Here is a 115,343-nt window from a genome sequence, read left to right as displayed (position 1 = left end):
TTATAAAAATTCCCTATTTATCGGATATGTTAAGCCCGTTGATACGGAAAATGAAGCCAAAGAGTTTGTAAAATATATTAAAGAACTACATAAAGATGCTACGCACAATGTATCTGCCTATTATGTAAAAGAACATAACAATAACAATTATTTGGCTATGAAATATGATGACGATGGTGAACCATCAGGAAGTTCTGGAAAACCTATTTTTAAAGTTTTAGAGCTTAAAAATGTGCAAAATGTTGTTATAGTAATTACTCGTTATTTTGGAGGCGTTAAATTAGGCTATGGGGGTCTTGTTAAGGCTTATGGCGAAACTGCAAACGATGCAATTGAAGAAGCGGGAATTATTGGAATATATGATACTTTAAAATTTAAATTGGAATTTGGATATGGCGAAATAAACAACGTTAAAAAAGCTATTGAAGATACAAATACCAATGAAACTAACAATAATAATACCAACAATAATAATAATAATAATAATAATAAAAATGTTGTAAAAATTTATTCTGAAGAATATTCTGAAGATATTACCTACAATATAGATATTGTCAAAGGTTATGATGATATATTTATTAAAAATGTTGTAAACTATACTAAGAACAATTTAAAGATACATAAATTAAATAAAAGAGCTTGTTTTAATAAGCTAATCAACAAATAAAAAAAGTTTAAAAAATAAAAGTTAAAAATATATTAGAAATATTCAAAAAATAATCTTAATTATTGCTTATTAAATACTATTTTTTAGTTATTTAGAATGTTCTTCACTTTTACGAACGGTAAAATAAAAATACTCTTTTCCACACTCTTCAATAGCCCCTAAATCCAATTTAGTCTTTTCATCTTCCATAAAGGACATCACTTTTTCGAGATTTGTGATGGTAGTTCTTAACCATACAAAAGTACCGGAAGGTTCTCGTAAAGCTAACCTGCAAATGTCAACGTCTATCTCAACCTCTGAAAAATATTCTAAATTCAAATATCGTACAATATTTCCCTTAGTCGTATCTTCAAATCTTATTATTTTCATAGTTTCACGTGCCAACAAGATTAATACCATATTTATGATTTTATTCAGTTATTATATTTTATATCATTTTTACTATATACAATTATTGATTTATCGACAAGAAAACAGGAAAAATAAAATAAAAATAAAATAAAAATAAAATAAAAATATAATAAAATATAATAAAATATAATAAAATATAATAAAATAAAAATAATGGAATAAGACCTTATTTAATCAATTTTTTACCCAAATGATATGCTTTTTCAAGGGCATAAACGTGCTTTTCAGCAGGATTCTGTTCATTTAGTCCCCCCACTATCAGGGTATCAATTACATTAAGCCCCAAAAAGTCTAAAACTTCATTATTATGGGATATATAATTAATAAATGCGTTTTTATCAGGATTTGCTTGTGTATATACCGTAATTGTTGCGATATCTGACAACCTGGTTTTAAAATCATTTGAAATTACAGGATATAATCTATCGATAAAGCATTTAGCTTGTCCAGTTATTTGCCACATAAATATCGGAGTTCCAAATATTAAATAATCTGCTTCTTTTAATTCTTCCAATATTTCGGACATATCATCGTCTAAACTACACGCAAAAGTTTCCCTACAATCCATACATTCATTACAGCCCTCAAAATTAATTTCTTCCAAATTATATTCGTGAAAACATACATCCGAATTTAAACTTTCTGAAATTCCTTTCATCATCTGATTAAGTATTTTTGCAGTATTTCCATTTTTTAAAGGACTACCATTTATTACAAGTATTTTTTTCACAAAATCACCCAGTTAACTGTTTTATGTTATAATTGAGTATTTAATGGTAATCTTATGTTTATCAGTAGTTGTATTTCAATTGAAAACAAGTATTTAAAAATTTAAAAATTTAAATTATTTACAATATTATTTATCTATTTGAAAATTTATATAATTATAGATATAAATTCAATAATGATATTAGAACTAATATTTGGAATATAAAATATAAAATAAAAATAGTATATATTAAATTAATTAGTGGTACTATTAATGTACTCGTCTATTTTTTCCCCTAATGTTTTAAATGTCCATTTCATAATAGATTCATCTCTTTCAAGGAGTGTAAACCTTAATCCATTATGTTTTGAGCAGAATGACGTTAAAGGAACCATACAAATTCCTGAAGCACCTAATAGGTTATATACAAATCTTTTATCTTTCTCAACTAAAGAATGATGTCCGCATTGTTCTAAAACACCCATTATATATACTTCCAGCTCTTTATCCATTTTTAAATGCTGATTATTATTTAAAACTCCATCATCAAATGTCAAAGCACCGTAAAATGCCCCATTTGTAAGATTCAACGAAACACCTTCAATTTTATTGAGTGTTTTGTATGCGTAATTTGAAGCTTTTTCATAATATTTTTTACGTTCATCCAATGACTTTTCAAACCTTTTATCACCCATTACTTTTGGAATAATGGTTTGAGGTAATGTAGTTGAACAAACTTCAATCATTTTAAATTTACCAATATTTTCAACGTATTTTTTGAATACAGGGTCTTTTTCTTTGTTATAAAATTCTGTCCAACCACATCGAGAGCCAGGCCAAGGTAAATCCTTAGAAATACCTTTCATAGATATCCCGCAAACATCGTCAATTACTTCCGAAAGACTCACGTGCTTTTTACCATTATAGACCAAATTTTGATAAATTTCATCGCAAAGTATAAACACGTCGTATTCGTTAGCAATATCTACAATATCATTTAATAATTTCTTAGAATACACTGCACCAGTAGGATTGCCCGGATTTATTAACAATATTCCACTAACAGATGGATTATATTTAACTTTGTTTTCCAAATCATCTAAATCAGGATACCATAGATTATTTTTATCTAATTCATACATAACAGGCGAACTATTCGAGTATAACCCCTCTGCAGACGAGTGTGTCGAATATGCAGGCGTAGGGCCAATTACTCTACACTCTTTTTTCATTAAACCGTAAATATTTGTAATAGCATCCCCTAATCCGTTGAAAAATATCATATCATTTGATGTGATTTGAGCACCATTTTTACTATTGTTTAATTCTGCCAAAAATTCACGGGTTTCTAATAATCCCTGAGTCGGGCAGTAGCCATATGTTTTATTTTCCAAAGCACTTTCTGAAACTATTTCTTTAATCCATTCGGGCATTTGTTCCCCTTTAGCAATGGGGTCACCTATATTTTCCCAAATTATGTTTTTACCTAATTCTCGGGCTTTTTCCGCTACTGCAACAATTCCTCTAATTTCGTATGATAATTCTTCAGTTCCCTTGTTTACAATGTTGTTTCTCATAATTTCACCCAATATGCAACCCGATTTATTTTATTGATAATTAATAGTGTTTAAATCTGAATTACAGTAGCTTATTTTCTTTAATATATATTTTGTTGTTATTTCATTGTTTAATATGTGATATGATATAAACATATAACTGGTTGATATTCGTATATTATCCAGTATGTATTATGTGTCTTTTAAATTTGATATAATTGTGATAACATTTAAAAAATAAATATTTATATTTATATTTAATATTTAATTTTGTTATTAGTATTTTAAATTAATTAGTAGTTTTTTAAGTTTTATTTAAATTATAAGCTTTGTCAAATCTGTTTTAGTTATGTAGTTTTCAATTGATTATTACTTGGAGGTAATCATCACAATGTCTACCTTATTTGTTTATGTTTATTATGTACTATCTACTAACTTTTGTATTGTGAGGTCAAAGTTATTGGATATTATAATAGAACTCTATTATAAAATAATAACTTTTCAAAGATATATTACTTGTGTTATCAATATATATAGTTTTGTATATTTTAGACTAATTTTTTAGATAAGTACTAGTATACTATAATATATTTTATTAAATAGAGCTCTATTATATTAAATCTAAGCTATTTTAAAAGTTAGTTTTTAGATTAGGTTATTTTTAACAATTTTTTTTAATATTGAATCATTCTACGTTTCTTTTTATATATAATTACCTATTTAAAGTAGATATGTTAATTCAATAATTTGATATGTAATATACATTTGTGATATGAATTAACAAACAAATGACAAATAATTTAATATTTAAATACGATATAATAAATAATATGATTAAAATAGATTATTCTAAAATTTATACAATTTATCAATGTTAGTATCATTATTCTTATTATAATTATTATCCTTATTATAATTATTATTCTTATTATTAAGTATTAGTATGGTGTCTATATGATTTCAATATCCGAAATTCATTTAAAAAACTTTAAATCCTTTAAAAACACAAAATTAAAAATTCCTGACGGTTTTACGGCAATATTGGGACCAAATGGTTCGGGAAAATCAAATACGATTGATGGCATTTGTTTTGTTCTTGGGAAAACATCTGCGAAGTCATTAAGGGCAGGAAAATTCAATCAACTTATAACTTACCACAACGGAAAAAGGGCAGATTATGCAGAAGTAACTTTGTTTTTTGACAATAATAACAGGGAAATACCTATAGATTCAGATAAAGTTGGTATATGTAGAAAGGTAAAGCTAAACGGTGATAATAACTATTATGTAGTTTGGTATGAAGACGAAAAACAAAAAAAGAGTCAAAAAACTTCTGAAGAAAAAACTACCAATAAAAAATCTTCAAAAGTAGAAAAAAGACGCAGAATGAAGAAAAATGAAGTATTGGACCTTTTAAGTAAGATATCTTTAATTGCCGATGGTCCAAATATCATATTACAAGGCGATTTACTGAGGATAATCGATACATCACCTTATGAAAGAAGAAAGATACTCGATGAAGTTAGCGGTGTTGCAGAATTCGATGAAAAAGCCGAGAAAGCAAAGAAAGAATTGTCTCAGGCGAGGGAATACATTGAAAAGATAGATATTAGGATAAATGAAGTTCGTGCAAACCTTGAAAAGCTAAAAAAAGAGAAAGAAGATGCTGAAAAATATAAAATATATAATAAAAAACTGAAAGTTGTAAAATATGTATTAACTTCTAAAAAAGTTGAATTTTTAAAAATGGTTTTGGATGAAACAAAAGACGAGATAGAAGCTTTAAAAGAGACTAAAAACTGTTATGTCAAGGATATAAGTAATATTGACGGCGAAATTATCGAATTAAAAGTAAAAATCAATGATTTAGTAAATGAATTAAATGAAAAGGGTAGCGAAGAAGTAATGGAGCTCCATAAATCTATTAAGGAATTAGAAGTAAACCTTAACAATGATAAGAATGCACTTGAAAACGCCGTCGATGACTTAAAACATACTTTAAAAATGGAAGAATCTAAAAATAAAGATTTAGGTGAAACTAAGGAAAAAATAAACGATATAAGAATTGATACATTAAAAAAGGAATCTGAAGCAAAACTTTTGATTAAAGAAATTGAAAAATTAAACGAAGAGAGACAAAATTTAGAGAAAAAAGTAGAACAAAGTGAATCGCAGGTTAAAACTTTAAAGAGTCAGGAAAGTAAGCTTTCAGAACGTATAAATGATACTCAAAAAGAATTATATGGTTTTAAAGATGAATTAAATCAATTAAATAATACCTTAAATACTAAAAATTTTGAATATCAAAAAAACAATGAAACAATTGGAACTTTAACAAATCAAATAGCTGAATTTAGTAATTTAGAAGATACTAAAAAATTATATAAGGAATTAGAAGACATTGCTGTTGAATTAGAATTTTCTAAGAAAAAATTGCAAGAAAATATATGTGAAAGAAACAAAAATCAATCAAAATTGGATAATCTTCATTCTGAATACGTTAAGGAAAATGCGAGAATTAAAGCATTAAAAGATATGGAGAATTTTAGTTTGGATAGGGCTGTTAAGGGCGTGCTTGATGCAAATTTACCCGGAGTAATCAATATAGCAGGTAATTTGGCTAAAACTAAGGGTGAATATAAAACAGCCATCGAAGTTGCGGGCGGTGCAAGATTAAACCACATAGTAGTTAAAAAAATGGATGACGGCTCACGTGCTATTAATTACCTAAAACAAAAACGTTTAGGTAGGGCTACATTTTTACCAATGGACAGAATAAAAGGTATGGATGCAAGAGATATCTCAGACAACGGCATTGTAGGAAAAGCCATTGATTTAGTGGAATTCGATATAAAATATACAAATGTGTTCAAATTTATCTTTGGAAATACTCATATCGTTGACAATTTAGAAAATGCAAAGAAATTATCTTTAAAACATAAAGCAAGATTCGTAACTCTTGAAGGTGAAGTAATTGAGCCGTCTGGTGCAATGGTTGGTGGTAATATACGTAGAAACTCCGCTATTAAAGTAGATATTGATATGACGAAGTTAACAAATCTTTCAGAAGATATAAAAGAGTTAGAACAAACTTTATCAAATGTTAAGGATGAAATAGAGCGTTTAAACAATAAAATCAATACTTACAGCTCAAGAAAGTTAGAATTAGATAATCGTTTAAAAATTGCTCGAGACCAAGAATATAAAAAAGAAGAAATCACAAAATCAAATAATTTAAAAATAAAGGAATTAGAATTATTAAATTCCAAAATAGATGATGAAATTTCTGAATTAACTGATGAAAAAGAAATAATGACTCAAAAAGTTCAATCGCTCGATAATAAGCTTTCTGAAGTAATGGGACAACGTGAAAGAATTGTAAATGAAATAAAATCCTATGAAAATTCAGAATTATCCAAAAGAATTAAAGAAATTGATTACAATATTAGAGAAAATGAAAATAATAAGAATAATTTGGAAAATGAAATTAAAAAAGGTGCCGTGTTGGTAAAAGAAGTTTTAATTCCAAAGATTTCCGAATTAAACTCTAATATAAAGTCCCTTGCAGATAAAAAGAGTATGTTTAAAAATAATGTGGAAATTTACAAATCAAATATTGAATCAAATTCAAGTATTTTAACTGAAAAAAGGGAGAAATACGAAGAATTAACTAAAGGTTTAAAGGATTTGACTGATAAAAAAGAGTGTTATGAAATAGAAATCGAAAATCTCCAAGATAACAAGGAAGAATTAAGAGAAAAATCTGCCGAGATAGATAACCAAGTAAATGTGATAAATGTAGATAGAGCAAAGTATGAGACAAGACTTGAGGAAGAAGAAAGAAAGCTTTATTTATGTGATACTCTTGAAAATATAGAAGACATAACTGACGAAATGATAGAAGAAACGTATTCTATAGAAATAGATGAATTAGAGAGAAGTCAAGGACTTTTGGAAAATAATATTAAAAAACTTGAACCTGTAAATATGCGTGCTATAGAAGATTATGACTTTATAAACGAACGTTATGAAGAGTTATTTGGTAAAAGAAAAGAATATGAACAAGAAGAGCAGAAATATCTACAGCTAATCGCTGAAGTCCAAAAAAGAAAGAAAGAAACGTTTATGGCAACATATGTAAAAGTTGCTGAATATTACGGACAAATATATGGTGAAATTGGAGGTAATGGTAAATTATCCCTTGAAAATGAGGAAGACCCATTTTCGGGAGGTCTTTTAATCGATGCTTCACCTATGAATAAGCAATTACAAAATTTAGATGTAATGAGCGGTGGGGAAAAATCATTGACTGCTTTAGCCTTCTTATTTGCCATTCAACGATTGAATCCGTCTCCATTCTACGTTTTAGATGAGGTAGATGCTGCATTAGATACTAAAAATGCAAGTTTAATCGGCGATATGATAAGTAATGCGTCCAAAGAATCCCAATTTATCGTTATATCCCATAGGGAACAAATGATAAGTAAATCAAACGTTATGTATGGTGTTTGTATGGAAAATGGGCTTAGCAAAATAGTTTCAGTTAAATTATAAAATAATTATAAAATAATTACAAAAAAATATAATTATTATGTATTAAATTTGACTAAATTAGGGATAATCCCACATTCTTATTTTATTTTTCTTCGAATTTTCTTCAATTTTTAAAAATTTTTCTTTTAATTCAAAGTCTGAAATATAAACACGTGCATAACCATTATGCAATAATTCTTCGTTAAAATTGACATATCTCCCATCGTTTTCCAAAAATATATAAACCAAATATCTCCCATATTTGCCTTTTTTATCGCTTTTTTTGTCAAATATCAAATATACAGTTTTATTTGTTAATTCATCAATCGTATAATTTTTAGCATAATTTCCCCAGAGTTTTAAATATGTCAAATTTGAGATAAAAATACCGTTATAAGTTATATATTCGTCAGGATAATTATTTCCATACGTTTCAGGGGTATCAACGCCTAAAAGCCTTAGTTTTATAACTGATTTATTGTATTGTTCTTTACTTTTTGAATCAAAATCCCAAGGGTCTATTAAATAACTGTTAGAATCATTTAAAATTACATCTACGTAAACGGTATCTCCATCTACTATTTTATCAACTTTTGCAAGTATTTTCTCGTGAGAATTAAAAAATTCGGTATTATTCATTTCATTTGGATTTTTCTCCAAAGAAAACGCTATACAACCAGAAAATGATAAAACAGAAGCCAAAATAATCATTATAATTGTGTAAAAAATGCAATTTCCAAAGTTTAATTTGTTTGAATCATCTTTCATAAAATCACAAAAAAAGAAAATTTAATTTTTTTATTTTTTATTTTTAATATTTATATTTTTAATATTTATATTTTTAATATTTATTATATTATTATATTATTATATCTATATATTAGCTGTTATTTACCCCTTAACAACCCCTAATGGTTTTAATCTACTTACTTTAAGTGCAATACCTGAATTATCGCATACATTTGCCACTGCTTCAATATCCTTATATGCTTCAGGGCATTCTTCAGCAATAACACCTTTAGAATCCGCCATTACTAAAATACCCTCTTTTTCTAATCTTTCCTGAACTTCTGAGCTCTTGTACATTTGGAGAGCTTTAACCCTACTTAAAGTCCTACCTGCACCGTGAGCAGTTGAGCCGAATGTTTTTTCCATTGCTAATTCAGTACCACTTAATAAGTATGATGCTGTACCCATATCTCCCGGAATAATAACTGGTTGACCAACAGGTCTGTAAATTTCTGGTATTTCACTATGATTAGGTCCAAAAGCTCTTGTAGCTCCTTTTCTGTGCACTATTACAGATTTTTCTTTCCCATCAACGATATGCGTTTCTTTTTTAGCAATGTTGTGAGCAACATCGTAAACTATTTCCATACCCATATTTTCATACGAGTTCTTAAATACTTTTTCAAAGGCTTCACGTACCCAATGGGTAATTAATTGTCTGTTTGCCCACGCATAATTAGCACCGCAAGACATAGCTTTAAAATACGCTTCACCTTCCTCAGAATTAATCGGAGCACAAGCTAATTGTCTATCTGGAATCTTTATATTGTATTTTTTAGTGGCATTTTCCATTCTTCTTAAATAATCTGCACATATCTGATGACCAAGACCTCTGGAGCCAGTATGCACCATAATCATAAGTTGGTCTTTTTCAACGCCGTATACCTTAGCAGTTTCCTCGTTAAAGATTTCATCTACATACTGAATCTCTAAAAAGTGATTTCCACTACCTAATGAGCCAAGTTGTGGTTTTCCTCTTTTTTTAGCACTTTCTGAAACGAAACTCGCATCTGCTTCTTTCATTCTACCGTTTTCTTCAATTCTTTCAAGGTCTTTTTTTGTACCATAACCTTCTTTAATTGCCCATTCGACACCTTCTTCTAACACTGTGTCAATCTGATTATTATCAAGCCTGATTTTACCTTTACTACCTAATCCTGATGGTACATTTGTAAATATTTCATTTAAAAGTTCTTTTAACTTTGTTTTGTCTTCTACATCTTTTTTGGATAAGTTAGTTTTTATTAATCTCACACCGCAATTAATATCAAAACCAACGCCTCCGGGACTTATAACCCCGTATCGCTCATCAAAAGCAGCAACGCCACCAATACAAAAGCCATAACCATAATGACAGTCTGGCATTGCTAATGAATATTTTTGTATACCTGGAAGACAAGCAACATTCGCAATTTGTTCGAATACGTCTTTTTGAAGCCCTTCGTATAATTCATCGTTTAAATATATGTTTCCTTTTACTTTCATTCCTTGTTTGTAAGTTTCAGGTAATTCCCATACATTTTCATTAATTTTTTTTAGTTCCATTTTATCAACCTTATAATATGATTGTCTTATTTTTAAGTATATACGATTAAATATGTTATAAAGATATCTATTAGTTTATTAGTTTATTTATTCATATGTTATTTTATAATTATATATCCATATCAAATAAAAAATTAAATTAATAATACTAATACTAATACTAATACTAAAACTAATAATAATAATAATAATAATAATATAATTAAAAAAATAAAATAAAATAAAATAGAAAAACAGAAATGAAAATTTATAAAATTATAATTCGTGTGTTAAAGTCCCGTAAACACCGTATATTGTATAGAAGATAAGGCATAATACTAACGGAATAGGTTGTCCAAGCACTCCGATTAATATTGCCAACGAAAACGCTACTAAGTAAGCCTTTCGAGGATACTTTGGATACCTTATATCGCATATCATCAGTAATCCGGCTATTAAATACACGAATAAAACCACATAACCTAATACTCCCGTAATAGCTCCATTGTATATTAATGAAGCGTGTAATATTGAACAAACAAATAACGCCCCTGCAGGTATTGGAAGACCAATAAAGCCTTTTACGTCCAAAACACCAAATCTTGCTAATCTTAAGGCACCACAGCATATAAATACTGAAGCTAACAATGCGCCCCACATATTCAATCCAGGGGATAATATGCCAATATTTGCATATAATAAATATGCTGGAGCTACCCCAAAGCTTACAACATCACAAATACTATCCAATTCTGCCCCAAAATCAGAAACAGTATTCGTTTTTCTTGCAACCATTCCATCTAACGCATCAAAGACAACTGCAACATATACAAATGCAAAATCATTTAATAATATCGCCATAAGTCCCAAAACGATATTTATTAATGTTACGTAATCAGAAATTGTTATAATTTCCCTAATTTTAAACATTTTATCACAATACAAATTTTTAAGTTATTATTATTATTATTATTATTATTATTTGGTTATTAGTTATTAGTTATTATTTAATTATCATATTATTTAATTACATTTAATTACAACCTAATTTAATATCTCATATTTTTTAAATATTATACGTTATTATACGTTATTATACTTTATTATACTTTATTATACTTTATAATTTACTAAGCTTTGTATATCGTATTTTTTTAATTTTTTTCTGCCTTCAAGCTCAGTTAATTCAATAACAAAGTTTAAACAAGCCACTTCACCACCAACTTTTTCCATAAGTCGACTGGTAGCGAGTGCAGTACCTCCAGTAGCTAATAAATCATCAACAATTGCAACTCTCTGACCTTTTTGGATTCCATCGATATGAACTTCTAATTTATCCGTACCATACTCTAAATCGTAATCGATATTATGAGTTTTGAATGGTAATTTTCCTAATTTCCTAACTGGGATAAAACCTAAATCTAATTTATGTGCAATAGGAACCCCGAATAAAAAACCACGAGCTTCAGGTCCTACAATTACATCAACTTTTTTGTCTTCAATATAGTCAGACATTTCTTTGATTGTGTATTTCAAAGCTTTTGGATTTTTCAAAATAGTAGTAACGTCTTTAAAACTAACTCCTTTTTTTGGAAAATCTTCAATAATCCTTATCTCGTTTTTTAAGTTTATGGTCTTATTCATAATATCACTCGATTACACTTTGAATTGTACAATTGTAATAAATTAATTCCATATTTGTTATTTGTTTATGAGGTTATATTGTTGCTTATTTTTAATTACAATACTATCTATTATAAAATGATTTGGATAATATTGTCTAACATAATACTAAAATACAAATAGAATGGTGAGATATATCTTTATATCATTAATAAATCTTTTTAAATGAATCAGATATATTAATTTATATAAATTTTGTATTCTGTCAAATTTACATTTGTAATTAATATATAATACCACATATAATATTATAATATTATAATACTATTTAGACTACAATAATAAAATATAAAATATAAAAAAATATAAAAAAATAAAATAATAAAATTAATACTGTTTATTAGTAATATAGACTTAATTAAATTTATTATTTAGTTATGGTTCAATATTTGATTATTAATTATTTAAGTATTTATAAATTTACGCATAACCTTTCATATTTATTATATTCAAGGGGTAATATGAGTTCAGAATCTTTAAAATCTACAAAAAACAGCAATAATGACGATATTAAACTTGTAAATGTTCAGAGTCATAACGAAAAAGAAGTCGAAAATACCAAAGAAAATACCAAAGAATATACCAAAGAATATACCAAAGAATATACCAATGACAATAATAAAGGCACTAAAAACGAAAAAGCATACTGGGACTCATTAAGAAACAATGATTTAAGCTACAACAATGAAGATAAGAAATATTTGATACTTGTTGTAGATATGGATGATGATGTAGGACGTAAAGCACATATTTCAAGCCCTATTTTGGGTAGAAATGAAAACATATCTGCAGCTGTAAAATTAGGTTTATCAGACCCAGGTGATAGCGATGTTAATTCAATACTTGGGGGAGTGAAGCATTACGATTCCCTTAAACGGGAAAATAAAGATGTGGAATTAGCTACAATCACCGGTGCAAAAGATGTAAATTCTGAAGAATGTGCAATACGAATAAAAGAACAATTGGACTTTTTAATATACCTGTATGAGCCAGATTTTATATATATTGTATCTGATGGAAAAGAAGACGAAACTATATTGAAATATTTGGAATTAAAAGATATTTTTGTTTGGAAAAAAAGAATTGTAATAAAGCAAAATGAATCTTTGGAATCTACTTATTATTTAATACAAGAATTCATTAATAAAACAATGTCAAGATATATACCACTTATATTTATTTCAATAGGTTTTGTATTGATACTTTATGCAATGTTCCAAGATTTAGGCTGGAGAATAATATCCGGGCTTTTAGGTATTTATGTTTTATCGGAGGGGGCTGGTTTAACTGAAAATATAAAATCCAAAATTATGGAAAGTAAGGAAGGTTTGCAAGTTGGTAAGATATCACCTGCGGGAGGGATAATTTCCCTTTTAATAATTGTTGTGGGCGGTATTTACGCATACCGAGTTTCTGAAGACCCAGAATGGGTATTATTCGTAGGTAAATTCTTAATGAATATTGCTAATCCAATGGCTTTATCTATTGCAATATTAATATGTGTACACTTCATAGATGATTTAATACATACAAAAAAGAATATATTGAGTCTTTTAAAGGCTTTATTCTTCCAAATAATAACCTTATTAATGGTTTGGCAATTGTTAGTTGTATTTTCAACTTATTTGGTGGGTTCCGGCTCATTTAATGAAATAATTGTTCATATTGTAGTATATATTGCAATATTAATTATATTGTCTGCAGTATTATTCTATAATTCTAAAAATAATCGGAAATTTGAAAAAAAGTAATTTATAGATTTAATTTAAGTATTTAATATACTATATTTTTTTATTATATTATACCCTATTATTACTATTATTACTATTATTATTACTATTATTTTTTAGAATTTCTTAATGAATTTAATGATTTCCTAATTTCTGCTAAATCTTTAGTAGTTTTTGAGGACGTTTTAGTTTGAGTTTTGCTACTGGATGAGGTTTTCGAAGTATTAGTCGTTGAATATTTGAGTCTACGTTCTTCTCGTAATTTTTCAGAATTTTTTTCAGAGTCTTTTTTAGTAGAATATACTCTTTCTCGCAATGTTTTTTCCTTTACTGTCTTTTCTGCCAAATTTCTTTCTTTTAAAGATTTTGAACTGGAAGTTAAAGTTTTTGATAAACTTGTCCTTTTAGTTTCTGTTTTAGATTTCAAAGTACTTGTATTACTACTTTCACTCAACTTTGTTTTGCGAGATTCCAAGGTACTCCCATATTTAGACGATAAAGTTCTTTTTTTGTCATCAGTTTTTGCACTGGATTTTAAGGAATATTTTGATTTCAAAGCTTCTCTCTCTTGCCCTGGTTTATCCAACGATTTAGTGCCTGTTTTAATATTTGACTTACTCGTTGAACTTAAGTTTGTTGCATAATCTTTATTTTTCAACTTAGATGCCCTAACTTTCGAGCGTTCATTTACTTTAACTTTATTAATATCGGGTTCTGAACTACGACGATTTTCCGATATAGGTATACTTTTGTTTTTACCCACTATTTTTTGATATATTCTTTCCCTGTGGTTATATGGGATAAACATTTCTCGAGGTTCGCCGTGCAACATTTCAGTTCTACCCAATATTAAATAGCCCCCATCTGAAAGACCATCATAATATTTTTTAAACAATATTTCTTGAATTTCTTTTCCAAAGTATATAATAACGTTTCTACAAAGTATAAAATCCATTTCATAAATAGGGGGTTCTTTAATTAAGTCGTGATTTTTAAATGAAACCATTCTTTTAATTTCATTCGATATTTGATATTGATTTCTGTCTATTTTAGTAAAATATTTGTTAAGTGTACCTTCATCCATATTCTTAAATTGTTTATCGATATATATTCCTTTTTGGGCTTTTTTAACAATTTCTTTATCTAAATCCGTTGCATTAATTACTATTCTGAAAAATTTTCGAGAGTGCTGTTCACAAAGCTCCTTTAGCATTATGGCTAATCCATAAGGCTCTTCACCCGAAGAACAACCTGCACTCCATATTTTTATGGATTTTACACGAGGGTCTTTTATTTTTTCTTCAAATATTTTCTTAATTTCTCGATATACGGTAATGTCTCTCCAAAATTCAGTTACATTCACAGTTAATGTATTTTCCAATTTTTCATATTCGTCAGGTGTTTTATGTAGTAATTCCAAATATTCCCTGTAATCTTTACATCTATTAAGTCTCATACGAACTGAAACCCTTCGAGCAATATAGGAGTCTTTATATTGGTCAATATCTATTTTTAACTCGGATTTTATTAATCCTTTAATTTTATCGAAATATATATCGCTCATAAAATCACCGGCGGTATAACGGCCTAAAATTTAATAATTGTGGATTAAATATCGTTTATTAAACTTATATCTTATATTTTAAATTTATATCAAAATATTAGAGATAGATATGTAGTTAATACTATATATTACCTTATATTGGGTACAATTCAATAATATTATTTTAATTAATTATGGTTAAAAGTAGTATTTATCGGGTATTCGGATTATTTTTGAATTATTTAAAAAATTAATATGTGATGATTAAGTTATTGGTTATATAACTTATCTAAATTATTAATGGTTTCAGGATTTATCATAATTAGAATATTACAATTTAATGGGAATCTACCAACAACTTCTATTTTTGTGTCGAATACCAATGCATATTCCACATTTCTTTCCATTAACTCAATAACCAATGATTCTACAACGTTAAAGCCTGCATCTTTTGCAAATTTCGGGGTTGTGATATTTATTTCACCATTAAGTTCATTTGCAAAGACATTTAAAAATGCGGCCAAAACGATATTTGCAACTTCGTTTATTACAGAACTTTCCATTTCTTTATAATCTGGCATATCTGTTTTATTTGTTAAGCTATCCCATATTAAATCCAACAATAATAGCTTTTCAAGCTTTACAGCATCCACTTCTGGTAATATTAACATTGAATTACCTGTTAATATCCCATCAAAATCTATTTTGGTTATTTTACAGTAGTCTTCGCTAAATTGCTCAGGTAATCGTTCTAATGGTACAAAACGAGTACCTAAAAAACTTACATCCGTACTTTGTCCAGTTAAGCCGGTGAATGAATCACCAACATTTTCCGCAGCTTCTTGACCTATTTCCGTGATTTTTTTAATGGCATCTATTACACCCATATTATCACCACGATTAGTTTATAATTTGTAAATTCCATATGATTTTAAGAATTATGATATATTTATTTAATATTATATTATTTATTTAATCATATCCTACTAATAATAATAGTAATAATAGTAATAATAATAGTAATAATAATAGTAATAATAATAATAATAATAATAATAATAATAATAATAATTATACCATAAAATATACTTTGAATTTAGTATTTAGCTTTAATTTTAATTTTGGGCTTATATTATCAGTATTTTGTAGAGTATATTTTAAATAATATGAATATTTTTATATGACTTATTCTAATTTTTCAGATAATTTGGCGGTAGATTCGGGGTTCATCGCCATAAATACCTCAAAACTTGAATCGATACCCTTGGAAACTAATTCACTCTCAAAGGTAAATATTAAATCATCTTTACCGATATTGTGATTTTCAAGAGCTTCATTTAAAAAACTGACTGTATCATTTAAACAATATTCTGGGGGGGTCATAGATAAAGAAGTTTCCATATAGTTTGCAAAAGTATCTACAAACGCAGAAACTAATAAATTACAAGTTTCATTTATTGCAGATATCTTTAATTCGCTTAATACATCTACTTCGGGGTCTTCCATAAACATGCCTTTTAGCATAGAATCGCCCATTTTAATAGCATCTGGTTCTGTGAATATTAAGACACCCATACCAGATAACATTCCGTTAAAATCAATTTTTGTAAATACTTTTTTATCTTCCGGGGTTTCAGATAGTAGTTTGTTTAATGAAGTTAATTTTATTTTGAAAACATTAACATCTACCTCATCACCACTCATATCCATTACAAAACTTGCAGCTCTGGTAGCAGCTGCTTTTCCTATAGTCTCCAATGATGAAAAATCTTTGATAGGACCACCTTTTTTAGGATTTTCTAAATCAATAATTATTTCTCCATCAAGTTCTTCTTCAATTATGGCTTTCAATAGTTCTAACCATTGTTCTTTTGAGAACATAATATAAACACCCAAGTATGGCAAAAATTATCCCGTATATATTATATTTTTAATATCAAAAGCAATCTTTATCCTCATGCCACTTATTAATTAAATATAAAACTGGTTAATAATTCCATATTTTAGTATTTTAATAATTTATTTTATTATATTTTATTATATTTTATTTTTAATATTTTGGTATATTTGTAATAATATTATTGTAATCCTAAATTGAAATAATGATTATTTAACCTAAATAATATATCATTATTTAACTGTTTACTATCGTCCTAAAAGTGCTTTATAACACAAATACTCAATTAAACAATTAAAAATTAGAATTTATAATAATTTATAAATTGTATTTTGTATTTCACATAATTATCTATAGAAATTTTAATAATAAATTATTAGGGGAATAATTTATTAAACTGTTCGAGGATTTTAGGTGCTTGGAATGGTTTAACGATGTATCCATCTGCACCTGCATTAACAGCTTCAATCATTTTTTGTTCTTGGTCTACTGATGTACACATTACAACTTTTATACCTGGGAACTTTTCTTTTATTTCTTTTGTAGCTTGAATACCATCTTTTTCAGGCATAACGATATCCATACTTATTAAATCAGGAGATAATTCTTCAGCTTTCTTTAATGCATCATTGCCATTTTCAGCTTCTCCTACGACAACGTATTTATTTGTGGTGGATAATATTCTTTTTAAAATGTTTCTCATAAATGCTGAGTCATCAACGACTAATGTTTTTACAATGGTTGACATGTGTTTTCACCTCAATCCGACAGACATAATCATATAATAGATATGTTTACTTCATAGTATTTTAATTTTTTATGTAGGTAATTTATGAATTTTACAAAAGTATTTTTAATACTCATAAATTTCATAAAATAGTATGGTTAATTGATATATTCGAGTGTTTTATTTTTACTTTGTTTCAATTTTTTCATTTTATTGATATGTAATAATCATTAAAGTTTCTTAAATGAATATGCTTTTATTTTATATTAATATATTGATTGTAATTTTCATCATAATTATAGTGGGGTATATTTTATAAATATTTAATAAAAATTGAATAAAATTCTTTGATATTTCTAACTTATATTAGTATATTAAAATAGACCGATATTGAAAAACAAAGTTAATTTCAAAGTTAATTTTATAGTACTTGTATTTATATTTTAAAAAATAAGCTAAAAATAAAATTAATTATTTTTAGAAGTTTGTAATAATATAATTTGTGACAGCCCTACCAGTTTCCGTTAAGTCTGTCTCTTTTCTAATTCTTATTAAGTCTAAAAATCCTTTATCGATTAAACTTTCAAGAACTTTTTCCACTTCGTCAACTTCCAAACCCATCATCGATGGCAATTCTAATGAGTCAATACCTGTGTATACCGCAGTCAATATTTCTTGCTCTTCAGGGGTTAATTTTTCAACTTCACCTTTTAATTTTTCACCACTCCAGTTTTCCGCAGAAGATTGCGATACAAGCTCTTCTGACGATTTAGGGAGTAATTTTTCAACGGTCTTATGGTATTTTGTTAATATGGATATATACCTTAATACGTACAATATCTTGGTATCGTCCAAATAAAGGTATGAATTAACAGTTTCTTTTCCTTTCAACTGTTTAATTTCAATCACATCTTTTTCTTCTTCATTAACCATCTTTTTTTCAACTGAAACAGATTCTATATTAGAGAATAGGTCATAAACTTTTGGTTTACCTATGTTTTGAACTGCAATCGCTAAAACTAAGTCATCTATCACTGTGACTCCTTTTCTAATTGGTTTTTTAGCAAATACTAAATTACCATCATCCCATTGAACTTCCGGGTTTACAGAACCGCCAACAATACGAGCATATTGTATTTTTATGTTCTTTTTGTACAATAATTCTTGGAAAAGACTTTTTAAGAACTTGTCAATTGTGGTTCTACCATATATTGACGTTTCTGGTGCAAATCCTATGCTCTGTGCTTCTTCGTCAGGTAATTTGAATGTAATTGAACCATAATCTGCAATATCATCTAATGAATTCTTGGCGATTTCGATGATTTTTCGAGGTAATTTTATACCAATATCTTCTACCTGTTCTAAATCTACCTCTATAGTATTTCCTTCAAGCTCAAATCTGAGGCCATCGTTGTAGAGGTATATTTTTATTTTTTTCCATTTGGTGAAAGGGTCTCTTAATGTGTATGTATTTACTAAGATACCTTTACCTTCAAAAGTTGCTATAACTTTGGATTTGCTCATAATCACACACCTATAATTTAATACATATTCATTATTTGATTTAATAAATATATAATATAATTATGTTAAGTCGAATATATATAGTCATAATATATTTGGAATTCTTTATATATAATTCTTTATATTTCCATTTTGAAATCAATAACAAATAATAACAATGAGTAATTAACTAATGTATGGATAATTAATAGCTAATTAATCAATAGATAATAATTAAAAAAATATTCAATAAATAATAAAATAATATATTAAAAAAGAATAATAAAATAATAATAAAATAATAAAAAGAGTTGTTAATATGTCTGAATTTGGGACTGGAAATGATAATACCAATAATACTAATAATACTAATAATAATACTAATAATAATAATAATAATAATAAAAATTCAAATAATGACTTAATTACAATAGCTACAGTAGAATGTTTTACTTTGGGAAAAATAGGCATATATATCCACAAAATAGCAAGTAAATATCCCGAGTTAGATTATTTTCTGAATAAAAACCCTGAATACATAATTTTGCATAGTTCAAAAGTTTTAACAGCTATGTTTATGCCTTCAAAAGAAATTGCTGAAACTTTTTTAAACATAGCACTTCCGAATTCTGATTATGATTATAATTATTCAAAAGCATACTCTCAGGAAAATGATGAATTAGTGGCTGAATTGATGGCAAAAGGACTAAAAAACATTACAAAATGTAATATTGCCATAGGTACGACTGCAGGTATTGGGAAAGGAGCAATATGTATAATCACGGATAAAAAAGTTTATAATTTTACATCGGACGTTGAAGCAGATTTATTAACTAAACAAAATGTCTCAGAACGTCAAAAAAATGCTATTGAAAAAACAATTAAAAAAATTTTAGATATTTTAAAAGAAGAATATAATTGTGAATAATACTAATAATACTAATAATACTAATAATAGTAATAATAATAATAATACCTAAATTAATTATCTTAAATTAAAAAAATAAAATTGTATGTATTTATTTACATTTAATTATTTATTATACTATTTTAAACTTTGAAAACATTTATATCTTCGTGAACACCTTCAATAAATCCTGTAATTTCTTCACTGGATTCATCTAAGTTTTGAACAAATGCGTCTAACTGTTCTGCAGAAGCAGTAACTTCCTCAGCAGTAGCTGCAAATTCTTCAGAAATTGATGCGATATCTTGAACGTTTTTAAGTGCGTCATTGGTATTGTCCACAGCAATTTTAGCACCGTCTTTAATGTCATTAATCTGATTCACTGTTTTATCAATACTTTCTTTAATTTTCATGAAAGCACCGTTAACTTCGTCAATAGCGATTACCCCATTATCAACTTGTGATTTACCTGCGGAACTTAATTCAATGGTTGATTGAACTTTTTTATTGATGCCAACAATTGTATTGTTGATATCTTCTACAGATTTTTTAATTTCTTCAGCTAATCCTTTAATTTCACTTGCTACAACTGCGAAACCTTTTCCAGCTTCTCCAGCTCTTGCCGCTTCAATACTTGCATTAAGTGCTAAAAGACCGGTTTGTTCAGCAATATCTTTAATTAAAACGGTAACTTCGTTAATTTTCTTGCTTTCTTCACCAAGTTCTTCAATAGATTTACTTAATTCATCAATAACGTTTGTAATTTGTTGCATTGTGTCAACGGCATTCTCTATTTTATCAACACCAACTTCGGAGTTTTCCTCAACTTCCATAGCAGATTGATGACCATCTTCAGCAGTATGGTATACCCCTTTTGCTACATCATTAGCTTTTTCAACTAACTCAGTAACTTCCTGTAATTTTGTTGACTGGTCTGCAGCAGCCATAGCAACCTGAGAAGCAGCATCAGTAATCTGTTCTGAGGATAATTTTGCTTTAGCAATGTCTTCAGCCATCGAATGAGCGTTATTTTCTAAAGTTTCAATATTTTCTTTTAATCTTTTTATCAATTCAGATACTTTACTAATAGCTAAGTTTAAATTTTTTTGGAATTTGTTGTTTTTACCACTTTCATCGGCTCTGATTGAGAAATCCCCCTGACCCAAAGCTTCAGTAACTTGACCAATATTCTCAAATAAGCTTTTAATACCTAATTTAAACTCTCCGAAAGTTTTTAAATCTTTTTTAGTTTTATTTAATGCTTTAGTAAGTTCTTCTTTTTCTTCAGGAGTTTTATATTTTAAATCTCCCCCTAAATTTTCAGATAACAATTTTAACAATTCTTCATCGCTATTAGAACTATTAAGTGATATTTTACCCATTATAAATCCAACAGCTAATGATAAAATTAATCCCACTCCTAAGTATAACATATTAGTTCCGAAAGTTGTAGGATTTGCAAGATAACTTATTACAAAGAATAAAATTGCAACAACAATGGAATTTATTAACATATTTAACATTATTTTATTCATAATAACACCTTTTGTATTTAAACACGCCAATCATGATATAATAAATATGATTAGTATATAGCTATAATATTCATTTTATTAGTTATATAAATATTTAGCTTTTTAGATTCCTTAATTGTTTTTGGGATATTTAATTTTATGAAATATTAACACCAATTTTTATAATTAACTGTTATGGTAAATTTTTATATAATTCTAATTTAAAGATTTATAATATTTTATAATATTTTATACTATTTCACAGATTTTTATAATATTTTTATAATATTTTATACTATTTCACAGATTTTTATAATATTTTATAATATTTTTATATCATTTTTATTCCTTATCTTAACTTCTCCATCTTTTAAGTTAAAATAAACGGTTCTGCCATTGGTTCCCCCCACATCTTCAGCAAATGTTCGTATTCCTACTTTTCTAAGTTCCGATTTACAAGAATCGATATTTCTCTTTCCTATATCCATTGTTTGGGAATTACAATCGAACATGGCTGCGCCACCCACCAATTTGGCAATTATTTTATTTTTACGGGCTCCCAGTTTTACCATGTCATTCAAAAGTATAGAAACTGCGGTATCCGCATATTTTCCAGGATTTCTGTGAGCCATTGAATTAGATTTTGGCAACATAACGTGCGCCATTCCCCCTATTTTTTTACCCCTATCGTATAATATTATTGCAACACAAGAACCTAACAGAGTTTCCATGGTTTCTAACCCTTTAGAAACTTCATAACCGCCCATTTTAACTTTTAAAACCATGATATCTTACCTATAGTGGTACAATGTATATTATTTATTTTACATCTAATTAATATTGAAGATATTAATTTAATAATAATAATAATAATAATAATATTACCAATAATTAATTTAAATAGGCTATATTGGATTATAGGTTATTTAAATCCAATATCAAAGCGACTCTACCGTCTCCTAGTATTGTAGCACCTGCAAGACCGTTTATATTCTTAAGAATTCCAGTAAGGGGTTTTACAACAATTTCATCTCTTCCAATTACTTCATCAAGAATTAAACCTATTTTACCTTTGTTTTTCTCAACTACAACTACATATATCTCTTCTGAGGAACAGTCATTATATTGATGTAGTGCATCACATAACCAGGTGACTGGTAAAATATGGTCTCGGTAAATAATCGCTTCTTGACCTTCTAAATTATTTATTTCGTCATTACTTATAGATACTACATCTAAAACACTCGTTAGAGGTAATGCGTATATTTGGTCTTTTAATTTTACCAATAACGTTTGTATGATTGCCATTGTTAATGGTAAGTGCAATATAATTTCAGAACCTTTTCCAACTTCAGACTGTACTGAAACAGAACCTCCAAGAGATTCGATTTTAGTCCTAACAACGTCCATACCCACGCCCCTACCGGATACATCAGATACTTTTTCTGCAGTACTGAAACCAGGTAAGAATATTAAGTTAATTGCTTCGTTGTCCGTTAATTTCTCAACTTCTTCCCTTGACATCAAACCTTTTTTAACAACGTTATTTCTTATGGTTTCAGGATTTATTCCTTTACCATCATCTTTAATAACGATATTTACCCTATCTCTTTCTCTCGTGGCTATAAGCTTTAAGAGACCTTTTTCAGGTTTTCCAAGTTGTTTTCTAACGTCAGCGTGCTCAATACCGTGGTCAAGAGAGTTTCTTATCAAGTGTGTAAGCGGTTCCGCAAGTTCATCTAAAACTGTCCTATCAAGTTCGATTTCAGAACCTTCAATTATAAAGTCTATTTCCTTGTTTAAAGCTCTTGCAGTGTCTCTAACTGTACGAGGGAATCTGTTAAATACAAATGCCACAGGAATCATACGCATACTCATTACTTCTTCCTGTAATTCTGTTGAAAGCATATTTAATCTTCCAACTGCATTATGTAATTCTTTTAAATCATATTTTGTAGCAATTTGGGTAAAGTTTGCCCTATTAATTACAACTTCGCCTACTAAATTCATCAATTTATCTAATTTCTCAATGTTTACCCTAACAGTTTGAGATTTTTTAGATTCTGATTTTTTAGATTGACTTTCTTTACGTTCTGATTTTTCAGAGTTTGAGTTTTCATCTGATTCTGATTCTGAATTATTTGATTCATTGTTATTCATATCTTTTTTATGGGTTGCTACATCTATATTTTTAATTTCTGGAGTTTTAATAATCGTATCTTCAACTGTATCTATATCCGCACGGCTGTTATAGTATACTTCAACCTGATTAATAACCGAATCTCCCGCTTGTATTCTTTCGTAAGAAGGACAAGAATCTACAATGGTTCCCATTTCTGATAAATCTTTTAAAACCATATATGCACGAACTGATTTTAAAGCACATTCTTGGTCTATGGAAAATCTTATTTTATAATCGCAAGATATTTCTTTATCTTCCAAATCGCAGTTTATTGGTTCAGTTAATTCAGTAGTATTATCCATTTCATTTATATTAACTTCAATATCTACTTTAACAGCTTTAGAGTAGTTCATTTCACAAGCTGAATTTAATATATCTTCCAATTCTCCTTCAGTCCCTGAATAAGCATACAATACATCTATGTTATCATAACTAACGTTTTTTATGTCTTCAATTGTAGGAATTGATTCTATAATTGTTCCTTTTGAATCATTTTCCAATGAATTTAATAACATTGTAAATCTAACAGATTTTAACATACAATCTTCTTCAATTTCTGATTTTATATGCCATAATGATGAATTATCGTTTAATTCGTTAGCTATTTTATTTAAATTTTCAAGATAATTAAATATTGTATGGTCATATTCAACTTCAATCTCTTCGAAATTTATAATTTTTCCATTGCCATTTTTATTATTTTCATCAATATTATCAATATTATTATCGATATTTTCAGCAATAGAATTTTTTGATTCAATTTTTTGAGCTACAAAATTATCTAAATTATTTATAACTTCATCATTTGCATATTTTTGAACTTCTTCCCTATTTTCAATTGATTTGGCGATAGAATTCATTACAGACAATGATTTATTAATCATTTGTAATACTTCTTTATCCATATCAATTTTTTTGTCTAAAACAGATTTTGTAAATCTACTAATCTGCTTTGTCGAATTTTGAAGTTCTGAAAGTTCTAAAGCACCAGAAATGGCACATAATGTATTAGAAGACTGGTGCATTTGCCCTAAAATTTCATCAATATTTTCAGGAATATTCAATTTTTTAATTTCAGCTTCTTTTTCAGTATTTTCATTATTTTCAGTATTTTCATTATCTTGAATTTTATCGATATCTAATTCAGAAACTTCATTTTCTTCACAACTGACGTCAACTTCAGCATCTTTCTTTAATTCAATTTTTACAAGAGTCTTTTCATTTTTCAATGAATAAGATTGTTTATTGGATACTGAAGATGCAGGATTGCATTTAGTTTCACCGGATACGGAGCTAACAACTGCATCAGCACTATTAACATTATTTTCAGCTTTTTTAGGAGCTGGTGAAGTTTCGGACACTTTTGCAGAGTTTCCAGAGTTTCCAACTTGATTTCCTAAGTGCTTATCCTTTAAATTTTTAATAATATCGATGATACTTTCGTAATCCACAGAAGTTTCGTTTTCACCATCTGCAACTTCTCCGACCATCGTTTCTAACGCATCTAAACATTTGAATAGTAAATCCATGATTTCGTGGTTAACAGGAATTTTACCATCTCTTATATTGTCCAATATATCTTCCATATGGTGTGTTAATTGAGATATATGTTCAAAACCAAGGGTTCTTGCCGAACCTTTTAAGGTGTGGGCAGAACGAAATATTAAGTTGATTATCTCTGTATCTTCGGGGCAATTCTCTAAATCAACAAGGTTTTGATTAAGGGACTGTAAATGTTCTTCAGCTTCGGTCATAAACAATTCCCTATACTGTTCCATTTCATCCATAATTACCTACTCCCTAATTTTTGAGTATATTTTTCAACGCATTTTTCTATTTTTTTAGGTATTTGGCTTGGTGGTAAAACATCATTTAACGCATTTAGCTCGTAAGCAGTTTTGGGCATCCCATAAACAATGCAGCTCTCTTTATTTTGACCAATAGTGAATCCACCTTTTTCTTTAATGTTCCGCATTCCTATTGCACCATCTTTTCCAATACCTGTTAAAATAATTCCAATAGAATTATTTCCATAAATATTTGCAACGTATTCAGCGGTAATATCTACTGTAGGTTTAGTACCGTGAAGTTTGGGCATATTTGGGTCTATTTCAATATATATGTTATTTCCCCGTTTTTTCAATAACATTTGTGTATCTCCTGGGGCAATGTATACATGATTAGGTTTAACCAATGTACCGTTTGAAGCTTCTACAACTTTTAATTTTGATATCCTATCAATTCTTTCCGCAAAAACTCTCGTAAATCCTGCAGGCATGTGCTGTACAATAAATATTGGGGGCATATCTGTTGACAATCTTGAAATTATTTCTGAAACTACTGGGGGTCCACCTGTAGAAGAACCTATCATAATACCGATTTTTGAAAGTGTTTCATCTATTTTTGGATTCCTTACGGCATTTTGGTTTACCGTGTTTTCGGTTTTTTTATTTTCAACATTCAAATTTGGACTATTAGTTTCTTTTTTTGAATTTTCAGATGTTTGAAATCTTTCAGTTAATTTTATAGGTCGTACTGTAGATTTGGAAACTTCTTTAACCTTTTTTGTAATTTTTTCAGATATTTCTCGAATGTCTAACGAAATTGAACCTGAAGGTTTTTGTATAAAGTCAACTGCTCCATTTTCAAGGGCTTTTAACGTAGTTTCCGAACCTTCTCGAGTTACTGCAGAAAGCATAAGAATAGGTGCAGGGCAAGTTTGCATAATAATTTTAGTTGCTTCAAGTCCATTCATAATGGGCATTTCAACATCCATTGTTATGACATCTGGTTTTAAACTTTTTGTTAATTCAACAGCTTCTTTTCCATCTTTTGCAGTTCCTACGACTTCAATTTCAGGGTCTGTGTTTAATATATCTTCTACAACTTTTCGCATGAATGCTGAGTCATCTACAACTATAGCCTTTATTTTCTTCATGATTTCCTCTCCAGATTACCATATGCGAATTAAATTATGTTATTTAGATAATTATTTAACAACAGTCTCATATTTGGCCCATATATATTTATTAAGTCTATTAATCGATAATATTGGTTAATATATTATTCTTAGTTTGCATATGCTTAATAATTTAATTACTAATAATATTCATATATCCAGAACTTAATTTTAAAATTATTTATTGAGTATTAATAAATATTATATTTTAATGAGCATAATTACAAATTAAGGATAATTGGGGAATAATATTTTAAAATATCTTCATATACTTGATTTAATTGATTAATATTAAGTAATATCAATTAATATTAATTAATATTAATTAAAACTCCTGGGGGTCAATTAAATTTTTAATATTTAATATGATTATTAATCTATTGCCAATTTTAGCAATTCCTTCAATGTATTCGCCATTTGAATTTTTCTTAATTCCTTCAATTTCTTCAATGTTTTCGGAGGAAATTTGCATTACGTCGCTTACGAAATCAACTAAAATTCCGATAGGTATGCCGTCTATTTCAACAACCATAACTAACATATCGCCGTCAGGGGTGTCCATACTATCAAATAGATTTAATTTTTTCCTTAAATCTATTATAGGCATAATTTCGCCCCTAATATTTGTTACGCCAGAAATGTAGCTTGGTGTATTAGGGATTGCCGTAATATCTTGAAGTTTTAAAACTTCTCTTACTTCATTAACTCTTAAACCATATTCGTTTGTAGAGAGTTTGAATACTACAACTTTTGGAATATCTTCCATAGTATCACCTAAAAGATATATATCATCATATAGATTGGGGTAATAAAATTATAAACGTAATTTATGTAAACTATTAAATAAATCGATAAATAATATTTAATAAATATTTAATAAATATTTTAAGAATAATTATTCATTATTTTTTAATTTATCCAACGCATTATGTACTAAAATTATACAATGGTCGGCGTGCAATTCTACTGGTGATAAGGAAATTCTTTCAGCTCCTAATTCATCTAAAAACTTCTCGTCGTCTTCGCCAATACCAATATGGTCGCCAAGTACAAACAATATATCTTCATCGTCATCATCGTTTAATTTTAAATTACATTCTTCAAGAGGCTTCCCATTCAAATGCAAATAAAATATTCTGTAGTTTTCGTTCTTTTTTTCAAGAATTAAGTCTCGAAATTCCTGTTTAGCCGTATAAATTCCAGCAGTACTTTCTTTCCATAATTTAGAACTGTCTTTTTCAAGAGCTTTTTTTATAAAAAGAGCAATACTTCTTTCATCTGGACTTAATCGCTTTAATTCATCGCCTATAAATTTTAGTGCAATAGGTGGATTAGGTTCTCCATAATGAACACTATAAAATACCGTATCTCTTCTTAAATCGTGAGATAGGAAGAATGAACTATTTACGCACCTGCAAACTAAATCCAATCGACCAGCACTTCCGGGTAAATCTTTAATATTGATATCCCCCGAAGTGGCTGATTTATTGGCTTTAAGTATAAATTCTTTCAATATTTCACCAGTATTTCATATTTTTACATTTATTTTATTTTACATTTATTTTATTTGGTATTTTTAATATTTTTTAGTTTTATTTAAATTTGTAAAATATATTAATTAATATTTATTTAATATGTATTTTTTAAATAATATATTTTACTATTCGTGCGGAGCAAAATGATTTTAATAAATTTTTTTATTTTATTCATTAAGTCCTAATACGTCAAAAGTATTGTATATGCCTTCTTTTTTGTCAGAAATGTATCTTGTAGCAATCATTACGCCAGATATGAACGCTTGTCTACTACTTGCTTTATGGGTTAGTTCTAATCTTTCACCATCTTCAGCAAATACCACGGTGTGGTCTCCGACTACATCCCCACCTCTTAAAGCGTGAATGCAAATTTCTTCTTTAGTTCTCGCACCGGTCAAACCTTCTCTTCCATATATAAGGTTTGAATCTCTGTTGAGGTTGTTTTGTATGATTTCAGCAGCTCTTAAAGCTGTTCCACTTGGCGCATCTTTTTTGTGTTTGTGATGCATTTCTATGATTTCTATATCATAGCTACTTAATTTGTCAGCCAATAATTCTAATGTTTTGAAGAAGATGTTAACACCAATGGCGTAATTTTGGGAAATTACTGCTGAAACACCATTTTCTTTAATGGCAGTTTCCATTTCAGCTCTTTGTTCTTCTGTAAATCCTGTAGTTCCAATTACTAAGTTTACGCCTAATTTTGAAGCTGTTTTAACTGTATTAACACAAGGAGCTGGAGCTGTAAAATCAATGAGTACATCAGGTTTAGCTTCACTAAGTACTTTTTCTAAGTCATCAGCTGTACTAACTATTACTCCGATTTTTCCAACACCGATTACTTCACCAATGTCCATATCTTTTTTTGGATTACCCGGTGCTTCAATACCTGCAACTAATTCCATGTCATCATTTTCTAAAATATTTTTTATTATACCGCTTCCCATTCTACCAACGGCACCAGTAACTGCTATTTTTATCATTTTACCACCTTTTTTAATTTATTTAAATTATTTAACTTTAAAACATTGAATTAATTATATAATTCATATATGTTATATAAGTTATTTAATTATCGACTAATTAGTCATAAGTTATAGGATATAAGTTATTTTAATCCCATTTATTTTTTATTTATTCAAATCTATATTAATCATTCATATAATACAATATTTATGATTTTAGATATACAATATAACTATATAATGGTTATTACTCGGAATATTGTATCGATATTGTGTTAATAATCATAAAATAATTAGTAATATTTTTAAATTAAATTTGGCGGTAATTTAAAATTAACAGCTTGCAACACCGGTATTATCGGAGCCTATATAATCATCAATTTTATGTTTTAGATTATCTACAACGTTTGACGCTTTAGTCATATTGTTCATATTCATATCAGATAATAAACCTTTTATTTGTTGAATACCTTCTAAAATATCCTGTAAAAGTCCTAATAAATTATCGAATCTTACATTTTGGTTTTCGAAGTTTTCCATAATTAAATCAGCGCTTTTGTCAATTTTAATAAGCATATCATCGATATCTTCGCTTATTTTTTTAAGCATAAGGTTTTGTTCATCTTTTGCATCGATTAAAACGTCCAATTTATTGTTTATTATGTTTAATATTTCAGAATTCATTTCAGAACATTCTTTCGTATTTGAATTAGATGGTGTAGAAATGGATGTGCCGGATATTTTATTAATATCTGCTTTCATTGATTGTAATTCTTCGTCATCACTTTGAACAGCGAATTTTATTTTATTTAAAATGCTATCCATAGAACTTTTTAAGCTTTCAGCTTTAACGCTTAAATCTTCTTCGACACTATCCAATTTTTCTAAGTCTAATCCAGTATCTATATTTATTTCCTCAACACTATCAGACATATTCATTTTATCAGCTCTGTAATTGTATATGTAAATTTCTTATGCTCATTATATACTATATGTTTTTTGTGTAGTATCTTGTGTAGGTAGATATGTGTACAATCACCTGACAAAACTAATGGAAAAAGAATGAATATATAACGAAATATAATAATAAAATAATAATAAAATAATAATAATAATAATAATAAAATAAAAAAGATTAAAAAAATATTTAATTATTTTCAATATTTGAATTTTCAGTTAAGTTTAAGTTTGAATCTGAATTTTCTCCAGCTTTTAAATTGGATTCTACCCTATTTTTATACTTCAATTGTCTTTTAAGCTTTTTTTCTGCAATATATGGGATTCTGACAATATTTCCACAATTTAAGCAAGTTATTACGACACAAGATTCTTTGGGATTTGTACGAACTGTAGAATTTAACCCATATATCAAAAAAGAATCGCATTTTTTACAAACTTGTCTTTTCCATCTTTTGGGGAATGACATTCTAATTTTCATAGCTAATTTCCTGCTTAATAGAACATAACGTTTTACCCGTTCCGTGTTTCCCCGTTTAGTTTCTTTTTCAGCAAGATTCATTAAAATGTCAATTCTTTCATTTACGATATTTCTTAAATTTTGATTTGCTTTTTTACTTTTCCGCATTTTTTCACAATAATTATTTAATTTTTATTTGATACATATACAATATTATTATATATTATATAATTTATTATGTACTATGCAATAAATTATAATTTAAATGATTATCTACGTATGATATATCATAATTACTATGATTATAATAACTTACAATAATTATCATAAGTATTGTAATTTAATAATAAGTATTATAATTTAATATATTGATTATATTAAAATCAAACACAATGATAATTTATAATTTTGGTGGAACCTATGAGCAATGTAAAAGATATGGGCCTTGCAAAAGAAGGACATATGAAAATGGAGTGGGCAAAAAACCATATGCCAGTTTTAGCTTCCATAAGAGAAGAATTTAAGAAAACAAAACCTTTTAAAGGTATTAAATTAGGTATGGCATTACACCTTGAAGCAAAAACTGCAATACTCGCTGAAACTTTAATGGAAGGCGGTGCTGAAATCATTATTACAGGTTGCAATCCTCTTTCAACCCAAGATGATGTAGCAGCAGCTTGTGTTGAGCGTGGTATGGAAGTTTACGCTTGGAGAGGCGAAACAAACGAAGAATACTACGAAAACTTAAACAAAGTTTTAGATGCTAAACCAGACGTAGTTATTGACGACGGTGCAGATTTAATCTTCTTATTACACACAAAAAGAACTGAATTATTAGACAGTATAATGGGCGGTTGTGAGGAAACTACAACTGGTGTAATTAGATTAAAAGCAATGGCACAAGAAGGAGCTTTAAAATTCCCTGTAATCAACGTTAATGATGCAGACACAAAACACTTATTTGATAACAGGTATGGTACCGGACAAAGTGCACTCGATGGTGTTTTAAGAACTACAAATCTTTTAATGGCTGGAAAAACTGTAGTAGTAGCAGGATACGGCTGGTGCGGTAGGGGTGTAGCTATGAGGGCAGACGGACACGGAGCAAATGTAATCGTGACTGAAGTAGACCCTATTAGAGCACTTGAAGCAAGAATGGACGGATACCAAGTAATGCCAATGTGTGAAGCTTGTAAATTAGGAGATGTATTTATTACAACAACAGGATGTAAAGATATTTTAAGAACTGAACACTTCTTATTAATGAAAGATGGCGCAGTTTTATCAAATGCAGGACACTTTGATAATGAAATTAACAAAAATAACTTAAATGAATTAGCAAGTGAAGTAAACGTTGTAAGAAACAACATCGAAGAGTACAAAGTAAACAACAAGAGAATTTACTTATTAGGTGAGGGAAGACTCGTAAATTTAGCTTGTGCAGATGGACACCCTTGTGAAGTAATGGATATGAGTTTTGCAAACCAAGCTTTAGGTGCAAAAAATATCGTTGAAAACAGTAAAAATATGGAAAATAAAGTTTACGAAATCCCTTACGAGCAAGATGCAAAGATAGCACTCTTAAAATTAAAATCAATGGGTTCGGAAATCGATGAATTAACCCCTGAGCAGAAAAAGTATTTAAATGACTGGAAAGAAGGAACTTAATTTAATTGTTTCTTATTTTTTAATTTTAAATATTATTTACTATTTTTTTATATTTTAATTATTTTAATTATGTTTTGTAATTTATTTCATAATATTGTTTTATTCTATGTTTTTCATAGGATTATATTATGAATGATAATTGTAAATAATAATTTATATTATCAGATTATATTAGTGTTAACCATATTTAATTAATAAATTATGATAATTTTTATACATTACACAATATATCGGAAAAGAATATTATAGTGATTTGTGATTGGTGATATTTTGGAAGATACTGAAACAAGAAATAGGACTATGGAAAGACCGCAAATGTGCGAGATTAAGGAAATTATAGCAGAAAGCCCCTCTGTAAAAACATTCATATTAAATAAAGAGTTTAACTTCAAAGGTGGACAATTTGCAATGGTTTGGGTACCAGAATACGATGAGAAACCGTTCGGATTTTCAAATAAAAATGGTTTCAGCGTAGCAAATGTTGGAAGAACTACTTCAAAAATGCACGAAATGGAAGAAGGCGAACTTTTAGGTATAAGAGGACCTTATGGAAATGGTTTCGAGGCTTTTGGTGATAATGTAATAGCAGTAGCTGGTGGGATAGGTTCAGCTCCCATAATACCAACTGTTGAAGAGTTTGCAAAGCAAAATATAAACATTACGTCAATTTTGGGCGGTAGGACAAAAGAAGAATTGCTATTCTTAGAACGATTTAAAAGTGTAAGTAATACAATACCTTGTACTGATGACGGAACTTATGGATATAATGGTTTTACGACAAATAAACTTGTGGAAGTTCTCGAAAAACGAAAAGAGGAAAATATTTCAACTGATTGCATAATTACGTGCGGTCCTGAAATTATGATGAAAAAAGTTGTAGAAATTGCTAAGAATTATAAAGTACCTGTTCAATTATCTTTGGAAAGATATATGAAATGTGGTATTGGTATTTGTGGTCAGTGTAGTGTTGATGACGAAGGCTATTGTATATGTAAAGATGGACCCGTATTTTGGGACAATAAATTAAATATGATAAAAGAATTTGGAAAATACAAAAGAGATGCAAGTGGTGCAAAAATTTAATTTAAATTTAAATTTAACTTTTTTTAATATTTTTTAATATTTTTTAATTAACTTTTTATAAAATAAGATACTTATAACTCAAAACTACTTTAAATACTGGGTAATAAGTCATTAATCAAGTTAATGACAATATGTTTATTAAATTTGACACTACATATTGATAGCTATAAATATGATAAATTTAATAAATAATTTAACTAATAAATTAAAATAATAATAGTAATAAAAATAATAGTAATAATAATAGTAATAATAATAGTAATAATAATAGAATAAAAAATTTATAATTAAAATAACAAAATAAAACAAAAAAATTATTTTTCGTGTGAGTGAAATGTGTTCAATAACCGGAGTAATCTCAAAAGATGATGACCCCTCGAGTAGTCGTAGTACAGATAGGCTGCTTTTAACAATGACAAAAATACTGAAGCATCGGGGTCAGGATATGTCAGGTATTATGCTTGATGACGATGTAATCTATTTTAAGAATTTTAATGAATTAGAATATGAAAATAAAAATAAAAATATGGGTAATTCAAAGTTTAATTCAAACCATAGGGTTAGTTTAGGCCACAATAGGCTTGCAATAGTTGGAGAAGCTGTTCAACCTTTACCTAATTGTGATGAAACTATCTGGATTGTATGTAATGGTGAAGTCTACAATTACGTGGAATTAAACGATGATTTATGTGAAAAACACTGTTTTAAAACTGACACAGATACAGAAGTGATACTACACGCATATGAAGACCATATCGAAGATAGACTCGACGGTGATTTCGCATATGCAATATATGACAAGGAAAAAAATATTGTAGTATTACGTAGGGACCTGATGGGCGTCAAACCACTTTATTATACGGATTTAGAAAACCATTTCATATTTGCATCTGAAAAAAAGGCTTTATATTATATTTTGATGGAATTAGAAAATTATACTTATGAAGAAGCGTTTAATTCTGAATTAATAAAGCGTTTAAATCCAAATAGTGAGTTAATTTACCATTTAGATAATAATGAGATAATAATTCAAGAAAATTTGGAAGAAATCATTACAGAATATTATAATTACAATTTTAACACTGTAAATTATGATTATAACTACTGTAGAAACGAGTTGAACAACGTAATCACTGAATCAGTAAGTAAACGTGTTAGGGGCTTGGAAAAAGTAGGTATTATCTATTCTGGCGGTGTAGATAGTACACTTATTGCAAAATTGGCATCAGAAAATTGTAATAATGTAATACTTTATACGGTAGGTGTGGAAGGTTCAGAAGACGTTTATTATGCAGAAAAAGCTGCAAAGGATTTAAATTTAAAACTTAGGAAGAAAACACTTACAGAAAATGATTTTGAGAAATACTTATTAAATGTTGCAAATGCAATCGATGAATTAAATGTAATGAAGCTTGGTGTCGGTATCCCGATATATGCAGCTTCTGAAATGGCAAAAGAAGACGGGATAAAAGTAGTATTGTCAGGACAAGGTGCAGATGAGCTTTTTGCAGGATATAATCGATATAAAAGAACACTTACAGAAAAAGGAAAAGAAGGGCTTGAAAAGGAACTTTATGATGATTCTATGAATATTTACAAGGTTAATTTAGAAAGAGACGACCATTGTACTATGGCAAATGGCGTAGAGCTAAGAGTTCCATTTTTAGATAAAAACGTTGTAAATGTTGCGCTTTCAATGCCTGTAGAATATAAAATTACAAAAGATGAAGATGCTGAAAATAGTAAAAATGAGCACTGGAAGAGGATACTTAGAGACGTTGCAAGGAAACACGTGCCAGAATATATCGCAGACCGTCCAAAAAAAGCAGCACAATATGGAAGTGGAAGTGAAAAAACTATCTACAAAGTTGCGAGAAATCACGGATATTCAAAGAAAAATATTGAAAATTTCCTAAAAGATTACGTATTTAAGAAAATGGAAGCTAATTTATTGCCTTATGTAATACCAAATAATAAAAAATTCGATAAATCGGAAATTACAATCAATGAAATCAAATATGCGTAAGAAAAAAGAATAAAATAAAAAAGAATAAAGTAATAATATACTAAAAATAATATAATAAATATTATATCTTTTTTAATTAATTAGCAATATGTTATTTATTTACAAATTTTTAAGTATTCCATCGTAGGAGATTTCTGCGCCACCTTTCATATAAATATCGTTTCCATTATTCATAATTTCTATTTCTAAGTCTCCACCGTCAAGATGTGCAAGTACTTTACAACCGGTTTTACCTAATTTTTCACAAATTGCTACGGAGGAAGTTGTACCAGTACCGCAAGCGGTCGTATAACCGGCTCCTCTTTCCCAGGTGATTATTTGAATCTCTTTTTCATTAAGCAAGTTAATAAAGTGTACATTTATCTTTTCAGGGAATGCAGAATGACATTCCATGTATGCGCCTAATTCATTTAAGTTTTTACGTATGAATTCTACATTTAAATCGTTCTCTTGAAGAATTATGACAGTGTGAGGATTTCCTACGTTTGCCACACTAAGTTTTAAAGCTTCTTTGCCAATTTTTTTAAGACATTCGCAATTTACTGGAAGTTCTAAGTTCATAAATTCCAAATCTTCGCCAATTTCCTCAATAATCATTGGTATATCTTTCATAGCATATTTTGGATTGCCCATATACACCCTAACGTTTTTTACAACTTCGTTATTTGATTCATTGAATTCCATTTCAGAAATTCTTAAACCGCCTTCACTCTGAACTTTCAAAGGATTATTTTTAAAATTGGTTCTTTCGTGCACATATTTTGAAAAGCACCTGATACCATTTCCACACATTTCCGCTTCGCTTCCATCACTGTTAAATATCCTAAATCTAACGTCTGCGTCATAATCGGCGGTTGAAGGCACTTGTACGAATATTACTCCATCCGCACCAACTGAAAAACCCCTTTTACATATTTTATTTGAAAATTCCCCTTTTAACTCTTCGGGAACTATTATACCATCCAATTCATTAAATACTATATAATCATTTCCAAGTGCGTGCATTTTTGTAAATTCTAAATTCATAAAACGTTCTGATTCCATAATTTCACCCATATTTTATTGTATGCTACTTCAAATTATATATATTATAATATATTTATATATTGAATTAAAGTATTATTATCTAATTTATTAACTAATTTCAATATTTAAAAGTATCTCAACTTAAAACAAACTTAAAAATTTAAAAATAAATTTAAAATACGGGTAAAATATCAATAAGGTAATATTATGGATAATAAAAACAAAGAAAATACTCTAAAACTCCAATTCAAAGCAATGGGTCATAAAAACGTTAAATCAACACATAAAAGTACATTAGAACTAACAAAAGAAGATTATTTAACACCAACAGGGGACTGCATAGTTGGTATAAATTCAACGGTTGCAATAAATGATTTACAAAAAGAGTTTAAAGAGCAATTAAAACAAGGTAAATCCTTAAAAATTACCTTAAAATGTAAAGATAAAGAAACAAACGAAATTTACGAAGATACCATAATTTCAAAAGGTTCAAAAGATTTGATACTAAACCATAACACAGATATGGTAATACGAAAAAGTACGTACATATGTCCAAGAACTTTATCGATAAACGCCAATAAAAGTGCAAAAGACTTAAACAGGGATTTAATAGACTGTTTAAAAAAAGAAAATGATTTATTAATTGAATTTGAAATTTTAGAGGTATAAAATTTTAGATGTATAATTTTTGTATATAATCTAATTAAATAAACTATATTTAAATAAACTATATTCAAATATAATTTATTCTAAATATAATTTATTCCAAATTTCAATTAAATCGTCAATATGAATTTGACCAGGTGCTGAAGCTTTTTCTTTTGAAACGGTGCAAAATGTAAACATTGAACCGAATTGAGTCCCATAAACTCGTGTAATTTTACCAAGTTCGCCCATACCTATTGCAATTATTTTAGATTCGTATTCACTACAAGCTTTCAAAATAGTGCAATTGTCTATATTTTGACATACTGAAGTTGCTATTTTTGCTATATCTGCGTGTACAAATTCTTTATCAATAATTTCTTTTTTTAACACCGAAAAATCATCAGTTTTATTAAAATCGTGGTAAGAAACTATTATTTTTGTTGTAGAATTTAAGGAATCTCGATATTGTTTAATTTCTTCTTTCACATTTTCTAAATTGTTATACTCTATATCTATATATTCTACATTAAGCTCTATTGCACGCTTTAATATATCTAAAATACTCACAATACTTTCTTTTTCATTATTCCACTTTCCACCTTCCCACTCCCATCGAACTGTAATTATTTTATTACTTTCATTTTTCAATATTTTTTCAATATTTTTAATATCCAATTCGCTTTTATCTAAATAATCTAATCTAAACTCGTACATATCGGGTACATTTTTAGAATATACTTTATTATTTACGTTTTTTACGAATTTTAACGAGTTATCGACAGTTTCTTCTATAATTGCAGTGCATATTTTAAACGATGTGTTGTTTTTTAATTCCATAATCCACCTATTTTTGAATAACTTATTTGGAATATTCTGGTTTATTAAATTTATTGGTGATTACCTTTCTAATGCTTTTGGCAGTAATCTCCCCAACTCCCTCAACAGTCATTAATTCCCGCTCCGAAGCCGTAAATACGTCTTCTACAGTGTCAAATTTCATCAATAGATTTTCAGCCATCACCGGACCAACGTCAGGAAGCCCTTCTACAAGGAATTTCTGGCGTTCTTTAGTTGACATCGGTCTTTTACCGTATCTAATTGCTATAGGTCTTTTTTCTTTTAATTGCTCTCTTTCGGCTATTCTAACAAGTATATCAACAGTTTCCTGAACATTTTTAGTAAATACTATGGGTATCCCATAATCTACCATAATTGAAAGTATCATCCCTGTAATCGCATTTTTATTTAATCTATAAAATTCGTCCCCTTCTATAATTAATAAAGGTTTTTCATACTTTTTTAAGTCTCCAAGCTGTTTAAACAATCTTTTATCAATTATGGAGCTTTCAAAGTCGTCTGCCGTTTTTCTCTCAATTGCAACTCTATCACTTAATATATAATCGCCTATTTCAAGAGTTTTAAATTCTACATTTGCCTTATCTAAGAAATATCTTCCCACACCCCTTTCTCGAGTATCTACGATTATAGTGGCCATTTTGGGATTATTATTTGATAATTTGTCCAATTTTATTATATTTTTTTCTTCCTCAACATCATATTTATCTTTATTATTTTTATTTTCGTTATTATTTTTAATTTTATTTTTTTCATTCTTTTTATTTTTAGATTCTACAACGTTCATTAAATCAAGATATTTAGGTTTAGATTCCTCTTTTTCGTCAATAATGACCGTTTTTTCAATATTCTCATTTTCTTTATATTCTTTAATTTTTTCAAAATTATCAAGACTATCAATTTTACACTGACCAATTTCACTTAATTGGTCGTTTTTAAGCTTTTTAATCTCACATAACTTTTCATTAAGTGTTTTTTGCATATCCTTGAGGATATTTTTCATACTCTTCTCTTTGGCAATAGCGGCTCTATAATAACCCTCGTCTCGTGTCCCCTTTGCAATAAGAATTATTACTTCACCACCTTCTCCCCTCATAACCCTACCTCGACGCTGAATAAATCGAATTTCGGAAGGGACTGGTTCGTAAAATACAACATAATTAACCGCAGAAATATCCATACCTTCTTCAGATACGCTCGTAGAAACTAAGACATCTATATCACTCTTAAATTTAGCAATAGCTTTTGATTGTTCTTTCTGAGACATTCCTTTTCCATCTTTATTGCTTTGACCTACAAACATCAAAGCTTCAATGTCTTGCTCTTTTAGACTTTCAACAATTTTCGAAACAGTGTCTCGATATTGTGCAAAGACTATAACTTTCTCTTTCTGTGCAACTGCTTCAGAAACTACATCTAAAAGTGTATCTAACTTAGGATGTTCGATATCAGTCTCATTGATGGAGTTTACTATCTTTTTTATATCTTTATCTCGATATATCTCTTTTGCAGATTTCGTATTTTGAGATGCTAATTTGTCATAATAGTTCAAAAACGCATCTTTACCTTGCGTTTCAAGTGTTTCAATTAAATAATCTATTTTTATGGCTTCAGAGTTTATTTTTAATAATTGAAATTTATTTTTATCGTCCATCATCATTATTTTTTTATTTAATATTAGTAAATCTGTTTTATTAACGTTTATTGTATAAATTACGTTATTTTCTTTAAGTACTTTTAATCGTTCGTTTAATGACTTTTTTAATAATTTTAAAGCTTCCGTATATTCATCAGGAAGGTCTACACGCTTAGGTTTTAATTTAGCTTTTGCAATGTACTGTTTAACATCTAAATCGTCCTCAGTACGTATTTCAACGTGTTCAATACCTAAATTCTCACAAACTTCGAGAATTCTTTCAATATTTGAACCAGGGGACGCAGTTAATCCCAATACGTGGGTTTTTTCTCTAAAAACATTGCCTACAAACGTATAGGAGTGATTGCCCGTACTGTGGTGTGCTTCATCGGCCACGAGTATTGAAAAATCATTGGGATTTAAACGGGTTGCAATTATGTCATTTTCTACTACTTGGGGCGTAGAAATAAATATACGTCCATTTTCCCATAATTCTTGACGTTTTAATGGTTGAACTTTACCATTTAATATTAATATCTCGTCTTCAGGCACGTTTAGGAATTTTTTAAGACTTTCAAAATGTTGCTCAACAAGTGGACGAGATGGGGCAATAATAAGAGCTTTACCTCCTTTTTTATGCAAAATACCGGCAATAGTCAATGTCGCGATTGCAGTTTTTCCCAATCCCGTACCCAAAACACAAAGCGTATTGGTTTTTAAAGCATTTGCTACAATCATCTGCTGATAAATACGAGCTTGAATCTTATTTTTCTTGATAAACGGATGGTTGTTGATAAAATTAGGTAATTCTTCTTTTGAATCCTTTAAATTTTTCAAAATAACACCTGATAATAATATTGATTAAATTAATATATGTATACTTTATATTTTCATTATTAAATATATTTATATATGTAATTTATTTTATTTAACAATGAATTACGCATATATAATTAAACAAAACTTAAAATAATCAAAACTTAATAAACAATCTTAAATAATAATTACAATTATGGGTGAAATTATGAATACTTACGGGAATTTATTTAGAATTACAGTATGGGGCGAAAGCCACGGAAAAGCTTTAGGTGCAGTAATTGATGGATGTCCTCCAAATTTAGAGCTTTCAGAAGCCGATATACAAAAAGAATTGAATAGGCGTAGACCGGGATACAGTATTTTTTCAACCCCTCGTAAAGAAGAGGATAAAGTTGAAATACTTTCAGGCGTTTTTGAGGGTAAAACAACGGGAACACCCATATCGGCCTTAGTTTACAACACCAATCAAAAGTCAAAGGATTATTCGGCTTTAAAAGATACTCCAAGACCTGGACATGCGGATTTGAATTATATTTTAAAGTATGGAAATTATGATTACCGGGGTGGTGGTCGTACAAGCGGTAGAACTACAATCGGGCACGTTATCGGCGGTGCGGTGGCAAAAAAGATTTTAAACGGGACTATGAATGATAATATAAAAGATAATATAAACGATAAAAATACCAAAATCAAAATTTTTGGACACGCTATAAAAATCGGAAAAATTGAGGGTGATGTAAGCTATTATTCAAATTCAGAATTTGCCAAAAAATTAAATGATGAAAAACAGTTAAACAAAATTTTAAACGATTTAGATAATAATTCACTTAGAACACTATCAAATAACTATTCGGATATGGAAAAGTACGTTTTAGATGCAATGAAAAACAATGACAGTGTTGGAGGTATTGTGGAACTCATAATTTTAAATGTGCCCCAAGGAATCGGTGAACCTTTATTTAATAAGTTAAATGCGAGAATTTCAGAAGCACTTATGTCCATTAATGCAGTTAAGGGTGTTGAAATTGGAAAGGGTTTTGACGTAGCTGAGTTGTACGGTAGCGAGAACAATGACGAATACTGTTATAATACGAATGAATTAACCTATAATTCAAATAATTGTGGTGGTATTATTGCAGGAATTAGTACTGGAACGCCTATAATCATTAAAGTGGCAATAAAACCAACACCTTCAATATTTAAAGAGCAAAACACAGTAAATTTAAAGAAAAAAACAAATACGAAGCTTATAATCGAAGGTAGACACGACCCGATAATTGTTCCTCGTGTAATACCGGTTTTAGAGAGTATGGTATCAATAGTACTTGTAGATTTACTGAAAGAAGCTAATAAACTTTAAATTACGTTTAAATTACGTTTAAATAATTTTAAATAATTTTAAATTAATCTAAACTTATATTTTTATTATTTTACATTTTTACATTTTTATTATCAATTATATTTATTTTATATATTGACAATTGTATCGATAAATTATAGTATATAAATACTATGATGTACATAATTTATTTTGAAATGAGGGGTGGTATAATGAGTTATTCGTCAAAAAAATTAGAGGATATTCAACATAGTATTATTAAAGAAAAAGATTCTATAGTTAGAATTAGGGTTTTACGGGTAATATTGGGCATTTTAATACTAATAATGGCTTATTTATTAACCAATAATTTAGGAATTTACGCATGGCTCGGTGCAATTTTTATAATCTTTATACTTTGGGCATATATCTCCAATAAACTTTCAGAACGTTGTAAAATGGTTGAACATCTTAAAAATCTTGAATTAATGCAAATAGAAGAAAAAGAGGATGATTTATTTAGGGATGAGGTTGATACTGAAATTATTGGCGAAGAAAGTACTAAAATTACTGAAAATAATGACCATAACGTATCTAATATTAATATACAAAATATTGAAGAAACTGCAGACGAAGAAATTACCAACGAAGCTATAATGCCTAAAGAAAATGAAAACAACGAAAATATAGATATATTAAATGATAAAAAAGATTAATATACTAAAAATAAACTAAAAACCTAATAAAAAATTAATTTAATTATGTAATATATCATTTTAAGTATATTTTATTTTTTTAATATTTTATTTTTTAATCTATTAATTTTCAATTTTAACCATCCCATTATTTCCATCAACCACGATTTTGTCGCCATTTTTCAATTTGGAAATGTCAATATGGTCAACGAGTGGTATCTTGCCTAAAATAGCGCCTGTGGCTACAATAGGCTCACAATCCTGATTTACAATACCTTTTAATAGTCCTTTTTTTGCAAGTCCATATATTACATAGGAGCCCACAGTACTGCCTTTTCCAGTGGGGAACACGAATATTTTATTTGCTATGCTTTCGCCGTATAATTCATTCTCTTTATCCGTAATAACCCCTTCTTCACTAACTCCTCCTAAAAAAGAAATCGGACTATTGGATATAATAATTTCTCCTTCTGTATATCCTTTTGAAATAATTCTACCTTTTAATTCTTCCAAATTATCACCCATACTTAGTAAATAAATTAGTAAATAAATTAGTGAATAAATTTATACTGTTAGTATTATTGTTATTATCACTATTATCACTATTATTATTTTTATTATTATTTTATCTCTTCTAATACCATATTAACAGCATCGTCGAGTGAATTTTTAACTTCTTCGGTTAAACCAACTTCTATATCCGGCATAGTAATTCTTTTAGCTTGACAGCCAATAATTATTACTTCGACACCTGATTCTTCGGCTTTTATTAAGTAGTTTGATAAAGGCATATCGTGAGCATCAAAATTATATTTGTCAATTTTCTTTAATTTATCTATCCCCATTTTTTGCAGTGTCCCGGGTTCTAATTTGAAATCTATAACATCTACAATAATTATTTTTTCAACTGGGCAATCTTTGTCCATTATTGACATTAAATAGTACGGAGCTCCAGTTCCTGCATCTATTAATCCTACATCTTTAGGCAATTCCATTTTTTCAAGTTTGCTTATTACTTCGTATCCAAAGCCATCATCGGCAAATATTAAATTACCGCAACCAATGACAAGTTTTTTAAATTTTAAGGAATCTGGTATCATAATATCACATAATTAATTTAGTTTCAACTTTTTTATAATTTAACTTAACATATAATAAATTTAATAAATATATGAAATAATATACTATAAATAGTAATTAATAATTTAATAAACAATATCAATAATACTACTTAAATTATACTCAAATTATACTTAATTCATACATAATATTAACAAGGACATAAATAATTGTTCCTATTTCAACATTATTTTTCAAAATATAACTTATTCAAGTCGGTGAATTTATGGACATACCAATTAAGAACAAAAATGATTTAGAAAATTTTAATAATACAATAAATTTAATAAAGTCAAAAATTGATAATTATCAAGGAATAATACGATTAATCACGCATCACGACCCTGACGGGCTTACTTCGGGAGCAATACTAATAAACACATTAATGCGGATTAATAAGCAGTTTCATATAACAATTATAGAAAATTTAAACGATGAAAAAATCGAAGAATTTAAAAAGGAAGCAACCTGTAAAAATGACCAATTGTTTATTTTTTCAGATATGGGAAGTGGTCAAATCGATAAAATAATTAACGCAAAGTTAAATGCTATTATTTTAGACCACCACCCTGTTAAAATAAAAGAATATGTAATAAATAATGAAAAAAACGATAAAACTAATAATAATGAAAAAAATATTAGTAATAAAAAAGATAATAGTAATAATAATAATAATAGTAGTAATCAGATATTGCAATTAAATCCACTATTGGCAGGCATAGATGGCTCAAGAGAACTATCTGGTAGTGGAACTTGCTATTTTTTAGCAAGAGCTTATGGATTTTGTGATTTAGCACCAATTGCATTAATTGGAGCTATTGGGGATATGCAACATAAGCCATTTATGGGCTTAAATAAGTTTATACTTAACGAAGCAAGGCAAAATCGACATATAAAAATAATGAGAGATTTAATTTTCAATTGCTTCAATATAGAAGTTAATAAATCAATTTATTACTCTACACAGCCTTATTTAAATTTAAGCAACGGAGAAATAGCAGAGATATTGAATAACGCAGAAATTAACCCTAATTGTAAATCACTTACTATAACCGAAAAAGAGAATTTAATAAATGAATTAAACAAACATTTTTTAAATAGATTACCTTTAGAGTGTAAAAATTCGGATATAATCCAAAAAATAAATGAAAACAAATTAAAAGAGTTAATTATTGATAGAATATTAATAAATACCGAAAGTGCAGAATTAGGCGCTTTTAAAAATATAAATATGAACGATGCATATTATTTGTCTGAAATTTTAAATGCTTGTGGTAGAAAAGAAGAAACAGCCCTCGGTTTGAGCATTTTATTAGGGGATAAAAAAGCAATCGAGAAGGGAAAAGAATTATTTAAGGAGTACAAAATTGAAGTTATAAACGATTTAAAAAGTATAGAACTTAAAGAAATGGAAAATTTAAGGTATTTTATTGGTAATAAGGGTAAAACAGGGATAATTGCATCTTTAATGGTGTCCGATAAACCAGTACTTGGTTTTAATGAAGAAAATGAAATTTATAAAGTATCCTCCCGTGGAAACAGGGAATTAGTTGAAAATGGGTTAAATTTATCCGAAGCTATGGGATTAGCTAAAAAATATGGCGGAGATGGTGGAGGTCATAACGTAGCGTCAGGTGCAGCAATTAAAAAGACTGAAATGGCAAATTTTTTAAACGAAGTTAATGATTTAATTGGAAATCAACTGAAAAAACAAAATTAATTACTGAAGTTAATTAAACGTATAGTATTAACAAATGTGATTTTTAAATGAAATACTGAATATATTGTAAGTAATTAAATTATGTAATTAAATTATGTAATCTATATATACAAAAAAGTTAAATATCTATTTAAATCATTTCAAATCATTTCAAATCATTTTTAATTTATTTAAAATTTAAATCAATTGGTGAATTTATGAAATTACACGAATATGAAGCAAAGGCAATATTTAAATCATACGGAATTCCAGTTCCTGAAAGCGAAATAACCGACAAAAAAGTGGAAAATATCGATAAACCTGTAGTTGTTAAAGCACAGGTACTTGTAGGTGGCAGGGGAAAAGCGGGAGGAATTTTATTTGCAAATAACACTCAAGAAGCAAACGAAAAAATCGAAGAATTGTTGAATAAGGAAATTAAAGGCGAAAAAGTAGAAAAAGTACTTCTTGAAGATATGATAAACATTGAAAAAGAGTATTATGTGGGTATTGTAATCGATAGGAACAATAAACAAGCTGTTGTAATGTTTTCAACTGAAGGCGGTGTCGATATCGAACAAGTGGCTGAAAAAACGCCTGAAAAGATAATAAAATACTATGTAGACTTTGATAAAGAATTCCAACCTTATATGGCAAGAAATATGTTAATAAAAGCGGGAATTCCCTCACCTGAAATCTCAAAAATTGCCACAATTATCTCAAAACTTTATAAAGCATTTGAAGATATGGATGGTTCTTTAATTGAAATAAATCCTCTGGTAATTACAAAAGAAGCAAATGTAATTGCAGCAGATGCAGTATTTAATTTAGACGACGATGCGTACTATAAACACGATTATAAACAATTTGAAGAGTTCAGTAAACAAGACAAATCAGAATTTGCATACGTTGATTTAGATGGGGACATTGCAGTAATAGGGAACGGTGCAGGTTTAACATTAGCGTCAATGGACATTGTTAAAAATTCAGGCGGTGAACCATCTTGCTTTTTAGATGTGGGTGGCGGTTCAAACAGTGAAACTGTTCAAAAGGCATTAAGAAAAGCTTTATCAAAAGATGGCGTTAAAGGAGTATTTATAAACATTTTGGGCGGTATTACCCGATGTGATGAAGTTTCAAAAGGTATTGTGGAAGTTTACAAGGATTATCCAAATGTTAAATTTGCCGTTAGATTAATGGGTACAAATGAAGACGAAGGTAGGAGAATATTAAATGAAAATGGTATTTCTTTTGAAACTACAATGGATAACGCTGCTAAAAAGTTAATGGAAATTATTCAATCTAATTAATTAAATTTGAATAATAATATTTTATTTTAAATATTTTTAAACTATCATTTTTTAAGGTATATTTTTCTTTTTTTTAATGATACATGAAACAAATAATTAATTTTATATTCTTAAACCACAAATATATTTTAAATTTAATTTACTTTAATAAATTAATAAATTAATAAATTAATAAAGTTAATAAAGTTAATACAATTAATAAAGTTAATAAATTATGATTAATCATACATAAGTACGATATCAAATATAATACCATTATTGAGGCGGTATTTTGTCAAAACAAACTGAAAAAAGAAATATATCAATTGCTAAGCCATTAATCGGCGATGAAGAAATAGAATCAGTTATAAAAGTTTTAAAAAGTGGAATGTTAGCTTATGGTGCAGAAGTTCAGGAATTTGAAAAAGAATTCGCTAATTACCACCAAACAAAATATGGTTTAGGCGTTACAAATGGTACTGTAGCTTTAGACCTTGCTTTAAAAGCATTAAAGTTAACATACGGCGATGAAGTAATTACAACGCCTTTCACATTTATTGCTTCCAGCAATGCTATATTATACCAAGGTTCAAAGCCTGTTTTCGCAGACATCGACGAAAAAACCTACAACATTGACCCTGAAAAAGTAATGGAAAAAATAACGCCAAATACGAAAGCAATAATTGCCGTTCACTTATTTGGGCAACCTGCAAACGTAAAAGCACTTAAAGAAATTGCAGAAGACCACAATATTTATTTAATTGAAGATGCAGCACAAGCACACGGTGCAGAATACAATAAAAAACGAATAGGTGGCTTTGGAGACTTTTCAACGTTCAGTTTTTACCCCACAAAGAATATGACTACTGGCGAGGGTGGTATGGTATTAACAAACAATGAAGAACTATGCAATAGGGCTAAACTCATAAGAAATCACGGACAATCTGAAAAATACTTGCACACTGAATTAGGATATAATTTTAGAATGACAAGCATATCTGCTGCAATTGGTAGAGCTCAGCTTAAAAATTTAGATAATTGGACAACTAAAAGAATAGAAAACGCTAAATTGTTAAACAATGGACTTAAAGGTATAAATGGGATTATTACGCCATATGAAGATAAAAACGTAAAGCACGTTTACCATCAGTACTGTATTCAAGTTGAAGACGAATTTAAATTAAATAGGGACGAATTACAGGGATACCTTGCTGAAAAAGGTATCGGAACAGGTATACATTACCCAATTCCAGTTAATTATCAGCCTTTATATGAAAAAATGGGCTATAAAGAAGAATGCAAGATATCACAACACGTATCAGAACGTATATTAAGTTTACCAGTTCATCCATCTGTTTCAAAGGAAGATATTGATTATATTGCAAATGTTTTTAAAAATATTTAATTATTAACTATTTAAATACTTATATTTAATATATAATATTTAATATCTATTTTTATTATTATTTTAAAATTAAACATTATTTTTAATGGTATTTTTTATTATTTTTATTTACTATTTATATATTATATTATCTCTCTTATTCATTAAATTTCGTAGATTTTATTAATCTTTATATAATATAAATAGTAATTATTAAAAATACAACTAAATTATATCTTACAATAGATACATTATAATAGATACCTTATATTTATACATAATAATGTTTAAATTATCAAAAATTAATATTTTGAGGGCTAATATGGAAATTAAAGAAGAATATTCTATGGATGTAGAACAAAAAATTCAAGAAAAATGGGAAAGCGAAAAATTATATAAATTTATGGAAGACGAAAAAAGACCACCTTATATAATTGATACGCCCCCACCATACCCAACAGGAAAAATGCACTTGGGACACGCTTTAAATTGGACATATATGGATATTATAGCAAGATTTAAAAGAATGACTGGTTATGACGTTATGTTTCCGCAAGGTTGGGACTGCCACGGCTTACCAACAGAGGTAAAGGTTGAAGAAACCCACAATATCACAAAATCTTGTGTCGATAGACAGGAATTTAGAAAAATGTGCGTTGAATTAACTGAGGAAAATGTTGAAAAAATGAGGGAACAAGTACGTTCATTAGGTATTTCAACAGACTGGGACAGAGAATACATCACAATGACCCCCGAATATGTTAAGAAATCACAAACCGCCTTTTTAAGAATGCAGGAAAAAGGGCTTATCTATAGGGGAAAGCACCCTGTAAACTGGTGTCCAAGATGTGAAACAGCTATCGCATTCGCAGAAGTTGAATATCAAGAAAGAACCTCAAAATTGAATTATATAAAATTCCCGTATGCATCAAATACCACAAAAGCAATAAACGCAATAAACGCAATAAAAGACAGTGAAAATGAAAAAGAAGGAAAATACTTAGAAATAGCTACATCAAGACCCGAATTAATGGCCGCTTGTGTAGGAATCGTAGTACACCCTGAAGATGAAAGATACAGCGACGTAATAGGAAAAACCGTAAGAGTTCCATTATTCGACCAAGAAGTAGTGGTACACCCAGACGAAGATGTAGAAAAAGATTTCGGTACTGGTGTTGTAATGGTTTGTACTTTCGGGGATAAAACAGACGTTAATTGGGTAAATAGACATAAATTAGAAGTTAAAAAAGCAATTGACGAAAAAGGACAATTAACCGAGATTGCAGGAAAATACCAAGGTTTAAAATCTGAAGAAGCAAGAAAAGAGATAATCGAAGATTTAAAAGCAAATAACTTTATGATAAAACAGGAACCTTTAGAGCAAAATGTAGGCTCTTGCTGGAGATGTAAAACCCCTATCGAAATCATTGTCGGAGACCAATGGTTTGTAAATGTTACTAAAATGCTCGAAGAAGCACAAAAAGCAACAAATGAGATTAAATGGATTCCAGAGCATATGAAAGCAAGGCTTTTAAAATGGATTGAAGATATGGGTTGGGACTGGTGTATCAGTAGACAGAGATTATTTGCAACCCCTATCCCCGTATGGTATTGTAAAGACTGTGGTGAAATCATTTTCGCAAAAGAAGAAGATTTACCAATTGACCCTACAAAAGAATCACCATACACTTGTAAATGTGGAAGTAAAAACCTAAGGGCTGAAACCGATGTTTTAGATACCTGGATGGATTCATCAATAACACCTTTGGTAATTGCAGGATGGTTAGAAGATGAAGAATTCTTTAAAAAACATTACCCTGTACAATTGAGACCACAAGGACACGATATTATTAGAACGTGGGCATTTTATACCATTATAAGGTCATTAGCCTTAACAAATCAAAAACCTTGGGACGAAATAGCTGTAAATGGTATGGTTTTCGGTGAAGATGGTTTTAAAATGAGTAAAAGTAGGGGAAATGTTGTAGCACCTTCTGAAATTACAACAAAGTACGGTGCTGATTCTCTTAGGTTATGGGCTTCAAACAGTATATTGGGAAAAGACGTTCCTTTTGCTTGGAAAGAAGTTGAATATGGAAATAGATTTTTGAGAAAAGTATGGAATGCAAGTAAATTCGCAAAAATGAATATTGGCGATGATGTAATTGCAGAAATTAAATCAAAAATTGCCAAAAATGAAAATATAGAAATTAAAAATCCTGTGGACCTTTGGATTTTAAGTAAATTAAACAGATTGGTAAAAGAAGTAAGTGAAGACCTCGAAGGCTATAAATTTAACTGTGTCGCAGATATTCAAAAATTCTTATGGCACGAATTCTGTGATAATTACATCGAATTAGTAAAACACAGACTTTACAATAAGGAAGAGACTGAAGAAGCAGCCTGTGAAAAATTTATGGCACAATACACACTTTACAAGGTTATTACTGAATGTACAAAAATGTTAGCTCCATTTACGCCACACTTTGCAGATATGGTCGGGGAAATCTATGAAATCGATGATTTGCACTTTATCTGGGCAACATTAGATGAATCTTACATTAGTGAAGAAAACGAAGAAATGGGAGAAATGGTTAAAAATGCCGTAGCTTCATTGAGAAGATATAAATCAAATAAAGGTATGCCATTAAACGCAGAATTGCCAAAAGTAGAAGTTTATGCTGAAGAAAAAGAGTTTAATGCTTTAACTGCTACCAAATCAGATATTGCCGGTTCGTTAAAAATTAATGATTTGGTAATAACAATGGGTAAACCATCGTTAGAGCAAAAAATATCTGAAATAACACCAAACAAGTCAAAAATTGGTCCAGAGCATAAGCAAAATGCGGGAAAAGTAATGAACTTTATTAAAAATGCAGATGCTGAAACCATTGAAAAAATACTTAACGAAGGTTTTGAGTCTGAATTTGGTTTGCTTACAAAAGAACACGTTAAAGATGTTAAAAGAGCAATGTATGCAGACGGTGAAGAGGTAGAAACAGTAAGTATCGACGGAGCAGTGGATACAATTGCAATAATCCAATAGATTATTTAATTTTACATATCAATTTTTTATTTTTATATTATTTTTATATTATTTTTCTTTTTCTTTTTTAATTTTTTTATAATATTAAAGAATATAAATATCTATATATTTAACTTAATACTGTTAATTTGTTATTAATTTTTGCTATAGGTACTATATAATTTGTCTTTTTGTGGAAACTTTACTATTTAAAATTTATATACAAAATGACCTTTTATTCAAACTAATTATTATGTCGTTCATCATATATACAATTTATGACAAAGGGCACTATCCCAAAAGATATAATAGTGAAAAAACAAAATATATACCATGGATTTAGGCGGGGTGAAATTTGATGAGCAAGCTCGTTAAAGATATTTCTACAAAAGACGTCGTTATAGTAACGCCGGAAACCACAGTTTCTAAAGCAATTAGTATGATGGAAACTAATAGGTTCCACAATTTACTCGTGGAAAAGGAGGGTATAATATACCTTGTAAATATTCACGATTTGTTGCTTTCAAATTCTGTAAGTCAACCAATCGGCGATTTGATGTACAAACCATATGGAGTTCTTGAAGATGCAACTGTCATAGATGCGTGCTTTGACATTGTAAATAGTGGTCAAAGAGTGGCTCCAGTATATAACAGTAAGAACAATCTTTCTGGAATAATAACTGATTATGACATCATAGAAGCCGTTTCAACTTCGGAACTTTTGAAAGACGTCTCAGTAGATATGCTAATGACCAAAAACCCCATTACAATAGATAAAGATGAAAATGTAGGCAAGGCAAAGAATTTAATGTCTAAATATGGAATAGGTAGATTAATAGTATTGGATGAAGAAGGTGAGCCTGAGGGCATCATCACAGAAGACGACATAATTAAAAGAATATACAAACCAAAAATTAAAATGACGATTGGTGATATTAAAGGCGAAAAAATATCAAGAATGTCACAACCAGTTTCTTCAATAATGAGTTATCCAATGGTTAATGTGGAATTAACGGACTCAATACCTGAGGTTGCGAGAGTATTAAAAGAAAATGATATTAGAGGAATGCCAGTCTACAAGAATGGTACATTAAGAGGAATTATTACTCGATATGATATACTGAAATACATATACGACCTCAAAGCAGAATCAATGATTGAGGTAGAAATTAGGGGTGAACTCGAAGAGGAACAACGAGAGCTTGCAGAGAGAATTTTAAGTTCAGAAGTTAATAAGATTGTGAAATATTCCAGACAGTTGCAATGGATGAAAATATCCATTAAGAAAGAACGAGATAAGGGAGGTAGTCCTCTATATAACGTTAAAGTATATGTGAAAACTCCTCGAAAATTATTCGTAGGTGAGTCAAAACCTAAATTATCATCTACTAAACGGTATGAATTCGATGGAGAAGATATTGAATTAATTGCAGAAAAACAAAGATGGGATTTCATAGAAGTTTTGAAGGATGCCTTAGAATCTGTTAAAAAGCAAATAGAAATGAATAGACAAAAAGGTAGGTCTAAAAATTTAAATCATAATAAAAAAGAAATTCTTGCAGAACTTGAAGAACTCGAAAATGATATAATCAAATAATTCATTCATCATTCTTTTATTTTAAATTTTAAATTTAAATTATATCTTAGGTCAAATAATAAAAATATCAATATCAATATCATAAATATTTAAATTTATTCAATAATTAGGATATTAAAAATAGTAAACTATATTAGATAATTTAAAGATTCCCCCCATTCCCCCAAATATATTTAAGTTATCAAAATCAATATTTTAATAATTAATTGATGGTATAAAGTATAATAGTAGTATAACTATTATTGTATTATTTTTTAGGACAGCAATAGATAAAGCTTAATTTTGAAATAATAGGGATATATACATATTAATATATACGGAATAATTAAAATAAATCATATGTTTGAATAAACTTAATATATTTTTCTTTTTAAATTACTTTTAAAATTGTTTAAAAAAATATTTATTTTTTATTTTTAATTTTTTATTTTTAATTTTCAAGTCATATTTAGTCAGTAATTCGATATTCGGTTTTGGAATTAAAAGATAAATCTTCATTATACCATTCTTCCCAACCAATTAACATATAACCATCAATCATTACCGATTTTTTTATTTTTTCAAGAACTTCAACGGTTTCTTCGGCATTCATAACTTCTATCCATATATCTTCATCTTTTTTAAAATATAACTTTACGAAACGTCTAATTGCCATATTTTCCCCTTAGTACTATTTTGCCATTATTTGGTTAACATATATTAAAGTTATTTCGGCTATTGCACATATTAAATTTAAATAGCGTTAATTTATATAATTTACACAATATAGTATATTATTAGTATATTATGATGCAATTATAATTTATCGACTATATGGGGTACAAGGTATTTAAATTAATATATTTTAAAATTAATACTATATATTATAAATATATTAATCAAACTTATTAAATATAATCACATAATAAATATACCAATATATGTTAATGTTACAGATTATCAATATAATGTTTATATCTTTTTAACCTAATAAAATTATACGTTCATAACTATAAGTATTTATATTAAAATATTATTTATATAATCAGTTAGTGAATTTGGGAGGCATACTTATGGCGATTAAAATAAGTGATTTATTAAACAAAAAAATCTACACAACTGAAGCTATTTATGTTGGTAAAGTATTCGACGCAATGCTTGATACCGACAAGTCAACAGTGGGGGGTATTGTTATTGCAGACGTTGCAAACGGCTGTTTAAAGGAAACAATAGACGACCCATCAAAAAAAGTAGTTTTACCATTCCAGTTAATAACCGCTATAGGTAATATTATCTTAATCAAACCGCCAATAACATCTAAATTTTAATTATATCTTATTTTATTGTTAAATAATTTATTTCATTTAATTATTTCATTTAATTATTTCATTTAATTATTTCATTTAATTACTTTATTTTTATTCTATTTTATCCTATTTTTTATTTTTAAAGAGAATTGTACTTAAAATGTTTAATCATACCATATTTATTTTTATATACTATGAAGTTATAATATATAAAAAACTATTAAAACTATCAAATTAATCTTAAAAGTTAATCTTAAAAGTTAATCTTAAAAATTAATCTTAAAAATTATTTATAAGCGTAGTGATTAGAATGTTAAAGATAGGTATCGTGGGATGCGGAGCAATCGCATCATTAATATGCAAAGCGTTAGAAACCGAGCGAGTTAAAAAAGCCGAAGTTATAAGTTTGTATGATACGAATTATGAAAAATCGTCAGAAATTGCAAAAAAAACTAATTCAAAATCTTACGAGACTTTGGAAGATTTCTTAAATTCAGATATTGATTTAGTTGTAGAATGTGCTTCTGTAAATGCAGTAAATGACGTAGCTACGAAATCACTAACTTCAAGTAAGGATGTTATAATAATGAGTGTAGGGGCGTTGGTAGATAAGGATTTATTTATCAAATTACACGATTTAGCGGAAAAAAACAACAAAAAAGTATATGTTCCGTCAGGAGCTATTGCAGGTATTGATGCAATAAAAGCAGGTTCTTTGGGACATATTAAATCAGTTCAATTAACAACTACAAAACCAGTATTTGGTTTAGCAAATGCACTTTTGAAAAACGGGATGACGGAAGAACAAATATCAGAGATTCAAGAAAAGGGAGAGCCGACTGTCGTATTTGATGGAACAGTTTTCGAAGCGATTTCAAAGTTTCCGCAAAACATAAATGTATCTGTGGTATTATCTTTAGCTTCAAAAGTGCCAGCAAATGTTAAAATAGTTGCAGACCCGTCCTTAAATACAAATAGACACGAAATATTGGTTAAGGGTTCAATAGGTACTATAAAAACCTGTGTTGAAAATAATCCTTGTAAAGATAATCCTAAAACTTCGGCTTTGGCAGCTTATTCAGTTATTAGGTTAATAAAAGACTTATCAGAACCTTTGAGAATAGGAACTTAACTCATATCATTTTATTATTTATCTTTTATTATTTATCTTTTATTTTTAAATTTTATTTTTAAATTTTATTTTTTTATCAATTAATTATACTTTTTAACTGCCATATTTTAAGACTATTAGTTCCTAAATTATGCAAAAATTATAACTTATTTTATAATTAATGGGGGACAAATTAAAAATATATAAAAAGCTATAAATTACTTAAGTGAATATATTATAATATACTAAATTATATCTAAAAATAAATATGGATAACTTAGATGGAGGTATAATAAAGTATTTAAATATATCAATATGAATAATAATTTCATAACGGGGGAAACTATGAAATTGTTGATAAAACTATTCATCGAATCTAAAAATATTGGAAAAGCAATAAATGCACTTTCTGAAGGCGGAGTCTCAGGATTTTATATTAAAGAATATGCTGGACTATCACCTTATGATTGGCAAGGGTTTTTACTTTCTGAAGAGCCAGAACTTGCAATTAATTTTGTAAAACAGTTGTCTCAAAACACTTTATTGATAAATACTGTTGTAAATATGGACGTAGTACCTTCTCTTAAAGAAAAGATACACGAAAGACTCGAAGATGAAAAATACACAATGATTATGATGCCTGTTTTAGGTATGACAATTAATAACCCTGAAAATGATTAATGGTATAATACGTATTCTATCTTCATTGTTTTTTTATTTTATTATTTCAGTCCATATAATAAATTTATTTAGTAAATGTGCTATTTGGAATAAAATTTGTTAAATTATATTGTTATATTACAATATTACTGTATTTTATCTTAAATTTTATTATTCATTTAAATCAATTTTTCTTTTTTAATTCTATTCTCTATTTTAGGATATTAAAAATAGTACTAATAACAATTAGATTAATAAACTAATAGTACAATATAATAGTGTGTATATTTGTAAATTTATGTATTTTACGAGGTATTATATTATTAAATCTTCCAAATTTATTAACCTTATAAAATTTGAGAATATTATTCATTTGACGATGATTAATGAAGATTTGATATAATGGCCACAAAATGAATAATATAATATGGTTAAACATAATTGAAATGATTGAAATGATTGAAACTAATTAGATATAATTAACATACTTAACATACTTAACATACTTAACATGATTAATATAATTAATATAATTAAACATACTTTTGATGATATTATGGAAGAAAATAAAAATAATCAAGATATTTCGAAAGAAAATATCGATGGTGCTGAAGATGTTAAAAACAACAAATCTGGCTCAAAAAATGATGAAAGGAAAGGTAGGCCTAAAATACCAAGGTTGATAAGTGAAGAGCCAAAAGTGGAGTATTTTAAACCAGTTGGTCAGCCAAGATATGAATTAGAGCCTTTACAATTAACTGTGGAAGAATTAGAGAGTTTAAGACTTGTTGATTATATCGGTTATTCTCACGAAGATGCAGCAAATTCTATGGGTATTTCGAGGCGTGTTTTTTGGAATATTTTAAAATCTGCACGACAAAAAGTTTCAGATGCTTTAATAAATGGTAAAGTACTCCAAATAGGTGGAGGACACTACAAATTAAGAAATTGCGGAGATGTTTGTGGTGGGGGCAGATGTAATTATAGAGTAAGACATTGCAATTGGAAGGAACGAAAAGGCGTTTAACTTGTAAATCTGGGCTTTTATAAAATTTAAAATGTTTTATATCTTTATATCTAACATAAATTAACATAAATCTTTTATATTTCATACAAGATTAATATAACTAAAAATAAATATAATATAAGTTAAAATATTGTATGTTATGTAATTTTACCATGTTTTAAATGAAAACACTTAAATAATTTTATGGATTTATAATATGTGCACTTATGGGTAAAATTCATATACTATGTTAAATATTAATTATATATGTTATGGGTTTATCACGTGGATTATATTATGAATACGATAATTCTTTATGTAATATAGTTATTTAATTCGTAATTTTATGTTTATATTAATTTTAAGGTGATTTTATGCGTTTAATAGAAGTAAAAAACGTTACTAAAAAATTTGGAGACCATACCGTTTTAAAAAATATCAATTTTACCCTCGATGAAGGGCAAGTTTTAGGTGTTTTGGGAAGGAGTGGTTCCGGAAAATCTGTTTTATTACACATGTTAAGAGGTATGGAAGGTTATGAACCTACTGAAGGTAGTGTAATCTACCACGTTGCAGTATGTAATAAATGTGGTAAAGTTGAAGTTCCATCAAAAGCAGGTCAACCATGCCAGTGTAATGAAGAGCAGGTTGGAGAATTTAAAGAAAAAGCAGTTGATTTCTGGGAAAACGACGAAATGACCTACAACTTAAAGAAGAAAATTGCAATTATGTTGCAAAGGACTTTCGCACTTTATGGTGAGAGAACTGTAGCAGAAAACATTTTGGAAGCTTTAAGAAATGCAGGTGTAGAAGGAAAGGAAGCAAGTGATAAAGCACTCGAATTAATTAAAATGGTAAAATTGGAGCATAGAATTACCCACATTTCCAGAGACTTGAGTGGTGGGGAAAAGCAAAGGGTAGTTTTAGCAAGACAAATCGCTAAAGACCCAGTTATATTTTTAGCAGACGAACCAACAGGTACATTAGACCCTAAAACAGCACAGTTGGTACACACAGCATTAGCTGAAACAGTTGTTAAGCATAATATTGCAATGGTTATCACATCACACTGGCCTGAAGTTATCGAAGAGCTTTCACAGTCTACAATTTGGCTTGAAAATGGTAAAGTTAAGATGTTTGACGAAAGTAAAAAGGTAGTAGATGAGTTTATGAAAACCATTACTTCCATGAAAAAGTTCGATGACGTGGAAATAAAAGATGAACTTATTAACTTGAAAGACGTTGAAAAAAGATATGTATCAGTTGAAAGAGGTATCGTAAAAGCTGTAAATGGTGTTGACCTTTCAATCAACGAAAAAGAAATATTCGGACTTGTTGGTTTAAGTGGTGCAGGTAAGACAACTTTGTCAAAAATAATTGCAGGTATTTTGCCACCTTCTAAAGGTAATTATACATTTAGATTGGGTGAACAACTTGTGGATATGACAAAAGCAGGACCTGCTAACAGGGGAAGAGCAAGAAGATACATAGGTATTTTATTCCAAGAATACAGTTTATACCCTCACAGAACTATACTTTATAACTTAACTGAATCAATCGGTCTTGAAATGCCTGCTGAGTTCGCAAAAATGAAAGCAGAGCATACTTTAATATCTGTAGGTTTCACCGAAGAAGAAGCTACTGGAATGTTGGACAAGTACCCTAAAGAGTTAAGTGTCGGTGAAAAGCACAGGGTTGCTTTAGCTCAGGTTTTAATCAGAGAGCCTCACTTAGTACTTTTAGATGAACCAACCGGTACAATGGACCCAATTACAAGAAATATGGTTGCAGAATCAATTCAGTACTCAAGAAAAGAACTTGACCAAACATATATTATCGTATCGCACGATATGGACTTTGTATTAAACGTATGCGATAGGGCAGGTCTTGTAAGGGGCGGTAAATTAATAAAAATCGGAAAACCTTCAGAAATTGTAGATATATTGTCATCTGAAGAAAAGAGTGAAATGTTAAACGAATAATTTTAAATTACTATTTTTAATTTTTTTATATTATATCCTTTTAATACATACTTATTATTTAAAAAAGATATTTTGGATAGTAATTAATTAAAAAGAGTTATATTTTAATTTTTATTCGTAATAAAATATACTTATGAACGTTATATGTCGATATTATATATCAATATTTAAATTCTTTAGTGTACTATAGATTAAAATAATGTATATAGTATAGTGGTTGGTCTATTCTATATCATCTATTTTTTTAACTAAATCCATTACTTTAATGCCCTTATTCGTAATGTTATAGTATACTTTGTCGTTTCTTTTTTCTCCTTCTTCATATCTTGAAACCAAACCTGCTTCGTTTAAACATTCAAGTGCTCGATAGGTGGTAGAACTATTAGAATGAGTTATAACTACGATTTCACTAAAGTATGACTTATCTTCATTCATAAGATATTGTAATATTTCGATAGCTTTGCTTTTATTTAATGCTTTAATGATTTTCATAATTTATCCCATATTCGTATTATTTCTAATAACTACATTTGTAATGTATTTTTATATATTTGCTATTATTATAATTTATTTAGTAATATTTAGATGGTCTTTATATTTAAAAATTTACATATGGTTTTGAAATAATCCACTTTTTTAACAACTTGGTTATTATTTAACTTTGAAAGGTATTCCAAAAATGGAAAGTAATATATATGAGATGAGCTAAATCAAAAATGGGATATTATTCCCATTATTGCCCTATTATTTGTCAAGAGATATGACGAATAAATATGTTATGGATAAACATTTAGTCTTATATTTAAAAATAATTATTCATTCTATTAAGGTTATAGAATGTTTAAAATCTTAATAAATCGAAGAACATAATAATTTTATATTTAATATTGAGGACACTACACTTTAACATATATGCCCATATTGTAATTATGAGGTATTTCTTCGGAAGCTGACATACTTAAGAATTTACATTATGTCATTAAGTTATTGTCATAAGTTTTATAATTACATTGTTTAGTGTATTTATCTCATCCAAACCTAATATATGGATTAGTATGGAGTTTATAGGGTATAAGTTTCATTTTTTCATATATTATGATTTTTTATTTTAAATAAGGTTTTAAGAATCTTTTTATTATAAGTTATTAATTTATTAATCAATCTGATTTAACTTACTTAATTTGTTAACTGTTATAATAATGTGAATTAAGTTTGGATAATAATAATAATAATAATAATAATAATAATTATAATTATAATATAGATAGCTAATAAATGGCATATGTACGATAACTATATATTCTATAATTGTATATTACGATAACGTGTGTATTATTTATCGAATAGTAATAACGCCTGTTAAAAGTTATCTTATTGCATTTTCAAAATATCTTATAAGACTATTTTTTTATATTACTATTTAGTGTATTAAATATTTTATGATAATATTTGATAATATTTTATATAATAAGGCTAATAATTATTACTATAAGAATGAGCTATAATTTAAATAACCAAAAACTATATATAAAATTATAGGTTATTATTATTTTGTTTAATAAATTGGGACTCGAATATCGAAATATTATATATCGACAATTGTCTATTATATTTTATAGTTGATAAAAGTCTTAAATTAGTTAAATAAAAAATAACCCCTTAAATTGAAATAACTATTTAATAATAATGTACATATTAAATCTTTACAATAGTTAACTAAATAAACGTGGTGACAATATTACTCAAAAAATCATTGAAAATGTAGATAGAATTTTAGTTCAAAACATCTCTAACTTAATGGCAAGTGAGGTAAGGGCTAAGATATACATATTCCTTAGAAAATTTGAGAAAAGTACTGTGGAAGAAATCGCAAATGGTACTGGCATATACCCCTCAACTGTAAGAGAATCAATTCTCGAGATGTATAATTTAGGATATGTAAATAGAGAAAAAATGAAAAAAGAAGGTTTAGGCAAAAAACCATACATTTACTCAGCAGTTGAACCTTCCGCAATTATTCAAAAAATTTCTGAAAAAGTTCAAGAACGGTTAAACGACTTGGTTGATATCGATGAAAGAATCGATGGTAAGCCAGCTACAACAAATGGACCAATAAATATTGAGATTAATATCGATGGTAAAAATTAATTTGCTATTTATTTAGATAGTTAGCTATCTAATTTGAAATAGAAATTAGTTAAATAAATAATTATATTGTGGCATTCAAGCATATACGTGTGGCTTTAAAAAGCATTAGATTTGAAATAGTAATTATTTCAAATTTTACTTAATTTATATGATTTTAAAATCAATTATAAATTAGGTATTTTCTTTTTTATTTATTTATTTTTATAATTAAACCAATTAAAGAAACGATTTTAAAATAGATTATTTAAATTTAATAAATTCTAAAAATTTTAATTTGTATTTAAAAAAATTATTTTGATAATATTATTTTATGCACAGAGTTGTTTGCCTATTTGAAGTAATAACTCATATTTTCCAATAGTTGAGTTTTCGGAGTTTTCAATCTTAACCTTAACATATCCGTTATTTTCCCAGGGTTCTTTTGGGTATGCCTTTGAATTTACCTGTTCGTATGAATAGCCTAATTTTTTAACTGCAGAAACTATTTCTTTTAATTTAACGTTTCGAGTACAAAATTCTTTATTTAATTTTCTACCTTTTGAACGGCTATTTTGAACGTCGAAATAAGCAGGCCATATTACAAATTCTTTATTTGTCATTATTTCACCATTTTATTATATTTTATTTTTTATTATATTTTATTTTATTATTTTAAATCTTTTTAATTTATTTAACGTATCCATTTTTCTTTGAGGAAAATATACATAACTACTACAATTAATATCATTGAGATTAACAATATAATCCAAAAACCATTGGGGTCTTCGGAAAATGGTAGATATTTAAAATTCATCCCGTAAATACCTGTAATCCACACGGGAACCGCAAAAAGTGCTGTAACCATTGTCAAAATTTTCATAATCTGGTTCATTTTAATGTTTTCAATTGACAATGTCATATCCATCATAGAGGATAACAATTCCCTATATGTAGTTTCCATGTCTATTAACTGAATAATATCGTAATAGAGGTCTTCAAATTCCCATCTGTCTTCTTGTGTGGTTATTGGTAAGTATTTACGTTTTAAAAGCGAAATAACATCTTTGTTTGATATAAGCGCCTTGTGGAAATATACAAGCATTTTCCTAAGTTGTAATATATCGTCTGTAAGGTTTTTGTTGTGGTCTTGAAGGATTCTATCCTCTAAAACGTCTAAATCGTCCTCTACTTTGACCAATACTTTGGAATAACTACTTATGATTTGATTTAAGAGGGTGTATATAAAAAACCCATTTCCTTTGTCCAATACATTGCGAGGTTTTTTGTAACATATTGCCCTATGTAATTTACCTATTGCTTTAATTTTATCTTTATGTATCGTTAATACTATGTTATTTTTTACAAAGACACCGAAAGAAGTTGTAGTGATGTCTTCTTCAAACAATGGAGCTTTAAAAACTATTAAATAGTAATCTTCTTCCTCTTCAACCCTTGGAACTTCCTGCTCGTCGAGACCTAAAGCTAACTCATCAGTATCAATACCTAATTTTTCAGATATCGCATATAATTCTTCATCAGATGGGTCGTAGCAATCCATCCAAATAAGTTTGGGTTCTTCATCTAAAACTTCATTAAAGTCCATTTTCCGAATATCTTTCTCAACATAACCAAGAATTTCAAGCATCTTATCACAATAGGTTTTTTTAATTCTATTATGTATTTTATCGATATTTTTAAATTATTTTTAATGTTTTATATCGATATTGTTATTAATTTTAATAATACTCATTATTTTATTTTTTTCTATTTTTATAATTTATTATTTCATATTAAAAAAATGCTAAACGTAAATGAAAATGTAAAAATAATATTTATAAAATAATTAAATAATTAGTAATTATATAAATTAACTAATTAAACTTTATATCTTAATATTGCAGCAATTCCACGGAATGCTTTTGATATCTGGTTTCCTTCTTCAGTATCAGTCGAAACAACGACAATATTTGAACCGTTTATTATACAGAGTTCCGCTAAATATTCAATTATGTCCATCTCTTCAACAATTGATAACGAACCTTCACAATTTGGACAAGATTTTGACTTTAATTCATCTTCAAATTTGTATAATTCGTTGTTTTTAACATTCACGTGTGTAATGGCACCACAATTATTACATTTTATTGTTATACGAGTTGTGTTTAAGTCTTCAGTTACGATAAGTGTTTCAATTGCACCCATTTCAAGGTATTTCATCACTTGTTTTTCACCGTAAGCTGCAAGACCGCCATCATCTTTAATTAATTCTTTAAAGAACTTCTGTATGATTACTTTTTCTTTCATTAAGTCCATATCTCTAAGTAATTCGGAAGCTTTATCCAATAATTCCCTAATTCCAAATTCTTCAGTATAACATAAATCGAAAGTATCAATTACCTTTTTACCTAATTCGTGGTGTAAAAACCCTTTTTCAACGAATTCGTTTTTAGTATTCCCAGGACCGCCAAGTAATAGCCCTTTCAATTTTTTTTCTTCTAATATTGGCATAAATGCTTCATTTGAATATTCTCCAATCCTTACCATAAATTGATGGGCAGCATCGTCAATTAATCTCTCCAATCTCCTTGCAGATTGACCCCCTGCTTTAAATTTACCTGGTACACCACTTGTTAACTTTTTTAAGATAGTAATGCTTTTACCTTTAACTGTACCGATTGTAGCTTCGTTTCTATCTACGAGGATTACTCCATAAACTTCTTTATCTTGTATGAAGTCTTCAAGTGGGTCGGTGAAAAATTGAGAATCACACCTATATATAAAAGTTTTAACTTGTTCAGGCGGTTCTAATACATAAACTTCCATTTTTTCAGTACCCGGACCACCTCGTGGTATCATTCCAGCAAAGATTATTGCACCGTTTTCTAAAGGCTCTTTTAATAGTTTTAATCTTTGCAAAATTACCTCGATAGCTGATTGAACGTTTTTCATCGTGGTTTTACTTTTAATGTTAGAAGATTGTGATAATTCTTGTCTTAAATATTGGGATATATCAGATACTCTTCTACCTGCAGGTACGTAAACACTAATTAATTCAGTACCTTTTCCTTTTTTTCCCTTTAATTCTTTGAGTGATTTTTTGAATAAGTATGCTTCGGTTGACGTTTGACTCATAATACACACACCTTAATTGTTAATTTATCTTATTTTTGTTAATTTTATTAATTATCTTATTTTTTTATTAATTTATTAATTTATTAATTTGCTATATTTTTCATATTAAAATTAAAAACCAAATAAAGCAAGTGTTTCATATTTTAAATACCAAATTTTTAAAAGATAATTCTAAGTTTAATTTTAAATTCATAATTTCACGTTTATAATACAATAGTGTTTAATAGTGTTTATAAAATAAATCCTTGATGTACTGAACTTTAAAATAAGTATACATATTTATACAATAGTTCAAAATTTATCCATTTGTTTTTAATTCCATACTATTTTTGTCATATATTATGATTTAATAATATATAAACTTACGGCGTTAATATTTAAAATAAAATATCTCAAAAAATACATTAAAATAGTGATAAAAGTTCTTTAAATTATTTAACTACTTCTAAAAATATGTAAAAAAGAATAATAAAATAAATCATATAAAACAATACAATAATAGGTTATCACAAAATTATTCTCTAATTAATTATTAATTATTAATTATTCTGTTGTATCTTGTGAAATCTCTTGTAATTTTAGATTTTTAAGTTGTTCGTGAAGCTCTGAAGCTTTAGTTTTTAATTCATTTATCTCATTGTACGCCAATAATAATTCTTGGTGTTTTTCCGCACTGGTTCTCGCATTTTCTAAAACTTTTTTATGTTCTTCTGATGATTCATTTACCAATATTGATATACTATCAGACATTTCTTTAATTACTTCGTTTAATTTTTCTAATTCTGAAGCTCTTTTATATAATTCTTGATATGACTGAATTTGAGCTGCTAAAGCTTGCTCTTTATCCATATCCGTAGCACTCGTTTCGAGTTGCATTTCCAATTGCTCAATTTTTTCAGCAATTTGAGTTTTTGTTAATTTCATCATCTTAAATTCTTCAAGAAGTCCTGCCCTTTTCTGTTTTAATTCCCTAATCTCTTCAATTCTATTTTTTACATCTGTGTTAATGGCTTCCCGAGTTTCTTTAAATTCCTTAACTTTTTCGTTTGCATCGTCTCTTATTTTCTTTAAGTCTTTAGCTTCTTCGTACAATTCTTTTATTTTAGTATTTATCGTGTCAAGTTGAGTTTTTATAGGTTCATATTCCATTTTTTACACCAATCCCTCGTTTGGGTAGGGCATGTAACCCTCATACATATAAATTTGTAAATATGAGTATTTATTATTTATTATTTAATTCCCACATACCTTATTTTTATGAAATTCGTTATGAAATTTACCTTATTTTATATATCTCATATCTAATTTTTATATCTAATTTTATATCTAATTTACTATATTTACTATTACTATTATAATATTTGATATATAGTCCTTTATAAAATGTTCGAATTAGAAATGGCAAAACTATATATATTAAGTGATAAAACATCTATTAGGTTATAAAACCGAATTAGATACTTTCTTTAAAATTTGATTTTAAACGATTTTAAAAGATTTTAAACCAAATAATAAGAAAAACGTTAAATAACTATATTAAAAAATTAAAAGAATGATTGTCAATAAATTTATAATTGTAAATATATATTTTATAATGGTATATTTTAATGTAAATTAATCATTCATAAAACAAAAAAGTCCAAATTACTACATAAACGGGAATTTTTTAATTAATCATTAAATTAATTAATTACAAATTAATTAATTACAAATTAAATTGTAAAATTCTAAGTTTTTAGTGTTTGGAAAACATGTTAAAGGCTTTAGTTTTAAAAAGTCAAGAAACCACTATTTTGGAGGAAAAAAACATGGCAGACGATAACCTATTAACATCGTTGGACACCTACTTAGCATCAGGTATCCACATCGGTACACAGCAAAAAACCGAAGATATGAGAAGATTTATCTACAGAGTTAGGGCTGACGGTTTATATGTATTAGACGTTAGGAAAACTGATGAAAGATTAAGATTAGCTGCAAAATTCTTATCAAACTATGAACCAGAACAAATTTTGGCAGTTTCAAGAAGAGTTTACACAGTAGGACCTTTAGAAAAATTCGGTAAAACAACAGGAATCAAAACACTCGCAGGCAGATTTGTTCCGGGTACATTAACAAACCCTGCATCAAGAAAGTTCATGGAACCAGAAGTTTTATTCTTAAGCGACCCAAGAGTAGACAAACAAGCATTAAAAGAAGCTATTGAAATCGGAATCCCTATTGTAGGTATGTGCGACACAGAACATTTAACCTCACACATTGACTTTATTATTCCTACCAACAACAAAGGTAGAAAATCAGTATCTTTAATGTACTACTTAATCGCAAGAGAATATATGAAAAACAGAGGATTAATTGGTGATGAAATACCATTTAAATACGATGATTTCTTAGAAAAATCAATGAATACAAAAGTTAAAATGAAAAAGAGACCAAATAGAAGACAAAACAGAAGAAGAAGATAATTGACTTGCTGTTTATCACATATAATTGGTAATCAGAATATATATACTTAAAAATATAATACTTATATAAAATACTTGTTCAAATTTAATCAAATGGTTAATTACAGAATTTAATCAAAGGATTTAATTTGAAATAATTTGAATTTAACGATATAATTAGAAACAGTGGTAAAATGAGCGAGAACCAGAACTTAAACAATGAAAATTTTCAAGATGGAAATGATGAAGAATGCGAAACATTTGAAGAACAGTTATATTTTGAATGTCCTATATGCAATGATATTACTCCTCACGAACTAATCAAAAAAGTTGAAACAAAGAAACTTTTGAGATACACCGTAAAGTGCCAAGATTGTGGAAATGTACACAACATCGAGAAAAGATGTAAATTACAACACCTCAAAGTTGTTGTAAGTAGATACAATCAATCTGAACAATTCACTGTCGACATTCCAGATGACGAAAAGTTGAGCGTTGAGGATACAATCGAAGTAAAAGGCGAAAATGTTGAAATAACAAGTGTAGAACTCGAGGGTTCAAGAAGAGTAGAATCTGCAATGGCAAAAGACATTAAAATGATATGGGCTAAATCTTTGGACGTACCCAAAAAAGTCAACATTTCTGTTAGTGCTGGTGGAATAACTCGTTCATTTAGCGTCTTAGTTTCACATAATCAAGCTTTCGAAGAAGACCAAATTTATAGGGCGGGTGAACTGTTTTTTAGGATAAAAAGAATAAAAGCAGAAAAAGGATATTTCACCAGAGAAGTTGCAAGGAAAATCGTGAGAATTTACTCGGAACCTGTAAGTCCTATGAGGGATTTCATTGATTTAACTGATTATGTAATTTAATTAATTGTATATTCGATTAAATAAGTATTAATCAGAATAATAACTAATTTAAATTTATAATTTATTTATGATGTATTAGTTCATTAATTCATAAATTATTAATTTAGTAATTTATTAATTCATTTTAACTTATAATAAAAATATAGGAAACATGTAATATTCATTGGATTCAAAAATAGGAATTCATATTGAGGTGTAACCATGGCAAGAATGAAAGCAAGGTCAACCAAAGGAAAAAGAATGACCAGAGATACTTGGAAAACCAAAGTATGGTATAATATTGTTGCTCCTAAATCCTTTGGTGGAGCAGAAATCGGACAAACACCTGCAAACGACCCAGCAGGTTTAATCGGTAGAGTTTCAGAAATCAGCTTAAAGGATTTAACAAACGACCACTCAAAGCACTCAATCAGAATGCAGTTTAAAGTAAACTCAGTAAGTGGTAAAAACGCTGTTACTCAATTTGTAGGACACGATACAACAAGAGAATACTTGAAATCACAAGTTAGAAGAAGAAGAAGCAAAATTACAACAATCATTGATGTAAGAACAAAAGACGGCTTCAAATTAAGAGTTAAAGCTTTAGTTTTAACAGCTGTTAGAGCAAGAGACCACCATAAAACAGAAATCAGATTAAAAACAGAACAAATCATCAGAGATATGTCAAAAGAATTAACATTCCCTGAATTTGTTCACGCTATGTTAATGGGCGCTATGGGTTCAAAAATCTACGGCGAATGTAAAAAATTATTCCCATTAAGAAGAGTAGAAGTTTACAAATCCGATGTAATGGAAATCGGTGTTGAAACACCAGTTGCTGAAGAAAAAGCTGAAGAAGAAAAAGCTGAAGCACAATAAGATTAATGATTTAATTCTTAATCTTTTACTATTTTATAATTTTTAATTAAAAATAAATGCACTTAAACTTAAGAATAAAAATAAAAAAATAAGAAACTTTTTTAAAAAAATAAAAAAAATAAATATAATTTGGTAAAATCAATATTCAATAATTTAAATTCAATAATTTAAATTCAATAATTTAAATTCAATAATTTAAAATTCTAAGATTGTACCAACACCAAGCTCTTTTACAGGATTTTCTTGTGCAAGTCTGATTTTTGAATTTAAATCAGTACAGTGGCAAGCATATAATGATTCCATATTTAAACCTTTAAGATACTCGCAGGTTTTAACAATTCTGTCCTCTGAAGGTTTTATAAGGTGAATACCGCCAATTGCACTAATTACAGGGTAGTCTCCAATTAATTTTTTAGCCATTTCAATTGTATTACATATACCAGAGTGTGCGCAACCGCTGATTATTACGAGTTCTTTTTTATCGGGGTTTTTTTCGTCGGTTTTAACGTATACAAGAGAACTATCTTCAACAATATAGTCATCAACGTACACATCGTTGCCATTTTCATCTTTAACGAGTTTTTTATATGGGTTATTTATAAGTTCAAAATCGTTATTTCTTTCAATTTCACCCAAGAAATATAAATTATCAGTTATCTTTTGCATTTTTTTAGACAATTGTACGTTAAAAGCTTTTTTAATTTCTTTAATATCTACCATACAACCGATTTCTTCGTCCCTTTTAAATTTCCTATCGAAAACAGCTTCGTGAGCAATTAAAATTGGTTTTTGTTTTTTGGTTCTAAATTCTTTCATATATTCTATTAAATATTTTAAACCGCCAGTATGGTCATCATGACCGTGTGAAAATACTAAATAATCAATATTTGCCACATTAATACCTAATTCTTCAGCATTTTCAATAAATAAATCTGAAAAACCAGTGTCGTGTAATATTTGTTTTCCATCTACTTCAATAAACTGTGATAATCCGTGTTCCCCATATAAATCTCTGCTTAAAAGTTCTGCGTTGTTATCTACCAATATCGTTAATATCATCGTATCTCCTTGTTTTTTGTAATATTTTTAGTTTACAATTATTTTATAATTATTTTATAATTATTTTATAATTATTTTATAATTATTTTTTATATATGTTATTATTTTTTATTTTTACATTAATTAGTTATTTAATTTACATTTATTATTTGCCTTTATTAAACTAATTATTTTATCTAAATTACCTTTATACTGTAATTTATTCAGATTATTTCACTATTACATATTTCCCCCATATGATATAAACATTACATAATTTTTTTGTAGATTTTACCTCACAAACAACATACACAAAAATTTTATATACTCACTTAAGGCATAATTAAACTTAACAATATGTATTGGCAATCGCTAAGCTTTGCAACAATGTATAAACTTATAAGTTATGTCAAAGCCCAAAAAAACATACTTATTAAATTTATATTGTGCATATTGACATATATTGTCCCAGGTGTTAAATATGGAAGATACAGCGGTAAATTGGTTTGAAGAAGGAGTTTTAAACTGTAATTCAAATAAGCCAGATTATGAAAAAGCACTAATATGCTTCAAAAGAGTAATTTCCTCAAGAAAGATGGCTGAAAATGAATATGAGATATGGAACCTTATGTCTTCAATATATCACGAATTAGGGCGTGATAATCTTGCAATGCAATGCATCACAAATGCTTTAAAACTTGCACCTAAAAATCCTAATTTGTGGATTCAAAAAGCACAGTTATTAGAACAAGACAATCCTGAAGAAGCTAAAAAATGTTTTAAAAAAGCGTTAGAGTTTTCAAAAGTGCTTAATTTATAATATAACATACCTAATTATTTATTTATTCTTTTATTAACCATAACTTTTTTTATTTATTATTTTTTATTTATTATTTTTTATTTATTATTTTTTATTTATTATTTACTATTTTTTAATTTTAATTTAGTGAATTTATAACGATTATATAAAATATTTTATATAGTATCATACCCATATTTATTATATCCATAAATGTCCATCATAAAATAATAGATATAACGGAGAGCATAGTGGGAGTGAGTTAAATGCCCTCGAATCAACAAACTTATAAGCTATACGTTCAAGGAATTGCATATTTCAACGATAAGAAGTATTCTGATGCAATTGGCTACTTTAAACGGATATTACGTATAAATTCAAGTGATTTTTTAGCACTTTTTGGTATGTGTTTAGTATATACTGCACTCGATGATTACGAAACAGCACTTACATATGCAAACAAGTGTTTATACTTCAATGCACAATACCAGCCAGCAATGGTTTATAAAAAGAAATTAACGAAAAAAATTGAGCGTTCTAATCTTGAAAAATATGAAAAATGGAGTAAATTAGGATTAGAGTACTATAAAAATAAAAATTATTTAAAATCTCATTATTATTTTGAGAAAGCATATGTTTGCAATCCAAATTCAAAAATTGCCTTAAAAAATTTGCAATTCATCCAAAAAATTTTAAAATCAAGATTGCCATATGAATGGAACGCAAAAGCACTTGAATTTTACAAGAGAAAGCAGTATGAAAAGGCAAGAGTATGTTTAAAACATGCACTATCTTTAAATCCAAATTCAAAATCTATAAGGAATAATATTGTTAAGTTATCTAACCTTATAAATTCAAAAAATGCAACTTTAAATAAAAATTTAAATAATACTATATCTGCAAAATCAGAAGCTGAATCGAAATTAAAACCTCCAGCAATAAAAAATGATAATGTTAATGAAAAAATTAACAATATCGAAAATACGCCTGCTAAAATCAATAATTCGGTTGAAAACAACCCTGTTATTGTAGATATCGAAAATAAAAATCTTAACAATAATCCTAATAATCCTAATAATGTTAACAATAATAATTGCAACATCAAAAATAATAAAAATGATTTAAAATCCTCTGAATTAGAAAATAATATCGAATATGGTCAATTAAATGATTTAATCAATGATTTAATATTTGATGCTTTAGATACTAAATTTAACGAATTTGATAATGATATATCAAATAATTCGGTTGAATATAATAATGAACATAATGAAAATAACGATATTAAATATGATAAAACTGATATACTTAATGAGAAAAACAAAATTGATAATACTAAAGATATTGACAAATTTGACATCTCAAATATTGAGAATATAGATAATATTAATAATAAAAATAAGATATCTTTAGATAAGGATATTGATAATAATAATAATAATAATAATAATAATAATATTGATAATGATATCGAAGATTTTGATGCTGAATTGGATAAAATTAATAAGTTAAATTTAGAGTCTGAAAACAATGTCGGTACAAAAGAAGATGGTAAAAAGAAAATTAGGAGGGATTTAATACCTCTTAGTACAAATATGGGTGTAGATTTAACCAAACTGTTCGGAAACAAGTCAAATAATGGAAATTTACCTGATGATGACGATTATCACTTCGAAGACAATAATGATTACGCTATGGAATTTAATATGGAACAAGAATATGAATACGAAATTGATGAAGATGATTCTACAAGTGCGGAAGAATTAATGATTATTAACTTGAATAACGAAGAAGAAATTCAGGATAATAAAAAGAGTGCCCATATTCATAATAAAAATGATTATGAGGACGACAAGGATAAATTTGAATACTATATCGATGATGTCTATGAAGATTATGAAGAACCAATATTCTAAATTAAAAAAATTAAACAAATTAAAAGGACTTAAAAATTCAGAAGATGGTCTTTTTAAAGATAGTTTTTATATGATATTGTCAAATCTCTACTCTAAATTAATATTATATTTATTTTTTTTAATAATACCTTTTATGGTAGGTACTGAAGGTTTTGGTGTAGTAAGGGGACTTTTACCGATTACGGACACTATTGTAATCTTTTTTTGCTCGGGAATTCCTCCAGCAATGGCTAAATTTATATCGGAAGATAATTCAAAAAAACAAATGGAAAAATTCGAAACAGATTACTATGTTGAAAATACTAATGTATGGGAATTTAAAATATTGAAATATATGGTATTTTTTTCATTTTTTGGAGCCTTGCTGGCAATTTCCTTGAAATATATCTTAGGTGGGGATTATAAAACCCTTCCAGATATTTATTATTATGCCATAGCACTTTCAATACCTCTTTCAGCGTTTATTTCTTGGTCAAGAGGTGTATTGCAAGGTAATCTAAAAATAAAGCAATTATCTTTGACTTGGATATTAGAACATACTTCAAAAGTTGTATTTTTAATCCCATTGGCGTTATTTTTCGGAATAACTGGCGTTTTACTATCTGTTTCAGTAGGATATTTGTTAGGTGGTCTTTTAGGGCTTTATATAATTTTCAAGTATCTCAATAGGTATAAAAGACAAACTGAAAGATTTGAAAGTACTAAATATAGTAATTCTAACGATAACAAGATAATGGCAAACAAAGTGTTAATTTATGCTATTCCTATTGCATTAACTGCTACATCTTACCGTTTATTAAATGATTTGGACAGTATATTTATAATGAGCATATTGGGAGCTTATGATAATGGATTATACGGCTATGCGTCTTTAATTTCTAAGTTATTGTTTTTATTTGCTGCTTCCATCTCAACCGTACTAATCCCGAGAATGGCAAAATCCAACATAAAATCTGTAAAGTCTTTAAAATACTTAAAGAAGTCCCTACTATTAAATTTTACAATATTACTACCATTATTGGCAATTTTTATAATTTTTGCAAATGATATTTTAAAATTATCTTTTGGAATTTCAAATGTGAATGTATCAAATAGTTTAATAGTCTTGTCATTATCTGCATCGGTAATGAGTATTTATACACTCTGTGCATCTTCTCTTCAAGGAATGGGTTATGCAAAAATACCCTTATATGTAATATCGTTAGGAATAGTCTTAAACGCAGTATTTAACCTGTTATTAATACCGATATATGGAATATTGGGTGGTGCATTCGCCACTTTGCTTTCTTCGACAATGATTTCAGTTTTAATGAGCATATTAACGCTGAGAAAATTAAAGTAGAATAATAGAATAATAGAATAATAGAATAATGGATTAATAGATTAAAATAAGCTATAATAATATTATTTTATATATGGGATATTAATTAATATATTTAATTATATCAATTATGCGATACTATAAATATGTTAATATATAATATTCTGATAATTTGAATATCAATTTTAAAATTGAAAAATCTTAAATTATGGCTTATTACATTAATTTTAAAAATTTTAAAAATTTTACAATATCATAAGGTGGAACTTTGAAAAGACAAGATATTAAAAAGGTAATGATATTGGGTTCAGGACCCATTGTAATCGGGCAAGCCGCAGAATTTGATTTTTCAGGTTCTCAAGCCTGTAAATCATTAAAAGAAGAAGGTATTTACACCATCTTGGTTAACTCAAATCCTGCAACAATTCAAACAGACACCAACATTGCAGATAAAGTATACTTGGAGCCCTTAAATCCAAAAATACTTGAAAAAATCATACAAAAAGAAACACCGGACGCTATTTTACCTACAATGGGGGGACAAACTGGGCTAAATCTCGCCATTGAATTATCCAAAAGAGGAATATTGGAAAAATATAACATTGAACTTTTAGGCTCAACTGAAGAGGTAATCGAAACCTCGGAAGACCGTGATTTATTCAACAAGGCAATGGAAGAGATAAATCAGCCTATTGCTAAATCTGCAGCTGTTAATTCAGTGGAAGATGCAATTAAAGCTACTAAAGAATTGGGCTATCCTGCAATTGTAAGACCTGCATTTACATTAGGTGGAACTGGTGGCGGTGTAGCTAATAACGAGGAAGAATTAATCGAGATAACGGAAAAAGGACTCGCTTATTCAATGATACATCAAGTTTTAATCGACCAAAGTTTATTGGGTTGGAGAGAATTTGAATACGAAGTTATGAGAGATAAGAACGATACCTGTATTGTAGTATGTAATATGGAGAATATAGACCCTATGGGTATACATACCGGTGAAAGTATCGTTGTAGCACCATCACAGACTTTATGCGATGAATTACACCAATTACTAAGGGATTCTGCTTTACAAATTATAAGACACTTACAAATTGAAGGTGGCTGTAATGTTCAATTCGCAGTAAATCCTGAAGGAACTGATTATGTAGTAATTGAAGTAAATCCGAGGGTTTCAAGAAGCTCTGCACTTGCAAGTAAAGCAACTGGCTACCCAATAGCAAAAATAGCTGCAAAAATAGCTTTAGGTATGACACTTGACGAAATTTTAAACGACGTTACAAAGGAAACACCTGCAAGTTTTGAGCCTACATTAGATTATGTAGTTGTAAAAATCCCAAGATGGCCATTTGACAAGTTTAGAACCGTTGATAAAAGATTAGGGACAGCTATGAAATCAACTGGTGAAATTATGGCTATAGGAAGAACTTTCCAGGAAGCACTTCAAAAAGCAATTAGAAGTTTAGATATCGGTAGATATGGTATTATTGGAGATGGAAAGGATAATGAACACTCTAACGACGAAATAAACGAAATTTTAAAGAATGCAACAGACGAAAGGATATTTATAATTGCTGAAGCTTTAGATAAAGGCTGGTCAATTAGGGAAGTCTGTGAATTAACAGGAATTGATGAATTTTTCATCATAGAAATGAATAAGATAATTGAAACAAAAAAAGAACTCGAAGTTTTAGGAAAACTTATTTAATAATAAATTAAGTTTAAATTAAGTTTAAATTAATTTACTAAAGTAATTAATTATTAATTAAAGTTCTAAATTGGATTATAAGAATAAGATTATAGGTTTATTAGGGGATTTTATGATTATAGATAATAAAAAATTAAAAGAAGTATTTTTAAAGGCCAAAATGTATGGTTTTTCCGATGTACAATTAGCAAATCTTTTGAATAAATCCGAAGAAGAAATTCGGGAATTTAGAAAACAGTTAAATTTGACACCTGTTTATAAAATGGTGGACACTTGTTCCGCAGAATTTGAAGCAGCGACTCCGTATTACTACTCCTGTTATGAAAGATACATCGATGAGGCGCAAAACGAAAGCAACGCTTCAGACCGAAAAAAAGTAATTATATTAGGTTCAGGACCTATTAGGATAGGTCAAGGTGTAGAATTTGATTATTCCACTGTACACGCTATTTTTGCTTTAAAAGAAATGGGTATCGAGGCAATAATCGTAAATAACAACCCTGAAACCGTAAGTACGGATTATGATACATCAGATAAACTTTACTTTGAACCTTTAGTTTACGAACAAATAATGGATATAATCGAAAACGAGAGCAAAAAAGATAATCTTTTAGGTGTAATCGTACAATTCGGCGGTCAAACAGCCATTAACCTTGCTATGAAATTACAAAATTCTGGCGTAAATATCTTAGGTACAAGCCCTCACTCAATTGATTTAGCCGAAGACAGGGAACAATTCTTAAAAGTGCTCGATAAATTACAAATACCACAAGCTGAAGGTGCAACCGCATTTAGTGAAGACCAAGCGATAGTTATTGCTGAAAAAATAGGTTATCCGGTACTTGTAAGACCATCATACGTTTTAGGCGGTAGGGCTATGCAAATTGTATATAATACTGAGGAATTAAAAGATTATATGCGTGAAGCTGTTAAAGTATCATCAGACCACCCTATTTTAGTAGATAAATTCTTAGAAGAAGCTACTGAAATTGATGTGGATGCAATATGCGACGGAGAAACCGTATTTTTAGGGGCAATTATGGAGCACATCGAGGAAGCAGGTATCCACAGTGGAGACAGTGCTTGCGTAATTCCACCACAAACGCTTTCTGAAGAAACTTTAAACACGATACAAGAGCATACTACTAATTTAGCTTTGGAGTTGGGTGTGGTGGGACTTTTAAATATCCAATATGCCATAAAAGATGGAAAAGTTTACATTATTGAAGCAAACCCAAGAGCTTCAAGAACTATACCTTATGTAAGTAAATCTGTAGGCGTTCCTTTGGCTAAAATAGCTACAAATGTTATAATGGGCAAAAAATTAAAAGATATGGATTGTGAAGGCGTAGCAAAAGCTAAATATGTTAGTGTAAAAGAAGCCGTATTCCCATTCTTAAAATTACCTGGGGTAGACCCAGTTTTAAGCCCGGAAATGAAATCAACCGGTGAAGCAATTGGTATTGATAAAGATTTCGGTTTAGCATTCTACAAATCCCAGTTATCTGCAAATATGGAATTACCTACTTCAGGAACTGTATTTATAAGTGTTAGAAATAGGGATAAAGACAATATAGTTGACATTGCAAAAAAATTCGCTGATTTGGGCTTTGATATCGTTGCTACAGCAGGAACAGCTCGTGAATTAAGACAATTCGGTATGGATGTAATGGAAATTAAAAAGATATCTGAAGGTAAAAAAGGCAGTATTATAGAGCTTGCTCAGAAAAGTGGAGTTGATTTAATGATAAACACTTCATCTGGAGATAAAGCAAAAACAGACGGATATTTAATAAGAAGGGTTGCAGTAGAACTTAATATCCCATACTTTACAACATTGCAAGGTGCATTAGCATCTTTAAGAGCAATCGAATCAATAAATAATAACGCAGAATTAGACGTTTATTCATTAAATGAATTAGAATATTAATTAATTTTTAATTTTTAATTTTTAGTTTTTATATTTTTTATATTTTTTATATTGGTTTGTTATTTGTATACCATATTATTATAATTATTATAATTATTATTTTCTTATTTTCTTATTTTATTAATTTTTTTATGATTATTCTGTTTAAATCATTATAATTATATACAAAAAATCACATATATCTAATTCTATCATATTTTATCATATATCTATTAATTATACATTAAAAATCGGTGAATAATATGTTTATAACTCCTGAAAACCAAATTCGACTATTAAAACAAATTTTATTAAAATATGGGGTAAATGAAAAAGATGCCCAATTAACAGCTGAAATTTTTACAGAAGCTGATTTAAAAGGTTTTACCTCTCACGGAATCGGTAGATTCCACCAAACCGTAATCGGATTAGAAGCTGGGGTAATTGTACCAAATGCAGATATAAAAATTGAAAAACAAAGTCCTGCAACTGCATTAATCAACGGAAATTTAGGTTTAGGTTATGTGATTGGAGCTTATGCAATGGATTTAGCAATTGAAAAAGCTAAAAATGTAGGTATTGGTATGGTTTCCACATATAACGCTAACCATTTTGGTATCACAGGTCATTATTCCGAAAGGGCAATGAAAGAAGGACTTATCGGTATTGCCATTACAAATACTGAACCTGCAATGGCTCCATACGGCGGAACAGATAAAATATTAGGTACAAATCCCGTAGCTATTGCAATAGAGGGTAATGAAACAAAATTTTCTTTAGATATGGCAACAGCATCAATTGCAAGGGGAAAAATCTTTGAAGCAGACAGATTAAGTAAGCAATTACCTGAAAATTCTGCACTCGACAAAAACGGAAATCCAACAAATGACCCAAAAGAAGCATTAAATGGTTGCATTTTGCCATTTGGGGGAATTAAAGGATACGGTATTGCGACAGCAATCGAATTATTGTCCGCTTTGGGCGGTGCTGAAGTCGGAACTAATGTTAAGGGAACAGCTGACCCAAAAGCAAGATGTACAAAAGGCGATTTGTTTTTAGCAATTAATCCTGAGTTTTTCGGAGGTTCTGAAATCTTTAAGAATAGAACTGATGAATTAATAACTGAATTAAAAAGTTCCAACCTTTTAACAGGCTTTGACGAAATTTTAGTTGCTGGAGAACCTGAAAAAAGAATTTGGGAAAGTAAAAAAGATGGTTATGAGTTAGATAAAAAATTATATGATAAACTATCTAAAATTTGTGAAAAAAATGACATTGATATTTTAAAATACGTAAAATAGGACTATTGATTAAATTATTTAAATTATATGCTTTAATTACTTTTACTTTTTTTATAACTTTTATTTTTAATTTTATTTTTAATTTTTAACTTTTATTTTATTATTTTTATTACGTAATACTTTTATTATTACTTATTTTTTATTTTTCATACCATATAGCACGAATATGCTATATTTTTAATAAAGTTATCTTTAAAATTATTAAACTAATCAATAATTATATATATTTTGAGAGTCAATTAAAGTTTTGTTTAAAAATTATAAACATAACTATAACATAACTACAATTATAGTAAATAGTAGTAATAATTTATCAATAATATGTAATACTTACCAAATAGCTATTAAAGGAGGCTAAGTCTTGAGTAGTTTTAAAACTAAAATGGGTTTTTTAATCCTCTTAACAATTTTTTTAATTCCATCAAGTTTTGCGAGTGGAAATTACGACTATAGATTAGGTGACGTCAATTGTGATGGTAAAATCTCAGTTTCAGACGTTGTTTATTTGTTTAATAATAGAAATATGGACATTGAAGACGGAGACGTTAACGCAGATAATAAAATCTCAGTTTCAGACGTTGTTTATTTGTTCAATTATTACGACAAAATGTCAGAACCTATTTCCTATGCTGAAAGTATGGATTTAGTATATTATGACGCTGACGGTATGGAAGTAAACCCATACAACGGTGAAAGTTATGAATATAAGATATTCACCGACGGAGCAGATGTAAGATATTTATTGAAGAATGAAAGCCAAGCAATACCTGACTGGGCAACTGGTAAATACGACGATGTAATCATCACCCCCGTTGAGAATATTGTGCCAACATCTTCAGTACACGTAGCTTACCTATGCGCAATGGATGAAAATAATGATATTATGGATACCATAAGTGGCATTTCTACCACCACAAAAACGTGGTACTTTGATTATATGAATGAGCATAAAGAGGGCGTAGAAGGCAGTGATAGTAAAATAGTTGATTTAGGTCATCCTGATAGTATGGATTACGAGAAATTGACTCAATTAAATCCTGATTTCGTTATGAATTCCCTTGACGGTAATAGGGGTAGTACAATATACAGTAATTGTGAAGACAAGGGTATCACTTGTGTTGCACTCCCTTCCTGGACAGAACAGACATTCTTAGGTAGATGTGAATGGGCAAAAGCAATAGCTGCATTCTATAATAAAGAACCATACGCAAATGAATACTTCTCAAAAGTAGAAAAGAAAGCTTTGAATGCTAAGAGAAGTGCTTCAGGTAATGATGCTCCGGAAGTTTCATGGGGATACATTACAAGTAAAGGATACGCATCAATCCCTTGTGCGCAATCATACTATGCAAGAGGTATCTGTCAAAACTGTAAAGCAACATACTTGTTCACAGATTACACGGGAACAGGATTTGCAAAAATAAGTAAAGAAGAATTCCTTGAAACTACTAAAAACGCAGATGTTTGGGTTGTATCTTCTGCAATAACTTATTTGTCTGCTTTCAAAGAAAGACACGCAGGTTATGACCAGTTAGACCCTGTAATCAATGGAAAAATATTCTGTTATTCAGCAGACTTCTATCAGACGGGTGTTGTAAACACTGATGAAATTTTAATGGATATGGGAACTATACTTTACCCAGAAGACTTTGAAGGGCGTACAACTAAGTATTTATTGGCATATAATCCAGAAACTAACGAAGCAACGCCTTATACAGCATAATTTTATTAAATTAATTAATAAGGGATATGAAAATAAAATAATTAAATGATGATTATTATGCATTATAATTTGAATTTAATTATTATTCCTACTATATAGTATAAAATTAGAATTAAAATAACTATTAAAATAACTATTAAAATAAATATTAAAATAAATATTAAACTAAAAATAAAAAACAAAAACAAAAGAAAACTATTATTGAATTTAGAATGGTGTTAATTTGAAAAATTCAAAAATAAACTCTAAAAACAAGTTAAAAATCATAATAATGTCATTATTGGCAATTTTTATGGTTTCTGTAAGTTTAGGGAGTTGTTCAGCAGCTACAAATGATAATATTGTTGTTAGCTTAGCTCCTCAAACACAGCAAGTAAATAATGGAGACCAGTTCGTATTAGAACTTTGGGTAAACAATTCGAACATAACTATAAGTGCATTTGAATCAAATTTTGTATATGATTCAAGTAATGTAAATTTGACCGCTATTCAATTATCCGGCATTGCTAATACAGCAGGTCTTAAAACTGTTGATGTATCTGATAATTCAATTAGTTTAGCGTGGATGGGCGGCGGAATCACTGAAAGCAACGTTAATATCGCTAATCTTACATTTGAAACTTTCAATGTTTCATCAAACGAAATAAGATTAAGAAATTTGGATATTACCAATCAAGGCGGTATTTCTACAATGCCAACTGATGAACATATCTTGGATGCAAGTGTTGAAGTTTTAGATAACACTCCTATTATTCAGGAAATAACAGTACTTCCAGAATCAATCTACGAAGGAACAAATACTTTAACTGTATCAGCGAAGATAACTGACCCTAATTATGCAAATGATACATTATGTGTAAACTTTTCGTTAGAAGATACAAATTACACGATGATGTACAATGATACTACAAAAGCATATGAAGTAAAATTATTTGATATGGTTTTAGGCGTAGGTAGTTTAACAGGAACCGTTGTGGTTAAAAACACCGACGGAAAAACTGCTACTAAAGACACTACAATCGATGTTGAAGTTCCAGATATTTCAATTGATTCAATAAGTGTTGACAAACCTTATTACTCAACACCCGCAAAAGTAAATGTATCAGTTTCAAACAATGGTACAGCAACTTTGGAAAATAAGACAACATATACAATATCAATTTATGCAGATTCTGAATTATTAAAAACTGTTAAAATAAATCCATTAACTGCAGGCGAAAAACAAGACATACTTGTTGATTGGACTCCAGAAAAGGCAAGTACAAAAATAATTGCAGAATTAAACTTTGAAGATGAATATACTACAAATGAGAAACTTTCAAAAACAATAATTGTTGTTGAAAAACCAATTTCATTAAATTTAACTGAAAACAGTTCATTAGTTAACACAAGCCAATATTTCAACGTAAGTATTGATTTAAACAAAATGGATGGTTTTAGGAAAGTATGTGGATTTGAAGGTGTTCTTCATTTCGATAAAAGTATTGTAAATTGTGAAGATTTCCAATTTGAAATTTCAGAAGGCAATATTAGTTTAAAAAACATTGATATTGACAACGCAAATGGTGTAGTTAATTATGCAATAATTACAAACATCAGTGAAGGAATAAATGACAATATTACAGTTGCAAAAGCTAAATTTAAAGCTTTAAAACCTGGTATGTCAAGTTTCACATTAACCAACGTATCAGTTTCCGATGTAGCTGCTGAATTTAACAATGTAGAATTAAATAGTACAAAAATAACCGTAGAAGGTCCTGATATTGTACTAAGTACCTCTATCCCAGATACATATAACTTTGGACAAAATGCAACTTTATCAGTTGTCGTCGGAAATGATGGTCATCAGGATATTGCATCACCTTTCAAGGTAAAATTATACGTTGATGCTAATGACCCTATTGAAAAAACAATCGATTCATTAGCAAAAAATACCACTGAAACATTAGAGTTCAGTTGGGACGTTGAAGCAAGAACAAGCACTTTAATAACAATTATCGCAGATGAAAGCAACATCATAGCTGAAGAAAATGAATCAAACAACAGGGTTTCAAAATCTGTAAAGATAGTTGAAAAACCTGTATATGTAAACATTACAAAAACAGATATTGATGCAGAAAATTTCAATATCTCATTTAACGTAAGTAATGTAGAAGAAATCAGAAAATGTGCTGGATATGAAGGTACATTAAACCTTGAGAACTTAGTAGTTTGTGATTATGAATTAGCTGGTACATTGTCAAACTTTAATAACGAAACAGGCTATTTCGGTGGTTTCAACTTTACCGAAGATAAATATGGTAAATTTGGACTTGCAGAATTCAACTTAAGAATAATTAACACATCAGCACCTTGCAGTGTAGTTGTTAAAAAAGTAGATTTATCTGACGAAAATAGCTTTAGTTATGGTAAGATATTTGTTAACCAATTGATTACAAATAATACAATTAAAAAAGCTTTAAAAACTATTAATATTAGTGCAGACGTTTGGGATAAGTTAAACATTAGTAATATCACAACTGAAGAACACGACGGTTATAGTATTACATCAATTGCTTTAGAAAATGAAACATTAGATATTCCTGTAATGGAAAACGTTTCAACAAGTATCTCAAAAGAATTAATGTTAAAACTTGAAACTACAACTCAAAAAGCTGAAGAGTTAAATACGGAAGTAAAAACAACTACTCAAGCAAATGAATCATTGAATAAAATTAAAGAAGCAATGACAAATGGACAAGTTTTAAACAATGGATTTAATGTATCAAACATTACTTCAGAAATGACAACAAGTTCAAACGTTGTTTCAGCAAAAATTAAATTCGTTGCTACAAATAACACTGAAAAAGGATATGTAATATTCAGAATACCTTTAAGTGCATTTAGCTTAAAGAAAATAACAATTACAGCAAATGCTACAGAACATACAATAACCACTGAAAAATCAGAATTCGGATGGTATAAAATATTAGACCATAATGGTGCTAAAGAATTAGAATTAACATTATTACAAGACCCTGAAGTAGAAGTCGAAATGGAAAAAACATTGCCAACATCAGATTCTGGCTCAAGCTCATCATCAAGCTCAAGCAGACATCACAGTAGCAGTGCTTCAGAATCAATAACTACAAGCAATTTAATTTCAAGTGCAAACATAGTTTATGCAAACTTAGACAAAAACTATGCAACAGAATTAAAGAGCTCAGTTAATAAATGTACAGAAGGATACACAATAAACGATGATACAATTATCGTAGGTGGTCCATTAGCTAACCCCTTAGCAAATGCTTATATGAATGAATTTGCTGTATCAATCACAAATTCAAACCCTGGAGAAAATAAAGGTGTAATACAAATGATAACTGTTAAATCAGAAGGTACGGGTATAATATCAGAGTACACCGTTGTATTACTCGCAGGTTCAGATAGATTTGGTACACAAGCTGCTGTTGAATACTTCAAAACACTTGAAGAAGTTCCTGAAGAACCTATTTACGTAGAATGGGTAAATGGCGAAGCTAAAAAAGTAAACTAATTACTAATTATTTAGTAATTATTTTAATTAATATTTCTTTATCGTAGTATATACAAAATAATATATTTAAACACAAAATTTTATTTTTTTTAATTTTATTTTATATAATCTCCTAATTAAGATTATATTTTTAATTTTTAATTTTTAATTGGTATTTTTATATTTTTCAAAAGTTTTGTTTTCAAAAGTTTAGATAATAGTCTATAATTTCATATAATTTCAGCAATTTAGGGTAACTTATATATATTGAGATTTAAATATATAAGTGGGTTGAATAAATTAATGATATATCAAATGTCGTATATACTCGTATATACTCATATATTCATATATAATCGAATATAGTTCCACGAGTATTATGGCGTTATATCTAAATTGAGGATATTAACCAAGTAATTTGACGGTGATTAGATGAAAAATAAAGTTGTAGTAGTGACAGGAGTGCCAGGAGTGGGCAGTACAACATCAACACAGTTGGCTATGGATAATTTAAGGAAAGAAGGCGTAAACTACAAAATGGTTAGTTTTGGTTCAATAATGTTCGAAGTTGCAAAAGAAGAGAACTTAGTATCTGATAGAGACCAGATGAGAAAAATGGACCCTGAAACCCAGAAAAGAATTCAAAAAATGGCAGGCAGAAAAATTGCAGAAATGGCAAAAGAATCACCTGTCGCAGTTGACACCCACAGCACCGTATCAACACCAAAAGGTTATTTACCAGGATTACCAGCCTGGGTTTTAAACGAATTAAACCCTGATTTAATAATTGTTGTGGAAACAACCGGTGATGAAATATTAATGAGAAGAATGGGCGATGAAACCAGAGTTAGAGATATCGATTCAGCTTCCACAATCGAACAACATCAATTTATGAACAGATGTGCAGCAATGTCATATGGAGTTTTAACCGGTGCAACTGTTAAAATCGTTCAAAATAGAAATGGATTATTGGACCAAGCTGTTGAAGAATTAACAAGCGTTTTAAGATAATATAATTTAATTAACATAAACATAATAATATATAATAAAATAATAAAATAATATATATGTATATAATATATTATTTAGCTTTTTTTAACTTCTTTTTAACCAAAAATAAAATAAATAGATAATGTAATTAAATTATTTTTTACAACTGTTTTAGATATCTGAAACAGATTTGCAATAACCTCTTAAAACATCCACAGATTTTTTAAATGCTTCGTATTCCCAGTCTTCCATTTTAATTGGTATTATCTCGTCAATTCCTTTTTTACCAACTTTTACAGGCACGCCCACACAAGCATTACCTTCTATACCTTCGATTTCATCTTCAAGGTATGTAGAGAGTGTTAATATTCTTCTGTCATTGTTTGCCATACACTTAACAATATTAACTATTGCGGAAGCAGGACCGTATTCAGAGCCGTTTTTTAACCCATTAATACGTTTTCCGTGCGTTTTTATACTATTGAGAATGTCGTAATATGGGAAATTCTCATAATTAGGTAATCTACGTACTGGGATGCCACCGATAGCTGCAGAGCTTATAAGTGGTACCATACTATCGCCGTGTTCGCCAACAATTCTTGCTCTTACATCATCAATATGTACTTTGAAAAATTTGGCAATTGCTACCTTAAAACGCATGGAATCCAAGTGCGTACCTAATCCAAACACCTTGCTTTTATCATAACCGCTTTCCATTAGTGCTTTGTAGGTCATTACATCTACCGGATTAGATACCATAAATATTTTAGTATCGCAGTGCTTTGCAATTTCCTGTGAATAATTTTTTATAATTTTCGCATTTGTTTTGGCTAAGTCTAAACGTGACATATTGCCGTTTCTTTTAGCGCCTGATGTAATTATTATCATATCGCTATTACATAAATTTTCAATTTCCGTATCACTATGGATTCTTATTTCTGCATCTCGCCCAGAAGCCGCCAATGCGTCATAAATATCCATTTTTACGCCTTCAAGCATATTCAATGATTTTTCACGAGCTACAAGGTTAATATTTCTTATGTATTTCTCACGTGCTAATAAAAATGATAATTGTGAACCAATTTTACCGGAAGCCCCTATTACAGTTATCTCCATAATATCACCGTTAACTCAGGTTTTATATATTAATCTGTTTATTTGATTATCTATATATTTTAATATTTTAGTATTGCATTTTAATTTGACAAATAACTTGTGAAACTTTTAAATTTTTCTATAAAATAAAACCAAAATTAATAATGATAATATGTATTCGAAGTATTTATAATTTTATACGAACAACGTTTTAAAAAAAGATAATAGATGTAAAAAAGATAATAAAATGGAATTAAATTATTTAATCTAATTAACCTATTTAATTAATTCAATTAATTTAATTAATCCAATTTAGATTTTAAAATTTTTACAACTTTTCCAGGTTCAGCTCTACCACGTGTTAATTTCATCACTTGCCCAACGATTGAGTTAAGAGCTTTGGAATTACCTGATTTATAATCTTCAACAGCAACAGCACTGTTTTTAATAGCTTCTTCACAGAATTGTTCTATTTCGCTATCATCACCAACAACGGTAAGACCTTCTTCTTCAATAATCTGTTTTGGTGATTTTGCACCTTTATTTTCAACCATTAACTCAATGATTTTTTTACCAATCTTTTGGCTGATGGTTTTATTAGCAATTGATTCGATTAATTCAACAATTTGCTCCGTTGTTAATCCACTGTCTACGAAATCAACTTTATTGTATGTAAGAACTCTTTTTAATTCGTTTCTAATCCAAGTTACGGATAAGGCAATACTTTTCGCATCTGCACCAAAGTGTGAAACTACCTTTTCAAATACGTCTGCAAGTTCAAGGTCTGAAACTAAAACCTTAGCATCATCTTCTTTGATTCCGTATTCTTCTACGAATCTTTTTTCCTTATCGATAGGGGTTTCAGGCATTCTTTCTTTAACTACATCAACCCAGTTGGTATCTAATACAATAGGTTGTATGTCAGGGTCAGGAATGTGTCTATAATCGTCAGCGGTTTCCTTGCTTCTCATGGACTTTGTAATCATCTGAGCTTCCATGAAAGCTCTTGTTTCCATTTTAATTTCTCCGCCTCTTCTTAACACATTCTTCTGTCTGATGATTTCATACTTCAATACTTTGAAAACACCTTTTATGGAGTTAACGTTTTTAACTTCAACTCTTTTACCTTGAATGCCGTTGTAATTAATGGATATGTTAGTATCGGCTCTCATGGTACCTTCTCCTCTAAGGTGTCCGATGTATCTAAACAATCTCATTAATTGCCTTAAAAATTCCCTTGCTTCTTCAGGGCTTTTCATATCTGGCTCTGTAACTATCTCAACTAATGGTGTACCACTTCTGTTATAGTCCACAGTACCTAAATCTGGCTTATATTGACCAGGGTCTTCTTCCAAGTGAACTTCTGTAATTTCTACACCTAAGAAATTCCCTTTTACCCCGATGGGTACGGAAGTTTTTTGGTATCCGCTCGGTAAATCCGGGTAATTATAATGTTTCCTTTGGAAATAAATGTCCTTATCGTAAACCATTTCACAATCTAACATTTTAGCAACCATAATTGCAACGTCAATTGCTTCTTTGTTGGGTGGCATTGGTTTTGCACCAGGATGACCCATACATACAGGACATACGTTCGTGTTTGGTTCTACATCTTTGTAGTTTGTAGGGCACATACAAAATAATTTGGAGTTTGTATCCACTTGTACGTGGATTTCAAGACCACATTTCATTGATAACTCATCGCTCATTTTTCCACCGAATAAATTAATATCAATATTAAAGTTAAGTTTAAATTTGATAATCAAAAGATAATAATTTAATATAAGTCAATTTATTTACTATACGTTAATTCAATTTACTTCAATTTTATATATTCTATTCACCTTATACGTTTTTACGATTATATAAGTTATACTATTTAAATCTAAATAAATTTAACTGATTTTAAATAACTTTAAAAATCGAGATGGATATAATAATGAAGTATAAAAGTAATATGTAATAGAAATATATGCAATAGGAATAAATTTATGATTATTTTAATTAGTTTATTTATTTTATTTTAGTTTTAATTTATAATTCTTTCAATTGGTACAACCAAAATATCTCGCCCTTCCAACTGTTCTAACTGGTTAACAATTGAAAATATCTGATTTTCTTCCACTACAGCTTGTATTGCGACCATCGGTACATCATCATTTTTGTATGGCTTTACCTCTGAAATTGTAGGGCCATTCATACCAGGAATTACTTTTATAATTTCTTCTAAATTGCTTTTCGGAGCATTTAACATAAGGAGCCTTTTAGACTGTGCATACATAACGCTTTTTATCGCATTTATTAATTCGCTTATTTTTCGAGCTTTTTCGTCATCTACAAGACTGTTTTTATTTGCTACAAGTCGAGTTGTCGAGGAAACTACTTCGCAAACTTCTTTTAGTCTGTTTAACTTCAATGTGGTTCCTGTAGAAGTTAAATCACAAATTAAATCTGCAATACCTATAAATGGAGCTATTTCCGTAGCACCGCTTAATTCTATTATTTCGAGATTTAATCCTTTTTTCTCCAAAAATTTCTTTGTTAAACAAGGGAATTCAGTGGCTATTTTCATACCGTCTTTAATATCTTCGAGACTATTTATTTCAGAGTTTTCTGGAGATGCAATAACTAATCTCGCATTTCCAAATTTAAAATCGAGTAGTGTATCGATTCTATCTTCCGTATTTCTCTCTAACATTAAATCATAGCCCGTGACTCCAACATCTGCAACTCCATCGGCTACAAATTCAGGAATATCCTTCGCACGTGCAAACATAACTTTTATTTCTTCATCTACGGTATTTGCAAACAAGCTTCTTCCCCTTACAGTTATTTTTAAGCCTGCTTTTTCCAATATTTCATTAACTGGTTTTGAAATTCTTCCTTTGTTTGGTAGTGCAAGTAATATCATACTATCACCTAATAATTACATCAATAATCTTATAAAACCTATATATATTCTCTATATATGGCTCATATTTTGCAATTTTTTATACTTTTTAATAATTTTCTTATATTTTTGATAAACATAAATCTGAGATAACAATTACATCAAATGTATATAAACTTATTATTTATATTTATTTAATATTTATTTAATATTTATTTACTATTTATTTACTATTTATTTTAAATTACAAATGATATTACTGTTAAATTGCAATCGAGTGTATTTATTTAATTCTTGCAGTTAATTTATATATGATAAAGGGAAATATTTATAAGAATACTTATACGTATGTTGATTTTTATATTGTTGATATATTGCTAATATATTTATAAAATTAACAACATAATATAATTAATACATAATTACTTTTTAATTGTTATTCATTACAACCATAATATGGGAGAAAATATGCATAAAGAACAACTTATGGAACTTCATCAATTTTTTGTACACGTATTTAAAGAAATAATGCCTGACCAAAATAACTGTGAATATTACGAAATTTACGAAAAATTAGATGTAAAACCTCACCACATCCACAAATTAAAAACAGAACAAAGAGCAGCTATATTTTTACTTGCAGCGTGTATTGCAGAAGGTTTATCTGAAAAAGACGGTACAATCCCAGATAACTTGTCGAAAAGACTTGCAGATAACGCTTTCAAATATATAAATACGAAATCAACCGAAAAACTCAATACTACTACTGAAGACACATTGCATAAGATAAATGCAGGTGATTCAAAGGGGCTGGTTCGTAATTAAAGTTTTTATCGATTTTGATTTTGATTTTACGAAACTTTAATTTTTTACGTACAATATACTTACGTATAATAAAATAATCCTAATTTTTAATTTTAATTTTAACCTATCTTTTAGTCAATTATTTTAAGCAAAATGCTTCTACTTTTAAAAATCTTGATTTCAGAATTATATAGAGTGATTCAGAATTATATAGAGTGATTATATGACTATTAAAAATTTAAATTCTAACAAAAATACAAATATACCGAAAATAAGAAATGAAATAAGAAATGAAATACAAAATACAATAAAAAATATAATGAATGAAGTGCTAAAAGACGTAAAACCCTGCGAAGATGAAATAAAGGAGTTAACAATATTTTCAAAAAAAGTCATTGACACAATAAATGAAATGAAAGAATATCCTATATTAAACGTTGTTAGGGTGGGTTCTACTGCCCGAGGTACTAATTTAAAAAATGACCACGATATAGATATTTTTTTGAAATTTGATAAAAATACGGCAAGAGAAGACTTAAAAGAAATTGGTTTAAATTTTGGAATGGAACTCGTAAAAAAATTAAATGGCAAATATTGGATAAAATACGCAGAACACCCTTATATCACTGCAAAAATAGATAAATTTTCTTTGGACATTGTACCTTGCTACGATATTCAATGGGGTGAAAAATTAATATCCTCTGTTGATAGAACGCCTTTACATAACGAATTTTTACTAAATGCGTATAAAAGATATGCAAATTATAATGAAGACTTAAAAAATAATACGAATGGTCAAATAACTGATGACGTAATCGTATTAAAAAGATTTTTAAAAGGAATAGGTCTTTACGGGTCTGATTTAAAAACTGCAGGTTTTTCAGGTTATTTGTGTGAGTTATTGATTTACTATTACGGCGGTTTTATAAATCTGTTGAATTCTGCCAAAACGTGGAAAGCAGGCAAAAAGATACTTTTAACCGATATTTTAGAGATATATGGCATAAAAAATCCAAAATGGAACACCGAATATTTGGAAAATCCAAATATATACTTTAATGAGCATTATCTTGATATTGACAATAGCAATAATACTAATAATACTAATAATACTAATAATAATAATAATAATAATAATAATCTTATAAAATTAAAAGAATATGAATTTTTGGACTGTAAAGCTTATAAAAATCAACCTTTGATTATTTATGACCCATCTGATTTAGATAGAAATGTGGCAGCCGCATTAAGTACGGAAAATTTCTATAAATTTGTATTCTATTCCCGAAAATTCTTAGAAAATCCAAAAATAGATTATTTTTATGATTATGATAAATATGTGCTAAATGAAGTAAATGATAGGGAAAAAGGTTATGAATTATGCTTAAAAATTCCCCGAGACTCAAGTATTGTTGATGATATAATATATCCGCAAATGGATAGGTTGCAAAAAAGTATTTCAAATATATTTGAGGAAAATGGATTTCAAATTATAAGATATTCAAATTATGCAAATGAAAGTTTTTGCTATATATCTTGGGAATTCTTAATCCACGAATTACCTGACGTATTATGTAAAATGGGACCTCCAGTTTACGCATCTAAAGGTGTTGATAATTTTATAGCTCATAATCCTAAATATTATATAAAAGAAGATAGATTGTACGCATATTGTCCGAGAAAGTACAAAACAGTTGATGAATTAATATACAATATTATTGAAGGCAATTTGCAAAAAACAATTACTTATCCAAAATATATTAATCCGGAAAACGGCGAAATTTTAAGTAATAAATACGTGGAACGAATTTAATCAATTTCAATAGTAAATAATTAAGAATAATAATACTAATAAATAATTAATAATTAATAATAACTAACTAATAATAAATAGATAAATAAATATAAATATGTGAATATACAGATTTAAAATACTAAAATAATGTTAATTACGTAATGATAACTATATAAACTATAAAACAATATTTAACAAATTGACAAATATATCCTATTAAATAACCTATTTTTACGGTTTATGTATTACACAAGTATTACAATATGTATTATGTTTTAAACAATATAATACATTTTTAGCAAATTTAACTGACTTTAATCAAGTTTAGTCAATATTAATCAAATTTAATCAAATTTAATCAATTTATTTGAAAATAATGGTATTTTACTTACCCATATATCGGTATTTTACTAATATATCTTAGGTATTGAGTATAACCTACTCGCAAATATGACAACAGGACGCAAGTGAAATTATGGACAGCAGTACATTAATCTTAGATTGTAATGAATTTTTGGATAGCTTGGCGGATTTAAATTTAAAGGTATATTGTACTGTATACGATAATTTAAACATTTTAAATGATGATAATCCACTTAAAACGTTTGATAACATAGAATTGGAAAATATAAATTTTGAAGATGAAAATACCCTATTAGAATATAATAAACCCAATAAATTCAAAAATTTTGATAAATATGGTGTTTATTCATCTAAAACCCAGTTATTAAATGATTTAGAAAAAAATTTAAACATTTTAGAAAGTTATAGGGAAAAAATGGAGTTAAAAGGTTTTGATACTCCGTATATCGGTGTTGGTAAACTAAATGGTGGCGAAGAAGATGATATATATGATATATTAAATTATTCGTCATATTTGAGGCGTGTAGTGGATGAAAAAAAAGGCACACTCGAACGTGTAAAATATGCCATAGTTTCCCATAAAATAGCAATTGGAAATCTACAAGACGACGGTAATTTAGATTTAATCTGTAATTTACCTTACAATGGCTCTTACAAAGAATCTTTATTGCAATTACCCCATTATGTTGTGAAAACATATAAAAAATTCTTAACCATATTGAATTCAGAAGGTAAATCCTCATTAAGTTCTACCACATTAGCTATTGTAGTAAAAGAGAATGGAAGACGAAGATTTAAACGTATAAAAGTTGAAGAAGAAGATTATGAAAAATATATTAGAGATAATTATGGCGATGCTATAATTACATCTATAAAAAAGAATTATACCAAAAGTAAGCTTTTAAATGACCAATACGTTAAGAAAATTCTTGCTTTAGCATATTTGCATACATATCAGTCTTTAATTGGCGATAAAATATTAGAAAATGTTTCAAAAATGTTAAAGATGAATGAATTATCTTTAATTGCACAATACAAACAAATTTGTCAAAATTATGAACGTGCCGACTGTGAAGGTGGTATAATCGATGTAAGGCAAATAAACGAGTTAAAATTCAAGAAGTTGCAATTAGTTTCCAAATTAGAAGATTGCGGTCTTTATAAAGAAGGAAAACCATTAAAATGTCTTGAGAAATCTCTTGAAGTTGAAAATGCAATATTTGAAGATGCTTGTTTAAATGTTCCATTATCTCATTTATCAAACGATTTACTAAGATATTACTTAAATAATACCGCTGATGAAAGAACACGTTCTAATTTATTCCCTTCTATATTGGTAGCCCCTTCAAAATCACAATTAGCTTGGTTAAGGCTTAAAAATGATTATAAAAAAGTTTTAAACTACAAATTAAATTTAGAAAAAGAATTCCCAAAATATGACTTGCCTATAAAATTAACCGGTGGAATTTTATTGTATTTGGCATATGATTGGGATGTTGTGGAAAGTTATGGCTATTCAAAACCTGAAATAGAGTCTGCTTTAAAAATAATTTGTAATATCGAAGAAATTACTAAAAAATTAGATTGTGAACCTTTTGATATTGCAAAATTACAAGAATATAATAAAATTAAGAAAAAGAAAACTAAGAAATTCTTAAATGCTTTGGGAAAAATATAATAAGTATATCAAATCTAAAAAATAAATTTAAATTTCTTGAATTTTTTCACATTTTTCACATATTATTTTAGAACCAACTGCTTCAAAACTGTGATTGCAGAATTTACAAACTACTTTTTTAACTTTTAAATTTTTTTCGTCAATTATAGTATATTTTTTTAATTCATCACTTTCAAAATCCAAATTAATCACCAATTTACAAATATTTACTTAATAGGTATACTAACTAATCAATAATTACAATACTTATTAACTAATAAACAACCCTATTTTATTAAAATTTTTTATCTAATCCACAGCCCCTAAACTCCAAACGTTCTGTAATCATTCCTTCGGGTTTTAACTCCCTAAAAACCTGAGCTTCAAATGAATAAATGTTTACATCATACTCAAGCCACGCCGTAGGGTGCATACCTGCTTTTGTACATAAATTTGAAAGATACTGTTTTTTACTCCAATTATATTCTTTGGCAATTTGGGGTAATAATAAACCTCGATATGTGCCAAATTCAATAATTAAACCGTGTTTTCCGATATTCATCTTTTTTATGTATTCCATAGGATTTTCAACATCTAAGAGTTTTGGGTGTGTTAGTATACTGACTTCAATATCTATTTTTTTTAATTCATCTCGAGTAATGGGTGTAAATCTTGGGTCGTGCACTGCAGCACTAATTGCAGCTTCTTTTAAAGCATCTTTTAGGGGCATAACCGGTTCGGGGATACCAATACAACCCCTTAACGTATTTTTGGAATTTTCATACAAAGATATAAAAACACCCCTCGCTTCATTAAATATTTTTGGAGCATCGGAGATGTGATAGTCTGTACCATTTAAATAATTCTTCAAAATTTGCCTTGTTTCTTTCACTGCAAAAGTTCCTTCTTCAAGAGATAGCTTCAAAAGAACCCCCTCCTCGATATTGAAGTATACTCGGTTTTTAATAACACAATTCATTAGTTTTAACATATTTAATATATCCAATATATCCAATATATCCAATATATTTAATATATTAACATAATTATAATTATTTCACAATCTTAATTTTCCTATAATATATATTATATTTTCACGCTATATATTAATGTTATACAAATTGATAATATTTGAAAATAAAATATAGAATAATAAAATATGGAATAATAAAATAACGAATAATAATATAATAAAATAAAGAATAATAAATAAAAACTAAAATAAAGTGGTATTTAAAATTATTTTATTGCTCTAATAATTCAGATAATCCCACTTCTTCAATTGTTTCGAGGATTTCTAATCTTAATAATTCAATACCTTCTTTGCTTATTGAAGAAACCTTGACTACGTTAAAGTCTTCCAATTCTTTTTCCATATTTTCAATTCTTGTAATTTTATCTTCGTCCATATCAGTATTTTCCAAGTCGGATTTAGTCATTACAACAATTACAGGAACTTTAAATGTCTTTTCTACTTCCTTAAGTAAACTAATCTGTGCGTCAATTGTAAAACCACAGTGTTCTGTCGGGTCAACCACATAAATCAAAGCGTCAGATAGGTAGTTTATTGCAATAACTGCGTGAAGCTCAATATCGTTTCTTTCGTAAATAGGTCTGTCCAAAACACCTGGGGTATCTACAATTTGAATTCCTTCATCAGTATAACCGATGTTTAAACCTTTTGTTGTAAATGGATAGGTATTTACTTCTGGTTCTGCATTTGTAATTGTTTTTAACAATGTAGATTTACCCACATTTGGATATCCTGCAATAACTACTGAAGGCAAGTCTTTAACTGTTGGAATATTCTTTAATTTGTTTTGCGCAACGCCCAAAAATGCTAAATTAGGGTAAATCTGTTTAATAATTGAAGAAACCCTACCTACAAATTGTTTTCTATAAAATGAAGCATCTTGTGGAGATTTAGCTTTTTTAGCCCTTCTTGAATATTGTATCCCTAATCTTTTGATAATATCTGAAGCCCATTGTACTGCAGCAAGTGATTTCTTAAATTCATCACTTCCGACCATAATTTCCAATATTTCCCTATAAAATGGTTGTAAATTGTCAACAGACGGTGTTTTCTCAACAATTTTTATTAAATTGTCTGTTAAAACAGAGGCAATAACTCTAATCTTGTTATCTTCGATAATTCTTGATTTTGGAGTACTTAACCCTCTTGTCGTAGTCCTTAATTCGCCAGCTAATTTTTCAGCTCTTAAATATGCTTTATCCATTAATTCATCCGGGTATAATATAGAGGGCATCTCTTTAAACGGGTTTGCTTCTACTCTTCTTTTTCTTGCCATAGTTCTCACCAATTCCTACACTAATATGAACGTTTATCATAATATGTTGACGTATCATTTAGTGCCGTGTTTACACATTTGCATATTAATTTTGCATAATATATAACTTATTGTAATTAGATAATAAATGTTTAACTATATATATCTTATTTAAAATAAAATCTAAAAATGAATGCTTATTGAATAATTCCATTTAGTAATCTAAAATAATAATATAAAATAATAATATAAATAAAAAATAAGTAATAATTAAGTATTAATTAAGTATTAATTATTAAAAACTATTATTGAATTAATTTTATAATTTAATTTCAAATTCTTCTAATTCATCTAATTTCATTTTATCTTCCGTCAGATTAACTGGAATATTGTACATTTTTTTAGGTGCAGAGGGTTTTCCTTTGAGTCCTAATATGATAATGTCAGTTTCTGGCTTTATATCATACAAATGTATTAATTCATTGACCGGGTATGAACCTCTATATATTGGGTGAATTGGTTTGTCAAATAAGTATAAATTACCATTTTCTTTTTCAATAATTCCATTAGATTTTAAATATTCTACAAATTTTTTAGTTTTAAAATCCATTTCTAATTTATTAATGTTTCCATCTAAATTTTTATTTGCAGTATTGTTAATATTTTCATTATTGAACTTTTTATCTTCGTCATTTTCTTTATTTGAGATATTAATAGTGATATTACTATCATCTTCAAATTGTTCAATTTTTATATTATTATTTTTAATATTTTCATTATTTTTAATATTTTCATTATTATTTTCGTTTTTGTCAAGTTCTTCTTTATTTACGTCAGTTTTACCGTTGAAGTCTTCGAAACTTACATATTTATCCATATTTTCGTTTTTGTCAACTGGTTTATTACTTGAATTCTCAAAAGGATTTAAAAACCTTTTAATATTAAGTGAATTCATAAAGTCCATAAATTCCCCAAAAAATGATTTGGAGCTTTTTGCATTTTCAAATTCTTCTTCACTTTCGTAAATTTTGATTTTTTTAGTCTTAAGTTTTCTATCTACTTTGGTAAGTTTTTTATAAATCCATTTTAGTGTGAAATATCCGAATAATACGAAAATTCCTGCTATAATAAATGGAATTAATAAAAGTATTCCTATCCAAAAGATTATTTTTAAAAATAAAGGTATTGAAGAAGATTTTCCATTTACATATATTGTCATATTAACACCTTTGATTAGTGTCATTTATATTAAATTTAATTTTAAGTTTATAACTTAACTTAATCTGACTTAATTTAACTTAACTTTACTTTATCAGTTTAAAGTTTAAATTTATTTTAATTATAAATCAATTATATAGAATATATCGAATTACCTATATTAAACTATCTGTATATTATATTATTATAGATATTAATTATAGATATTAATTATATGATATATACGATTTAAAATTTAAAACCAGCTTTCTAAACTACTCTGTGATAATTTACTTTTAACTAATCCGTCTAATTTTTCAGACGACGATTTAACCCTATCTTCTGAAAAATCATTTTCTTCAACTAAAAATTTAAAAATACCTGCTAAATCCGGTCTTTTTAATTTTAAATCGCTTTTTTTATATTCGCTAAGTACTGGCTCGTCAAATATTTTTCTGATTTCTGAATAATTTTCTATTTCAGGGGCGTATTTCTCCATTTGATTATTTTTAACGACGTCAAGGGCTTTTTTAGGGCCTAATCCTTTAACACCTTTGGGATTATAATCCGTACCTATTAAAATGGACATATCAATAAGTTGACTACGGTTTATATCCAATTCGTCTAAAACGTCTTTTAATTCTATGTATTCGAATTCTTTAGAACTTGAACTGGTTATATTTCGTATTACTCGGTCTGCGCCATATAGTAAAGAATCATAATCCTGGCTAACAACTGCAAAAGCATCCCCTTTTTTTACTATTTCTGCACATTGAGCTTCCCCTTCAGAGCCCGAGGTTAAATGAGGCACGCCCATTAAATCCAATAGTCTTTTACAGTTTAAAACCATATTTGTATCCAAATAATTCATTCTTTTTGCAAATTTTTGCATTTTTTCTGTGTCTTCTTCTTTTTTTGCAACAAGATACTCACTAAGTGCTTTTTGACGTGTTTTACGTCTTTCTTCCCGGGTAATTTCTTTTAATTCGTGAGCTTGTCCATCAAAAACCCATATCGGAGTTAAACCCATTTCAAGCATATTTATGGTTTTGTAAAATATGCCATTATATGCGGAAGTTGTTTCACCACTACTATTTTTTAAGGGCGTTCCGTCCCTCAATCGTATACTCGATAAAAATTGATAAATTACATTCATAGCATCGATTACAATTTTTTTATTATTAAGTTCCTTTTTTGAAATTGATTTTTTTGAAATTAATTCATTAAGCTGTACTCCCATAAAAACACCATATATTTTGATTATAGAATTATATTGTACTACTTTATATATTAATTTTAAATTATATATATTATATATTAAATAAAATGAATTACTATATCATAGATGACACAATATAAGTACAATATATTTAACATATTTAACATATTTAATATAATTAATATAATTAATATAATTAATATAATTAATATAATTAATATAATTATAATCATAATTTAAAAATACAATGGCGTATTTATATTTAAGCGACGAAAGAGGGAAAAAATGGTTAAAAAAGCGATAATTCCAGCAGCAGGTTTTGGTACAAGATTATTACCAATTACAAAAGCACAACCCAAAGAGATGCTTCCGGTGTTGGGTAAACCAATAATCCAGTATGTAATCGAAGATTTGGCAGAAGCAGGCGTATCTGATGTAATAATCGTTACTGGAAAGGGCAAATATGCAATAGAAAACCATTTTGATAAGAATTTTGAACTTGAAGAACGATTGAAGAAAGATGCAAAATGTGATGCTTTAAAGGCAATCAGTGATATTAATAATCTTGCAACGATTTACTATACAAGACAAGGCAAGCAACTTGGATTGGGGCACGCAATAGGTTGTGGGGGCGAATTTGTAGGTGATGAGTATTCTATTTTAATGGTGGGCGATACAATATACTCACAAAATGTTGCAAAAGCACTAATCGATGCACACGAAAAATATGGTTGTTCAGTAATAGCACTCGAAAGAGTTCCTATGGAAGACGTTTCAAAATATGGTGTAATTGAGGGCGGGCAAATCGAAGAAGGGGTTTATAACATTCACGATTTAGTGGAAAAACCACCAGTTTCAGAAGCTCCATCAAATTTAATCATTACAGGAGCTTATTTGTTATCTCCAAAGATATTTGAACACATTAAAAATACAAAACCAGGACGTGGAAATGAAATCCAATTAACAGACGCAATGAAAACCTTGTTAACCGAAGAAAAAATTATCGGAATCGAATTAAATTACAAGAGATACGATATTGGGGATATAAAAGGATGGTTAGAGGCAAACGTTGAGTTAGGAATTGAAAACATACCTGGATTTAAAGAATATTTAAAATCGTTATGTGATGAAGAAATTAATACAAAATAGATTTATAATAAAATTAGAACAATATTACTAATAATATACTGAATATGTTAAATATTAAATATTAAATATTAAATATATTAACTAACGTAAAAATAATATAAAATTAACTTAAACTTTTTTAATCTTTTTAATCTTTTCAAAATAGTATTATTTCTATTATTTTTGATATTTAAAGTCAATAAAAGATGTGCTCAGTCGTCCCCGTTGTCTTCATCGAGTATTACTCTCCGCGAAGTCGGCACTCATCATTGCACACACAATCATTGCAAATATAAAACTTGTCTAACTTATGTTATGTTATGTTATTCACATATTTAAAGAGTTGTATGATATACACTTACTAATATGATATTTATATTGTCCCGAAATAGTATAGTTATAGTATAATAGTATTTATTAAATTTATATTTGAATTATGTGTCGATAAATAATTTATTTAATATATAAACCATATTTAATATATGCTTGTATTAAATATCTCTATTTATCCAAATATGTGTATTTAATAATTATATGGAATTTACATTATGTCAATCAGCCCGATAATAAATATATTTGTTATGGTATAAATTAGTTTTTATTATGTTTTATCGTCGAGTGTATTTAGATAAATATAAGTTTTAAATTAAATTACAAATTTATAATGATTATTTTAACTCAATTTCTTTATTGCACCATCTTCTGATGATTTCTTTTAATATATCGTATGAACTATGGAATGGACATTTCACATATTCTTCAACTTTAACGATTTCTGTTTTAAAACCTCTTTCTAAAAGTTGGTTTTTTAACTCTTCGAGTTGGTAAGTGGTTTGGTCAGGCCCCAAAACAATGATATCGGGTTTTACACTAAGTATTGGTTCTAATTTATCAGTTAAACTTCCTAATATGGCTTTATCAACTGGTTTAAGTGTTTCTATCATTATTTTACGTTGTTCTTCGGGTATTACGGGTCTCCTACCTTTAATACGTTTAACAGTTTCATCTCGAGCAAGAACAACTACTAACTCATCAGCGTGTTTTTTGGCAAAGTTGAGCGTATTAAAGTGTCCTGGATGTAATAAATCAAAAGTACCTGCAGTTAACGCAATTCTTTTTTTAGGACTTTGATGGTTGTTATTTTTTATATTGGGGTTATTTTCGTTTTTAGGCATAATAATCACGATAATCATAAAGTTATTAACATAAAAATAAAATTTACAGACGTTTATGTGATATGATATAAATATGATATAAATATGATATAAATATGATATAATATCGTATAACTTTAATTTTATAATTTGAGTATATCAGTATAATATATTCAATGATATATAAAATGTATATTTTAAATTTACAATAGTCGAAACTAAAAATAAAATAATAAAATAATTTTATTATGGTCTAAATACGTCGAACTCTTTTTTTCGAATTAAATCTTTTCCTGTACCATTTTCTAATGGAATAGGTGCGTTTTTAACAATAACTACGGGTATACCCTCATTGCATTGACCCATAACAACTGAAGCAGCAGCGGCTAACTCATCAGCGATTCCCACTTCGGTAGTTTTTAGTTCACGCCCAAATAAATCTTTTTCACCTTTTCTGTCCCATAATGCACAGACACCACTTACGCCAATAGCAACACCGCAGGAACCATTTCTAAACGGTCTACCCATACTATCATTAATAATGACACCAACGTCAAGATTTGTTAATTCTTTAATTCTTTCCCTTATCTTTTTAGCACTGTAATCAGGATTTTCAGGTAATGGTTTAACCAGGTCTTTAGAATTACTTTCATCTACACCACTATTTGCACAAACAAAACCGTGTTTAGTCTCGGTAATTATAAACTTATCTCCAAGTTTTACAATTTCATTAGCTTCATTTAATATTATCTGAACAACTTCGGGGTCTTTGTCAAGTTTTTTGGCAATTTCTTTTGCTATTTCTGATGCTACAACGTCCTTTTTGTTAATTACGTTGTTTTCCGACTTTGCGACAACTGTTTCGGCGATTACAATTATATCATTGTTTTCAAGGGAGTATTTAACAATAATTTCCGCTAAATCTTCCCCTCCTTTAATTAAGGGGATTTCTAAACCAATTAATTCCATTTTTCTTTTTTCAATTATGCCATTTTCGATTATTTCTGAATTTTTTAACATTCTACCACTAAAATAATTTTTTATTAATCCTATTTTTTTATTAGTTTACTTAATCATTTAATACTTATATGTTAAGAATACCATATTTAACAGCAGGAGCTAATGCAATAATCAAAACTAATAGTAAAGCTCTACTTAATTCAACAGAAGCCCCTAATATATCGCCCGTGACACAGCCAAGTTTCTTGTTTGAATTCCAAGCAAAATACATTCCAAAGAATGCTGAAACCGTGGCAAGCATAATTGCTATTTTAAATGCGCCCAATAGATAACCAAGTGCTAAAGGAGTTAATAAACCTATTAATAAGAACATTTCATTAGATTTTTTAACTAAATAGCGACCAGTACCTTCGGTTGCAGGAATACCACAAGTAGCACACGCCAATAATACAAGTCTTGAACAAGTTTCTACAAGTATTATATATTTCATAAATTCAAAAATTGAGACGGTGCTGTAAATATGTGCTATTGCAAATATCGACGTTAGTTCAACTAAAAGTAAGAACATTATTCCGCCTATACCAATATTTACATCTTTCATTACGTCTAATTTTTTTCTTTTAGTCCCCATAACCATCCAAGCATCGCCATAATCCCCCAATCCGTCAACGTGATGAAATCCTTGCATGTAAAGAAGTGTACATAATATTATAATACTTGCAATTAATGGGGCTGAAAATTCAATAAGATGAAGCCCATAAGCTATTAAAGCTCCAAAAACTCCTATCAGTGTCCCGATTAGTGGCATAACCCAAAAATATTTGGCCATATCTTCAAAACCACAAGTTATATTTGAAATAGGTATTTTAGTCATAAATGCAATTAATGCTTTGATTTCTTGCAACATTGGTATCACACAATAATAATCTTAATAATATTATACTCTTAATTAATTTTACTTTTAGTAATTATTTTAATTATATTTAATACTTTAACAATATAAACTATATGTAAATGATTATTATAAATGATTCTAAAAATATAAAAATAAAATAAAATAAAATAAAGTAAGATAAAGTAAGATAAAGTATAACCATAAAAATACTAAATGATAATATAAACTAAAAAAGTAAAATAATAAAGTAAAATAATAAAGTAAAATAATAAAGTAAAATAATAAAGTAAAATAATAAAGTAAAATAATAAAGTAAAATAAAAAATAAATGTTTAAAATTTTTAAAATATCGTAATTAAATCTTTTTTAACCTTTCTGAACTTACAACTTCAATACCTTTGTTAGTAAGTACTTCAATACATTTTTCGTTGTCTTCTGTTCTTAAAACTGCTAATGCTTTGTCATTTAACGCAAAAGCATACATATATTCAATACTAATACCTTCTTCAGAGAGGTATCTTGAAGCTTTTGAAAATGAGCCAACTACATTTGGTATACAAATACATACGATATCTGTTAAGCCAACGGAAAATAAATTATCTTTAAGTGCTTTTAAAGCTTTTTCAGGGTCTGAAACTACCATCCTCAAAATTCCATACTCTGTAGTATCTGCAACACTCAAAGCTACGATATTAATATTTTCTTTTTCGAGAATTTCCATTACTTCGTATAATCTACCAGATTTATTTTCTAAAAATACAGACAATTGTTTAGCAATCATAACCTTCACCACTGAATAATTATTAAAATTATTAAAATTATTAATTATATGAACTATATGAACTCATTTATTTTATTATTTATTTTATATTTTTATTATTTATTTTATATTTTGTGATATAAGCAATATTCGATTTATTCTCAAATTATTTATTATTCAGTATATAATAACAGCTTATATCTCCAAAATATTTTATTATATTTTATTATTGAATAATTCTTTTGTCAATTACTCTTTTTGATTTTCCTTCGCTTCTACCGAGTGTTTTAGGTTCTACTAATTTTACACTTACGTTAATTCCAATTATGTCCACAATTGCTTTTTTAATCCTTTTATTTAGTTGTTCAAGTTCTTTAATCTTGTCGGAGAAAAATACAGGGTCTACTTCTACAAGAACATTCAATACATCTAAGTTATTTACTCTATCCACTTCAAGCATATAGTGAGGTAAAACTTCGTTTATTTTGAGCAAAGCACTCTCAATTTGTGATGGGAATACATTAACACCTCTAATAATGAGCATATCATCGCTTCTACCCGTACATTTGTTCATTCTTACAAGTGTCCTACCACATTCGCATTTTTCATAATTAAGACTTGTTAAATCCCTTGTCCTGTATCTTAAGAGTGGTAAACCCTCTTTTGTGATGGTTGTAAATACTAACTCACCTTTTTGACCATTAGGGAGTTGTTCAAGTGTATTAGGGTCAATAATTTCTGGTACGAAATGGTCTTCATTAATATGTAAACCAGCTTTCGATTCACACTCGCAAGCTACCCCAGGACCCATAACTTCACTCAATCCGTATATATCGTATGCTTTAATGTCAAAGCTATCCTCTATTTTTTCACGCATTGCTTCAGTCCAAGGCTCAGCTCCGAAAATACCTACCTTTAAATTTAAACTTTTAGGGTCGATACCACGTTCTTGCATAGATTCAGCTAAATAAAGGGCGTAAGATGGAGTACAAGCAATTACACTTGATTTAAAGTCTTGCATCAATTGTATCTGTTTTTCCGTATTTCCTCCAGATATCGGTACAACTGTGGCACCGAGTCTCTCACCGCCATAGTGCAAACCTAATCCTCCGGTAAAAAGACCATAACCATATGCAATTTGTATGAAATCATCTTTAGAAACTCCTGCAAAGTTCAAGGTCCTTGCTACGATTTCTGACCAAATGGTAATGTCTTTACGTGTATATCCTACAACTGTAGGTTTACCCGTAGTACCAGAAGATGCGTGAACTCTGACTATATCCTCCATCGGGCTTGCAAATATTCCAAAAGGGTAGTTATCTCTTAAATCCTGTTTTGTAGTGAATGGTAATTTTACTATGTCATCAATACTTTCGATGTCTTCAGGGTATACACCCAACTCTTGCATTTTGTTTCTGTAAAATGGCACATTGTAATAAACACGGTTAACAGTCTCGCAAAGTCTTTTGCTTTGTAGTTCTCGCATTTCTTCTCTTTCCATACATTCGATGGTTTTATTCCATATCATAAAATCGCCTATTTCTAACTTTTAATTTTAACGTTTAAATTTTAACTTTAAATATTTTGATTTATTCATTTTCTTATTTTAATTTAGTTTAATTTATTTTATCATCGTATAAATAATTTATATTTTTATAAGAGTATTGTGTAGGATAATAAAAATATGTAGTATAATACAATAAGCGCATTAAAACTTGAAAATAAACCCAATACTAAAAATTATTAAAAAAAATAAATGAATAACTCCAAAAATAAATATATAAAATAATAATAAAATAATAATAAAATAAAATAATAGAATTAAATTCTATGCATATATTTAAAGATGTTTTCGTGCTGAACAGTAATTTTAACGTTTATTTCTGCCCCTAATTTTTCTAATTCGTCTTTGAGTTCTGATAATTGTTTGTTTGAACTTTCAATGTCAATCATCATAATCATAGTGAATAAATCTTCCATAATGGTTTGTTTTATATCAATAACGTTCGAATTGCTGTCTGCAATGATTTTTGTGATTCCTGCTACAATACCAGGTTTATCTAATCCAATAACTGTTATAACAACGTTTTCCATAATAACACCTTTTAATCATTCAAATTTTATGTTTTTAAATCAATAAAATTATACTTTATGTACTTTTAACTAATAATTCATAATATATAAATTTATATCTTATGCCCAACTGCCTCTGCCCAACTGCCTCTGGGCGATTGGCGAAAAGTAAATATATTTTATACATTATGTTTGACTGCCTCTGCCCAACTGCCTCTGGGCGGTCGGCGAAAAGTAAATATGAATTTATATTCTAATAAAATATATTCTTAATTAGGTTTAAATATTAAAAATGGATACCATATTATAAAATATAATTAATAATGAATACAATATAAAATAATTCCAATTAATCGAATACAATAACTAATTATTATAAACTAATCATATGAATATATCATAATACTGGTGATAAAATGACATCTTACGATTTAGAACAAATAAAGTCAAAACAACCATTATATACTGGAAAAGCTAAATCAATTTACGAAATTGACAACGATACCGTTTTAGTTGAATTTAGGGACGACATAACAGCAGGAAATGGTGCAAAACACGACGTAAAAAGTGGAAAAGGATACTTAAACGCATTGATTTCAGCAGAATTGTTTAGAGTCCTTGAAGAAGCAGGAATTCCTACACATTTCATCGAATACATCGAACCTACAACTACAATCGCTAAAAGTGTTAAAATCGTACCAATCGAAGTAATCGTTAGAAACATAACCGCAGGTAGCTTATGCAGAAGATACCCATTCGAAGAAGGAAAAACGTTAAAAACTCCTATTGTACAGTTTGACTATAAAAATGACGATTACGGCGACCCCATGTTAAACTACGACATTGCTTTAGCTCTTGAAATTGCTACACTTGAACAATTAAACGAAATTAAGGAAATCGGTTTAAAAGTAAATGACGTTTTAGTTAAATACTTTGACAATATCGGCATAAAATTAGTGGATTATAAAATTGAAATCGGTCTCACAAATGACGGTAAATTAGTTGTAGCAGATGAAATAAGCCCTGACACAATGAGATTATGGGACAAAGAAACAAATGACGTAATGGACAAAGACGTATTTAGAAAAGATTTAGGAAACGTTCTTGAAAAATATGAAGTAGTAGCTAAAAGAATGGGATTATTGGAATAATTGAATATATATTAACTATAATTAATTAAAACAAGAATATTAAAGAATAATACTAATAGTAATACTAATAGTAATATTAATAGTAATACTAATAATAAAGGTGATAATTTGTATAAAGCTGAAATTACTGTTAAATTAAAAAAAGGTGTTTTAAACCCTGAAGGACAAACAATATTAAAAGCATTAAACTTTTTAGGATTTAATGAAGTAAATGATGTTAAATCATTCAAAAGTATTGAATTAGAGTTCGACGCAGAAAATGAAGAAAAAGCAATGGAAAGATTAACAGAAATGTGCAATAAATTATTAGCAAATCCTGTAATCCACGATTATGAAATAAAATTGGAAAAAAACTAATTAAATAAATTTTAATTGTTTTTACTTACATTTTTAAGTTTAATTTTTTTAATTTTTTTAATTTATTTTAAATTATATAAATTATATTACTTTTTAAAAATCACTGAATATTCTTTTTAACATAACATTTATGGGCGTAGGATTATGGAATGCACGCATACTTTTATTTTCGACACCATTTTCATTTAATATTTTGGATAAACTTTCTAAATCGCCAGTACCAAATACTAAAGCGGAAGTATCTTTATTGTATACCATTTTGTATGTAATAATGTAATTAACGCCTGCATCGTTATGTGTTAATCCAAAAATATAATCAACATCGAATTTTTCTTTTAGCCCATTGTCGATTGGTTGGAATCCTACTCCTTTTAAATAGTGATGTTCGGGGTCTGCAGATTCGATTAATTTTAATGCAGAGGGGTTTCCCGCTACGTAAACTTGATGACCTTTGTTTTTGAGTAAATTCAATAAAAACATAAATGATGGAATTAATAACGGAGGTTCTGGGCAACCCAATAATATCAAAATATTCATAAATTCACCTGTCTTTTATTTGTTTTAAGTTTTTAATTTTCCAATTTAATTTTAAGTTATAATATAAATTTTTAATAACTAATTTATAATATTTTTATAATATTTTTATAATATTTTTATAAGATTTTTTTAAAAAATGAATCACCTAAATCTATAAATATTATATAAAAATATATAACTTACCAATATATTAATTTTAAACAACTTAAATTAAATTACGTTAAATTTAAGATACTTACTGTTATAGAAATATTATCGCATATTTTATATATTTTTATTTATTAGAAGAGTAATTATAATATGCGCAATTACTCGATATTAGTTAATATTAGTTAATAAACTTAAAACAGGTGGAATTATGCCCAAAATGGTATTATTACCCAAACTAACTATGTCATTGGGTGGCTATATCAGAGAAACTGTACAGCCCTATGAAGAAGGCGAAGCTGAAGCATTCCCTTATCAAAACGTAATCGTAGGAAATCCACTGGATGAGCCTGTTAAAATTGATATACCGGCTTATGACAATGAATGGGTCGAAAGACACAAAGATTTAGGCTTAATCATAGTTCCAATTAGCACAGAGGACGATTTTGTAGGTATTTTTAAAATGGTGCAAAATAAAGTTAAAAATACCCAATAATAAAGAAATAGAAATTTTGGTGAAAATGTGATTAAAGGCGTATTATTTGACCTTGACGATACCCTGTATAATTCTTCAGAATTTGCTCGAAGAGCACGAAAAGAAGCTTTAAAAGCAATGATGGATGCAGGATTGCACACGTCTGAAGAAGAAGCTGAAAAAGTTCTTAATCGTATAATCTTACAAAAGGGTTCTAACTATAGTATGCACTTTAATGATTTAGTAAAGGCTTTAAAGGGATATCACGACCCAAAAATTATTGCTACAGGGATTATAACCTACCATAATGTTAAATTTTCATTATTACGACCGTTTCCCGATACAACAAGTTCTTTAATTAACTTAAAAAGCAAAGGTTTGAAATTAGGGATATTAACAGATGGAGTTACCCTAAAACAATGGGAAAAATTAATAAGATTGTCAATATGTCCATTTTTTGATGAAGTAATTACTTCAGAAGAGTTTGGACTTGGGAAGCCCTATCCTGAATTTTTTCAACACGGATTAAATAAAATGGATTTAAAGCCTGAAGAAGTTGTTTATGTGGGCGATAGGGAAGATAGGGATATAATACCTGCTAAATCGTTAGGTATGAAAACGGTTAGAATATTTAAAGGAAAATACAGTGATAATAAAGAAACAATTGCAGATTATTCCATAAATAGTCTTTCGGAATTACCCATTATAGTAGAAAAATTATAAACGTGTGGCTAACTCACATAATTATAAAAATTATAAAAAAAATATTTTTTTAGCAAATTTTTAGCAATTTTTAGTAAATTTAAGACAATATTTAATTACTTTTTAGTTATAACTTTTTAACATATGTAATTAAAATACGTTAACATAGTAAACTAAGTTAATCATTCTTTAAATTACATTTACTCCCTAAAATTTTCATATTTTAAAAATTTTATTTTTTAATCACGCTTAATAGGATGTTAGCCTAACCCACATTACTATATATATCTTTCGACTTGAATTTAGAGCAATTATTTATATACTCTACGAGACTATATGTATATGACTCACACGAGATGAAAGTATGCCAGAACATATATTGTCAGGGATTAAATCGATAGTAGCACTAAATTTAAGGAAAGACGGTAAATTACAACGTGAAATTGCCGACTATCTTGAAATGGACCGCTCAATCGTTTCCCATTATTTGCACGGTAGGTATCCCTCCAGAAAAGTAATTGAAGTTTCTGAAAAGATTGTTAAATTACCAATGGAGTTAAGTATACCCATAATAAGTTCATTGAGTGATAATAAACAACTTACTAAGAAATTAATAAATTCTTTGTATGACATTGCGATAATCTACAAATCAAATGCTTGTATAGGTTGTGGAAAGTGTTTAGAGTGCCCTTATGGTGCTGTAAACAATACTGACAACATCGGTATTTCTATAGACCATCAAGCGTGCGTTTTATGTGGTGATTGTATTGATGAGTGCCCTGTTTCAGCAATACGATTTAAAAGTACTGGAAAATTAAAATTTGAACTGATTTCTCAGGATTTTGACCAGCCATAAAATATAATTTGATGCCGCATTGTTGTGATTTGTAATTTTCATAAACATTGAAAATATGAAATGTGAAATATGAAAATATAAACATATAAAAATACGAATAATATTAAATTTATGGATATAATTTAAATGTTAATCAATATTACTACGGTAAATTAATATATTTTTAAAATATCGATATTCTATGAATATTAATCAAATATTAATTAGATATCGGTTAACTATCATTTAATTATTAATTAAATATTATTTATATATCAATCAATAATTATTGACTAATCATTATTGAATTATATAACCCACAAATATAATTTTAATACCTTTATTATGATAAATTAGCTAAATATCTATTATTTATGCTTAGTTAATAATTCATAATAGTTATTCATTGTAATTGTACGTATGGATGGAGGCATATAATGAAAAATGTTATTAAAGACCAAAATGAAGGCGTCATCCAAATTAAAAGAGAGGGCGTGGAAAGCAGAATCTTAAAATGGGAAGATTGTGTTTGTGTTGGTTGCGGAATTTGTAGTGAAATTTGCCCAACAAAAGCTATTGAAATGGGACCTTTAGGTGCTATCTTCAGAGGGGACATCGAAGCTGATAAAGTAGATATCTCCGAAAAATGTGTTTTATGCGGTATGTGTGCCTGTGCTTGTCCATTTGATGCAATGAACTTGTCAATCAACGGCAAATCCATCAAAGAAATGGAACAATACCCAAAAATAAAAAGAGACATCACTTTAAACCAAGATAAATGTGTTTTATGTGAGCAATGTGAAATCGTATGTCCACAATGCGCTATCGAAGTTGAAAGAGAGCTCCCAGAAAGAAAAACACTTGTTTTAGGAGAAATTAACTTCAATGACAAGTGTGTTTTATGTGGTATCTGTGCAGAATACTGTCCTGCTGACGCTATTCAATTAATACCAAATGATTTAAACTCTAAATCATTGAAACCATACAAAGAAATCGTTGTAGATACAGATGCTTGTGTATACTGTAAAGTATGTGAAAAAGCTTGTCCACACGATGCAATTGAAGCAATTTGCTACAAATGTCCATTAGCAAGCAGAATTCCAAAACCTGAGCTTTACAAGGAAATTAAAGGACAAACAAACATCGATAAGGAATTATGTGTGACTTGCGGATGGTGTGCTAACATCTGTCCTGCTGAAGCTATCGAAGTTCAAAAGCCTTTCGAAGGAGAATTAATTGTTAACGAAAAAGCATGTAATGCCTGTGGAGCTTGTGTTTCAGTATGCCCATGTAATGCGTTAGTATTCCCTAAATCAAAAGTACAAGGGGAAATTACTCCGAGAGTTGAAGTTAACCAGGATGTATGTGTATTATGCGGAGCTTGTACACACGCTTGTCCGGTAAGTGCGTTAGAAGTTAAGAGAACAAAAATAAACATGACTGATGCAAAAGCGCCAGCTTGGGAAAAAGCATTCTCAAAATTATTGAATTAATTTAATTTTTTAAATTGATTTCAGATTCTTTAAACATATTAAACGTAAATACATAAAGGTGATTAAATGTACAGTCTTAAAGTGTACCCTGAAAGATGCCACGGTTGCGGAAACTGTGTTGTAGCTTGTCCTGTAAACGCACAAGATGCTGATGTATTCGGTGGCAAAGGTCCAAGTAGTGATGAAAAATTGATAATGAGAATTGAAAATGGGGTTGTAACCGTTTTAAAACCGGAATTATGCGGTGGTTGCGGTGCTTGTATTGAAGCTTGCCCTGTAGATGCAATAGAACTCGAAATTATCAAGAAATAAATAATAAAATAATAAAATAATAAAATACCTTAAATAAAATTTTAATTTTTGAATTATAGCGGTGTAATTCTTAAATTAATATTAACATATTTCATAATCCATAAAATATCAAAAAAAAATTAATAATTAATTAATCAACTAAAACTTTATTAAATAAGATTTAAGCTTAAAAAATAAAATTTAAATTAGAATTAAATCATAAATTGAATTTAGTTAATAAATTAACGGTTATTAACTGAATAGGTGATTATATGAAATTCATGCTAAATACAGGTAGAACCATATGGCAAGGTGAAGCCATAGAAGCAGGCAAAAACTTGGAACTTTACAAAAAGGCTGCGGCAGTTTGCTACATGAACGGTAATGATATGCTTAAATTGGGCGTTAGAGACGGTGATGCCATTGAAGTTATATCAGACTATGGAAACGTCGTTGTAAATGTAATAACCACCAAAGAAGAAGCTCCTGCAGGAATGATATTCATACCGATGGGACCTTGGGCAAACAGAGTTGTTCTTCCAGATACTGAAAGTACGGCAATGCCTTCCTTTAAGGGACCTATTGCGGTGGATGTTGAAAAAACCAATAAAAAAGTCTTAATGATGACTGAATTGATGAGACAAGCATATATTGAGTAATTTTTGATAAATATTGCTAAATTATACTAAAATATAGTAGATTGTAATAGTTTATAATAAATTATAATTGGTTTTATTAAAAATTAATATGTTGTTATATATCATTACTAATTGAAAAATTCAAAAAATATCAACTAAATGACCTTAAATTATTAAATACTGATAGAAATTAGAATATTAAAATTATAAATATGGATATTCAAGGGTGATTTCATGGAATACATCATTAAAAATGGTACCGTATACGACCCTACCAATAAAGTAGACGGCGAAAAAATGGATATCTGTGTCAAAGACGGCAGAATTGTAGAAAGTGTTTCTAACAACGCTACTGTGCTTGATGCAAACAATAAAATAGTAATGCCGGGCGGTGTAGACTCTCACAGCCACATTGCAGGTGCTAAGGTAAATACGGGTAGAACATTAAGACCAGAAGACAGTAAAAAAGATATCTGGAACAGAGAAGGCTTAAGAAAAGGTTCTGGGTTTTCAGTACCTTCCACATATAAAACAGGATACCAATATTCTGGTATGGGATATACAACAGTTATAGAAGCAGCTATGCCTCCATTAATCGCAAGACACACACACGAAGAGTTCATCGACTTGCCACAAATCGACAAAGCAGCTATGCCATTATTTGGTAATAACTGGATGGTTTTAGAATACTTAAAAGCTGGCGATTTAAATATGTGTGCAGCTTACGTAGCTTGGCTTTTGAAAGCTACAAGAGGATTTGCAATTAAAATCGTTAACCCTGGCGGTACGGAAGCTTGGGGTTGGGGTAAAAACGTTCACGGATTAGATGACGAAATCCCTTACTTTGGAATTACTCCAAGAGACATTGTAAGAGGTTTAGCGCAAGTAAACGAAATGTTAGGTCTCCCTCACTCAATTCACGTACATCCTAACAATTTAGGACACCCTGGAAACTGGGAAACTACACTCGAAACTATGGAATGCGTAAAAGATATCAAAGCAAAACCTAAGTTCGGTAAAAGGGACACAGTTTACTACAATACTCACTTACAATTCCACTCTTACGGCGGTACAAGCTGGAAAGACTGTGTAAGTAAAGGTGTAGAAATGGCGGAGTATGTAAACAAGAATGACCACTTAATGGTGGACATTGGGCAGATTACACTTGACGAAACAACCACAATGACCGCAGACGGACCAATGGAATATGATTTGCATATGACAAATGGTTTAAAATGGGCAAACTGTGATGTTGAGCTTGAAACAGGTTCCGGTGTAGTTCCATTTATCTACTCACCTAAAGGACCCGTATACTCATTACAATGGGCTATCGGTTTAGATTTATTCTTACACGCTAATTCCGATAAAGTTATTTTAACAACTGACCACCCTAACGCAGGACCATTTATCAGATATCCAAGAGTTATTGCGTGGTTAATCAGTGAAGAATACAGAAAAGACTGGATTGAGAACAGAGTTCACAAATGGGCAGCTCAAAAGAGCCATATAACCGATACAGACAGAGAGTACACCATGTACGAAATAGCTAAAATTACAAGAGCTAATACTTCAAAAGTACTCGGTTTAAGCGACGATAGGGGACACTTAGGTTTAGGTGCAAGAGCAGACATCGCAATCTACGACATCGACCCAGAAGAGAAAAACGGTAAAAAGATTGAAAAAGCATTCCTTGAAGCAAGCTACGCATTTAAAGACGGTGAAATCGTAGTTAAAGATGGAAATGTAGTTAAAGAAGTATTCGGAAACACAATCTACGTAGATGCTAAGATAAACGAAGAATTAGAAGCTGAATTAATGAAGGATTTAACAGTAAGATTTAAGAAATATTACTCAGTTAACATCGAGAATTACCCAGTTCAAGAAGCTTACGCTAATCAATGGGAACCTATAAACATCGATGCAACAGAAATTAAATAAAATACTAAAATACTAAAATATCAACTAATTTAATTTTTTAAACTTAAATAACTTAAAATAAAAATTAAAATAACTCAATAATAAAATAATAAAATAATATAATAACACCAATAAAATAATAAAAATAATAAAAATAATAAAATGGATTCAAATTATTAAATAATCACCAAATAAACGGGTGAAATAATGAAAGAAGTTATATTCACAGTTAATGCAGAGATTGACGTGCCTGTGGAATTAGACAGCTTATTGCCTAAAAATCTCCAAGATATGGGTATCGAAGAAATCAAAAAAATTCAATTACCTCAAGGAAATAAAAAAATTTCCGTAGATGAATTATGTGATGTAGTTGTAAATGAAAATGATGACGGAGATGCGACTTTAAAAGTTATAATCAATGGCTCTTCAATGAAATTAAAAAGAATCGGCGAAAAAATGGATGGCGGCGAAATCATCGTAAATGGTGATGCTGGTATGTACGTCGGAGCTGAAATGAAAAGTGGTAAAATCACTGTAAACGGAAATGCAGAGTGCTGGGTAGGTCAAAACTTAAAAGGTGGCGAAATCGTAATTAACGGAAATGCAAAAGATTACGTAGGTTCAGCTTATAGGGGCGACTGGAGAGGAATGAACGGCGGTAAAATTACAATTAACGGAAATGTAGGAACCGAAATCGGAGAATATATGAAAAAAGGTTTAATTGTAATAAATGGAAACTGTAAAATTATGCCGGGTGTTCACCAAAATGGTGGAATAATTATGCTCAACGGTGAAGTTGAAGGAAGAGCGGGCGGAGAAATGTTAAAAGGGGCAATTGTAATTAACGGTCCTTTAAAATCCAAATTGCCATCTTTCGAATATGAGGGAATCGTTGAAGACCCACTTATTAAATTAACTAAAAAAGACGAAGGAACCCAAATAAAAGGTGCATACTACAAATACATTGGTGATTTCGTAAATAATAAACCAAAAGGGCAATTATACTTATCTGTAGAGCATAATGACCCAGTATATTAATAATAATCGCAATAATATAAGCATATATAAAAATATAATATCTTTTTTATTTTATTTTATTTTATTTTAAATTAAAATTTAAATTTATTCATCCCTTTGTAATAATTCTTCAATAAGTCCATCTTTCATTTTAATAACCTTTGTAGCGTATTTTAAAAGTGTACTATCGTGTGTGACCATAATAACCGTTATTCCTTGGTCGTGTAATTCTTTTATAAGTTTCATGACTTGTTTACCACTGACACTATCTAAATTACCCGTAGGTTCGTCAGCAAATAATATTTTAGGTTTGTTCGATAAAGCTCTTGCTATTGCAACCCTTTGCTGTTGCCCTCCTGATAATTGAGATGGTCTATTGTGTTCTTTGCCTTTTAAACCCACTAAGTTTAATAATCGCATTGCTCTTTGAGTTCGAGTTTCAGTTTCTAAATTATCTAAAACCATCGGTAGCTCGACGTTTTGCAAAGCTGTCAAAGTATTGATTAAATGGAATTGTTGAAATATAAATCCGCCTATTTTACGTCTGAAAACGGCTCTCTCGCTTTCTGCCATATTACTGGTTAATTTGTTATTTATGTATAATTTGCCTGATGAAGGCGTATCTAATAAGCCTAATATATTCATTAAAGTAGTTTTACCGCACCCACTCGGTCCCAATATCATTACGAATTCTTTTTCATAGATTTTAAGGTTTACATCGTTTAGAACTTTCGTTTTTACGTCTGTGCCAAATATCCTGCATATTTTTTTAGCATCAATAAAAACTTTTTTTCCTTTGTCATCTTTTTCTGTAGCCGGGTGAAATCCTTCATATGGGTTATATTTTACGTCTAAAATCTTTTTACAGTATTCCCTTTCGCTATGTAATTCGCCATCGTGCGAGGTATTTAAATTATTATTAATATTATTGGCGTTATTTTTTAAATTTTCTTTTTCTTTTTCTTCAATTTCCATAATCCCACTTTAAAATTTTATACCTACTTTTAATCATATATTATTTTTGAATTTTATATATTTAATAAGTTTTGATTATTGATAAAAATAATAACCTAATAAAATAATAACCTAATAAAATAATAACCTAATAAAATAATAACCTAATAAAATAATAACCTAATAAAATAATAACCTAATAAAATAATAACCTAA

General features: G+C 28.5%; 95 protein-coding genes and 1 pseudogene (1 of these 96 running past the window's edge). 47 read left to right on the top strand and 49 right to left on the bottom strand.

The features are described 5' to 3' along the window. Nucleotides 1-667 carry the 3' portion of an IMPACT family protein gene (locus tag J3E06_RS00480; protein ID WP_013180352.1) on the top strand. Its footprint begins 65 nt before the window's first position, so only the last 667 of its 732 coding nucleotides appear in the window; its start codon lies off the left edge, out of view; it ends in the stop codon at nucleotides 665-667. A gap of 87 nt (nucleotides 668-754) precedes the next feature. Here the strand turns inward: J3E06_RS00480 and J3E06_RS00475 are convergent, their stop codons facing one another. The 3 genes from J3E06_RS00475 to J3E06_RS00465 all read right to left on the bottom strand — a co-directional run bounded on the left by J3E06_RS00475 (nucleotide 755) and on the right by J3E06_RS00465 (nucleotide 3,364). Continuing rightward, nucleotides 755-1,036: a hypothetical protein gene (locus tag J3E06_RS00475; protein WP_048187153.1), complete on the bottom strand. Its 282-nt coding sequence runs from the start codon at nucleotides 1,034-1,036 to the stop codon at nucleotides 755-757. A gap of 208 nt (nucleotides 1,037-1,244) precedes the next feature. Next, nucleotides 1,245-1,808 carry a flavodoxin family protein gene (locus J3E06_RS00470; protein ID WP_013180350.1) on the bottom strand — a complete coding sequence of 188 codons (564 nt, stop codon included), beginning with the start codon at nucleotides 1,806-1,808 and terminating at the stop codon, nucleotides 1,245-1,247. Nucleotides 1,809-2,041: 233 nt separating this feature from the next. Further along, nucleotides 2,042-3,364, bottom strand: coding sequence for a pyridoxal phosphate-dependent aminotransferase (locus J3E06_RS00465; protein ID WP_013180349.1), 1,323 nt, complete (start codon nucleotides 3,362-3,364; stop codon nucleotides 2,042-2,044). 933 nt (nucleotides 3,365-4,297) lie between these two features. Between J3E06_RS00465 and smc the strand changes: the two genes are divergently transcribed. Further along, entirely contained in the window at nucleotides 4,298-7,897 is a 3,600-nt protein-coding gene (gene smc / locus J3E06_RS00460) for a chromosome segregation protein SMC (RefSeq protein WP_013180348.1), read from the top strand. A gap of 57 nt (nucleotides 7,898-7,954) precedes the next feature. Here the strand turns inward: smc and J3E06_RS00455 are convergent, their stop codons facing one another. The 4 genes from J3E06_RS00455 to J3E06_RS00440 all read right to left on the bottom strand — a co-directional run bounded on the left by J3E06_RS00455 (nucleotide 7,955) and on the right by J3E06_RS00440 (nucleotide 11,821). Beyond that, entirely contained in the window at nucleotides 7,955-8,644 is a 690-nt protein-coding gene (locus J3E06_RS00455; RefSeq protein WP_013180347.1) for a thermonuclease family protein, read from the bottom strand. 123 nt (nucleotides 8,645-8,767) lie between these two features. Next, a complete protein-coding gene (locus tag J3E06_RS00450; protein ID WP_013180346.1) occupies nucleotides 8,768-10,210 on the bottom strand; it encodes an RtcB family protein in 1,443 nt (480 codons plus the stop codon). A 255-nt stretch (nucleotides 10,211-10,465) separates the two neighbouring features. Beyond that, nucleotides 10,466-11,119, bottom strand: coding sequence for a CDP-diacylglycerol--serine O-phosphatidyltransferase (gene pssA, locus J3E06_RS00445; protein ID WP_013180345.1), 654 nt, complete (start codon nucleotides 11,117-11,119; stop codon nucleotides 10,466-10,468). Nucleotides 11,120-11,302: 183 nt separating this feature from the next. Then, nucleotides 11,303-11,821 (bottom strand): adenine phosphoribosyltransferase, encoded by a 519-nt coding sequence (locus J3E06_RS00440; protein WP_048187506.1) that lies wholly within the window; start codon nucleotides 11,819-11,821, stop codon nucleotides 11,303-11,305. Nucleotides 11,822-12,333: 512 nt separating this feature from the next. On the opposite strand from J3E06_RS00440, the gene J3E06_RS00435 reads away from it, so the two are divergent. Continuing rightward, nucleotides 12,334-13,623, top strand: coding sequence for a DUF373 family protein (locus tag J3E06_RS00435; protein ID WP_013180343.1), 1,290 nt, complete (start codon nucleotides 12,334-12,336; stop codon nucleotides 13,621-13,623). Between the two features lie 88 nt (nucleotides 13,624-13,711). Here the strand turns inward: J3E06_RS00435 and J3E06_RS08500 are convergent, their stop codons facing one another. From J3E06_RS08500 to J3E06_RS00410, 5 genes are all read right to left on the bottom strand, one after another. Then, on the bottom strand, nucleotides 13,712-15,166 hold the full coding sequence (locus J3E06_RS08500; RefSeq protein WP_013180342.1) for a CheR family methyltransferase: 1,455 nt from the start codon (nucleotides 15,164-15,166) through the stop codon (nucleotides 13,712-13,714). A gap of 248 nt (nucleotides 15,167-15,414) precedes the next feature. Further along, nucleotides 15,415-16,032, bottom strand: a complete 618-nt coding sequence (locus tag J3E06_RS00425; protein ID WP_013180341.1) for a chemotaxis protein CheC — start codon at nucleotides 16,030-16,032, stop codon at nucleotides 15,415-15,417. Nucleotides 16,033-16,330: 298 nt separating this feature from the next. Further along, nucleotides 16,331-17,026 (bottom strand): chemotaxis protein CheC, encoded by a 696-nt coding sequence (locus J3E06_RS00420; protein ID WP_259163270.1) that lies wholly within the window; start codon nucleotides 17,024-17,026, stop codon nucleotides 16,331-16,333. 392 nt (nucleotides 17,027-17,418) lie between these two features. After that, nucleotides 17,419-17,790, bottom strand: coding sequence for a response regulator (locus J3E06_RS00415; protein WP_013180339.1), 372 nt, complete (start codon nucleotides 17,788-17,790; stop codon nucleotides 17,419-17,421). A 456-nt stretch (nucleotides 17,791-18,246) separates the two neighbouring features. Further along, nucleotides 18,247-19,293 carry a CheF family chemotaxis protein gene (locus J3E06_RS00410; RefSeq protein WP_013180338.1) on the bottom strand — a complete coding sequence of 349 codons (1,047 nt, stop codon included), beginning with the start codon at nucleotides 19,291-19,293 and terminating at the stop codon, nucleotides 18,247-18,249. 298 nt (nucleotides 19,294-19,591) lie between these two features. Here J3E06_RS00410 and J3E06_RS00405 point away from each other — a divergent pair, with 298 nt between their 5' ends. After that, on the top strand, nucleotides 19,592-20,200 hold the full coding sequence (locus J3E06_RS00405; RefSeq protein ID WP_013180337.1) for a UPF0254 family protein: 609 nt from the start codon (nucleotides 19,592-19,594) through the stop codon (nucleotides 20,198-20,200). Between the two features lie 122 nt (nucleotides 20,201-20,322). On the opposite strand, the gene J3E06_RS00400 is transcribed toward J3E06_RS00405, so the two are convergent. The 9 genes and pseudogenes from J3E06_RS00400 to J3E06_RS00360 all read right to left on the bottom strand — a co-directional run. Further along, nucleotides 20,323-21,714, bottom strand: coding sequence for a methyl-accepting chemotaxis protein (locus J3E06_RS00400; protein ID WP_013180336.1), 1,392 nt, complete (start codon nucleotides 21,712-21,714; stop codon nucleotides 20,323-20,325). Between the two features lie 299 nt (nucleotides 21,715-22,013). Beyond that, complete coding sequence (locus J3E06_RS00395) at nucleotides 22,014-22,478, bottom strand: chemotaxis protein CheD (RefSeq protein WP_013180335.1); 465 nt, start codon at nucleotides 22,476-22,478, stop codon at nucleotides 22,014-22,016. 130 nt (nucleotides 22,479-22,608) lie between these two features. Further along, nucleotides 22,609-25,662 carry a chemotaxis protein CheW gene (locus J3E06_RS00390; protein WP_013180334.1) on the bottom strand — a complete coding sequence of 1,018 codons (3,054 nt, stop codon included), beginning with the start codon at nucleotides 25,660-25,662 and terminating at the stop codon, nucleotides 22,609-22,611. Nucleotides 25,663-25,664: 2 nt separating this feature from the next. Continuing rightward, nucleotides 25,665-26,813, bottom strand: coding sequence for a protein-glutamate methylesterase/protein-glutamine glutaminase (locus J3E06_RS00385; RefSeq protein WP_013180333.1), 1,149 nt, complete (start codon nucleotides 26,811-26,813; stop codon nucleotides 25,665-25,667). Nucleotides 26,814-27,159: 346 nt separating this feature from the next. After that, nucleotides 27,160-27,600 (bottom strand): chemotaxis protein CheW, encoded by a 441-nt coding sequence (locus J3E06_RS00380; RefSeq protein ID WP_013180332.1) that lies wholly within the window; start codon nucleotides 27,598-27,600, stop codon nucleotides 27,160-27,162. Nucleotides 27,601-27,729: 129 nt separating this feature from the next. Further along, a complete protein-coding gene (gene trmY, locus J3E06_RS00375; RefSeq protein WP_013180331.1) occupies nucleotides 27,730-28,347 on the bottom strand; it encodes a tRNA (pseudouridine(54)-N(1))-methyltransferase TrmY in 618 nt (205 codons plus the stop codon). A 189-nt stretch (nucleotides 28,348-28,536) separates the two neighbouring features. Next, nucleotides 28,537-29,352, bottom strand: coding sequence for a 4-hydroxy-tetrahydrodipicolinate reductase (gene dapB, locus J3E06_RS00370; RefSeq protein ID WP_013180330.1), 816 nt, complete (start codon nucleotides 29,350-29,352; stop codon nucleotides 28,537-28,539). Nucleotides 29,353-29,667: 315 nt separating this feature from the next. Further along, nucleotides 29,668-30,273 carry a hypothetical protein gene (locus tag J3E06_RS00365; protein ID WP_013180329.1) on the bottom strand — a complete coding sequence of 202 codons (606 nt, stop codon included), beginning with the start codon at nucleotides 30,271-30,273 and terminating at the stop codon, nucleotides 29,668-29,670. 319 nt (nucleotides 30,274-30,592) lie between these two features. Next, nucleotides 30,593-30,919: pseudogene (locus J3E06_RS00360) on the bottom strand (ribonuclease P protein component 4); the annotation flags it as partial. A gap of 252 nt (nucleotides 30,920-31,171) precedes the next feature. Here J3E06_RS00360 and J3E06_RS00355 point away from each other — a divergent pair. From J3E06_RS00355 to asnB, 3 genes are all read left to right on the top strand, one after another. After that, nucleotides 31,172-32,419, top strand: a complete 1,248-nt coding sequence (locus J3E06_RS00355) for an adenosylhomocysteinase (RefSeq protein WP_013180327.1) — start codon at nucleotides 31,172-31,174, stop codon at nucleotides 32,417-32,419. A 300-nt stretch (nucleotides 32,420-32,719) separates the two neighbouring features. Next, a complete protein-coding gene (locus J3E06_RS00350) occupies nucleotides 32,720-33,502 on the top strand; it encodes a dihydroorotate dehydrogenase electron transfer subunit (RefSeq protein ID WP_013180326.1) in 783 nt (260 codons plus the stop codon). Nucleotides 33,503-33,836: 334 nt separating this feature from the next. Then, the gene (asnB, locus tag J3E06_RS00345; RefSeq protein WP_013180325.1) at nucleotides 33,837-35,528 is read left to right on the top strand and encodes an asparagine synthase (glutamine-hydrolyzing); all 1,692 of its coding nucleotides are present in this window, start codon (nucleotides 33,837-33,839) and stop codon (nucleotides 35,526-35,528) included. A 99-nt stretch (nucleotides 35,529-35,627) separates the two neighbouring features. Here the strand turns inward: asnB and dapF are convergent, their stop codons facing one another. Continuing rightward, nucleotides 35,628-36,554: a diaminopimelate epimerase gene (gene dapF / locus J3E06_RS00340; RefSeq protein WP_048187499.1), complete on the bottom strand. Its 927-nt coding sequence runs from the start codon at nucleotides 36,552-36,554 to the stop codon at nucleotides 35,628-35,630. A 207-nt stretch (nucleotides 36,555-36,761) separates the two neighbouring features. Here dapF and J3E06_RS00335 point away from each other — a divergent pair, with 207 nt between their 5' ends. Then, the gene (locus J3E06_RS00335) at nucleotides 36,762-37,223 is read left to right on the top strand and encodes a DUF371 domain-containing protein (RefSeq protein ID WP_013180323.1); all 462 of its coding nucleotides are present in this window, start codon (nucleotides 36,762-36,764) and stop codon (nucleotides 37,221-37,223) included. A gap of 75 nt (nucleotides 37,224-37,298) precedes the next feature. Here J3E06_RS00335 and aroD read toward each other — a convergent pair whose 3' ends face one another. Both aroD and J3E06_RS00325 read right to left on the bottom strand, forming a co-directional pair. Then, nucleotides 37,299-38,039, bottom strand: coding sequence for a type I 3-dehydroquinate dehydratase (gene aroD / locus J3E06_RS00330; RefSeq protein WP_013180322.1), 741 nt, complete (start codon nucleotides 38,037-38,039; stop codon nucleotides 37,299-37,301). Between the two features lie 22 nt (nucleotides 38,040-38,061). Next, complete coding sequence (locus J3E06_RS00325) at nucleotides 38,062-40,431, bottom strand: DEAD/DEAH box helicase (protein WP_048187497.1); 2,370 nt, start codon at nucleotides 40,429-40,431, stop codon at nucleotides 38,062-38,064. A gap of 286 nt (nucleotides 40,432-40,717) precedes the next feature. On the opposite strand from J3E06_RS00325, the gene aroC reads away from it, so the two are divergent. Both aroC and J3E06_RS00315 read left to right on the top strand, forming a co-directional pair. Further along, nucleotides 40,718-41,872, top strand: a complete 1,155-nt coding sequence (gene aroC, locus J3E06_RS00320; protein ID WP_048187149.1) for a chorismate synthase — start codon at nucleotides 40,718-40,720, stop codon at nucleotides 41,870-41,872. A 191-nt stretch (nucleotides 41,873-42,063) separates the two neighbouring features. Continuing rightward, on the top strand, nucleotides 42,064-42,546 hold the full coding sequence (locus tag J3E06_RS00315; protein ID WP_013180319.1) for a hypothetical protein: 483 nt from the start codon (nucleotides 42,064-42,066) through the stop codon (nucleotides 42,544-42,546). A 102-nt stretch (nucleotides 42,547-42,648) separates the two neighbouring features. Here J3E06_RS00315 and J3E06_RS00310 read toward each other — a convergent pair whose 3' ends face one another. Together J3E06_RS00310 and frhD are read right to left on the bottom strand one after the other, a co-directional pair. After that, nucleotides 42,649-43,050, bottom strand: coding sequence for a DUF126 domain-containing protein (locus tag J3E06_RS00310; protein ID WP_013180318.1), 402 nt, complete (start codon nucleotides 43,048-43,050; stop codon nucleotides 42,649-42,651). Between the two features lie 95 nt (nucleotides 43,051-43,145). After that, complete coding sequence (gene frhD / locus J3E06_RS00305; protein WP_013180317.1) at nucleotides 43,146-43,625, bottom strand: coenzyme F420-reducing hydrogenase, FrhD protein; 480 nt, start codon at nucleotides 43,623-43,625, stop codon at nucleotides 43,146-43,148. Nucleotides 43,626-43,870: 245 nt separating this feature from the next. Here frhD and J3E06_RS00300 point away from each other — a divergent pair, with 245 nt between their 5' ends. The 5 genes from J3E06_RS00300 to J3E06_RS00280 all read left to right on the top strand — a co-directional run bounded on the left by J3E06_RS00300 (nucleotide 43,871) and on the right by J3E06_RS00280 (nucleotide 52,638). Then, nucleotides 43,871-45,364 (top strand): DHH family phosphoesterase, encoded by a 1,494-nt coding sequence (locus J3E06_RS00300; RefSeq protein ID WP_013180316.1) that lies wholly within the window; start codon nucleotides 43,871-43,873, stop codon nucleotides 45,362-45,364. A gap of 197 nt (nucleotides 45,365-45,561) precedes the next feature. Continuing rightward, entirely contained in the window at nucleotides 45,562-46,653 is a 1,092-nt protein-coding gene (gene sucC, locus J3E06_RS00295) for an ADP-forming succinate--CoA ligase subunit beta (RefSeq protein ID WP_013180315.1), read from the top strand. 271 nt (nucleotides 46,654-46,924) lie between these two features. After that, the gene (locus J3E06_RS00290; protein ID WP_013180314.1) at nucleotides 46,925-48,037 is read left to right on the top strand and encodes a DegT/DnrJ/EryC1/StrS family aminotransferase; all 1,113 of its coding nucleotides are present in this window, start codon (nucleotides 46,925-46,927) and stop codon (nucleotides 48,035-48,037) included. 301 nt (nucleotides 48,038-48,338) lie between these two features. After that, nucleotides 48,339-51,062, top strand: coding sequence for a valine--tRNA ligase (locus J3E06_RS00285; RefSeq protein WP_013180313.1), 2,724 nt, complete (start codon nucleotides 48,339-48,341; stop codon nucleotides 51,060-51,062). Nucleotides 51,063-51,399: 337 nt separating this feature from the next. Beyond that, nucleotides 51,400-52,638, top strand: a complete 1,239-nt coding sequence (locus J3E06_RS00280) for a CBS domain-containing protein (protein ID WP_013180312.1) — start codon at nucleotides 51,400-51,402, stop codon at nucleotides 52,636-52,638. Between the two features lie 448 nt (nucleotides 52,639-53,086). On the opposite strand, the gene J3E06_RS00275 is transcribed toward J3E06_RS00280, so the two are convergent. Further along, nucleotides 53,087-53,293, bottom strand: a complete 207-nt coding sequence (locus J3E06_RS00275; protein WP_013180311.1) for a hypothetical protein — start codon at nucleotides 53,291-53,293, stop codon at nucleotides 53,087-53,089. A 397-nt stretch (nucleotides 53,294-53,690) separates the two neighbouring features. On the opposite strand from J3E06_RS00275, the gene J3E06_RS00270 reads away from it, so the two are divergent. The 5 genes from J3E06_RS00270 (at nucleotide 53,691) to atwA (ending at nucleotide 58,683) form a co-directional block, all read left to right on the top strand. Further along, nucleotides 53,691-53,945 carry a PRC-barrel domain-containing protein gene (locus J3E06_RS00270; protein WP_013180310.1) on the top strand — a complete coding sequence of 85 codons (255 nt, stop codon included), beginning with the start codon at nucleotides 53,691-53,693 and terminating at the stop codon, nucleotides 53,943-53,945. A gap of 289 nt (nucleotides 53,946-54,234) precedes the next feature. Then, nucleotides 54,235-55,056, top strand: coding sequence for an aspartate dehydrogenase (locus J3E06_RS00265; protein WP_013180309.1), 822 nt, complete (start codon nucleotides 54,235-54,237; stop codon nucleotides 55,054-55,056). A gap of 324 nt (nucleotides 55,057-55,380) precedes the next feature. Continuing rightward, complete coding sequence (locus J3E06_RS00260) at nucleotides 55,381-55,716, top strand: MJ1244 family protein (protein WP_013180308.1); 336 nt, start codon at nucleotides 55,381-55,383, stop codon at nucleotides 55,714-55,716. Between the two features lie 535 nt (nucleotides 55,717-56,251). Further along, entirely contained in the window at nucleotides 56,252-56,722 is a 471-nt protein-coding gene (locus J3E06_RS00255) for a DUF134 domain-containing protein (protein WP_083807435.1), read from the top strand. 353 nt (nucleotides 56,723-57,075) lie between these two features. Further along, nucleotides 57,076-58,683, top strand: a complete 1,608-nt coding sequence (gene atwA / locus J3E06_RS00250) for a methyl coenzyme M reductase system, component A2 (RefSeq protein WP_013180306.1) — start codon at nucleotides 57,076-57,078, stop codon at nucleotides 58,681-58,683. A 222-nt stretch (nucleotides 58,684-58,905) separates the two neighbouring features. On the opposite strand, the gene J3E06_RS00245 is transcribed toward atwA, so the two are convergent. Next, on the bottom strand, nucleotides 58,906-59,175 hold the full coding sequence (locus tag J3E06_RS00245) for a winged helix-turn-helix domain-containing protein (RefSeq protein WP_013180305.1): 270 nt from the start codon (nucleotides 59,173-59,175) through the stop codon (nucleotides 58,906-58,908). 1,305 nt (nucleotides 59,176-60,480) lie between these two features. Between J3E06_RS00245 and J3E06_RS00240 the strand changes: the two genes are divergently transcribed. Beyond that, nucleotides 60,481-60,831, top strand: coding sequence for a helix-turn-helix domain-containing protein (locus J3E06_RS00240; RefSeq protein ID WP_048187146.1), 351 nt, complete (start codon nucleotides 60,481-60,483; stop codon nucleotides 60,829-60,831). Nucleotides 60,832-61,139: 308 nt separating this feature from the next. Here J3E06_RS00240 and J3E06_RS00235 read toward each other — a convergent pair whose 3' ends face one another. The 4 genes from J3E06_RS00235 to J3E06_RS00220 all read right to left on the bottom strand — a co-directional run bounded on the left by J3E06_RS00235 (nucleotide 61,140) and on the right by J3E06_RS00220 (nucleotide 65,091). Then, nucleotides 61,140-61,430 carry a signal recognition particle subunit SRP19/SEC65 family protein gene (locus J3E06_RS00235; protein WP_013180303.1) on the bottom strand — a complete coding sequence of 97 codons (291 nt, stop codon included), beginning with the start codon at nucleotides 61,428-61,430 and terminating at the stop codon, nucleotides 61,140-61,142. A 71-nt stretch (nucleotides 61,431-61,501) separates the two neighbouring features. Then, nucleotides 61,502-62,455 carry a magnesium/cobalt transporter CorA gene (corA, locus tag J3E06_RS00230; RefSeq protein WP_013180302.1) on the bottom strand — a complete coding sequence of 318 codons (954 nt, stop codon included), beginning with the start codon at nucleotides 62,453-62,455 and terminating at the stop codon, nucleotides 61,502-61,504. Between the two features lie 230 nt (nucleotides 62,456-62,685). After that, nucleotides 62,686-63,942: a peptide chain release factor aRF-1 gene (gene prf1, locus J3E06_RS00225; RefSeq protein ID WP_013180301.1), complete on the bottom strand. Its 1,257-nt coding sequence runs from the start codon at nucleotides 63,940-63,942 to the stop codon at nucleotides 62,686-62,688. A 543-nt stretch (nucleotides 63,943-64,485) separates the two neighbouring features. Then, nucleotides 64,486-65,091 (bottom strand): DUF7121 family protein, encoded by a 606-nt coding sequence (locus J3E06_RS00220; protein WP_013180300.1) that lies wholly within the window; start codon nucleotides 65,089-65,091, stop codon nucleotides 64,486-64,488. 659 nt (nucleotides 65,092-65,750) lie between these two features. Between J3E06_RS00220 and rpsB the strand changes: the two genes are divergently transcribed. The 3 genes from rpsB to J3E06_RS00205 all read left to right on the top strand — a co-directional run bounded on the left by rpsB (nucleotide 65,751) and on the right by J3E06_RS00205 (nucleotide 68,116). Next, nucleotides 65,751-66,407 carry a 30S ribosomal protein S2 gene (gene rpsB / locus J3E06_RS00215; RefSeq protein ID WP_013180299.1) on the top strand — a complete coding sequence of 219 codons (657 nt, stop codon included), beginning with the start codon at nucleotides 65,751-65,753 and terminating at the stop codon, nucleotides 66,405-66,407. Nucleotides 66,408-66,580: 173 nt separating this feature from the next. Continuing rightward, entirely contained in the window at nucleotides 66,581-67,258 is a 678-nt protein-coding gene (locus J3E06_RS00210) for an HVO_0476 family zinc finger protein (RefSeq protein ID WP_013180298.1), read from the top strand. Nucleotides 67,259-67,459: 201 nt separating this feature from the next. Beyond that, nucleotides 67,460-68,116, top strand: coding sequence for a 30S ribosomal protein S3ae (locus J3E06_RS00205; RefSeq protein WP_013180297.1), 657 nt, complete (start codon nucleotides 67,460-67,462; stop codon nucleotides 68,114-68,116). Nucleotides 68,117-68,311: 195 nt separating this feature from the next. On the opposite strand, the gene J3E06_RS00200 is transcribed toward J3E06_RS00205, so the two are convergent. Continuing rightward, nucleotides 68,312-69,175 carry an MBL fold metallo-hydrolase gene (locus J3E06_RS00200; RefSeq protein WP_013180296.1) on the bottom strand — a complete coding sequence of 288 codons (864 nt, stop codon included), beginning with the start codon at nucleotides 69,173-69,175 and terminating at the stop codon, nucleotides 68,312-68,314. Nucleotides 69,176-69,635: 460 nt separating this feature from the next. On the opposite strand from J3E06_RS00200, the gene J3E06_RS00195 reads away from it, so the two are divergent. From J3E06_RS00195 to J3E06_RS00155, 9 genes are all read left to right on the top strand, one after another. Beyond that, complete coding sequence (locus J3E06_RS00195) at nucleotides 69,636-69,974, top strand: hypothetical protein (RefSeq protein ID WP_013180295.1); 339 nt, start codon at nucleotides 69,636-69,638, stop codon at nucleotides 69,972-69,974. A 245-nt stretch (nucleotides 69,975-70,219) separates the two neighbouring features. Continuing rightward, nucleotides 70,220-71,869, top strand: a complete 1,650-nt coding sequence (locus J3E06_RS00190) for a tetratricopeptide repeat protein (RefSeq protein WP_013180294.1) — start codon at nucleotides 70,220-70,222, stop codon at nucleotides 71,867-71,869. Beyond that, nucleotides 71,850-73,211, top strand: coding sequence for a flippase (locus J3E06_RS00185; protein ID WP_013180293.1), 1,362 nt, complete (start codon nucleotides 71,850-71,852; stop codon nucleotides 73,209-73,211). The genes J3E06_RS00190 and J3E06_RS00185 overlap by 20 nt, the downstream gene beginning before the upstream one ends. 247 nt (nucleotides 73,212-73,458) lie before the next feature. Then, the gene (gene carB / locus J3E06_RS00180) at nucleotides 73,459-74,898 is read left to right on the top strand and encodes a carbamoyl-phosphate synthase large subunit (protein ID WP_083807434.1); all 1,440 of its coding nucleotides are present in this window, start codon (nucleotides 73,459-73,461) and stop codon (nucleotides 74,896-74,898) included. A 118-nt stretch (nucleotides 74,899-75,016) separates the two neighbouring features. Next, nucleotides 75,017-76,828: a carbamoyl-phosphate synthase large subunit gene (gene carB, locus J3E06_RS00175; RefSeq protein ID WP_048187489.1), complete on the top strand. Its 1,812-nt coding sequence runs from the start codon at nucleotides 75,017-75,019 to the stop codon at nucleotides 76,826-76,828. Between the two features lie 242 nt (nucleotides 76,829-77,070). Continuing rightward, the gene (comC, locus tag J3E06_RS00170; protein ID WP_013180292.1) at nucleotides 77,071-78,108 is read left to right on the top strand and encodes an L-sulfolactate dehydrogenase; all 1,038 of its coding nucleotides are present in this window, start codon (nucleotides 77,071-77,073) and stop codon (nucleotides 78,106-78,108) included. 361 nt (nucleotides 78,109-78,469) lie between these two features. Further along, nucleotides 78,470-79,831 (top strand): ABC transporter substrate-binding protein, encoded by a 1,362-nt coding sequence (locus J3E06_RS00165; RefSeq protein WP_013180291.1) that lies wholly within the window; start codon nucleotides 78,470-78,472, stop codon nucleotides 79,829-79,831. Nucleotides 79,832-80,054: 223 nt separating this feature from the next. Further along, nucleotides 80,055-83,366: a CARDB domain-containing protein gene (locus tag J3E06_RS00160; protein ID WP_052297120.1), complete on the top strand. Its 3,312-nt coding sequence runs from the start codon at nucleotides 80,055-80,057 to the stop codon at nucleotides 83,364-83,366. A 411-nt stretch (nucleotides 83,367-83,777) separates the two neighbouring features. Further along, nucleotides 83,778-84,356, top strand: a complete 579-nt coding sequence (locus J3E06_RS00155; RefSeq protein ID WP_013180289.1) for an adenylate kinase — start codon at nucleotides 83,778-83,780, stop codon at nucleotides 84,354-84,356. Between the two features lie 150 nt (nucleotides 84,357-84,506). Here J3E06_RS00155 and J3E06_RS00150 read toward each other — a convergent pair whose 3' ends face one another. The 3 genes from J3E06_RS00150 to hisG form a co-directional block, all read right to left on the bottom strand. Then, nucleotides 84,507-85,451, bottom strand: coding sequence for a malate dehydrogenase (locus J3E06_RS00150; protein ID WP_013180288.1), 945 nt, complete (start codon nucleotides 85,449-85,451; stop codon nucleotides 84,507-84,509). Nucleotides 85,452-85,732: 281 nt separating this feature from the next. Beyond that, entirely contained in the window at nucleotides 85,733-87,139 is a 1,407-nt protein-coding gene (gene gatB, locus J3E06_RS00145; RefSeq protein ID WP_013180287.1) for an Asp-tRNA(Asn)/Glu-tRNA(Gln) amidotransferase subunit GatB, read from the bottom strand. Nucleotides 87,140-87,459: 320 nt separating this feature from the next. Beyond that, entirely contained in the window at nucleotides 87,460-88,341 is an 882-nt protein-coding gene (hisG, locus tag J3E06_RS00140; RefSeq protein ID WP_013180286.1) for an ATP phosphoribosyltransferase, read from the bottom strand. 447 nt (nucleotides 88,342-88,788) lie between these two features. Between hisG and J3E06_RS00135 the strand changes: the two genes are divergently transcribed. The 3 genes from J3E06_RS00135 to J3E06_RS00125 all read left to right on the top strand — a co-directional run bounded on the left by J3E06_RS00135 (nucleotide 88,789) and on the right by J3E06_RS00125 (nucleotide 92,960). Beyond that, on the top strand, nucleotides 88,789-89,145 hold the full coding sequence (locus J3E06_RS00135) for a UPF0058 family protein (protein ID WP_013180285.1): 357 nt from the start codon (nucleotides 88,789-88,791) through the stop codon (nucleotides 89,143-89,145). Between the two features lie 298 nt (nucleotides 89,146-89,443). Beyond that, nucleotides 89,444-90,937, top strand: coding sequence for a CCA tRNA nucleotidyltransferase (gene cca, locus J3E06_RS00130; protein ID WP_326480561.1), 1,494 nt, complete (start codon nucleotides 89,444-89,446; stop codon nucleotides 90,935-90,937). 457 nt (nucleotides 90,938-91,394) lie between these two features. Continuing rightward, nucleotides 91,395-92,960, top strand: a complete 1,566-nt coding sequence (locus J3E06_RS00125; protein WP_013180283.1) for a DUF530 family protein — start codon at nucleotides 91,395-91,397, stop codon at nucleotides 92,958-92,960. A gap of 27 nt (nucleotides 92,961-92,987) precedes the next feature. On the opposite strand, the gene J3E06_RS00120 is transcribed toward J3E06_RS00125, so the two are convergent. From J3E06_RS00120 to fen, 5 genes are all read right to left on the bottom strand, one after another. After that, nucleotides 92,988-93,143 carry a hypothetical protein gene (locus tag J3E06_RS00120; RefSeq protein WP_157209401.1) on the bottom strand — a complete coding sequence of 52 codons (156 nt, stop codon included), beginning with the start codon at nucleotides 93,141-93,143 and terminating at the stop codon, nucleotides 92,988-92,990. A 91-nt stretch (nucleotides 93,144-93,234) separates the two neighbouring features. After that, nucleotides 93,235-93,864 (bottom strand): TIGR00296 family protein, encoded by a 630-nt coding sequence (locus tag J3E06_RS00115; RefSeq protein ID WP_013180281.1) that lies wholly within the window; start codon nucleotides 93,862-93,864, stop codon nucleotides 93,235-93,237. 319 nt (nucleotides 93,865-94,183) lie between these two features. Further along, nucleotides 94,184-95,248 (bottom strand): NOG1 family protein, encoded by a 1,065-nt coding sequence (locus tag J3E06_RS00110; protein WP_013180280.1) that lies wholly within the window; start codon nucleotides 95,246-95,248, stop codon nucleotides 94,184-94,186. 298 nt (nucleotides 95,249-95,546) lie between these two features. Then, complete coding sequence (locus J3E06_RS00105) at nucleotides 95,547-96,446, bottom strand: hypothetical protein (RefSeq protein ID WP_013180279.1); 900 nt, start codon at nucleotides 96,444-96,446, stop codon at nucleotides 95,547-95,549. A 234-nt stretch (nucleotides 96,447-96,680) separates the two neighbouring features. Further along, a complete protein-coding gene (gene fen / locus J3E06_RS00100) occupies nucleotides 96,681-97,664 on the bottom strand; it encodes a flap endonuclease-1 (RefSeq protein ID WP_013180278.1) in 984 nt (327 codons plus the stop codon). 264 nt (nucleotides 97,665-97,928) lie between these two features. Here fen and galU point away from each other — a divergent pair, with 264 nt between their 5' ends. Then, nucleotides 97,929-98,792: a UTP--glucose-1-phosphate uridylyltransferase GalU gene (galU, locus tag J3E06_RS00095; RefSeq protein WP_013180277.1), complete on the top strand. Its 864-nt coding sequence runs from the start codon at nucleotides 97,929-97,931 to the stop codon at nucleotides 98,790-98,792. 647 nt (nucleotides 98,793-99,439) lie between these two features. On the opposite strand, the gene J3E06_RS00090 is transcribed toward galU, so the two are convergent. The 6 genes from J3E06_RS00090 to J3E06_RS00065 form a co-directional block, all read right to left on the bottom strand. Beyond that, a complete protein-coding gene (locus tag J3E06_RS00090; RefSeq protein WP_048187143.1) occupies nucleotides 99,440-99,946 on the bottom strand; it encodes an adenylyltransferase/cytidyltransferase family protein in 507 nt (168 codons plus the stop codon). 225 nt (nucleotides 99,947-100,171) lie between these two features. Beyond that, nucleotides 100,172-100,945 (bottom strand): coenzyme F420-0:L-glutamate ligase, encoded by a 774-nt coding sequence (locus tag J3E06_RS00085; protein ID WP_013180275.1) that lies wholly within the window; start codon nucleotides 100,943-100,945, stop codon nucleotides 100,172-100,174. Between the two features lie 64 nt (nucleotides 100,946-101,009). Then, complete coding sequence (gene cobS / locus J3E06_RS00080) at nucleotides 101,010-101,792, bottom strand: adenosylcobinamide-GDP ribazoletransferase (protein WP_013180274.1); 783 nt, start codon at nucleotides 101,790-101,792, stop codon at nucleotides 101,010-101,012. A gap of 343 nt (nucleotides 101,793-102,135) precedes the next feature. After that, nucleotides 102,136-102,561 carry an amino acid-binding protein gene (locus tag J3E06_RS00075; RefSeq protein ID WP_013180273.1) on the bottom strand — a complete coding sequence of 142 codons (426 nt, stop codon included), beginning with the start codon at nucleotides 102,559-102,561 and terminating at the stop codon, nucleotides 102,136-102,138. A 205-nt stretch (nucleotides 102,562-102,766) separates the two neighbouring features. Then, nucleotides 102,767-104,068: a phenylacetate--CoA ligase family protein gene (locus J3E06_RS00070; protein WP_013180272.1), complete on the bottom strand. Its 1,302-nt coding sequence runs from the start codon at nucleotides 104,066-104,068 to the stop codon at nucleotides 102,767-102,769. A 293-nt stretch (nucleotides 104,069-104,361) separates the two neighbouring features. Next, nucleotides 104,362-104,634 carry an ACT domain-containing protein gene (locus tag J3E06_RS00065; protein ID WP_013180271.1) on the bottom strand — a complete coding sequence of 91 codons (273 nt, stop codon included), beginning with the start codon at nucleotides 104,632-104,634 and terminating at the stop codon, nucleotides 104,362-104,364. Nucleotides 104,635-105,029: 395 nt separating this feature from the next. Here J3E06_RS00065 and purC point away from each other — a divergent pair, with 395 nt between their 5' ends. Both purC and purS read left to right on the top strand, forming a co-directional pair. Continuing rightward, the gene (gene purC / locus J3E06_RS00060) at nucleotides 105,030-105,764 is read left to right on the top strand and encodes a phosphoribosylaminoimidazolesuccinocarboxamide synthase (protein ID WP_013180270.1); all 735 of its coding nucleotides are present in this window, start codon (nucleotides 105,030-105,032) and stop codon (nucleotides 105,762-105,764) included. Between the two features lie 108 nt (nucleotides 105,765-105,872). After that, entirely contained in the window at nucleotides 105,873-106,121 is a 249-nt protein-coding gene (gene purS, locus J3E06_RS00055; RefSeq protein WP_013180269.1) for a phosphoribosylformylglycinamidine synthase subunit PurS, read from the top strand. A gap of 93 nt (nucleotides 106,122-106,214) precedes the next feature. Here purS and J3E06_RS00050 read toward each other — a convergent pair whose 3' ends face one another. Further along, entirely contained in the window at nucleotides 106,215-106,658 is a 444-nt protein-coding gene (locus J3E06_RS00050) for a DUF1890 domain-containing protein (RefSeq protein WP_013180268.1), read from the bottom strand. Between the two features lie 358 nt (nucleotides 106,659-107,016). Here J3E06_RS00050 and J3E06_RS00045 point away from each other — a divergent pair, with 358 nt between their 5' ends. The 8 genes from J3E06_RS00045 (at nucleotide 107,017) to fwdC (ending at nucleotide 114,194) form a co-directional block, all read left to right on the top strand. Continuing rightward, complete coding sequence (locus J3E06_RS00045) at nucleotides 107,017-107,301, top strand: energy-converting hydrogenase B subunit P (protein ID WP_013180267.1); 285 nt, start codon at nucleotides 107,017-107,019, stop codon at nucleotides 107,299-107,301. A 27-nt stretch (nucleotides 107,302-107,328) separates the two neighbouring features. Further along, complete coding sequence (locus tag J3E06_RS00040) at nucleotides 107,329-108,003, top strand: TIGR02253 family HAD-type hydrolase (protein WP_013180266.1); 675 nt, start codon at nucleotides 107,329-107,331, stop codon at nucleotides 108,001-108,003. A gap of 343 nt (nucleotides 108,004-108,346) precedes the next feature. Next, nucleotides 108,347-108,838, top strand: a complete 492-nt coding sequence (locus tag J3E06_RS00035; RefSeq protein WP_013180265.1) for a 4Fe-4S dicluster domain-containing protein — start codon at nucleotides 108,347-108,349, stop codon at nucleotides 108,836-108,838. A gap of 416 nt (nucleotides 108,839-109,254) precedes the next feature. Next, the gene (gene fwdF / locus J3E06_RS00030) at nucleotides 109,255-110,310 is read left to right on the top strand and encodes a tungsten-dependent formylmethanofuran dehydrogenase subunit FwdF (RefSeq protein WP_013180264.1); all 1,056 of its coding nucleotides are present in this window, start codon (nucleotides 109,255-109,257) and stop codon (nucleotides 110,308-110,310) included. A gap of 66 nt (nucleotides 110,311-110,376) precedes the next feature. Then, entirely contained in the window at nucleotides 110,377-110,622 is a 246-nt protein-coding gene (locus J3E06_RS00025; protein WP_013180263.1) for a 4Fe-4S binding protein, read from the top strand. A 251-nt stretch (nucleotides 110,623-110,873) separates the two neighbouring features. Beyond that, entirely contained in the window at nucleotides 110,874-111,260 is a 387-nt protein-coding gene (gene fwdD / locus J3E06_RS00020) for a tungsten-dependent formylmethanofuran dehydrogenase subunit FwdD (protein ID WP_013180262.1), read from the top strand. 213 nt (nucleotides 111,261-111,473) lie between these two features. Continuing rightward, a complete protein-coding gene (fwdA, locus tag J3E06_RS00015; RefSeq protein WP_013180261.1) occupies nucleotides 111,474-113,177 on the top strand; it encodes a tungsten-dependent formylmethanofuran dehydrogenase subunit FwdA in 1,704 nt (567 codons plus the stop codon). A gap of 186 nt (nucleotides 113,178-113,363) precedes the next feature. Beyond that, nucleotides 113,364-114,194: a tungsten-dependent formylmethanofuran dehydrogenase subunit FwdC gene (gene fwdC / locus J3E06_RS00010; protein ID WP_013180260.1), complete on the top strand. Its 831-nt coding sequence runs from the start codon at nucleotides 113,364-113,366 to the stop codon at nucleotides 114,192-114,194. An 84-nt stretch (nucleotides 114,195-114,278) separates the two neighbouring features. Here the strand turns inward: fwdC and J3E06_RS00005 are convergent, their stop codons facing one another. Next, nucleotides 114,279-114,953, bottom strand: a complete 675-nt coding sequence (locus J3E06_RS00005; RefSeq protein WP_048187480.1) for an ABC transporter ATP-binding protein — start codon at nucleotides 114,951-114,953, stop codon at nucleotides 114,279-114,281. Nucleotides 114,954-115,343: the final 390 nt, after the last annotated feature.

It is taken from the genome of Methanococcus voltae, from assembly GCF_024807655.1.
GTDB lineage: Archaea > AGJL01 > Methanococci > Methanococcales > Methanococcaceae > Methanococcus > Methanococcus voltae_D.
The sequence above is the reverse complement of the archived record's forward strand: the minus strand, read 5'-3'. Positions and strand labels throughout refer to the sequence as shown.

What these genes read in the sequence shown, in the direction of transcription:
- J3E06_RS00435 (WP_013180343.1), top strand. Translation starts at nt 12,334, where the DNA reads ATGAGTTCAGAATCTTTAAAATCTACAAAAAACAGCAATAATGACGAT.
- J3E06_RS00255 (WP_083807435.1), top strand. Translation starts at nt 56,252, where the DNA reads ATGGAAGAAAATAAAAATAATCAAGATATTTCGAAAGAAAATATCGAT.
- J3E06_RS00260 (WP_013180308.1), top strand. Translation starts at nt 55,381, where the DNA reads ATGAAATTGTTGATAAAACTATTCATCGAATCTAAAAATATTGGAAAA.
- J3E06_RS00190 (WP_013180294.1), top strand. Translation starts at nt 70,220, where the DNA reads ATGCCCTCGAATCAACAAACTTATAAGCTATACGTTCAAGGAATTGCA.
- J3E06_RS00035 (WP_013180265.1), top strand. Translation starts at nt 108,347, where the DNA reads ATGCCAGAACATATATTGTCAGGGATTAAATCGATAGTAGCACTAAAT.
- J3E06_RS00240 (WP_048187146.1), top strand. Translation starts at nt 60,481, where the DNA reads ATGGCAAGTGAGGTAAGGGCTAAGATATACATATTCCTTAGAAAATTT.
- fen (WP_013180278.1), bottom strand. Translation starts at nt 97,664, where the DNA reads ATGGGAGTACAGCTTAATGAATTAATTTCAAAAAAATCAATTTCAAAA.
- J3E06_RS00410 (WP_013180338.1), bottom strand. Translation starts at nt 19,293, where the DNA reads ATGAGCAAATCCAAAGTTATAGCAACTTTTGAAGGTAAAGGTATCTTA.
- J3E06_RS00455 (WP_013180347.1), bottom strand. Translation starts at nt 8,644, where the DNA reads ATGAAAGATGATTCAAACAAATTAAACTTTGGAAATTGCATTTTTTAC.
- J3E06_RS00045 (WP_013180267.1), top strand. Translation starts at nt 107,017, where the DNA reads ATGCCCAAAATGGTATTATTACCCAAACTAACTATGTCATTGGGTGGC.
- fwdD (WP_013180262.1), top strand. Translation starts at nt 110,874, where the DNA reads ATGAAATTCATGCTAAATACAGGTAGAACCATATGGCAAGGTGAAGCC.
- J3E06_RS00275 (WP_013180311.1), bottom strand. Translation starts at nt 53,293, where the DNA reads ATGGCAATTAGACGTTTCGTAAAGTTATATTTTAAAAAAGATGAAGAT.
- fwdC (WP_013180260.1), top strand. Translation starts at nt 113,364, where the DNA reads ATGAAAGAAGTTATATTCACAGTTAATGCAGAGATTGACGTGCCTGTG.
- smc (WP_013180348.1), top strand. Translation starts at nt 4,298, where the DNA reads ATGATTTCAATATCCGAAATTCATTTAAAAAACTTTAAATCCTTTAAA.
- J3E06_RS00210 (WP_013180298.1), top strand. Translation starts at nt 66,581, where the DNA reads ATGAGCGAGAACCAGAACTTAAACAATGAAAATTTTCAAGATGGAAAT.
- J3E06_RS00390 (WP_013180334.1), bottom strand. Translation starts at nt 25,662, where the DNA reads ATGGATGAAATGGAACAGTATAGGGAATTGTTTATGACCGAAGCTGAA.
- J3E06_RS00245 (WP_013180305.1), bottom strand. Translation starts at nt 59,175, where the DNA reads ATGAAAATCATTAAAGCATTAAATAAAAGCAAAGCTATCGAAATATTA.
- J3E06_RS00075 (WP_013180273.1), bottom strand. Translation starts at nt 102,561, where the DNA reads ATGATTGCTAAACAATTGTCTGTATTTTTAGAAAATAAATCTGGTAGA.
- prf1 (WP_013180301.1), bottom strand. Translation starts at nt 63,942, where the DNA reads ATGAGTCAAACGTCAACCGAAGCATACTTATTCAAAAAATCACTCAAA.
- J3E06_RS00050 (WP_013180268.1), bottom strand. Translation starts at nt 106,658, where the DNA reads ATGAATATTTTGATATTATTGGGTTGCCCAGAACCTCCGTTATTAATT.
- J3E06_RS00315 (WP_013180319.1), top strand. Translation starts at nt 42,064, where the DNA reads ATGAGTTATTCGTCAAAAAAATTAGAGGATATTCAACATAGTATTATT.
- J3E06_RS00405 (WP_013180337.1), top strand. Translation starts at nt 19,592, where the DNA reads ATGTCTGAATTTGGGACTGGAAATGATAATACCAATAATACTAATAAT.
- J3E06_RS00285 (WP_013180313.1), top strand. Translation starts at nt 48,339, where the DNA reads ATGGAAATTAAAGAAGAATATTCTATGGATGTAGAACAAAAAATTCAA.
- dapF (WP_048187499.1), bottom strand. Translation starts at nt 36,554, where the DNA reads ATGAATTTAGAATTTACAAAAATGCACGCACTTGGAAATGATTATATA.
- cobS (WP_013180274.1), bottom strand. Translation starts at nt 101,792, where the DNA reads ATGTTGCAAGAAATCAAAGCATTAATTGCATTTATGACTAAAATACCT.
- J3E06_RS00450 (WP_013180346.1), bottom strand. Translation starts at nt 10,210, where the DNA reads ATGGAACTAAAAAAAATTAATGAAAATGTATGGGAATTACCTGAAACT.
- corA (WP_013180302.1), bottom strand. Translation starts at nt 62,455, where the DNA reads ATGCTTGAAATTCTTGGTTATGTTGAGAAAGATATTCGGAAAATGGAC.
- aroD (WP_013180322.1), bottom strand. Translation starts at nt 38,039, where the DNA reads ATGGAATTAAAAAACAACACATCGTTTAAAATATGCACTGCAATTATA.
- J3E06_RS00025 (WP_013180263.1), top strand. Translation starts at nt 110,377, where the DNA reads ATGTACAGTCTTAAAGTGTACCCTGAAAGATGCCACGGTTGCGGAAAC.
- J3E06_RS00150 (WP_013180288.1), bottom strand. Translation starts at nt 85,451, where the DNA reads ATGGAGATAACTGTAATAGGGGCTTCCGGTAAAATTGGTTCACAATTA.
- cca (WP_326480561.1), top strand. Translation starts at nt 89,444, where the DNA reads ATGAATGAAGTGCTAAAAGACGTAAAACCCTGCGAAGATGAAATAAAG.
- J3E06_RS00065 (WP_013180271.1), bottom strand. Translation starts at nt 104,634, where the DNA reads ATGGAAAACGTTGTTATAACAGTTATTGGATTAGATAAACCTGGTATT.
- hisG (WP_013180286.1), bottom strand. Translation starts at nt 88,341, where the DNA reads ATGATATTACTTGCACTACCAAACAAAGGAAGAATTTCAAAACCAGTT.
- fwdA (WP_013180261.1), top strand. Translation starts at nt 111,474, where the DNA reads ATGGAATACATCATTAAAAATGGTACCGTATACGACCCTACCAATAAA.
- J3E06_RS00465 (WP_013180349.1), bottom strand. Translation starts at nt 3,364, where the DNA reads ATGAGAAACAACATTGTAAACAAGGGAACTGAAGAATTATCATACGAA.
- sucC (WP_013180315.1), top strand. Translation starts at nt 45,562, where the DNA reads ATGAAATTACACGAATATGAAGCAAAGGCAATATTTAAATCATACGGA.
- J3E06_RS00400 (WP_013180336.1), bottom strand. Translation starts at nt 21,714, where the DNA reads ATGAATAAAATAATGTTAAATATGTTAATAAATTCCATTGTTGTTGCA.
- J3E06_RS00265 (WP_013180309.1), top strand. Translation starts at nt 54,235, where the DNA reads ATGTTAAAGATAGGTATCGTGGGATGCGGAGCAATCGCATCATTAATA.
- J3E06_RS00380 (WP_013180332.1), bottom strand. Translation starts at nt 27,600, where the DNA reads ATGGAAGATATTCCAAAAGTTGTAGTATTCAAACTCTCTACAAACGAA.
- J3E06_RS00280 (WP_013180312.1), top strand. Translation starts at nt 51,400, where the DNA reads ATGAGCAAGCTCGTTAAAGATATTTCTACAAAAGACGTCGTTATAGTA.
- J3E06_RS00365 (WP_013180329.1), bottom strand. Translation starts at nt 30,273, where the DNA reads ATGAATATGTCTGATAGTGTTGAGGAAATAAATATAGATACTGGATTA.
- J3E06_RS00325 (WP_048187497.1), bottom strand. Translation starts at nt 40,431, where the DNA reads ATGATTGTAGCAAATGCTTTAAAAACCAATACGCTTTGTGTTTTGGGT.
- dapB (WP_013180330.1), bottom strand. Translation starts at nt 29,352, where the DNA reads ATGATAAAAATAGCAGTTACTGGTGCCGTTGGTAGAATGGGAAGCGGT.
- J3E06_RS00125 (WP_013180283.1), top strand. Translation starts at nt 91,395, where the DNA reads ATGGACAGCAGTACATTAATCTTAGATTGTAATGAATTTTTGGATAGC.
- aroC (WP_048187149.1), top strand. Translation starts at nt 40,718, where the DNA reads ATGAATACTTACGGGAATTTATTTAGAATTACAGTATGGGGCGAAAGC.
- J3E06_RS00200 (WP_013180296.1), bottom strand. Translation starts at nt 69,175, where the DNA reads ATGATATTAACGATATTGGTAGATAACAACGCAGAACTTTTAAGCAGA.
- purC (WP_013180270.1), top strand. Translation starts at nt 105,030, where the DNA reads ATGACATCTTACGATTTAGAACAAATAAAGTCAAAACAACCATTATAT.
- J3E06_RS00335 (WP_013180323.1), top strand. Translation starts at nt 36,762, where the DNA reads ATGGATAATAAAAACAAAGAAAATACTCTAAAACTCCAATTCAAAGCA.
- J3E06_RS00220 (WP_013180300.1), bottom strand. Translation starts at nt 65,091, where the DNA reads ATGGAATATGAACCTATAAAAACTCAACTTGACACGATAAATACTAAA.
- J3E06_RS00135 (WP_013180285.1), top strand. Translation starts at nt 88,789, where the DNA reads ATGCATAAAGAACAACTTATGGAACTTCATCAATTTTTTGTACACGTA.
- J3E06_RS00385 (WP_013180333.1), bottom strand. Translation starts at nt 26,813, where the DNA reads ATGAAGAAAATAAAGGCTATAGTTGTAGATGACTCAGCATTCATGCGA.
- J3E06_RS00110 (WP_013180280.1), bottom strand. Translation starts at nt 95,248, where the DNA reads ATGGCAAGAAAAAGAAGAGTAGAAGCAAACCCGTTTAAAGAGATGCCC.
- J3E06_RS00420 (WP_259163270.1), bottom strand. Translation starts at nt 17,026, where the DNA reads ATGTTCTCAAAAGAACAATGGTTAGAACTATTGAAAGCCATAATTGAA.
- frhD (WP_013180317.1), bottom strand. Translation starts at nt 43,625, where the DNA reads ATGATACCAGATTCCTTAAAATTTAAAAAACTTGTCATTGGTTGCGGT.
- J3E06_RS00185 (WP_013180293.1), top strand. Translation starts at nt 71,850, where the DNA reads ATGAAGAACCAATATTCTAAATTAAAAAAATTAAACAAATTAAAAGGA.
- J3E06_RS00270 (WP_013180310.1), top strand. Translation starts at nt 53,691, where the DNA reads ATGGCGATTAAAATAAGTGATTTATTAAACAAAAAAATCTACACAACT.
- J3E06_RS00090 (WP_048187143.1), bottom strand. Translation starts at nt 99,946, where the DNA reads ATGCCTAAAAACGAAAATAACCCCAATATAAAAAATAACAACCATCAA.
- J3E06_RS00195 (WP_013180295.1), top strand. Translation starts at nt 69,636, where the DNA reads ATGGAAGATACAGCGGTAAATTGGTTTGAAGAAGGAGTTTTAAACTGT.
- J3E06_RS00425 (WP_013180341.1), bottom strand. Translation starts at nt 16,032, where the DNA reads ATGGGTGTAATAGATGCCATTAAAAAAATCACGGAAATAGGTCAAGAA.
- J3E06_RS00350 (WP_013180326.1), top strand. Translation starts at nt 32,720, where the DNA reads ATGGAAAGACCGCAAATGTGCGAGATTAAGGAAATTATAGCAGAAAGC.
- rpsB (WP_013180299.1), top strand. Translation starts at nt 65,751, where the DNA reads ATGGCAGACGATAACCTATTAACATCGTTGGACACCTACTTAGCATCA.
- J3E06_RS00085 (WP_013180275.1), bottom strand. Translation starts at nt 100,945, where the DNA reads ATGTTAAAAAATTCAGAAATAATCGAAAATGGCATAATTGAAAAAAGA.
- J3E06_RS00475 (WP_048187153.1), bottom strand. Translation starts at nt 1,036, where the DNA reads ATGAAAATAATAAGATTTGAAGATACGACTAAGGGAAATATTGTACGA.
- J3E06_RS00415 (WP_013180339.1), bottom strand. Translation starts at nt 17,790, where the DNA reads ATGTCAACCATTGTAAAAACATTAGTCGTTGATGACTCAGCATTTATG.
- galU (WP_013180277.1), top strand. Translation starts at nt 97,929, where the DNA reads ATGGTTAAAAAAGCGATAATTCCAGCAGCAGGTTTTGGTACAAGATTA.
- J3E06_RS00310 (WP_013180318.1), bottom strand. Translation starts at nt 43,050, where the DNA reads ATGGGTGATAATTTGGAAGAATTAAAAGGTAGAATTATTTCAAAAGGA.
- J3E06_RS00235 (WP_013180303.1), bottom strand. Translation starts at nt 61,430, where the DNA reads ATGACAAATAAAGAATTTGTAATATGGCCTGCTTATTTCGACGTTCAA.
- asnB (WP_013180325.1), top strand. Translation starts at nt 33,837, where the DNA reads ATGTGTTCAATAACCGGAGTAATCTCAAAAGATGATGACCCCTCGAGT.
- J3E06_RS00205 (WP_013180297.1), top strand. Translation starts at nt 67,460, where the DNA reads ATGGCAAGAATGAAAGCAAGGTCAACCAAAGGAAAAAGAATGACCAGA.
- J3E06_RS00300 (WP_013180316.1), top strand. Translation starts at nt 43,871, where the DNA reads ATGGACATACCAATTAAGAACAAAAATGATTTAGAAAATTTTAATAAT.
- J3E06_RS00355 (WP_013180327.1), top strand. Translation starts at nt 31,172, where the DNA reads ATGAGCAATGTAAAAGATATGGGCCTTGCAAAAGAAGGACATATGAAA.
- pssA (WP_013180345.1), bottom strand. Translation starts at nt 11,119, where the DNA reads ATGTTTAAAATTAGGGAAATTATAACAATTTCTGATTACGTAACATTA.
- gatB (WP_013180287.1), bottom strand. Translation starts at nt 87,139, where the DNA reads ATGAGCGATGAGTTATCAATGAAATGTGGTCTTGAAATCCACGTACAA.
- J3E06_RS08500 (WP_013180342.1), bottom strand. Translation starts at nt 15,166, where the DNA reads ATGAGCGATATATATTTCGATAAAATTAAAGGATTAATAAAATCCGAG.
- J3E06_RS00155 (WP_013180289.1), top strand. Translation starts at nt 83,778, where the DNA reads ATGAAAAATAAAGTTGTAGTAGTGACAGGAGTGCCAGGAGTGGGCAGT.
- fwdF (WP_013180264.1), top strand. Translation starts at nt 109,255, where the DNA reads ATGAAAAATGTTATTAAAGACCAAAATGAAGGCGTCATCCAAATTAAA.
- comC (WP_013180292.1), top strand. Translation starts at nt 77,071, where the DNA reads ATGTTTATAACTCCTGAAAACCAAATTCGACTATTAAAACAAATTTTA.
- J3E06_RS00105 (WP_013180279.1), bottom strand. Translation starts at nt 96,446, where the DNA reads ATGACAATATATGTAAATGGAAAATCTTCTTCAATACCTTTATTTTTA.
- atwA (WP_013180306.1), top strand. Translation starts at nt 57,076, where the DNA reads ATGCGTTTAATAGAAGTAAAAAACGTTACTAAAAAATTTGGAGACCAT.
- J3E06_RS00070 (WP_013180272.1), bottom strand. Translation starts at nt 104,068, where the DNA reads ATGATATGGAATAAAACCATCGAATGTATGGAAAGAGAAGAAATGCGA.
- J3E06_RS00395 (WP_013180335.1), bottom strand. Translation starts at nt 22,478, where the DNA reads ATGGTTTTAAAAGTTAAAATGGGCGGTTATGAAGTTTCTAAAGGGTTA.